At 55.0% G+C, this 115,343-nt stretch carries 94 protein-coding genes and 1 tRNA gene (2 of these 95 cut by a window edge); 31 read left to right on the top strand and 64 right to left on the bottom strand.

Going from position 1 to position 115,343, the window contains the following annotated elements; genetic code table 11:
• From LINBF2_RS02545 to accD, 6 genes are all read left to right on the top strand, one after another.
• On the top strand, positions 1-1,546 hold the 3' portion of the coding sequence (locus LINBF2_RS02545; protein WP_281890169.1) for a FimV/HubP family polar landmark protein. 116 nt of this gene lie to the left of the window's left edge; 1,546 of the gene's 1,662 nt are visible here — the last part of the coding sequence; the start codon falls outside the window, past its left edge; its stop codon occupies positions 1,544-1,546.
• A gap of 5 nt (positions 1,547-1,551) precedes the next feature.
• Complete coding sequence (truA, locus tag LINBF2_RS02540; protein WP_281890168.1) at positions 1,552-2,349, top strand: tRNA pseudouridine(38-40) synthase TruA; 798 nt, start codon at positions 1,552-1,554, stop codon at positions 2,347-2,349.
• Positions 2,346-3,038 (top strand): phosphoribosylanthranilate isomerase, encoded by a 693-nt coding sequence (locus LINBF2_RS02535; protein WP_281890166.1) that lies wholly within the window; start codon positions 2,346-2,348, stop codon positions 3,036-3,038. Before truA ends, LINBF2_RS02535 begins: the two co-directional genes overlap by 4 nt.
• Positions 3,039-3,107: 69 nt before the next feature.
• Complete coding sequence (gene trpB, locus LINBF2_RS02530; protein WP_281890164.1) at positions 3,108-4,397, top strand: tryptophan synthase subunit beta; 1,290 nt, start codon at positions 3,108-3,110, stop codon at positions 4,395-4,397.
• 8 nt (positions 4,398-4,405) lie between these two features.
• The gene (trpA, locus tag LINBF2_RS02525; RefSeq protein WP_281890162.1) at positions 4,406-5,215 is read left to right on the top strand and encodes a tryptophan synthase subunit alpha; all 810 of its coding nucleotides are present in this window, start codon (positions 4,406-4,408) and stop codon (positions 5,213-5,215) included.
• A 73-nt stretch (positions 5,216-5,288) separates the two neighbouring features.
• Positions 5,289-6,161, top strand: a complete 873-nt coding sequence (accD, locus tag LINBF2_RS02520; RefSeq protein ID WP_104796452.1) for an acetyl-CoA carboxylase, carboxyltransferase subunit beta — start codon at positions 5,289-5,291, stop codon at positions 6,159-6,161.
• A gap of 64 nt (positions 6,162-6,225) precedes the next feature.
• Here accD and ychF read toward each other — a convergent pair whose 3' ends face one another.
• Positions 6,226-7,317 (bottom strand): redox-regulated ATPase YchF, encoded by a 1,092-nt coding sequence (gene ychF / locus LINBF2_RS02515; protein ID WP_104796453.1) that lies wholly within the window; start codon positions 7,315-7,317, stop codon positions 6,226-6,228.
• A 62-nt stretch (positions 7,318-7,379) separates the two neighbouring features.
• On the opposite strand from ychF, the gene LINBF2_RS02510 reads away from it, so the two are divergent.
• A complete protein-coding gene (locus LINBF2_RS02510) occupies positions 7,380-7,811 on the top strand; it encodes a hypothetical protein (protein ID WP_281890159.1) in 432 nt (143 codons plus the stop codon).
• A gap of 25 nt (positions 7,812-7,836) precedes the next feature.
• On the opposite strand, the gene LINBF2_RS02505 is transcribed toward LINBF2_RS02510, so the two are convergent.
• Complete coding sequence (locus LINBF2_RS02505; protein WP_281890157.1) at positions 7,837-8,835, bottom strand: MOSC N-terminal beta barrel domain-containing protein; 999 nt, start codon at positions 8,833-8,835, stop codon at positions 7,837-7,839.
• A 32-nt stretch (positions 8,836-8,867) separates the two neighbouring features.
• On the opposite strand from LINBF2_RS02505, the gene LINBF2_RS02500 reads away from it, so the two are divergent.
• The 7 genes from LINBF2_RS02500 to LINBF2_RS02470 all read left to right on the top strand — a co-directional run bounded on the left by LINBF2_RS02500 (position 8,868) and on the right by LINBF2_RS02470 (position 15,338).
• Entirely contained in the window at positions 8,868-9,989 is a 1,122-nt protein-coding gene (locus LINBF2_RS02500; RefSeq protein WP_281890155.1) for an FAD-dependent monooxygenase, read from the top strand.
• Positions 9,990-10,011: 22 nt separating this feature from the next.
• Positions 10,012-10,737, top strand: a complete 726-nt coding sequence (locus LINBF2_RS02495) for a DsbC family protein (RefSeq protein WP_281890153.1) — start codon at positions 10,012-10,014, stop codon at positions 10,735-10,737.
• Positions 10,738-10,770: 33 nt separating this feature from the next.
• Positions 10,771-11,223: a DUF3429 domain-containing protein gene (locus tag LINBF2_RS02490; RefSeq protein WP_281890151.1), complete on the top strand. Its 453-nt coding sequence runs from the start codon at positions 10,771-10,773 to the stop codon at positions 11,221-11,223.
• Between the two features lie 5 nt (positions 11,224-11,228).
• On the top strand, positions 11,229-13,046 hold the full coding sequence (locus tag LINBF2_RS02485) for a peptidase M61 (RefSeq protein ID WP_281891272.1): 1,818 nt from the start codon (positions 11,229-11,231) through the stop codon (positions 13,044-13,046).
• 50 nt (positions 13,047-13,096) lie between these two features.
• Positions 13,097-13,876 (top strand): enoyl-CoA hydratase, encoded by a 780-nt coding sequence (locus LINBF2_RS02480; RefSeq protein WP_281890149.1) that lies wholly within the window; start codon positions 13,097-13,099, stop codon positions 13,874-13,876.
• Between the two features lie 87 nt (positions 13,877-13,963).
• Positions 13,964-14,701 carry a TerC family protein gene (locus LINBF2_RS02475; RefSeq protein WP_104796460.1) on the top strand — a complete coding sequence of 246 codons (738 nt, stop codon included), beginning with the start codon at positions 13,964-13,966 and terminating at the stop codon, positions 14,699-14,701.
• A 64-nt stretch (positions 14,702-14,765) separates the two neighbouring features.
• Positions 14,766-15,338, top strand: coding sequence for a hypothetical protein (locus LINBF2_RS02470; RefSeq protein ID WP_281890146.1), 573 nt, complete (start codon positions 14,766-14,768; stop codon positions 15,336-15,338).
• A 281-nt stretch (positions 15,339-15,619) separates the two neighbouring features.
• Here LINBF2_RS02470 and LINBF2_RS02465 read toward each other — a convergent pair whose 3' ends face one another.
• From LINBF2_RS02465 to pal, 12 genes are all read right to left on the bottom strand, one after another.
• A complete protein-coding gene (locus LINBF2_RS02465; RefSeq protein ID WP_281890144.1) occupies positions 15,620-16,237 on the bottom strand; it encodes a hypothetical protein in 618 nt (205 codons plus the stop codon).
• Positions 16,234-17,607: a PD-(D/E)XK nuclease family protein gene (locus LINBF2_RS02460; RefSeq protein ID WP_281890142.1), complete on the bottom strand. Its 1,374-nt coding sequence runs from the start codon at positions 17,605-17,607 to the stop codon at positions 16,234-16,236. The genes LINBF2_RS02465 and LINBF2_RS02460 overlap by 4 nt, the downstream gene beginning before the upstream one ends.
• Before the next feature lie 36 nt (positions 17,608-17,643).
• Positions 17,644-18,240 (bottom strand): hypothetical protein, encoded by a 597-nt coding sequence (locus tag LINBF2_RS02455; protein ID WP_281890140.1) that lies wholly within the window; start codon positions 18,238-18,240, stop codon positions 17,644-17,646.
• 178 nt (positions 18,241-18,418) lie between these two features.
• Positions 18,419-18,495, bottom strand: a tRNA-Met gene (locus LINBF2_RS02450).
• A 58-nt stretch (positions 18,496-18,553) separates the two neighbouring features.
• Positions 18,554-18,892: a hypothetical protein gene (locus LINBF2_RS02445; RefSeq protein WP_104796462.1), complete on the bottom strand. Its 339-nt coding sequence runs from the start codon at positions 18,890-18,892 to the stop codon at positions 18,554-18,556.
• 53 nt (positions 18,893-18,945) lie between these two features.
• Complete coding sequence (locus LINBF2_RS02440; protein ID WP_281890138.1) at positions 18,946-19,860, bottom strand: hypothetical protein; 915 nt, start codon at positions 19,858-19,860, stop codon at positions 18,946-18,948.
• Positions 19,861-19,866: 6 nt separating this feature from the next.
• Positions 19,867-20,337, bottom strand: coding sequence for a flavin reductase family protein (locus LINBF2_RS02435; RefSeq protein WP_201746935.1), 471 nt, complete (start codon positions 20,335-20,337; stop codon positions 19,867-19,869).
• A gap of 21 nt (positions 20,338-20,358) precedes the next feature.
• On the bottom strand, positions 20,359-21,543 hold the full coding sequence (locus tag LINBF2_RS02430; protein ID WP_281890135.1) for an acetate/propionate family kinase: 1,185 nt from the start codon (positions 21,541-21,543) through the stop codon (positions 20,359-20,361).
• Positions 21,540-22,967, bottom strand: a complete 1,428-nt coding sequence (locus LINBF2_RS02425; RefSeq protein WP_281890133.1) for a bifunctional enoyl-CoA hydratase/phosphate acetyltransferase — start codon at positions 22,965-22,967, stop codon at positions 21,540-21,542. Before LINBF2_RS02425 ends, LINBF2_RS02430 begins: the two co-directional genes overlap by 4 nt.
• Positions 22,968-22,975: 8 nt before the next feature.
• Positions 22,976-23,743 (bottom strand): enoyl-ACP reductase FabI, encoded by a 768-nt coding sequence (gene fabI, locus LINBF2_RS02420; protein ID WP_281891271.1) that lies wholly within the window; start codon positions 23,741-23,743, stop codon positions 22,976-22,978.
• 5 nt (positions 23,744-23,748) lie between these two features.
• The gene (locus tag LINBF2_RS02415; protein WP_281890131.1) at positions 23,749-24,639 is read right to left on the bottom strand and encodes an NUDIX domain-containing protein; all 891 of its coding nucleotides are present in this window, start codon (positions 24,637-24,639) and stop codon (positions 23,749-23,751) included.
• A gap of 24 nt (positions 24,640-24,663) precedes the next feature.
• Positions 24,664-25,152, bottom strand: coding sequence for a peptidoglycan-associated lipoprotein Pal (gene pal, locus LINBF2_RS02410; protein WP_281890129.1), 489 nt, complete (start codon positions 25,150-25,152; stop codon positions 24,664-24,666).
• 314 nt (positions 25,153-25,466) lie between these two features.
• On the opposite strand from pal, the gene LINBF2_RS02405 reads away from it, so the two are divergent.
• The 3 genes from LINBF2_RS02405 to LINBF2_RS02395 are packed head-to-tail and all read left to right on the top strand — an operon-like array spanning position 25,467 to position 28,605.
• The gene (locus tag LINBF2_RS02405; protein ID WP_281890127.1) at positions 25,467-26,426 is read left to right on the top strand and encodes a ParA family protein; all 960 of its coding nucleotides are present in this window, start codon (positions 25,467-25,469) and stop codon (positions 26,424-26,426) included.
• Positions 26,423-26,950 (top strand): hypothetical protein, encoded by a 528-nt coding sequence (locus LINBF2_RS02400; protein ID WP_281890125.1) that lies wholly within the window; start codon positions 26,423-26,425, stop codon positions 26,948-26,950. Before LINBF2_RS02405 ends, LINBF2_RS02400 begins: the two co-directional genes overlap by 4 nt.
• 29 nt (positions 26,951-26,979) lie before the next feature.
• Complete coding sequence (locus tag LINBF2_RS02395) at positions 26,980-28,605, top strand: FMN-binding glutamate synthase family protein (protein WP_281890123.1); 1,626 nt, start codon at positions 26,980-26,982, stop codon at positions 28,603-28,605.
• A 62-nt stretch (positions 28,606-28,667) separates the two neighbouring features.
• Here the strand turns inward: LINBF2_RS02395 and LINBF2_RS02390 are convergent, their stop codons facing one another.
• The 8 genes from LINBF2_RS02390 to LINBF2_RS02355 all read right to left on the bottom strand — a co-directional run bounded on the left by LINBF2_RS02390 (position 28,668) and on the right by LINBF2_RS02355 (position 35,215).
• The gene (locus tag LINBF2_RS02390) at positions 28,668-29,945 is read right to left on the bottom strand and encodes a hypothetical protein (protein ID WP_104796471.1); all 1,278 of its coding nucleotides are present in this window, start codon (positions 29,943-29,945) and stop codon (positions 28,668-28,670) included.
• Positions 29,946-29,947: 2 nt separating this feature from the next.
• Positions 29,948-30,355, bottom strand: coding sequence for a hypothetical protein (locus tag LINBF2_RS02385; RefSeq protein WP_281890121.1), 408 nt, complete (start codon positions 30,353-30,355; stop codon positions 29,948-29,950).
• 22 nt (positions 30,356-30,377) lie between these two features.
• Positions 30,378-31,949, bottom strand: coding sequence for a hypothetical protein (locus LINBF2_RS02380; protein ID WP_281890119.1), 1,572 nt, complete (start codon positions 31,947-31,949; stop codon positions 30,378-30,380).
• A 20-nt stretch (positions 31,950-31,969) separates the two neighbouring features.
• Positions 31,970-33,118 (bottom strand): flagellar biosynthesis protein FlhB, encoded by a 1,149-nt coding sequence (flhB, locus tag LINBF2_RS02375; RefSeq protein ID WP_104796474.1) that lies wholly within the window; start codon positions 33,116-33,118, stop codon positions 31,970-31,972.
• 1 nt (position 33,119) lies between these two features.
• Positions 33,120-33,887: a flagellar biosynthetic protein FliR gene (fliR, locus tag LINBF2_RS02370; RefSeq protein WP_104796475.1), complete on the bottom strand. Its 768-nt coding sequence runs from the start codon at positions 33,885-33,887 to the stop codon at positions 33,120-33,122.
• Between the two features lie 14 nt (positions 33,888-33,901).
• The gene (gene fliQ / locus LINBF2_RS02365; RefSeq protein WP_104796476.1) at positions 33,902-34,171 is read right to left on the bottom strand and encodes a flagellar biosynthesis protein FliQ; all 270 of its coding nucleotides are present in this window, start codon (positions 34,169-34,171) and stop codon (positions 33,902-33,904) included.
• Between the two features lie 11 nt (positions 34,172-34,182).
• Entirely contained in the window at positions 34,183-34,875 is a 693-nt protein-coding gene (gene fliP, locus LINBF2_RS02360) for a flagellar type III secretion system pore protein FliP (RefSeq protein WP_281891270.1), read from the bottom strand.
• Positions 34,876-34,942: 67 nt separating this feature from the next.
• Positions 34,943-35,215, bottom strand: a complete 273-nt coding sequence (locus tag LINBF2_RS02355) for a flagellar biosynthetic protein FliO (RefSeq protein ID WP_281890115.1) — start codon at positions 35,213-35,215, stop codon at positions 34,943-34,945.
• Between the two features lie 104 nt (positions 35,216-35,319).
• Here LINBF2_RS02355 and LINBF2_RS02350 point away from each other — a divergent pair, with 104 nt between their 5' ends.
• Together LINBF2_RS02350 and LINBF2_RS02345 are read left to right on the top strand one after the other, a co-directional pair.
• The gene (locus LINBF2_RS02350; RefSeq protein WP_281890113.1) at positions 35,320-35,712 is read left to right on the top strand and encodes a surface-adhesin E family protein; all 393 of its coding nucleotides are present in this window, start codon (positions 35,320-35,322) and stop codon (positions 35,710-35,712) included.
• 6 nt (positions 35,713-35,718) lie between these two features.
• The gene (locus tag LINBF2_RS02345; RefSeq protein ID WP_281890111.1) at positions 35,719-36,459 is read left to right on the top strand and encodes a hypothetical protein; all 741 of its coding nucleotides are present in this window, start codon (positions 35,719-35,721) and stop codon (positions 36,457-36,459) included.
• Here LINBF2_RS02345 and fliJ read toward each other — a convergent pair whose 3' ends face one another.
• The 9 genes from fliJ to LINBF2_RS02300 all read right to left on the bottom strand — a co-directional run bounded on the left by fliJ (position 36,460) and on the right by LINBF2_RS02300 (position 49,774).
• A complete protein-coding gene (gene fliJ / locus LINBF2_RS02340) occupies positions 36,460-36,900 on the bottom strand; it encodes a flagellar export protein FliJ (protein ID WP_281890109.1) in 441 nt (146 codons plus the stop codon).
• Positions 36,897-38,216, bottom strand: a complete 1,320-nt coding sequence (locus tag LINBF2_RS02335; protein WP_281890108.1) for a FliI/YscN family ATPase — start codon at positions 38,214-38,216, stop codon at positions 36,897-36,899. The genes fliJ and LINBF2_RS02335 overlap by 4 nt, the downstream gene beginning before the upstream one ends.
• A 2-nt stretch (positions 38,217-38,218) precedes the next feature.
• Positions 38,219-38,914, bottom strand: coding sequence for a hypothetical protein (locus LINBF2_RS02330; protein WP_281890106.1), 696 nt, complete (start codon positions 38,912-38,914; stop codon positions 38,219-38,221).
• Positions 38,901-40,316, bottom strand: coding sequence for a FliH/SctL family protein (locus LINBF2_RS02325; RefSeq protein WP_281890104.1), 1,416 nt, complete (start codon positions 40,314-40,316; stop codon positions 38,901-38,903). The genes LINBF2_RS02330 and LINBF2_RS02325 overlap by 14 nt, the downstream gene beginning before the upstream one ends.
• Positions 40,309-41,343 carry a flagellar motor switch protein FliG gene (gene fliG / locus LINBF2_RS02320; RefSeq protein ID WP_281890102.1) on the bottom strand — a complete coding sequence of 345 codons (1,035 nt, stop codon included), beginning with the start codon at positions 41,341-41,343 and terminating at the stop codon, positions 40,309-40,311. The genes LINBF2_RS02325 and fliG overlap by 8 nt, the downstream gene beginning before the upstream one ends.
• A gap of 23 nt (positions 41,344-41,366) precedes the next feature.
• Positions 41,367-43,553 carry a flagellar basal-body MS-ring/collar protein FliF gene (fliF, locus tag LINBF2_RS02315; RefSeq protein ID WP_281890100.1) on the bottom strand — a complete coding sequence of 729 codons (2,187 nt, stop codon included), beginning with the start codon at positions 43,551-43,553 and terminating at the stop codon, positions 41,367-41,369.
• A 20-nt stretch (positions 43,554-43,573) separates the two neighbouring features.
• On the bottom strand, positions 43,574-43,918 hold the full coding sequence (fliE, locus tag LINBF2_RS02310; RefSeq protein WP_104796486.1) for a flagellar hook-basal body complex protein FliE: 345 nt from the start codon (positions 43,916-43,918) through the stop codon (positions 43,574-43,576).
• Complete coding sequence (locus LINBF2_RS02305; protein ID WP_281890097.1) at positions 43,915-45,411, bottom strand: sigma-54 dependent transcriptional regulator; 1,497 nt, start codon at positions 45,409-45,411, stop codon at positions 43,915-43,917. The genes fliE and LINBF2_RS02305 overlap by 4 nt, the downstream gene beginning before the upstream one ends.
• Before the next feature lie 373 nt (positions 45,412-45,784).
• On the bottom strand, positions 45,785-49,774 hold the full coding sequence (locus tag LINBF2_RS02300) for a flagellin (RefSeq protein ID WP_281890095.1): 3,990 nt from the start codon (positions 49,772-49,774) through the stop codon (positions 45,785-45,787).
• Between the two features lie 291 nt (positions 49,775-50,065).
• Between LINBF2_RS02300 and LINBF2_RS02295 the strand changes: the two genes are divergently transcribed.
• Positions 50,066-56,215, top strand: coding sequence for a hypothetical protein (locus LINBF2_RS02295; RefSeq protein WP_281890093.1), 6,150 nt, complete (start codon positions 50,066-50,068; stop codon positions 56,213-56,215).
• Here the strand turns inward: LINBF2_RS02295 and LINBF2_RS02290 are convergent.
• The 3 genes from LINBF2_RS02290 to LINBF2_RS02280 form a co-directional block, all read right to left on the bottom strand.
• Positions 56,204-58,771: a M12 family metallo-peptidase gene (locus LINBF2_RS02290; RefSeq protein WP_281890092.1), complete on the bottom strand. Its 2,568-nt coding sequence runs from the start codon at positions 58,769-58,771 to the stop codon at positions 56,204-56,206. The two genes, LINBF2_RS02295 and LINBF2_RS02290, sit on opposite strands and share 12 nt — an antisense overlap.
• Positions 58,772-58,860: 89 nt before the next feature.
• Entirely contained in the window at positions 58,861-60,636 is a 1,776-nt protein-coding gene (locus tag LINBF2_RS02285) for an acetylglucosamine transferase (protein WP_281890090.1), read from the bottom strand.
• Positions 60,637-60,697: 61 nt separating this feature from the next.
• Complete coding sequence (locus tag LINBF2_RS02280; RefSeq protein WP_281890088.1) at positions 60,698-61,162, bottom strand: hypothetical protein; 465 nt, start codon at positions 61,160-61,162, stop codon at positions 60,698-60,700.
• A gap of 160 nt (positions 61,163-61,322) precedes the next feature.
• On the opposite strand from LINBF2_RS02280, the gene LINBF2_RS02275 reads away from it, so the two are divergent.
• From LINBF2_RS02275 to LINBF2_RS02260, 4 genes are read left to right on the top strand one after another with little or no spacing between them, the layout of a single operon-like run.
• Positions 61,323-62,117, top strand: a complete 795-nt coding sequence (locus tag LINBF2_RS02275; protein ID WP_281890086.1) for a glycosyltransferase family 2 protein — start codon at positions 61,323-61,325, stop codon at positions 62,115-62,117.
• Between the two features lie 17 nt (positions 62,118-62,134).
• Positions 62,135-64,390 carry a tetratricopeptide repeat protein gene (locus LINBF2_RS02270; RefSeq protein ID WP_281890084.1) on the top strand — a complete coding sequence of 752 codons (2,256 nt, stop codon included), beginning with the start codon at positions 62,135-62,137 and terminating at the stop codon, positions 64,388-64,390.
• On the top strand, positions 64,387-65,199 hold the full coding sequence (locus tag LINBF2_RS02265; protein WP_281890082.1) for a glycosyltransferase family 25 protein: 813 nt from the start codon (positions 64,387-64,389) through the stop codon (positions 65,197-65,199). Before LINBF2_RS02270 ends, LINBF2_RS02265 begins: the two co-directional genes overlap by 4 nt.
• Before the next feature lie 4 nt (positions 65,200-65,203).
• The gene (locus LINBF2_RS02260; protein ID WP_281890080.1) at positions 65,204-65,911 is read left to right on the top strand and encodes a hypothetical protein; all 708 of its coding nucleotides are present in this window, start codon (positions 65,204-65,206) and stop codon (positions 65,909-65,911) included.
• A gap of 52 nt (positions 65,912-65,963) precedes the next feature.
• Here the strand turns inward: LINBF2_RS02260 and LINBF2_RS02255 are convergent, their stop codons facing one another.
• From LINBF2_RS02255 to LINBF2_RS02175, 17 genes are all read right to left on the bottom strand, one after another.
• Complete coding sequence (locus LINBF2_RS02255; RefSeq protein ID WP_281890078.1) at positions 65,964-69,779, bottom strand: heme utilization protein; 3,816 nt, start codon at positions 69,777-69,779, stop codon at positions 65,964-65,966.
• A 48-nt stretch (positions 69,780-69,827) separates the two neighbouring features.
• Positions 69,828-77,159 carry a heme utilization protein gene (locus LINBF2_RS02250; RefSeq protein WP_281890076.1) on the bottom strand — a complete coding sequence of 2,444 codons (7,332 nt, stop codon included), beginning with the start codon at positions 77,157-77,159 and terminating at the stop codon, positions 69,828-69,830.
• Between the two features lie 219 nt (positions 77,160-77,378).
• Positions 77,379-79,505, bottom strand: a complete 2,127-nt coding sequence (locus tag LINBF2_RS02245) for a flagellin (protein WP_281890074.1) — start codon at positions 79,503-79,505, stop codon at positions 77,379-77,381.
• A 162-nt stretch (positions 79,506-79,667) separates the two neighbouring features.
• Positions 79,668-80,069 carry a flagellar protein FlaG gene (locus LINBF2_RS02240; protein WP_281890072.1) on the bottom strand — a complete coding sequence of 134 codons (402 nt, stop codon included), beginning with the start codon at positions 80,067-80,069 and terminating at the stop codon, positions 79,668-79,670.
• An 83-nt stretch (positions 80,070-80,152) separates the two neighbouring features.
• Entirely contained in the window at positions 80,153-81,679 is a 1,527-nt protein-coding gene (gene fliD / locus LINBF2_RS02235; RefSeq protein ID WP_281890070.1) for a flagellar filament capping protein FliD, read from the bottom strand.
• A 67-nt stretch (positions 81,680-81,746) separates the two neighbouring features.
• Positions 81,747-82,670 carry a flagellar hook-associated protein FlgL gene (flgL, locus tag LINBF2_RS02230; RefSeq protein ID WP_281890068.1) on the bottom strand — a complete coding sequence of 308 codons (924 nt, stop codon included), beginning with the start codon at positions 82,668-82,670 and terminating at the stop codon, positions 81,747-81,749.
• 15 nt (positions 82,671-82,685) lie between these two features.
• Positions 82,686-86,330 (bottom strand): flagellar hook-associated protein FlgK, encoded by a 3,645-nt coding sequence (gene flgK, locus LINBF2_RS02225; protein WP_281890066.1) that lies wholly within the window; start codon positions 86,328-86,330, stop codon positions 82,686-82,688.
• The gene (locus tag LINBF2_RS02220; protein ID WP_281890064.1) at positions 86,327-86,827 is read right to left on the bottom strand and encodes a rod-binding protein; all 501 of its coding nucleotides are present in this window, start codon (positions 86,825-86,827) and stop codon (positions 86,327-86,329) included. The genes flgK and LINBF2_RS02220 overlap by 4 nt, the downstream gene beginning before the upstream one ends.
• Positions 86,828-86,839: 12 nt before the next feature.
• The gene (locus LINBF2_RS02215; RefSeq protein ID WP_281890062.1) at positions 86,840-87,979 is read right to left on the bottom strand and encodes a flagellar basal body P-ring protein FlgI; all 1,140 of its coding nucleotides are present in this window, start codon (positions 87,977-87,979) and stop codon (positions 86,840-86,842) included.
• A gap of 1 nt (position 87,980) precedes the next feature.
• Complete coding sequence (locus LINBF2_RS02210; protein ID WP_104796500.1) at positions 87,981-88,664, bottom strand: flagellar basal body L-ring protein FlgH; 684 nt, start codon at positions 88,662-88,664, stop codon at positions 87,981-87,983.
• A gap of 12 nt (positions 88,665-88,676) precedes the next feature.
• Positions 88,677-89,462: a flagellar basal-body rod protein FlgG gene (flgG, locus tag LINBF2_RS02205; RefSeq protein ID WP_281890060.1), complete on the bottom strand. Its 786-nt coding sequence runs from the start codon at positions 89,460-89,462 to the stop codon at positions 88,677-88,679.
• A gap of 29 nt (positions 89,463-89,491) precedes the next feature.
• The gene (locus LINBF2_RS02200) at positions 89,492-90,256 is read right to left on the bottom strand and encodes a flagellar basal body rod C-terminal domain-containing protein (protein WP_281890058.1); all 765 of its coding nucleotides are present in this window, start codon (positions 90,254-90,256) and stop codon (positions 89,492-89,494) included.
• 22 nt (positions 90,257-90,278) lie between these two features.
• Positions 90,279-94,121, bottom strand: coding sequence for a flagellar hook-basal body complex protein (locus LINBF2_RS02195; protein WP_281890056.1), 3,843 nt, complete (start codon positions 94,119-94,121; stop codon positions 90,279-90,281).
• A 39-nt stretch (positions 94,122-94,160) separates the two neighbouring features.
• Positions 94,161-94,853 carry a flagellar hook capping FlgD N-terminal domain-containing protein gene (locus tag LINBF2_RS02190; protein WP_104796504.1) on the bottom strand — a complete coding sequence of 231 codons (693 nt, stop codon included), beginning with the start codon at positions 94,851-94,853 and terminating at the stop codon, positions 94,161-94,163.
• 2 nt (positions 94,854-94,855) lie between these two features.
• Positions 94,856-95,281 (bottom strand): flagellar basal body rod protein FlgC, encoded by a 426-nt coding sequence (flgC, locus tag LINBF2_RS02185; protein WP_104796505.1) that lies wholly within the window; start codon positions 95,279-95,281, stop codon positions 94,856-94,858.
• 6 nt (positions 95,282-95,287) lie between these two features.
• Positions 95,288-95,671, bottom strand: a complete 384-nt coding sequence (gene flgB, locus LINBF2_RS02180) for a flagellar basal body rod protein FlgB (RefSeq protein WP_104796506.1) — start codon at positions 95,669-95,671, stop codon at positions 95,288-95,290.
• A 122-nt stretch (positions 95,672-95,793) separates the two neighbouring features.
• Positions 95,794-96,960 (bottom strand): LysM domain-containing protein, encoded by a 1,167-nt coding sequence (locus tag LINBF2_RS02175; protein ID WP_281890053.1) that lies wholly within the window; start codon positions 96,958-96,960, stop codon positions 95,794-95,796.
• 96 nt (positions 96,961-97,056) lie between these two features.
• Between LINBF2_RS02175 and flgA the strand changes: the two genes are divergently transcribed.
• The 3 genes from flgA (at position 97,057) to LINBF2_RS02160 (ending at position 98,736) form a co-directional block, all read left to right on the top strand.
• Positions 97,057-97,833: a flagellar basal body P-ring formation chaperone FlgA gene (gene flgA / locus LINBF2_RS02170; protein WP_281890051.1), complete on the top strand. Its 777-nt coding sequence runs from the start codon at positions 97,057-97,059 to the stop codon at positions 97,831-97,833.
• Between the two features lie 115 nt (positions 97,834-97,948).
• A complete protein-coding gene (flgM, locus tag LINBF2_RS02165; RefSeq protein ID WP_233246927.1) occupies positions 97,949-98,269 on the top strand; it encodes a flagellar biosynthesis anti-sigma factor FlgM in 321 nt (106 codons plus the stop codon).
• Positions 98,270-98,298: 29 nt separating this feature from the next.
• Positions 98,299-98,736, top strand: a complete 438-nt coding sequence (locus LINBF2_RS02160; RefSeq protein WP_146100011.1) for a flagellar protein FlgN — start codon at positions 98,299-98,301, stop codon at positions 98,734-98,736.
• Between the two features lie 17 nt (positions 98,737-98,753).
• Here LINBF2_RS02160 and LINBF2_RS02155 read toward each other — a convergent pair whose 3' ends face one another.
• Genes LINBF2_RS02155 through LINBF2_RS02135 form a run of 5 tightly spaced genes read right to left on the bottom strand, consistent with a single transcriptional unit; the run spans position 98,754 to position 102,133 of the window.
• Positions 98,754-99,041 carry an EscU/YscU/HrcU family type III secretion system export apparatus switch protein gene (locus LINBF2_RS02155; protein WP_281890049.1) on the bottom strand — a complete coding sequence of 96 codons (288 nt, stop codon included), beginning with the start codon at positions 99,039-99,041 and terminating at the stop codon, positions 98,754-98,756.
• Complete coding sequence (locus LINBF2_RS02150; protein WP_281890047.1) at positions 99,038-100,123, bottom strand: hypothetical protein; 1,086 nt, start codon at positions 100,121-100,123, stop codon at positions 99,038-99,040. The genes LINBF2_RS02155 and LINBF2_RS02150 overlap by 4 nt, the downstream gene beginning before the upstream one ends.
• A gap of 9 nt (positions 100,124-100,132) precedes the next feature.
• Positions 100,133-100,534, bottom strand: a complete 402-nt coding sequence (locus LINBF2_RS02145; RefSeq protein WP_146100012.1) for a hypothetical protein — start codon at positions 100,532-100,534, stop codon at positions 100,133-100,135.
• A 22-nt stretch (positions 100,535-100,556) separates the two neighbouring features.
• The gene (locus tag LINBF2_RS02140; RefSeq protein ID WP_146100013.1) at positions 100,557-101,630 is read right to left on the bottom strand and encodes a hypothetical protein; all 1,074 of its coding nucleotides are present in this window, start codon (positions 101,628-101,630) and stop codon (positions 100,557-100,559) included.
• 23 nt (positions 101,631-101,653) lie between these two features.
• Complete coding sequence (locus LINBF2_RS02135) at positions 101,654-102,133, bottom strand: LPP20 family lipoprotein (RefSeq protein WP_281890044.1); 480 nt, start codon at positions 102,131-102,133, stop codon at positions 101,654-101,656.
• A 133-nt stretch (positions 102,134-102,266) separates the two neighbouring features.
• Between LINBF2_RS02135 and LINBF2_RS02130 the strand changes: the two genes are divergently transcribed.
• The gene (locus tag LINBF2_RS02130; RefSeq protein WP_104796516.1) at positions 102,267-103,367 is read left to right on the top strand and encodes a sigma-54 dependent transcriptional regulator; all 1,101 of its coding nucleotides are present in this window, start codon (positions 102,267-102,269) and stop codon (positions 103,365-103,367) included.
• Between the two features lie 89 nt (positions 103,368-103,456).
• On the opposite strand, the gene LINBF2_RS02125 is transcribed toward LINBF2_RS02130, so the two are convergent.
• From LINBF2_RS02125 to flhA, 8 genes are all read right to left on the bottom strand, one after another.
• Positions 103,457-104,500 (bottom strand): flagellar motor protein MotB, encoded by a 1,044-nt coding sequence (locus tag LINBF2_RS02125; protein ID WP_281890042.1) that lies wholly within the window; start codon positions 104,498-104,500, stop codon positions 103,457-103,459.
• Complete coding sequence (gene motA / locus LINBF2_RS02120; protein WP_104796517.1) at positions 104,500-105,360, bottom strand: flagellar motor stator protein MotA; 861 nt, start codon at positions 105,358-105,360, stop codon at positions 104,500-104,502. The genes LINBF2_RS02125 and motA overlap by 1 nt, the downstream gene beginning before the upstream one ends.
• Before the next feature lie 128 nt (positions 105,361-105,488).
• Complete coding sequence (gene fliS / locus LINBF2_RS02115; protein WP_104796518.1) at positions 105,489-105,911, bottom strand: flagellar export chaperone FliS; 423 nt, start codon at positions 105,909-105,911, stop codon at positions 105,489-105,491.
• An 88-nt stretch (positions 105,912-105,999) separates the two neighbouring features.
• On the bottom strand, positions 106,000-106,878 hold the full coding sequence (locus tag LINBF2_RS02110) for a hypothetical protein (protein WP_281890039.1): 879 nt from the start codon (positions 106,876-106,878) through the stop codon (positions 106,000-106,002).
• Positions 106,875-107,633, bottom strand: a complete 759-nt coding sequence (gene fliA / locus LINBF2_RS02105) for an RNA polymerase sigma factor FliA (protein WP_104796520.1) — start codon at positions 107,631-107,633, stop codon at positions 106,875-106,877. Before fliA ends, LINBF2_RS02110 begins: the two co-directional genes overlap by 4 nt.
• On the bottom strand, positions 107,630-108,457 hold the full coding sequence (locus LINBF2_RS02100; protein ID WP_281890036.1) for a MinD/ParA family protein: 828 nt from the start codon (positions 108,455-108,457) through the stop codon (positions 107,630-107,632). Before LINBF2_RS02100 ends, fliA begins: the two co-directional genes overlap by 4 nt.
• Entirely contained in the window at positions 108,450-109,838 is a 1,389-nt protein-coding gene (locus LINBF2_RS02095) for a hypothetical protein (RefSeq protein WP_281890034.1), read from the bottom strand. Before LINBF2_RS02095 ends, LINBF2_RS02100 begins: the two co-directional genes overlap by 8 nt.
• Positions 109,839-109,877: 39 nt before the next feature.
• Positions 109,878-111,974 (bottom strand): flagellar biosynthesis protein FlhA, encoded by a 2,097-nt coding sequence (flhA, locus tag LINBF2_RS02090; protein WP_104797110.1) that lies wholly within the window; start codon positions 111,972-111,974, stop codon positions 109,878-109,880.
• A 231-nt stretch (positions 111,975-112,205) separates the two neighbouring features.
• On the opposite strand from flhA, the gene LINBF2_RS02085 reads away from it, so the two are divergent.
• The 3 genes in view from LINBF2_RS02085 to fliM are tightly spaced (at most 35 nt apart) and all read left to right on the top strand, a layout consistent with a single transcriptional unit that may run on beyond the window.
• Entirely contained in the window at positions 112,206-113,864 is a 1,659-nt protein-coding gene (locus tag LINBF2_RS02085) for a flagellar hook-length control protein FliK (protein ID WP_281890031.1), read from the top strand.
• Positions 113,865-113,899: 35 nt separating this feature from the next.
• On the top strand, positions 113,900-114,493 hold the full coding sequence (locus LINBF2_RS02080; protein WP_281890029.1) for a flagellar basal body-associated FliL family protein: 594 nt from the start codon (positions 113,900-113,902) through the stop codon (positions 114,491-114,493).
• 13 nt (positions 114,494-114,506) lie between these two features.
• Positions 114,507-115,343: the 5' portion of a flagellar motor switch protein FliM gene (fliM, locus tag LINBF2_RS02075; RefSeq protein WP_104796525.1), read on the top strand. It continues 156 nt past the right edge of the window; only the first 837 of its 993 coding nucleotides appear in the window; it begins with the start codon at positions 114,507-114,509; its stop codon lies beyond the right edge, outside the window.

Raw genomic sequence — 115,343 nt, 5'->3', positions numbered from 1 at the left:
ACAAAGCAAGCAGGGCGAGGCTTTGCGCGTAGAGATCGATGTCAGCGAAATCACCATCGCTGAACAAATTGAGCTCGAAGCCAAAATTGCCAGCCCTGAGGTTTACAAAGCAGCCAAGGTAGAAGTACCGATGGTCAATGGCCAACCCATCGATGTTCAGGTGCAACTGTTGCGCCGAGACCACGGTTGGCCCTATTTAAAAATCACCAGCAAACAAGCCATCAACAGCAACTTTTTGGATTTGCTGATTGATTTGCGTTGGGCCACAGGCCGTTTGCTGCGCGATGTAAGTCTGTCCATTGACGATGGCAGTGCCAAAAAGCCTAACGCCCCTTTGATGCCGGGCATTGGCGAACGCAATCTCAAAACAGCTGAGATGCCTTCGGTTTATAGCAAAAATGGACAGTCCAACGGACAAATCACGGTCAAACATGGCGATACCGCCAGCGAACTGAGTGCGGGCAAAACGCCTGAAGGTGTGTCGCTTGAACAAATGCTGGTGGCCTTGTTGCGCAGCAACCCCGATGCGTTTGTTGAATCCAACGTCAACCGCATGAAAGAAGGCGCTTTGCTGACCTTGCCCACCGAGCAAGAAGCCAAAGCCGTGTCGCGCGAAGAAGCGCGCCGTGAAATTCAAATCCAGGCCAAAGACTTTGAGGCCTACCGTGCCGAGCTAGCCGCACGCGCCCCAGGCGGTGTGGTGCCCAAAGTGTCACGCGATGCCGAAGGCAAACTCGACGCCAAAGTACAAAACAAAAATGCCAAGGCCAACCAAGACAAATTGACTTTGGCCAAACCTGGCAGCAAAGACACTGCGGCTGAAGACAAGATTGCACAGCAACGCGAAGCCCAAGACGTGGCAACTCGCGCGGCAGAGCTCAGCCGCAACATCGCTGAACTCGGCAAAATCGCAGCCGCCACAGTAACTGGCTCAGCAGCACCAGCCTCCGAGGCAGCCTCTGGCGTCTTAGCTGTCGATGTACCCGCCAGCGCGGCTGAGGCCAACAGCGAATGGCTCAACGAGCTGCGCGAAAACTCACTTACCCCCGTGGGTGCTGGCAGCCTGATCGCCATCTTGGTGTTGGTGGGCTTATGGCGCCGTCGCGCTTTGAACAAGCGCGAAGACGACATCCATGGCTTGCCGCCCTTGAACGTGAAGTTCAACCTCGACCTGCCTGAGCACGATCATGCGGAGCCCGTCGAACGCGCCTACATCCACGATGTGGCCACGCACATGCACGACACGCATGAACATCCCCACGACCATGAGCACCACGCCCATGACGCGGATGACCTGCAAGAAGAAACGCACGCGCCCCACGACGCACCCCCCATTCGCCCGACCATGGAGATGCCCAACATCTCCTTGGATTTGGACGAACACGATGCACCCGCTGGCCCCTACCAAGTGCGCATCGACTTGGCCGACGAGCTGTGGAACTTAGGCCAACTGCATACCAGCCGTGCGTTGATGGAAGAAGTGGCCAACGAAGCCTCTGGCGCTGACAAAGAAAAAGCCCTCAAGTGGCTGGCTGAGCGAGGCTAAGCCGCATGCGCATTGCGATGGGCTTGAGCTACAACGGCCAAGCCTACGAAGGCTGGCAAAGCCAGTCCTCGGGCAAAACGGTGCAGGACAAGCTTGAAAAAGCGCTGTCTAAGTTCACCCAAACCCCCGTCTCTAGCTTGTGTGCAGGCCGCACCGATGCCGGCGTGCATGGCCTCATGCAAGTGATTCACTTTGACACCGAGCTTGACCGCACGCCCTACTCGTGGGTGCGCGGCACCAACCGCTATTTGCCGCTCGACATTGCCGTGCAATGGGCGCGAGAAATGCCGCGTGAATTCCACTGCCGAGGCAGCGCCATCGCGCGCCGCTATGCCTATGTGGTGCTTGAATCCGCCGTGCGCCCCAGCGTCGAAGCTGGCCGCGTGGGCTGGGTGTACCGCCCGCTCGACCTTGAAGCCATGCAAAAAGCCGCGCAGTACCTGATGGGCGAACACGACTTCACCTCGTTTCGCGCCTCCAGCTGCCAAGCCCTCACACCCGTCAAAACCATGACGCGCATCGACATCACCCGCAAAAGCACACAACCCGGCTCAGCCGTGTGGCGCTTTGAGTTTGAAGCCAGCGCGTTTTTGCACCACATGATTCGCAACCTCATGGGCTGCTTTGTGAAGATTGGCAGTGGCGACAAACCGCCCGAGTGGATGGCCGAAGTGCTGGCTGCCCGCGACCGCGATGCCGCCGCCCCCACCTTCAGCCCCGATGGCTTGTATTTCTTGGGCCCCCGCTACGACGCACAGTGGAATTTGCCTGACCGTACCCCTGCGTATGATGGATTGCCATGAACCGCACCATCAACCGAACACGTATCAAAATTTGTGGACTCACCCGTGAGCAAGATGTCGACGCCGCCGTGGCCGCTGGAGTGGACGCCATTGGCTTTGTGATGTACGCCCCCAGCCCCCGTGCTGTGACGGTGGAGCGCGCTGCCGAGCTAGCCTTGCGCCTGCCCGCCTTCGTGACGCCTGTGCTGCTGTTTGTGAATGAAACCCCTGAAGCCATTGCCCACGCCTGTGTGCAAGTGCCGGGTGCATGGCTGCAGTTCCATGGCGATGAAACACCTGACCACTGCCGCAAGATTGCCCGCACCTTGGGCCGCCGCTGGATGCGCGCTGCCCGCATCCCGCTAGAAACCCCTGCGGGCGAAGAACCTTTCGACCTCTTAAAATACGCGCAAGATTACTCAGACGCCCAAGCGGTGCTGCTCGACGCCCATGTCGACGGTTACGGTGGCGGCGGCAAAACATTCAATTGGTCACAGCTTCCTCCAAACGTCAACGCTCACCTCGTCTTGTCTGGTGGACTCAACGCTGCCAACGTGACCGATGGCATTCGCGCGCTGCGTAACCACGGCCATTCATTGGCAGTGGACGTGAGCTCTGGCGTGGAATCGGCCAAAGGCATCAAAGATGCTGCCAAGATTCACGAGTTCGTCAGAGCCGTACGCGCAGCAGACGCAGAGCACCCGCTCTAAGCCTCCTTCCCTATTTTTTGTTTGAAGCACTTGAGGCAGACGCCCCAAGGCAACTATTGCAGGTAACCTATGTCGAACTACCAACAACCCGACGCCAAAGGCCACTTTGGCATTTACGGCGGCAGCTTCATCAGCGAAACGCTGACCCACGCGATTGAAGAGCTCAAAGACGCGTACGCCAAATACCAACACGACCCCGCGTTCATCGCCGAGTTCAAAAACGAACTTGCTCACTTTGTAGGACGCCCTTCGCCCATTTACCACGCAGCCCGCATGAGCCGCGAAATGGGTGGTGCGCAAATCTTCTTGAAGCGTGAAGACTTGAACCACACCGGCGCACACAAGATCAACAACACCATCGGCCAAGCCATGCTGGCCAAGCGCATGGGCAAGCCCCGCGTGATCGCCGAAACTGGCGCAGGCCAGCACGGCGTGGCCACCGCCACCATTTGTGCACGCTACGGTTTGGAATGCGTGGTCTACATGGGCGCTGAAGACGTCAAGCGTCAAAGCCCTAACGTGTACCGCATGAAGCTCTTGGGCGCGACCGTTGTGCCCGTGGAAAGCGGCAGCCGCACCCTCAAAGACGCGCTGAACGAAGCCATGCGCGACTGGGTGGCCAACGTGGACAACACTTTCTACATCATCGGCACGGTGGCGGGCCCACACCCCTACCCCATGATGGTGCGCGATTTCCAAAGCGTGATTGGCGAAGAATGCCTCACGCAAATGCCTGAGATGTTCAAGAGCCTCAAGATGGCTGAAGAACAACCCGATGCCGTCATCGCCTGCGTGGGCGGCGGCAGCAATGCCATGGGCATCTTTTACCCCTACATCAACCACGCCAACACACGCCTCATTGGCGTGGAAGCCGCTGGCGAAGGCATGGACACCGACCGTCACTCGTGCTCGCTGCAGCTGGGCGCACCCGGCGTGTTGCACGGCAACCGCACCTACATCTTGCAAGACGAGAACGGCCAAATCACCGAAACGCACAGCGTGAGCGCTGGCCTTGACTACCCCGGCGTGGGCCCCGAGCACGCATTCCTCAAGGACATCGGCCGCGCCGAGTACGTGGGCATCACCGACAAAGAAGCGCTGGAAGCCTTCCACTACCTGTGCCGCACCGAGGGCATCATCCCCGCGCTGGAATCAAGCCATGCCGTGGCCTACGCCATGAAACTGGCCAAGACCATGAAGCCCGAGCAGTCCATCTTGGTGAACCTCTCTGGCCGTGGCGACAAAGACATTGGCACGGTGGCAGACCTGAGCAACGCAGACTTCTTCTGCCGCCCCAGCTGCCAAGGCCAAACGGTCAAGGGCGGCCCTGCCGAACAAACCATGAAATTTGTGAAGTGAACCGCACCATGAGCCGTATCGACACCACCCTCGCCGCCCTCAAGGCCCAAGGCCGCAAAGCTCTCATCCCCTATGTGATGGCAGGCTTCCCGCAAGCCAACATCACGCCCGCCCTCATGCACGGCATGGTGGATGCAGGCGCTGACATCATCGAGCTGGGCGTGCCGTTTAGCGACCCCATGGCCGACGGCGCTGTGATTCAAAAAGCGGGCGAAGCCGCGCTGCGTTTTGGCATTGGCACCGCCCAAGTGCTGGACATGGTGCGCGAGTTCCGTAAAACCGACAACACCACCCCCGTGGTGCTGATGGGATACGCCAACCCCGTGGAGTGCTACAACCTCAAGCACGGCGCAGATTCGTTCGTCAAAGACGCTTCTGCCGCAGGCGTGGACGGTGTGCTCATCGTCGACTACCCACCTGAAGAATGCGAAGAGTTCGCCGCGACCCTGCGCGCGCACAGCATGGACTTGATCTTCTTGCTCGCGCCCACCAGCACCGACAAACGCATGGAACAAGTGGCACGCATTGCCAGCGGCTACGTGTATTACGTCTCGCTCAAAGGCGTGACCGGCGCTGGCAACCTCGACACCGACGCTGTGGAAGCCATGCTGCCGCGCATTCGCCAGCATGTGCACATCCCCGTGGGTGTGGGGTTTGGCATTCGCGATGCCGCCACCGCCAAAGCCGTGGGCCGCGTGGCCGATGCTGTGGTGATTGGCAGCCGCATCATCCAGCTGCTCGAAGCCGCGCCAGCAGGCCAAGAAGTGGCTGCTGCGCACGCGTTTTTGACAGGCATTCGCCAGGCTTTGGACGCTTGAACGTCTCTCAAAACGATACCTACCCCGCCCGTTAAAATCAATCAATTCCAAAAGAACTGACGAAAGGCTCACCATGAGTTGGCTCGAAAAACTGCTTCCCCCAAAAATTCAACACACCGAACCGTCTGAGCGCCGTAGCGTGCCCGAAGGTGTTTGGGTCAAGTGCCCCAGCTGCGAAACCGTGCTCTACAAGAGCGACTTGCAAGCCAACCACAACGTCTGCCCTACTTGCAGCCACCACCACCGCATGAGCGCCCGCGACCGTTTGGACATGTTCCTCGACGCCGAAGGCCGCTACGAAATCGGTCAAGAAGTGCTGCCTGTGGACGCCTTGAAGTTCAAAGACAGCCGCAAGTACCCAGAGCGCCTCAAAGAAGCCATGCAAAACACAGGCGAAACAGACGCCTTGGTGGTCATGGGCGGCGCGGTGCACAACATCAACGTGGTTGTGGCCTGTTTTGAATTTGACTTCATGGGCGGCTCAATGGGCTCGGTCGTGGGCGAGCGCTTTGTGCGCGGCGTGCACGCCGCCATTGAGCAAAAAGTGCCGTTCATCTGCTTCACCGCCACCGGCGGCGCACGCATGCAAGAGGGATTGCTCTCGCTCATGCAAATGGCCAAAACCAACGCCTCGCTCACCCGCTTGGCCAAAAAAGGTTTGCCCTACATCGCCGTGTTGACCGACCCCACCATGGGCGGCGTGTCAGCCGGCTTTGCGTTTGTAGGTGACGTGGTTATCGCTGAACCTAACGCGCTGATTGGCTTTGCCGGCCCACGCGTGATTGAAAACACCGTGCGCGTGACATTGCCCGCAGGCTTCCAACGTGCCGAGTTCTTGCAGCAAAAAGGCGCCATCGACATGATTTGCGACCGTCGCGAACTGCGCAAAACCATTGCCAGCACCTTGGCTATGTTGCAACGTCAGCCCGCGGATGCTGTGGTCTGACCAAAGCCACGCCCCATCAAAAAAGCCCGCTCTGTAAGCGGGCTTTTTTGTGGGCAATGCGCAATTAAGAGCTGAATAAGAAGTTCATCACGTCGCCATCTTTGACCACGTATTCCTTGCCTTCAGCGCGCATCTTGCCTGCGTCTTTGGCGCCTTGTTCACCTTTAAAGGTGATGAAGTCGTCAAACGCGATGGTCTGGGCGCGGATGTAGCCCTTTTCGAAGTCGGTGTGAATCACGCCAGCGGCTTGTGGGCCGGTGTCGCCCACATGGATGGTCCATGCGCGCACTTCTTTCACGCCAGCGGTGAAGTAAGTTTGCAAGCCCAGCAAGGTGTAGGCAGAGCGAATGAGGCGGTTCAGGCCTGGCTCGTCTTGGCCGAGTTCTTTGAGGAACTCCAAGCGGTCAGCGTCTTCCATCTCGGACAACTCGGCTTCGATCTTGGCGCAGATGGCCACCACGGGTGCGTTTTGCGCTTTCGCAAACTCTTTGAGGCGGTCCAAGAACGGGTTGTTCTCAAAGCCATCTTCCGACACGTTGGCCACAAACATAGCGGGCTTGGCTGTGATGAAGAAGAACTGCTTGAGTTCGGCGCGCTCTTCTTTGCTGAAGTCGATGGTGCGCACGGGCTTAGTGTCGTTCAACGCGGCTTGGCACTTCTCAAGAATCGCCATTTGCTTGACGGCTTCTTTGTCGCCAGAGCGGGCAATTTTGCTCACGCGGTGAATGGCTTTTTCCACAGCAGCCAAGTCGGCCAAGCACAGCTCGGTCTGAATCACTTCGATGTCGGCAATGGGGTCAACCTTGTTGGCCACGTGAATGACGTTGTCGTCTTCAAAGCAGCGCACCACGTTGACGATGGCGTCGGTTTCGCGGATGTGGGCCAAGAACTTGTTGCCCAAGCCTTCGCCCGTGCTGGCGCCAGCTACGAGGCCAGCGATGTCCACAAATTCCACAATGGCAGGTACCACGCGCTCTGGGATGATGATGTCTGACAGCTGTTGCAAGCGTGGATCAGGCACTTCGACCACGCCGGTGTTTGGCTCAATGGTGCAAAAGGGGTAATTCTCTGCCGCGATGCCCGCTTTGGTCAGGGCGTTGAACAGGGTGGATTTGCCAACGTTGGGCAAACCCACGATGCCGCATTTCAAACTCATAAAAATATCCTTGTAACTGGTGTAGATTGTAATGAGGCGGGTTGCTCGCCTAGGAACCACAGATGAACCGCATAAACAGCACCATTTTTTCAATCGTTTTTCGCCCCGCTTTGCTCGCCGCCCAAGTGCTAATTTGCGCCAGCTTTTGCCTGCACGTACAAGCTCAAACACCTGCACAGCCGCAAGACGAACTCACGGCCCGCTACCAACAAGACTTGACCGAATGCGAAGCCCAGCAAGCAACGCAAGACTTAGCCGCTTGCCGCCTAGAAGCACGCAATGCCTTGGCCGAAGCCAAACGCAACCTGCTGAGCGACACCACAGCCAACTTGTTTGAAAAGAACCAACTCAAGCGCTGCCGCGTGTTCAAGGGCGACGACCGCGAGGCCTGCGAAGCCCGTGTGCGTGGGGATGGCAACAGCACGGGCAGTGTGCAAAGTGGCGGCATCTTGCGCGAGGTGACGCGACCTATTGCGCCCAACCCTGATCGCTGAGCTCTGCGGGCTTCAATGCCCAGACTTAAAACACCCAATCGGCGCTGACGCGTTGGCCCACGCGCAGAACTTGGCCAATGCCCGCCACGGGCAAACAGTTCATGCCGAAGGTCAATGCGCCATTGACGCGCGGGTCTTGTCGATAGGCCTGCAAGGTGTCATTCACCGCAGGGTGGCTTTGGGCTGAATCGGGGTTAATGTTGGGGATAGGGCAACGTGGACAAGGCTTAACGGGCGTGAGCTGCACCGCCTCATGCTCGGTGTGACACGTGAGCGTGCCAATGCGGTCTTCGTCGTGTGCGTTCAACGGATACGACGTCTCCATATCACCCAACACCACATTGGCACGAAAACGCCGCATATCCACCATCGCTTCGTCTTTGGCTTGCAAACGCGCATTGAGTTCATCCAGCGACGCGGTGCTGGCCACCAGCACAGGAAAACCGTCACTGAACTGGTTGAACGAGGAAAAGCCTTGCGTCCACTTGACGTTACTGGGTCGATGGTGGTTGTCGTCAAAGCGCACCAAACGCAAAGGGCCTAGGCTGTTGCCCAAAAAATCAGTCAGCCACTTGCTGGCTTCTGCGCCCATATCGAAAGCGGGTACTTGGTCGTCCCACACACAGACTTTGACGGTGCGAGCCTCGGATAAAACAGACGGATTGGCTGCCCGCACAAAGCACCCGTCAGTCGTCAAAGGCAAGTGCAAAGCGGCCATCCCACTTGCATGCAACACCAGCTCGACCAAGCCCGTCCCTGAATGAACCAACTCCGGTTGAATCAGCGCCATGCGCGGCAGTTCGCGCTGGGTGACCATTTCGCCGTCGGCGTCGACCACCATCCACGCACGGTCATGGGCGAGGCCCGTAGGGGTGAGCACCGCTTGCTGCACCGAGATGCCTGCGCACGACTTGATGGGAAACACCCACAAGGCGGCAATGCAGGCTTCAAACTCGGCGGGCGAATGTATGGGCAAAGCGGCCTCTTGAGCTTGCGAAATGGAGGGCTGAAAGCTTGACGTCATGCGGCATTGTGCCGCCCTCCTACAATCTGCGCATGGCTCAAAAACTGGATGTTTGTATTCGCGGCGATGGCATGGTGGGACGCACCTTGGCCTTGCTGCTCGCACGCCAAAGACTGCGAGTGGGTTTGGTCACCTCAGCCCCTAAAGCCGCTCAGGACGTTAGGGCTTACTCACTCAACAGCGCTTCTCGCAGCTTGCTATCTGAATTGCGCTGCTGGCCAGATGCCCTGCACGCCACCCCCGTGCAACACATGCGTGTGTGGGGCGACGATGGCGGCTTTACCCACTTTGAAAGCCCCACGCCCGAGGGCCTGACTTGGATCGTGGATGTGCCCGTGCTCGAAGCCCAACTGGCTGAAGCCGTGCGTTACCAAGCCGAAATTACCCCCCTTTCCGCCCCCGAACCTGCCGCTTTGACAGTGGTGTGCGAGGGCCGCGCCAGCGCCACCCGCGATGAGCTGGGTGTGAACTTTGACGTGCGGCCGTATCAGCAACATGCCGTGGCGGCACGCGTGCGTTGCAGCACGCCGCACCGCCAGCAAGCCTTGCAGTGGTTTCACCACGGTGCACAGGGCTTAGAAATTTTGGCGCTGCTGCCTTTGGGCGGCGCGCAGGGCGACACGGCCAGCTTGGTGTGGTCGCTGCCGCCTGAGCGGGCCAAAGACATGCTCGCCTTGAGCGCCGACGCATTTGGCATTGCGCTAGAAAACGCCAGCAATGGCGTACTTGGCCAAATCGAACTCACCAGCGAACGCGCCATGTGGCCGCTGCAACTGGCCCACGCCGACCGCTGGACCGGCAACTTTGCCAATGGCAGCGCATGGGCATTGGCGGGCGATGCGGCGCACAACATTCACCCCCTCGCTGGCCTCGGGCTCAACCTCGGCTTGGCCGATGTTGCAGAGTTGGCAAACGTACTGAAAGCCCGTGAAGCCAAAGACTACTGGCGCAGTGTGGGCGACCGCTACTTCATGCGCCGCTACGAACGTGCCCGCAAAGCCGATATGGTGCCTACATGGCTAGCCTGCGATGGCTTGCAACGCCTGTTCGCCCACCCCAACCCTGGCGTGCAAGCGCTGCGCAACTGGGGCATGAATGGGTTCAACAGCCTCGCGCCTGTCAAGGCTTGGGCCATGCAACAGGCCATGGGTTAAACATTTAAAAACAAAGCTACATATGCAACACACCTTCCGCTCACTCGCTATGGCTGCCCTGATGGCACTCAGCCTATCCAGCGCCATGGCCCAAGGCCACGAAGCCACGATTCGCAAAAACCTGAGCGAGCGCATTCCACAAATCCCCAAGATTGAAGAAATCACCGCCACACCCTTGGCCGGTATTTACGAACTGCGCCTGAGCACCAACGAGATTTACTACAGCGACGCAGCCGGCAACTTCCTCATTCAAGGCAACTTGATTGACACCAAAAGCAAGCGTAACCTGACCGAAGAACGCGAAGCCAAACTGAGCGCGATCGACTTCAACGCCTTACCTCTGAAAGACGCCATCACCATCGTGCACGGCAATGGCAAGCGCAAGCTCGCCGTGTTTGAAGACCCCAACTGCGGCTACTGCAAACGCTTTGAGCGCGATTTGGCCAAGGTCGACAACGTGACGGTGTACTTATTCTTGTTGCCCGTCTTGGGCCCTGGCTCGGTGGAGAAATCACGCAATGTGTGGTGCGCCAAAGACCAAGCCGCTACTTGGGTCAACCTGATGCAAAAAGACACGCCAGCGCCCGCAGCACAGTGCAACACCGCTGCGATTGACCGCAACCTCGAATTTGCACGTAAATACAAAATCACCGGCACGCCCACCTTGGTGGCGCAAGACGGCACGCGTGTACCGGGTGCAATTGACAACGCCAAGATTGAGCGCCTGTTGGCCGACGCTAGCAAGTAACGAAGCCCCATAAAAAGTAGAAACGAGTCCAACATGGTTCACTCCCCCATCACCCCCGACAGCGATGCTGGCCAACTGATTGAACGCTTGGGCTACGCGGGCCTGATCCCCTTCGTGGTGCTCGCCTTGTTCATGTGGATCGTCACGCCTGAAGCGCACCCTTTTGTGGCCATTGCGCTGAGCGCTTATGGCGCAACCATCGCTGCGTTTTTGGGCGGCATCCATTGGGGCATTGGCCTGCGCCACAACGCACCGCAACGTAAGCTGCACATGATGTGGGGCGTGGTGCCTTCTTTGGTGGCATGGGTAGCGGTCATCATGCCCGCCTTCGCTGGCTTGCCACTGCTCGCCATGCTCTTGGTGGCTTGCTATTTGGTGGACCGAAAAACTTGGCCCGAAGCAGGCCTGCGCGATTGGATGACCATGCGCTTTCGCTTGACCGTGGTGTCCACCTTGTGCTGCTTGCTAGGCGCAGCTGCGACTTGAGCGCCATGCACTACCGCATCGAAGCAGCCGACCTGCACGCCCATCTGTATGGCGTGACGCTCACCATTGAGCAACCCGCAGAAAATCAACTCGTATCGCTGCCCGTGTGGATTGCAGGCAGCTACATGGTGCGTGAGTTTGCCAAGCAAATCACGGGCATCAGCGCACGCCAGGGCAATCGCCATGTAGCGGTGCAGCAGCTTGACAAAGCCACGTGGGCGATCGACTGCGAAGCGGGTCAATCTCTGACCCTGCACTACCAAGTGCATGCACATGACGATTCGGTTCGTACTGCTTGGTTAACAGGGCAGCGCGGATTTTTCAATGGCACGAGTTTGTGTTTGCAAGTTGAAGGGCAAGCCGATGTGCCGCATCAGCTAGAACTTGTCGCTGAATCATTCAATACGGGTGTCGTGGCTTCGAAGTGGAAAGTGGCCACCGGCCTCACCCCAGTCAAAACCGACCGCCAAGGCTTTGGCACTTATGTGGCCGCCAACTACGGCGAACTGGTGGATTGCCCCGTGGAGATGGGCGCATTCTGGAGCGGTAGCTTCAAAGCCTGCGGCATCGAACACCGCTTTGTGGTGGCCGGTGCGACACCTGCGTTTGACGGCGAACGCCTGCTGCGTGACAGCCAAAAGATTTGCGAAACCGCCATTCGTTTTTGGCACGGCAAAAAGCACTCAGCCACGCCGCACAAAAACTATGTGTTCATGCTCAACGCCGTGGCCGATGGCTATGGCGGCTTGGAGCACAGCAACTCCACCGCACTCATTTGCAACCGCGCTGACTTGCCGCGCCATAACAGCATCGATGGCTCTGCCAAAGACGCCAAGCAAAGCGAGGGCTACACCACGCTGCTGGGCCTCATCAGCCACGAGTATTTCCACACTTGGAACGTCAAGCGCTTGCGCCCTGCCGAGTTTGCGCGCTACGACTACACGCAAGAAAACTACACCGAGCTGCTGTGGTTCTTTGAAGGCTTCACCAGCTACTACGACGATTTGCTGCTGCGCCGCGCAGGGCTGATTGACGATGCGCAGTACCTGAAGTTGCTCAACAAAACCATCAACCAAGTGCTGCAAACGCCGGGACGCGAAGTGCACAGCGTGGCGCAATCGAGCTTTGAGGCGTGGACCAAGTATTACCGCCAAGACGCGAACAGCCCCAACCTGACCGTGAGCTACTACACCAAGGGCGCGCTGGTGGCTTTGTGCCTAGACCTGACGTTGCGCCAGCACGGCGTGAAAAACCACAGCGTGTCACTGGACGATGTGATGCGTGCTTTGTGGGCACGTTGCTGTACCGGCAAACACGATGGCCCCATGACAGAAGCAGATGTGCTGGCCGTGCTCAAAGAACTCACAGGCCGCTCATGGACCGCCGAATTCAAAGCATGGGTGCATGGCACACGCGAACTGCCACTAGAAAAACTCTTGGCAAACCACGGCGTGAATGTGCAACATGACCCTGCACAACTGGCGCAGCGTTTGGGCCTGCGTGTGGCAGAAGATCACAGCGTGCAAATCAAAACCGTGCTCAACGGCAGTGCGGCGCACAAGGCAGGCTTTGCGCCGGGCGATGAGTGGCTGGGTGTGGAGGTGGCAGGCAAAACAGCGGCGCAAACGACCTCAGCTTGGCGACTCAAAAAGCTCGACGACTTGGCGCTCTACGCGGGTACAGCCAAGAAAGTAACCGCCGTCATCAGCCGCGACCGTCAGCTGCTGCGTCTGAACCTTGCATTACCCGATGTCAAAGCCAACAACACTTGGCGTCTCGTGCTGGACAACCCCAAGCTCGTCGCCAAGTGGCTGAGCCTATAGTTGAGAACAACACCCTTTCACCTCTCTGAATCCATTTAGAAAGTTATCCCATGAGCTACGAATTCATCACCGTCCACACCGAAGCCGACAAAGTGGGCGTCATCACACTCAACCGCCCTAAGCAGCTCAATGCGCTCAACGCAGGTTTGATGATTGAGCTGGGCCAAGCCCTCAAAGACTTTGATGCCAACGAAGCCATTGGCTGCATGGTCATCACTGGCAGCGAAAAAGCATTTGCCGCAGGCGCTGACATTGGCGCCATGGCCACCTACAGCTTTGCCGATGTGTACAAGAACGACTACATCACCCGCGATTGGGAAACCATCCGCAGCATCCGTAAGCCCGTGATTGCTGCCGTGAGCGGCTTTGCCTTGGGCGGTGGCTGCGAGCTGGCCATGATGTGCGACTTCATCATCGCCGCTGACAACGCCAAGTTTGGCCAACCCGAAATCAAACTCGGCGTCATTCCAGGCGCAGGCGGCACACAACGCTTGCCTCGCGCCGTGGGCAAATCCAAAGCCATGGACTTGGCTTTGACCGGTCGCATGATGGACGCAGCGGAAGCCGAACGCTCTGGTTTGGTCAGCCGCGTGGTGCCGCTGGACAAGCTGATGGAAGAAACTTTGAGCGCAGCCCTGATGATTTGTGGCTATTCACAAATCGCCGCCATGGCTGCCAAAGAGTCGGTCAACCGCGCATTTGAAGGCACGCTGGCCGATGGTGTGATGTTTGAGCGCCGTTTGTTCCACGCCTTGTTTGCCACCGCAGACCAGAAAGAAGGCATGGACGCGTTTGTCAACAAACGCCCTGCTGCGTTCAAAAACCAATAAGCAATGCCTCAAGCGTCTAAATGCCCACAGTTTGTGGACTTTTAGACCCTCGCTACCATGCGGGTTATCTGAATAAGAAAGCACTGCATGGAACTCCTGACCGACCCACAAGCGTGGATAGCGTTTGCCACCCTCACCGCACTCGAGCTGGTGCTGGGCATTGACAACATCATCTTCATTTCCATCTTGGTAGACAAGCTGCCACCTGAGAAGCGTGAGTTGGCGCGTCGCATCGGCTTGTTCATGGCCATGTTCATGCGCATTGGCTTGCTGCTCTTGCTGTCAGTCATCGTGGGCTTGGTCGAACCCTTGTTCACCGCATTTGGCAAGGACATTTCGGGGCGTGACCTGATTTTGATTTCGGGCGGCTTGTTTCTGATTTGGAAAAGCACCGGTGAAATCCATCAATCGCTGGAAGGCGAAGAAGAGCACGGCAGTAGCGCGGTCAAAGCCACCATGGCGGCCATCATTCTTCAAATCATGGTGATTGACTTGGTGTTCTCACTCGACTCCATCATCACCGCCGTGGGCATGGTGGACGAAGTGGCCATCATGATTGCAGCCGTCATCGCATCTGTCGGCTTGATGATGGCCTTTGCCTCTGCCATTGGTCGCTTTGTGTCGAACCACCCCTCCATCAAGATGTTGGCCCTCACCTTCTTGGTCGTGGTGGGCGTGGTGTTGATGGCAGAAGGATTGGGTCATCACATCCCGAAGGGCTACATCTACTTCGCCATGGCGTTCTCGGTGATTGTGGAAATGCTCAACATTCGCTTTCGCAAGCGCGCCAAACAAGTGGTTCAGCTACACCAGCAAAGACCTTAATTTGGAAACACGCCAGATAGGCAGGTGTATGCAAGGTTCAAACTATTCAAAATAGAATGGTTTGATGCCATCGTCAGCCAAACTCAGCATAGAAACGCAAGCCCTCATCACCTTGATGTGCGGCATTGCTTATTACTATGCATTTCAGCTAAACGTCTTTTTTTTCGAATGGTCTGAATTCGCCCATGGCGTGAATTGGCTTTACATCCCAAGTGGTTTACGCCTGCTGTTTGTGTTGGTGCTGACCCACACAGGGGCTATCGGCATCGTGCTGGGCTCAGTTGCCACCAACTACGCGCTTGGTTCGCCCGATAACAGCCATGCATTCAACCTGCTCACAGGCCTGATCTCTGGCGGATCACCTTATTTGGCCCGTTTTGTGGCCATCCACTTCTTGCAGCTCAACACGCAATTAGAGGGGTTGACCGCTAAGAGTTTTTTCAAAATTTCTGTCTTGTTTGCCTTAACCAGCGCCCTACTCCATCAAGTGTGGTATTTCTGGACGGGCAAGACGGAACACATCATCACCAATACCTTGGTGATGGCCATCGGGGATTGGTTTGGGACGGTGCTTGTGCTGGCGTCGGCAAGCCTAGTTATCCATACCGTTAAATCTTTTGGCCAGATGAAGCAGTGAACGGCGTTTGCGCAGACAACAAAAAACCCACAGTCAAAAGACTGTGGGTTTTTATTTTGGTGGTGGTAGCGGGATTTAAACCTGCATTTCTCCATTTCAGTTTTTGACATCATTGTTTATCTACTGATTTAAGCGAATGCCAGAGCTTGGCGAAATCCCGAGCAAGATACATCGAGACCACTTCGAACGTTCTGTTTCGAGGCGTTTCAGATGTCCTTTTGAAGAAAAATTTAAAGTTAGAGACTTAACGTGAAATTGAGGCGCACCCAAAACTATCTGGATCAGTCGAACATATTCAATGACTGACTGTCACGATCTTCCCCACCTTGCCACAATGCCTCGAAACAATCGAGAACAACCCTTCTGTCAGCATCAGGGAGTCGATTGGCTTGCTCTTCAAGTAACTCTGCAACAGAAGTTGCATGATCGGAGAAACCATCTTCCTCAATGGCTTTAAGTAACTCAGGAGTAACTGACAGCGCCGATGACTCCATCAAATACTGAAACATTAGGCGAAGAGCTTCATTTTCTGCTGCCCACCAAATAGCATCCTCCTCCGAAGAGTGAAAACGATGAATACATTCCTTCAGTGAAGTCACTAATGATTGTCGTTTTTTATCTATTAGCGAAGAGTCCATAAACATCAAGTCATGAATCGTTGTTATCTTCCCTGACTGCGTTAAGACAGGAAAAGCCTCAACAAGATCTAAGCCGAGCGCATAACTGTCACAGGATGGGCAAATTGGATGATATCTATTGCCATGTACTGCCACTGAAGTACCAAGTGTCTTGAAGTTAGGTTGTAGTAACTCTTTAATCCGTATGACGACTTCGGACTCAACCAATACAGAACTTGTACCACAGTGATGACATTTTTCATTGGTTTTTATTGAGATCATTGCTCATTTTCTCTAAAATCATGAAGTGCCAAATTAATTATAGAAATTAATTCAATCATTTCACTATTTTGTAGGCAATCTTTTACAAAGGCAAGGGCTTCATTCACACCTAGACCCTTGCGACTAAAATTCTTTAATTTTTTAGAATTAATCACTCCAGCCCAACGTCCGCCAATATTTGTCTTTTTATTAATTTGCACTGCCTGCAGTGGCATATTGGCTGTCAAAATTTCATCCCCCACATTTGACAGTAATAAATGCAGTTCATTTCGCTTCAAAAATGAATCTTTTGTCGGACCTAAAACAAGTCTTAAACTTATGTCTATCTTTTGACTATCCAGATCGGACAGATCCTGCCGAAATTCAAAAGCCAAGTGCTCATTTGATTCAAGCCACTTATCGTTTTCTCCGTTTGATATTCCCTTTAAAAATATTTGATTGTCTTTATCCCAGCCGCTGAAGCGCAAAAATGTTCTTGATGATGTTTCATGTTTTAGTGCTGTAAAAGAAACAATCTCTTTAAACTTTGACTCAGTTTTGACTCGTGGATCTGAGTCATATTTTTTCAAGAAATCAATTGCTGCAAAATATTTATTTTGCAGCAATCTTTCTCTACTTCTAAAATTAGCATTTGGATTCAGATTTTTAATTTTCTCACGCACTCCTAGCTCGATGCTTTCCACAATATCATCTATTGCATCAATCACTGAGCTCGATTCTTCCATTACCTCTTTATAATCATTAAGAATAGCAAGGATATAATCTGAAATTGTGTCCCCATATGACTTGAGGATTACATTAATTGCGGGCACAACTACATCTGCAAAAGAAACGGGATTCCAATTATCAGCTTCTAGTTCCTCATTATTACTTACAGTTAAGTAATAGTAATGCTTGGTGAAATCTTTAAATACCCCGTTATCTTCTTCAATAAGCTCTCTATATTTATTTAATTGCTCATTCGACCCTTTAGACTCGACCTTTGCCTCAATAGCAATAAGAGTATGACGATCACTTCCAAAAAGATTCGGAATCAACAGCAAAAGATCAATCGTCTTGCCCTTACTTTCTTTAGACTCCAAAGCCTTTTCTGAGTAAACCTCAGCATTTATTAAATCTAGACTCAACAAATCAATAGTTACAGAACCTTCTTCCGACAAGTAAACCAAAAAGTTCTCTAAAAACTTCACCCCCAAGCCATGCGATTCATTCGGATTTAACAAATGCGCCAGAAACTTAGTGTGCTTAACTTCACGCCTTTTCATATCTGTCGCATTAAATATATTAAAACCCTTCAAGAGACGATCAAGCTCCAGAAATTTCGGGCTAAGAATATTTTCAAAATTAATTACATCCTCATGAGCTCTCATATTATTTCCTATCTAATTAAAGTAATTCACTAGAAATCAGCCAAGTAAAGAAATTAAACATTTCTCAAATTCTTCACTTGACTCGGAAAACTCAATAAACTCTTTTTGAACAGTTCCGCTTTCATCAAGAGATATATTTTCGCTATCAAAAGGAACAAAGCAGGCAGCCGGCCCACGAACCTTCCATTTCAAGGTTTCAGCATCTTCTTTTGACTCTAACCATGCAGTCAAAGAAACTATGTCATTTTTTAATCGATATGAGATATATCGATCCATAGCTACCCTACCAGTACGTTGCTCACCGCCCAACTTTGCTTTTCCATCTTTAGCTGTTAGATTATGAGGACGAAATCCTTTAACACCTTCAGATTTTTTTGCGGCAGTCGCAGCACTTAAGTCATATTTACTAGACAAATGTTTAGCTAATTCGCTAAGCTGATGTGAACATTCAGCTTCCAGTGTTTTAGTTGTCGAGGACGTCCGTGCTTTACGTGTTGGCTTTTTAGCACTTAGAACCTCTTCGCACAAATTAACTACTTCTAAATTACCGCGATCCTGTGCGTTATCTTGCAATGCTTTGATTTCTGTAGCTGTTAGACCATCGATCTTTTCTTTTGTCCAGATTACTGCCATAAATTTTCAAAAATAATTAATTGCTTATATTTTAGATGAACAGGTTGCTTATCTTGTCCTTTTAACTGACAACATCGCCTCGAAACTGGACGACCACTGCATGAAACCTGTCAACATCAAGCTAAAAGTGACGGTCCAAAGAAAAAACCCACAGCCAAAAGACTGTGGGTTTTTATTTTGGTGGTGGTAGCGGGATTTGAACCTGCGACATCAGCATTATGAATGCTGCGCTCTAACCAACTGAGCTATACCACCGAATCAGGGCAGAATTGTAAACCATTTTCAGACCTTCTCAGGCGCATCAAGCTCGACATTAAGCCCGTGAAGCAGCCGCACTCATCACGTCGCCAAGTTCAGCAAAGTAGGCATCTGCTGCTGCGGTGGGAACCAAGTATTTGGTACGGCGATTCTGCCCCTCAAACATTTGGGCAATCAGACCTGCTTCACGCAAAGCATCTAATTTGCGATGAATCGTTGCAGGACTAGCCACAGTCGACATGGCCATGGCTTCGGTCACAGTCAGTGCATTGCCCTGTGCGTGCCGGAGGGCAATCAACTGCAATAAATGTCTGGCGGTTTCGTCTACTGTCGACACAGACGCAGCATCAAGCGTTTGTGCCAGCGATAGAAAACGAAGGTATGTTTCTCTCATGGATAGATTCTATGGTCTAGGCTGAAAATTAGCGATGAATAATTTAGCAAACATTACTCAAACACTTTGAACAGCAGCGCTGCAAAGAAACCACTCAAGGTGGCCAAACCCACCCAATTGGGTGGCGCTAAGTGTGTCGCTTCAGGCAGCATGGCTGCGCAAATCATGGTGAGCATGGCACCTGCAGCCAAGCCTTCGATAAACACCATGGCATTGTGTGGCACCCACTCGCCCATCACAGCGCCTAGCGCGGCGACAATGCCGGTCATCAACACCAAAGACAGCCACATGATGAGGATGCGTTGCACGCTCATACCCTGCATGCGCATTTGCGCAGAACTCGACAAAGCCTCGGGCAAGTTGGACAAAAACAAACCAGCCAACAAGGTGTAGGGCAACACATCCCAAAACACGATGGGCGTCCCTGCCTGGACGCTGACCGTGACGGTGGCCATGAGCACCGTGCCCACCACAAAACTCTCAGGCAACCCATCAAGCAAGTTGCCCAACCAAATAGCCACGGCTGCATTGTCATGAGAGGCGTGTTTCTTTTCTAGTGCTTCGCCGGTTGGCAAAGGCTGTGTGTGATGCTGCGGCAAGTGGGCCCGCTCATGCATGATTTTGGAAATGAGGTATGCGGTTTTACGCAAGTAACCCCCATGCTCCACCAACACCCAGTCCAACAGCACAAACACAATGCCCCCCACAAAGGCACCGGCCACCAAATGGAAAAAGTTACGCACCTCCACAGCACGCACCTCGGCTGAGGTGGCACGCATGAAAGCATCAATGGACGGGGCGACCAACTCAATCGCCAAGGCCGACAACAAAGCGCCAGCACCAAAAGCGGCCATCAAGCCCACCACGCGCTGAGGCAACTTGAAATAAATGCCGATCAAAGAGCCGATCAGCAATGAGGCCGAACACATCACCCCAAGGACGAAGGCCCAAGCCACATACATGTCCATGGGGGCTTAGTCTTCCATGGGTGCGAGCACACCAAAGCTGCGCTGCGCATACGCCAAGCCATGGCCGGCTTGCACGCCAAAGTCAAGCACTTCGCCAATCAAGATGTCATGGTCACCCGCTGACACCACTTGCGCGATGCGGCAATCAAACCAAGCGATCACACCTTCTAAGCGTGGGTGCTGGTTCACGCCGCGCACCAAATGCTGGTCTGCAAAGCGTTCGGCTTGCGTACCTTGCGCAAAATTAAGCGCCACGTCTTTTTGCTGAGCGCCCAACACGTTGACCATGTAGCCACCAGCGGTGACAAACGCCTCATGGCTAGCCGATGTTTTACGCACGCTCCAAAGCACCATGGCTGGGTCCAGCGACACGGTGTTGAAGGAGTTGCAAGTCATGCCCCAGTCAAGGCCCTGGGTGTGAGCAGTTACCACGGTCACGCCGGTGGTGAAGCAGCTCATTGCGTCTTTGATGTTCACGCCGTGCTTTCAGAATTATTTTTATAAAAACGCGAGAGCGTCTTGTGCGGCCACACGGCCTTCGTCGGTGGGGATCACCCACACCTCGATGGCGCTATTGTCGGCGTGAATCGAAACCGCATGGTCGCCAGTGGCCTTTGCATTGCGTGCGGCATCCACCTGCACGCCGAGGTAAGCCAAAGCATCGCCCACTTGTTGGCGCAGCACGGCATCGTGCTCGCCAATGCCGCCGGTGAAGGCCAACACATCCAAGCCACCAATGCAGGCACTGAGTGCGCCCACTTCGCGCACCACACGGTGGGCAAACAAATCAGTGGCAAAGCGTGCGGCTTCAGTTTGAGAGGCTCGCAAAGTGCGCATGTCAGCGCTCTCGCCTGATACGCCCAGTAAGCCGCTTTGTTTGTAAAGCAGCTTTTGAATTGCGTCGTGGTCCCAACCCTGCTCCATCAAGTACAGCAGAACACCAGGGTCGAGCGCACCACTGCGCGTGCCCATCATCAAGCCATCTAGGGCCGAGAAGCCCATGGTGGTGGCGCGGCTTTGGTGGTCTGTGGTGGCACACACACTCGCACCATTACCTAAGTGGGCCATGACCACGCGGCCAGCCGAGCGCGGCACCTCGCGCTGCAACACTTGGCTCACGTATTGGTACGACAGTCCATGAAAGCCATAGCGACGCACACCTTGTTCGGTGAGTTTTTTGTCAATCGCAAAAGTGGTTTCAAGAGGTGACAAGGTGCGATGAAACGCGGTGTCAAAACACGCCACTTGCGGCACATCGGGGAACGACTCAGCAAACGCGCTGATGCCCGCCAAATTGTGCGGCTGGTGCAAAGGTGCGAGGGCATTGAGCGTGGCGAGTTGCGCCATCACCTCAGGCGTGACACGCACGCTGCTGCTGTAGAACGCACCGCCATGCACCACACGGTGCGCAATGGCTTGCACGCGCAAATGCGAAAAACGCAACGCCAGCAAACTGTCAAGCGCTTCCAATGCAGCCTCAAAGGGCTCTTGGTCGGACATGACACACACATCCGTGATCTCTTTGCCTTGGCCCTGAATCGCCATGCAGATGCGTGGCTCGCCCGAAGGCTCTAAGCCTTCGATATTGCCCGTGACTTCTGCTTCACCAATGCCTGCCCCTTCAATGGGGTACAGCGCAAACTTGAGGCTAGACGAGCCCGCGTTGACAGACAGGATGCTCATGCGGGATGCGTGCGGTAGTGGTGGGCAATGAGCTTGGCCAACAAGGCCGAAGCGCTGCGTGTGGTGGCGGTGTCAGCACGGCTGGTGAGTGCAATCGGCACGCGTGCCCCGAGCACCACGCCAGAACCCGAAGCGCCAGCCAAATACTCGAGCTGTTTGGCCATCATGTTGCCCGACTCCAAATCAGGCGCCACCAAAATATCGGCTTGGCCTGCCACGGCAGAGGCAATGTGTTTGATCTCAGCGGCGTGGCTAGACACCGCGTTGTCAAACGCGAGAGGGCCATCGAGCAAGCCACCTTTGATTTGCCCACGGTCGGCCATCTTGCACAAGGCAGCGGCGTCGAGGGTGGATGGAATGTTGGGATTGACCGTTTCCACCGCCGAGAGAATGGCCACCTTCGGTACGGCCACGCCCATGATTTGCGCAAACAAAATCGCGTTTTGCACGATGTCGGCTTTCTCGGCCAAGTTGGGCGCGATGTTGAGCGCGGCATCGGTGATGTACAGCGGCTTGGGGTACATGGGCGCTTCAAAGCGAAACACGTGTGACATGCGTCGGCCTGTGCGCAAACCCTTTTGCGACACCACGGCGTGAATCAACTCATCGGTGTGCAAGCTGCCTTTCATCAAGGCTTCTAGTTTTTTGTCAGCAGCCATTTGCGCAGCCACGTCAGCGGCATCGTGGCTGTGTGCCACGTCAATCACTTCGATGCCCGTCAAATCAATGCCAGCTTCTGCGGCCACGGCGCGCAGTTTTTTCTCGGGCGCAATCAGCACCGCTTGGATGAGGCCTGCATGGTGCGCGTCCATCGCGCCTTGCAGAGAATCGGCATCGCACGGGTGCACCACACCGCAACGCACGGGCTCTAGGTGTGCGCCCAGTGCCAGCAAATTGGCATGGCGTTGCTCGGGGTCAAACAGGCTGATATGCGGCGCGTGGATGCGCGGCATGCGCAGCTTCTCGGTGGGCGCCATCACTTTGGCTACGCCGTAGAGCACGCGTTCGCCTTTTTGGTTGACCAACAAGCAGTCCAGTTCAATGGTCTTTTTATCGTCTTGTTTGGCTGTACAAGTGACGGTCACGTTGAGCGTGTCACCAATTCGCACAGGACGGCTGAAGTGCAAGTTTTGCTCTAAGTAAATCGTGCCAGGGCCTGGAAATACTGTACCTAACACGGTGCTGATCAACGAGCCACCCCACATGCCATGACCAATCACGCCATGAAACAACGTGGCGTTGGCATACGTGGGGTCTAAGTGCGCGGGGTTGGTGTCACCGGAGACGGCGGCGAAAGCCTGGATATCTGCCAAGGTCAGCGTACGCACCAAGCGCGCCGCTTGCCCCACCACGATGCTGTCGTAGGGGTAGTTTTCCAGCCACTCGTTCGTGGGGTCGTTGGTGGTGTCAAGGATGTCGTTCATGGGGGTCTTCAATTCACGGCATGGCTGCCGGCATCTACATAAATGGTTTGGCCTGTCATGCCGCTGGCGGCATCGGTGCACAAGAAGGTGCTGAGGTTGGCAATTTCTTCCAGCGTCACCAAGCGACCCAGCGGCGCTTTGGCAATGTTGTTTTGCATGAGCGTGTCAAAGGCTTCAATGCCAGACGCGGCGCGCGTGAGGATGGGCCCAGGCGACACGGCATACACACGCACGCCTTGCAGCCCCAACTCCAACGCCATGTAGCGCACCAACGATTCGAGTGCGGCCTTCACCGGCCCCATCAAACCGTAGTGCGGCACGGCTTCGTCAGCACCCAAATAAGACATGGTGACCATGCTGCCGCCTTGTGTCATGTGCGGCGCGCACAACTTCGCAAGCGTGGCAAACGAGTGGCACGACACCTCCATGGCACGTGCAAAGCCAACGCTGGAGCTGTCAATCACACGGCCATGCAAATCGGCCAACGGCGCCCAAGCGATGGAGTGAATCACAAAGTCCAAACGCCCTAGTTTGGCTGCGGCATAAGCCACCAATTTTTCTAGCTCTTCAGGCGTTTCGATGTTGCAGGTTTGCAAGTCCATACCCAAGGGCTGTGTCAGTGGCTCGACAAACGGACGCGCCTTGTCGTTCAAACACGACACCACCACCTCAGCTCCCATGGCCTGCGCTTGACGCGCGCAACCCCATGCAATGCTGTGCTCGTTGGCCAAGCCCAGCACCAAACCTTTTTTGCCTTTGAGATCAAAGGCAGACATCGTGTTCATAGAAATTCCTCAAAACCACCAGCGGGCTCAAAACGGCCCGCCACAAAACGCAAACGTGTCGGCCCGCGCATGGCACGCTGCGTCACCGAATGACGCACATCACCGGGATAGCACAGGGTACGCACACCCTCGTCATCAAACGGCTCGGGCAAGATCACCGGTGGTGTTTGTTGTTTGGCACAGTTCAACACACTGGCCGTACAGGTGTGTGACAGCAAAGACACCAAGGTCATGATTTGCGGTGGCGCCAGCGGCAAGCCGCCTGCCCAATAGCGGTCCAAAGCCTCGCGCGGGCTGAGCCACACGCTGTCGATGGCTTCGATGTTGTCATGAATCGGATGCTGCCCTGAAGGCAACACCGCCATGAAGAAACGGGTGTCAAAACGTTTGTTGGTCACAGAAGGTTGCACAGGCGTGATCCAGCGTGACCACGGTGCCAAGTGCTGCGTGTCCACACGCAAACCTGCACGTTGCAACACCTCGCCAAAGGATTGGCCACCATGAAGCGCTTGTTGCCATTGCTGGCGTTGCGCAGCATCATGCGCCAAAGAGCCATGCAAGCGGGCGTACAACACGCCGCACTCTTCCAGCACTTCCCTGACCGCCGCCACATACAAACCAGCGGCGGTGTGTTCGGGTAACTCGGGCTCACCCAAGGCACTGTGCAGCGCTTGCGGTGAGACATCGAGATGGGCATGCAAATCAGGCGCGCAATCGGCGTCATCTAATTTGCCACCCGGAAAAACATAAGCGCCACCCAACACAGCCGAGGCCATGTGGCGGCGCAACAAAAAGACTTCAAGGCCTTTTTCGGGGTCATCACGTAACAACACCACCGTGGCCGAAGCCCGCGGTGGTGTTGTGATGACTTCGCTGTTGAGTTGCATGAACCTCAGCGATGAATCAACGAATTACTTGCTTGGGTAAGCCAAGTCAACGCGGCGGTTTTGTGCCCAAGCGGCTTCGTCATGGCCTGCGGCCAAAGGCTTTTCGCTACCGAAGCTGACGGGTTCAACTTGACCGTCTTTCACGCCGTAAGCTTTCAAGCCACGCACCACAGCTTCAGCACGCTTTTGGCCCAAAGCCAAGTTGTACTCGCGGCCACCGCGCTCGTCGGCATTGCCTTCGGCACGAATTTTCAACGCTGGATTAGCAGCCAAGTATTTACCCTGACGCTCAACCACTGCAGCTTGGTTGGCTTTGATGTCGAACTTGTCGAAGTCAAAGTACACGCTGCGCTCTTTAGAAATCAGGCTGTTGGGGTTCAAGTGATCAGCAGCCACAGAAGCGACAGCGGAAGATGCTTTGGCATCTGACACGTTGTCCAACTTGGTAGAGCTGCAAGCCGACAACAAGGCGACTGACACGATAGAAAGAAGGGCAAAAAGGCGTTTGGACATGAGAGCTTTCATTTTTAAATTAACCCCACAATTTTAACGGATGACTTTTTTGGATCGAAGTGTTGTTTTTTTTGACACTTCTTAAAATTCTTTTAAAAATCAACAACATAGGAAATATTGTTAATATTGATTCTTTTAAATATATCTATGTATCTAAAAGTATTCAATTAGGCAGGCAAAAGCCGTTTCAGCCTCTATTTGCGGGTAAAACGGCACATTGACTGGCTGAGCGAGGCCCATGTAAATTCCATTCCCCGCTAGAAATTTCGGGCGCTTCTCAAATGCAGCATGGCCTCCATGCGAAGGATAAAAAGATGTCAACATTCAAAATTTTGGTCACCAGTCAAAAAGGTGGCGTCGGAAAAAGCACCGTTTCAGCCAACTTAGCCGCTTACTTGCGTCGCCAAGGCCAAACGGTCACCTTGATTGACTTTGACACCCACGGTTCCTCCAGCACTTGGTTAACACGCGCACCCAATATTGGTGTGGTGGTACAACACCATGTCTTGCCTTTGGACCAAGGCGGCAACCGTCCGATCTTGGATGCGCGTCTGCACTTGCGCCGCGCCGCCAGCAGCTCTGAAGTGGTCATTTGTGACCTGACGTGGACCGACTCCATCGCAGGCGAGCTGATGTTTGAATACGACTTGGTCATCGTGCCCACGTCCGTGTCTGAAATTGAAATGGCCGCCACCGCTGGCTTCCTGAGTCGCCACCGCTGGGTGTTTGACTCTGCCATTCACACGCCCCCCACACTGTTGGTGTGCCCCACACGTGTGCAACCCGAACAACTGCAAAGTGATGTGTTCTCTAAGCAACGCTTCCCTGTCAGCTTCATGCTTGCACCGCCTGTGCTGGAAGCCCAATCGGCCCGCGAAATGTTTGAACGCGGCTATTTGATGGACTTGCAAGATGCTTGTGGCGCCTCCTTCAATGAATTTGGTAAGTCTGTGTGTGCAGCTCGCGAAATGCGCGAATCTGCCCAAGGCATGCGTCAAACCAACAACTCACGCATCACCACCCCCACACCTCGCACGGCAGGTATGCCAAACGCAGCCGCTGCGGGAGTGAGACGCAACAACGCGTTGGCGAACTCGGCTACGCTGTCAAGTCAATATTCCATCTTGGGGCGCCACCGCATGCAAAAAGTTCGACCAGAAGACATGGCCAACAAATCCGCACCACATGCGGGGACACCGCCGTCCACACAAATTGCGTCCATGGGCATTCCCCAGTTCCTCAAACGCATGTCTATGGGCGTGATGAGTAAATGAGCACCGAACCGCAATTCTTGTCCTTCAAAGGACTCAAGCAATACACGCCTGAAGACGGGTGGGGGCAAGTCAATTCAATCTTGCAATCCCACACGCAGCAAGCATCGGCACCTGCACAGCCTTCGTACAAGCCTCAGTCACAACACGCTGCAGCACCAGAAAACGTGCCCACGTTGACGGAAACCCCTGAGGCCAGCGACAACGCATCACCCATGTTCGACCCACTCATCCATGAGTTGTTTGAGCAATTGCGTGTGCCTCCTAGCGACGAACTGACACAAACATGGCGCACCATCGCGGCTGAAGTGAATTTGCTCACCCAGCGCATGGCTTTGCAACGCGAGTTGCAAGAGCGCTTACAAAAGCTGGATCAAGATTTGCTCGATTTGCGCGGCACGATCTTGTCGCACCTCGCAGATGTGCAGCATGCGGCAGACCAACAACTGTCCTCCGCGCGCTTACGCGCCGAAGTCTCGGCTTTAGCGCAATCCAAACTCGCAGCCAAGCTGACCCACAAACGATAAACACCATCCAAGCCAAAGGAGCGCCTCGCATGCTGGACAAACTCAATCAGATTTATCCAGTGCGCTACACAGCGTTCATGGCCTCGGTGGTTTTACTGATCTTCACACTGCTTGGTGCAGCTGTGATGGGGCTGAGTGGTTGGTGGCCCGCGCTGTTTTTATGTCTCAGCGTCATCGGCCTGTACGACTTGCAGCAATCGCACCATGCGATCTTGCGCAACTACCCCATCCTTGGGCATTTGCGCTTCATGCTCGAAACCATCCGACCTGAAATTCGCCAATACTTTTTAGAGTCAGAAACCGAGGCTTCGCCTTTCTCACGAGCTCAACGCACCTTGGTCTACTCACGGGCCAAGGGCGCTTCTGACAAACGACCTTTCGGCACACAACTGGACGTGCGTGCCATCGGCTATGAATGGATCAACCACTCCATCGCCCCCACCAAGCTATCCGGTCACGACTTCCGCGTGAAAATCGGTGGCAAAGATTGCACACAGCCCTACGACATCAGCCTGTTCAACGTCTCGGCCATGAGCTTTGGCGCTCTGAGCGCCAATGCCATCCAAGCCTTGAACTTAGGCGCCAAACTGGGCGGTTTTGCACACGACACGGGTGAAGGCTCGATCTCGCGTCACCACCGCGTCAATGGCGGCGATTTGATTTGGGAAATCGGCTCTGGCTATTTTGGCTGCCGCGATGAGCAAGGGCATTTCAGCCCCGAGAACTTCACCGAGAACGTGCGCTCACCGCAAGTGAAGATGGTGGAGATCAAACTCAGCCAAGGCGCTAAACCTGGGCATGGCGGCGTTTTACCCGGCCCCAAGGTCACAGAAGAAATCGCAGAAGCACGCGGCGTGATGGTGGGCCAAGACTGCGTGTCTCCCGCCACCCACAGCAGTTTCACCACCCCCTTGGAATTGATGGCCTTCATCCAACAGCTGCGTACCTTGAGCGAAGGCAAGCCCGTGGGCTTCAAGCTCTGTATCGGTCACCCCTGGGAATGGTTTGCGATTGTCAAAGCCATGCTAGAAACCGGCATCCAGCCCGACTTCATCGTGGTCGATGGCGCCGAAGGTGGCACAGGCGCCGCGCCGCTTGAGTTCTCAGACCACATGGGCATGCCCTTGCAAGAAGCGCTGCGTTTGGTGCACAACACCTTGGTCGGCGCAGGTTTGCGTGATGCCATTCGCGTCGGTGCCAGCGGAAAAATCGTGAGCGCCTTTGACATGGCACGCACTTTGGCACTGGGTGCTGATTGGTGCAACAGCGCACGCGGTTTTATGTTTGCCCTAGGTTGCATCCAGGCACAAACCTGTCACAGCGGCAACTGCCCCACGGGCGTCACCACGCAAGACCCCACACGTCAAATGGCGTTGGTCGTGCCCAGCAAAGCAGAACGCGTGCACAACTTCCATGCACACACACTGGAAGCCCTGCAAGAGCTGATGGAAGCCTCCGGCTTGCAAACGCCGCATGACTTCACACCGCGCCACATCATGCGCCGGGTGAGCGAAACGCAAACACTGCATTTGTCTGACCTGGTAGACACCATCGCACCCGACGCCTTGCTGAAAAATGATGTGAGCGCATTGCCTGCGGTGTTCAGCGATTGGCCGCTGAGCAGCGCACGGAGCTTTGCAGTCCAAGCGGCATAACCCAAACTCCCATGAAAAAAGGCGGCCTAAAGGCCGCCTTTTTTCGTTCATCCACCAAAAGATCAGTCAGGAACGCGAGGGTACTGAATGGGTTTTTCCCGCACGATGACTGGCTGAGGCGCTGCGGCTGCGGCAGCAGCTGCGCGGGCTTTCTCTGCCGCGCGCTCAGCGGCAGCGGCCTTTTCTGCGGCAGCTTTGTCAGCCGCCGCTTTGGCTGCACGAGCTGCTGCCGCACGTTCGGCAGCGGCACGTTCAGCGGCAATTTGCTCAGCTGATTTCTCTTGTTTCTCAGGCTGCATGCGCATAGCCACTGCACGCTCGGCAGCCGCTCTTTGCTGCGCCAAACGCTCAGCAGCAGAGGCTTTTTCAGAGGCAGCGGCAGCTTTTTGTGCATCAAAAGCCGCCTTCTGTGCATCGCCCGCAGCTTTGGCCGATTGCGCAGCTTTGTCTGCAGCTTTTTGAGCCTCCCCTGCTGCGGCAGCAGCCTTCTCCACCGTTTTCTCAACGTTCTTGATGGCCGCTACTTCTGCGGCCGTCTGTGCGCGTTCACGCACTTGCACAGCCGCATTCAAATCAGATTTGATTTTCTGAATTTCAGTCAACAACACTTGCGTGCTCGGTCCTTGCGGCGCGGCAGGTGCGGGTGGTTGGACACGCGCAGATGCTTTTTCGGCCACAGACTGCAACTTCGAGTCAAACGACTGGAGCTTGCTTTCCAAACCCGTCAACTGCTTTTGCATGTCCTTGAATTTGAGGTCGCTGGACTTGTTGGCTTCCACCGCCACCACCGCAGGCATAGCGGCCATGCTCTTGCCGATTTCTTCCAAGCGTTTCGCCACTTGGGTTTGGGTGGTGATGACTTCGTCTTGCTTTTCGGTAATTTCAGAAAAGTCAGAATTGGTTTTACCGATGGCCGTCAGGCTGGCATCGACCTCGATCACACGCTTGGCCATGGCATAGACCATGGTGTCGAGCTCTTTGATGGACTTGCTCATCTTCAAGGTGATGGCAAAGAAAATACCCATCGCAATCAACAAACATGCGCAAAACGCCCCCAACATGATGCGTGAATGCATCACATTGCGGCGGTTGTTTTCTTGAATCTTGGACACCACAGCGCGCATGGTGGCACTGACGTCAGCCGCAATAGAAGCCGAACGTGTGGAGACCTCAGCAGAGTCAAGCACCACCGATGTCAGTTCTTCAATTTGACGTGCCACCTCGTTGGTGTCTAGCGATTGAGACGCGATTTCGTTCAAGCGGTCCGCAGTTGCCCCAACATCAACGATGGCTTCTTCAGGCGTGACCACCTCTTCTGCAGTTTTCTGTTCTTCAGCCATGTTCAAGCCTTTGTTGTCTTGTTTCGTTCATCAAGCCGGTCTAGGCGGGCGTTGAGTGTGTGTATGTCGTCCGTGAGCTTGCCCATGCGGACATGTAGCTCTTCAACCCATAGATCGGCTTGAACTGGCGCGTCTTGAGTGGCCTCTATGGGCGCGGGGTGCGCAGACACCTCAAACACCGGTGCAATTGGCAGCGCTTCGGCTGGCGCCTCATCGACCAGCTCGGTGAGCGTGGGCACCTGAGACAGCGCTTCGGCTGTTAAGCCCTCAGCGTCTGGGGATAAATCAGGCACCGAAATATGGGGCAATGACTCAGGTTGATAACCCGGCTCAAACGGCGGAGGCTCGACATGAATACCTTCATGCACAGGCGCATCAGTGAGGCTGGGTTGGTCGTGTTCTTGGCTCATAAGGCGCGTTCCTAGCTAGGCGTCAGGACTTCGTAAATTGGGTTTTCATCGACTTGGTGCTACGCAACCAGCCTTTGGCCAGCAATGGGCTGGACTGCATGAACGTATCGGCTTGAGTCTTGGTTTCAAAAGGCCCAGCCACCAAAATGAAATAGCGCTTGCCCGAGTCTTTGTGGCGCGCACGCATGATGCGGGCCTTGGCATAAACCGCATTGCTGCGCTGAAAACTGCGCATCTCATCTTGCGTGTCCATGGCGGCCAGTTGGACCACATAACCATTGGTGGGCAATTGGTTGACCCATGCCTCATCTGAATTGGCCTCTGGTTTGGCTTCCGCCTTTGCCTCAACCTTGTCAGCGGGCTTCTTTGCCTTCGGCTCGGCCGATGCGACAGCGACGGGTTCAGAAGCCACCACCGCAGCGGGCACGGCCGACACAGCCATGGCACTGGCCGCAGAGGCCACTTGGTCGGCTTGGCTCGCCACGCGCGCAGCATCGCTGGCCACGGATGCGGCCAGCTCTGCAGCAGCCAAGGCCTCGGCACTTGCGGCTGCGGCAGCGGCAGCAGCACTGGCCGCTTCATCAGGGGCAGCCACGGCGGGTGTGCCGCGCAGCAGATATTTCTTCAACAACTCAGCTTCTTCCAGCACCAAATCTTTGTACATGAAGCCAAACGTAGCCATCGACAAAAGCAAGACCAACAGCACCCAACCTGCGTACGATTTGCGCGCAGGACGTTTGAACAGGTCCACATCGGCAGATGCCGCTGTTGCGCCAGCCAAAGGCGTTGGCGAACTCAAGGTAGGTTCACGTGAGGCATCGGGAGCAAGCGCAGCAGCAGATGCCGTCACAGGCGGCACAGATGGCGCAAGGGCGGGCGCAACCGATGACAAGGGAGGCGGCACAAACGCGGGCAAAGGCTCGACGTCCAACTGGGGCTCTTGCTTTTTACCAAAGCCTGGCACGCGCCAAGCCGTTTTGGTGGGGAGGTTGAGCAGCTTAGACACAGGCGTCACTTCATCGCTGAGCGTGGGTGGCTCTGGCAAGAAAGAAGGCTCAATCAAGGTGGGTTCAGGATCGGGTGTGGTGGCGACCCAATCGGTTAATTTTTGCTTGGCCTCACCGGCTTCGGTTTCAACTTCCCACTTGAGCAAGTTTTTGCCAAACGCTTCCAGCTTGCCGTGGTAATTGCCCGCGCTGTTGATGAGCAAAATCACGCTGATGTTGCCAGCCGGAAAACCATTGACCAAACGGGCCAACAACTGCAACTCAAAGTCTTGCATCAAGATCGAGTCACGGAATAGCAAGAAGCGACGTGGCGCGTGTTTTTTGTCTTTCTCCAGCGCTTGGTCGAGCGTGATTTCAGACAGAATTTCGTTGAACTTTTGAACCAGCTTTTCTGAGTTGGTCGAGCTGCACCACTCGATGTGGCTTTCACCCTTGGCGCGCAGACGCTCTTCAAACAAGCTGCCGTAGTCATCGAGCACCCTGTCGTGGTCGCTCAACACGGCAAGATTGATACTGCCTTCGGTCAAAGACTTCAGGAGGATTTCAAATCGCAACCGGTCACCGGGGCTTTGGTAGATGTCAGTCATGCAGGCTCAAACTTCGGGTCTTAAGAGTTCATCAAAGCGCCGTTCGAATCGAACTTCATGTCGTTCGGAACGGAGGGCGATGGTTTGACCACTTCCTGGCCACGACCATAAGACTGGTTCAGGCTGAACACATAGGCAATGACCTGCGCAACAGCGTGGTACAGCGCCTCTGGAATCGGATGATCCAGCTTGGTCGTGAAGTATAAGGCGCGAGCCAACAAAGGCGCCTCAAAAATATAAACGTTGTGCTCTTTGGCTTCCTCACGGATACGGGCTGCCAAGCCGTCTTCGCCCTTGGCAATCAAGAGCGGCGCACCGTCGCCCATGGGGTCATACGACAGGGCCACCGCAAAGTGTGTGGGGTTGGTGATGACCACGTCAGCATCTTTGACTTTGCTCATCATCTTGTTGTTCAAGATTTCATGTTGGCGACGGCGGATTTGGCCCTTGACCTCGGGGTTACCTTCCGAGTTCTTCATCTCGTCGCGCACCTCTTGCTTGGTCATTTTCAGTTTTTCGTTCAACTGATGGCGTTGCAGTGGCACATCGACCAAGGCCACCAACACCAGACCGAGGCTGAGCCAAACACATGAATCCACAATGATGGTGCCAGCCACTTTGATCGCGGCATTCAAATCCATCTGCGAGATATGCGTGAGGTCTTCCAAGTTGTTCATGACCGAGACCAACAAAATGGCACCGACCAGCAAGAACTTGATCAAGGCTTTGCCCAAATTGATCAAGGCATCTTTGCCAAACATGCGCGCCAAACCCGTCATCGGGTTGAGCTTGCTGAACTTGGGCATGACCATTTGGGGCGAGAAGATCAATCCCCCCGCCAACGTGGTCGACAAAATAGCGATCACATACAGAATGGCCATCAACGGCAACACAATCAAGAAACCATCCACCATCGAGTTACCAAAAATTGCGGGCAGCAATTCGGCCTTGTCGGTGATGCGGCGATCAAACTGCAACTGGCTTTTGAACAAGCTACTCATGCCGTTGAAAATTTGGTGCCCCATCATGCTGAAAAACATGGTGGCGATCACCATCATGGCTGCAGGCGCCAATTCTTGCGAACGCGCGATTTGCCCGTCTTCACGGGCTTTCTTCAACCGCTGCGCCGTGGGTTCTTCGGTTTTGTCTTGGCCGCTTTCTTCCGACATGTCAGCCTCCCAAATACGAACGCAGCATCATGAATGCCTGCGTCCATACCCAATCAATGCGAGCCACGTTGTTGCCCATTGAAAAAATCATGACGATGAAACCCGTCAAGATCAGCGCGGGAAAGCCCACGGTAAAAATATTCAAGCTGGGTGCCGCACGGGCCACAAAACCCAAACCCACGTTGATGAACAGCAACGTCATCATCACAGGCAAAGCAATCAACAAAGCACCCAAAAACATCATGGAGCTCCAGTTGATCATCTTGCCCAACATGTCTTGGCTGAAAAAAGGCTGGCCAATGGGGATGAGTTTGAACGACTCCATCACCAAGCCAAACACAATCAAATGGCCACCCATGCCCAAGAAGACCAGCGTGCCCATGATGTTGAACAACTGCGATAACACCGGCACGCTGCCCATGTTGGGGTCAACCATGTTGGCCATGGACAAGCCCATCGAGCCCGACATGGCTTGGCCAGCTACCACCAAGGCGGCCGAGGCCACTTGGAACACCAAGCCCATGGTTAAGCCAATCAAAATTTGACGCGAAATTTCCATCAAGCCGTCGGCAGTGACAGGATCAATCTTGGGAATCTCAATTTGCTGCGATACAAAAAATGCCATCGCAAACGCCAGTGACATGCGAATGCGCATATTCACCGCACGGGCTGAAAAAATAGACGTGAACGCCAAAAACGCAGACAAGCGAAGCAATGGCCAAATGACGACCAAAAACTTGTCTAGGATTTCAATGAGCGAGGCGTTCATGGCGTCAAGGTGCGTTACATGAACAAGCTAGGGATGCGGGTGAAGATACTCTTGGTGTAGTCCACCATCGTATTGATCATCCAGCCACCGGCCAGTGACATGGTCAAACCAATCGCCAAAATCTTAGGAATAAAACTCAAGGTTTGCTCGTTGATCGAGGTGGCGGCTTGAAAAATACCCACCACCAAACCCACGATCAAACCCACCGCCAGCAAAGGGCCTGAGATGATCATCGTCATCCACAGGGCCTGGCGGGCCAAATCAACAACTGCTGCGCTATCCATGATGCGGCTCCTTAAAACACAAAGCTGTTGGCCAGCGAAGCCATCAACAGCGTCCAACCGTCAATCAACACGAACAGCATGAGCTTGATCGGCATCGAAATGATCATGGGCGACAACATCATCATGCCCATGGACATCAACACGCTGGCGACGATCAAATCAATCACCACAAACGGGATGTAAATCAAGAAACCAATCGTGAACGCGCTCTTGATTTCAGACGTGATGAACGCTGGCATCAAGGTGGTGAATGGCACTTGCGTGGCATCTGTCAATTCACGACGGTTAGAAATTTGCATGAACATGGCAATGTCGTCTTCACGGGTTTGCTTGGTCATGAAATCGCGCACAGGCACTTCGGCTTTGATCAAGGCTTTGTCAAAGTCGAGGTTGCCGTTCATGTAGGGGCCAATCGCTTCTTTGTAAACCGTCTCGAACACGGGCGACATGATGAAGAAGGTCAAGAACAAGGCCAAACCGACCAACACGGTGTTGGGCGGCGTTTGCGCGGTGCCAATGGCTTGGCGCAAGATCGAGAGCACGATGATGATGCGCACAAAAGACGTCATCATCAACAGCATGGATGGCAACAGCGTGAGCGTGGTCATCAAGCCCAGCAATTGCAGGCTCATGCTGTACTGCTGACCACCTTTGCCAGCGCCCGAAACGTTGACCAAGGGAATGCCTTGGGCGTGGGCCATCATGGGCAACGAAGCCAACGCCACCAAGAGCAAGCCCAAGATGACGTAGAGAATTTTTTTGGTGATGGGCTTACGCAGCATGGCTGGCCTCCTGCGTCCAAGCGTGCAGTGTTTTCACTTCTGCGGGACTGACACTGGCCAGCACCATTTGGTTGTCAACTTGGATCAACACCATCTTGTGCTTCAAGCTCAACGGCAAGGCCTCCAGCACTTGAATGCGTTTTTCTTCGGCACCGTTCGCTGCAAAACCGCGGTTGCGTTTGACCCACCACAGGGCGCCGCATAGCAGCAGCAACACGCTGAGCGTGCTGGCGATGAATTGACCCCAATCGAAACTTTGCATGATGTTTTTCCTGTGCGCGATGACGGTTTTTTGACACTGGACGTGCCTATCTCTAGGGGTATTGCAAGGCACGTGCCAGCTTCTCGGCACGGTATAGTTATTTCATGCATCACCTCAAAGCCCTCCTCCTTGCCAGCCTCGTGCTCACCAGCAACTTCACGCTTGCCGCTCAGTGGATGGCGGTGGGTTTGTTTGACATTGGTACTTTTTATGTGGACCTCGACAACATCACCCACGCGGGCGAGAACCACAAAGCGTGGACCATGCTGGACTACCGTGATCCCAAAGTACACACACCCACGGGCAAGAACTTCAAATCCACCCGCATGCAAATGGAGTTCAACTGCAAAGAACAAACCGTGCGCACCTTGTCGCTGTCGTATCACACGGGCGTGCGTTTGAGTGGCGACACCTTATCGACCGAAGGTGTGATTGGCCCGTTTGAGCCTGTGCCACCTGAGACCCCCATTTTCAAAATCATGCGTTTGGTCTGCTGAGCACGCATGGGCTTGCTTCGCGATCTGATCCATGCAGGCGGCACGGGTGGTCTGAACTGGCACGTGCATGCGCATTACTCACGCAAGCGCTGGCAACCCACGGTGCAGTTGGTCGATCAGTTCTTGGCGCAAGTCGCACCGAAGTCTGACCACTTGTTGCTCATTGGCGGCAGCGCGGGCTGGATGATGCCGCCGAGCTGGTTGGCGCGTTTCAAGCGCATCAATGCTTACGACATTGACCCCTTGGCACCTTGGCTGTTTGACTGGCGCCATGGCCGCCGCCTCAGGGCGATGGGCATTGAGGTGCATCACCATCGCTTAGATGCGCTGGTGGCTTTGCCAGAAATCTTGAACGAACACCCACAAGCTTGCGTTTGGTTTGACAACGTGCTGGGCCAACACCGCTACCGCGTACGTGATGAAGCGCGTGTGGAGCGCGAACTGGGACAACTCAAAACCACACTCCAAGGCCGCAACTGGGGCAGCTTGCATGATGTGTTGTCGGGCCCCACCGATGGACGCTTGCTGCCTGCAGGTTTGAATGTGTGGAGCCACCACGTCACCGCCAAGCAAGGCATGGTGCCTGCGTTTTCACAAAAGCTGTTGGCCAGTGTGGGCGCCAAAGAGGTGTGGCAAGACCACCTCACCGGCCATGTGTTTGCACCAGACACGCACAGCACATGGATGCCTTGGGCGTTCAAACCCAACTATTGGCATTGGCTGCAAGCAGGTTGGGTCAGCGCTTGATCAGTGCTTGAGGTTGTAGAGGGTGACGCCTGCGGCGTCCATTTCTTTTTGCTCGCGCTTGCGATGGAAATCACGCACTGCCTTGAGGTCTTGTTCGACCAAGGTTTCCATTTGGATGCGTTTTTGCTCAGCCGCTTTGAGGGCTAAACGTTTGACCTCTGTCGCGTGTTGGGCTTCATTCAAATCGATGTTCACGCGCGCAATCAGCGCTTGCAGCTGCTGCATGAAACCCCGAAAGTTCAAGGTCTCGGCCATGCTGTGTGGGCGACTTTCGGCTTCCTTGCTTCGGGTCACGTAGTCGGCATACAGCAAGTTCATGCGTTCGCAGCTTTGTTCCAAATGCGTCACACGGTCGCGTGCTTTTTTCAGATCAGCAAATGCTTCATCGCATTTTTCTTTGGCTTTCTTGGCCAACACAGGCCATGCGGCGCGTGGCTTCATGACAGCATGTGGCTCAGTTGGTTACGCGTCATCGCGTAGTCCTGGCCCTTGTCCATGTCTTGGCGCAAAAAGTCCACCATTTGCTCGCGCAGGCGAATGGCTTCGTCCAACTCGGGGTTGCTGCCCGCTTCGTACGCACCCACTTGCACCAAATCGGCGTTTTGTTGGTAGACCGACCACAAGCGGCGCAGCTTGTTGGACTGCTTCAATTCTTCGGGGCTCACCAAGGTTTGCATCACACGCGAAATCGAACCGTTCAAGTCAATTGCGGGGTAATGCGCTTGGTCCGCCAAGCGACGTGACAACATGACTTGACCGTCGAGCGACGCACGCGCGATGTCCACAATCGGGTCGTTGCCGTCATCGCCTTCAGCGAGCACGGTGTAAATCGAGGTGATCGAGCCATGGCCATGGCGGCCTACACCACCACGCTCAATCAAGTTGGGTAACAAAGCAAACACGGAAGGTGGATAGCCTTTGGCAGTCGGTGGCTCGCCAATGGCCAAGCCAATTTCGCGTTGGGCATGGGCCACACGGGTCAAGCTGTCGCACAGCATCAACACGTTTTTGCCTTGGTCGCGGAAATATTCAGCCACCACGTGTGTCATGTGCGTGGCTTTGAGGCGCAGCACGGGCGACACGTTGGCGGGTGCCGCAATCACCACCGACTTGGCCAAGCCCTCTTCACCCAACGATTCATGAATGAACGCCTGCACTTCGCGGCCACGTTCACCAATCAAACCAATCACCACGATGTCGGCTTTGGTGAAGCGCGTCAGCATGCCCAAGAGCACGCTCTTACCCACACCGGAGCCCGCGACCAAACCAATGCGTTGGCCACGGCCAATCGTCAATGCGCCATTGATGGCCTTGACACCCACATCCAAAATTTGGTCAATCGGGCCGCGCTCCATGGGGTTGAGCGGGCGGCCCAACAGGCTGAGCTGATCGGGCAAATGCGGCATGGGCTTGCCATCAATCGGCATGCCTCGACCATCAATCACACGGCCTAAAAGTTCGTTACCCAAATTCACCATGCCGGAGTTAGACATCACGCGCACCGTGTCGCCAGGGCCCACACCGACGGGGTCGGTGAAGGGCATCAGATACAAAGTTTTGTCGTTGAAACCCACCACCTCGGCTTCCACGCGGTGGCCGCCTTGGCCGATCACTTCGCAGCAGGCGCCCAAGGGAGCCATGATGCCGCGCGTCTCCAAAGTCAGTCCCACCAAGCGCACCAAGGTGCCGCTGCGTTGCGGCTCAGGCGTGCGCAGCTTGGGCAAGCTGGTCTGAACTTCTTTGGCAAAGTCGAGCATGTTTATTTACCGACCTGAATCATGCCGCGAATGACATTGGCCACGCGACTCTGGTCGGCTTGCACCACCATGCGCACCACGCCCACTTTGTCTTCGTAACTGTTGGCGCTGTTGAGCAACTCTGGCGGAATGGTTGGCTTCTTGGCTTTTTGTTGTTCTTTGCGGATGCGCTCTTTGATTTCGGCCAAGGTCTCGCCTTCGCGAATTTCAATTTCACCTTCGCCCAAAGCTTCTTCTTCGTCAGCCGCTTCTGCGGTCTCGGCTGTGACGGCCTCCCCTTCTGTGGGTGAGGCATCGGCGGCCACTTCTTCTGGCGTTTCAACCACATCAGGCATTGCGGGCTGCTCAGCCAAGACCTCAGGGGATTCTTCCACCACAGGTTCTGGCACCACTTCAGCCACAGGCACGGGCACCACTTCGGGTGCTGGCTCGGGTTCGAACACAGGCTTTGGTTTTGGCTTTTCGGGTTTTTCCAAAAGCAACATTTGGTATTTGATTTTGTCGGCGCGTTGGGCCTCAAACAATTCGGCTTTGCGAATCATCTCGCGCTCCACCGCTGCAACCGCTGCTTTTTGCATGTCGCTGTTCGATGCTGCATGGCCCACCATATTGAGCACAAAGGGGCGCACGATGGTCACGATCACGACCATGAAAATCAAACCCATCAACAAAGTATTGATGACATCAGGAATGAACATCGCCGTCCTCCGCTTCTTCTTGAACTTCTAAAATTCGTTGTGCCAAAGGCGATTTGGCACGCCACTCGTCCACATCGACCAGCAGGGCACGTGCCAAGCCTTCGAGTCGATGTGCGACCAAATCTTCCACCACCGTGTCATTGGCAAACACGCGCACACTGCCCATTTGCATGTCATGCACGGCTTCGAGGCGCATGCCTTGGATGAACTCAGAGGCATGTGTTTGCAAGCGCTCTTTGTCTTGTGGGTTGAGTTCCAACACCACGGCACCATGCACAGGGTGGTCTAACTCATCCAAGCAGCGTTGCACCAAGCGCTCAATGGCTTTGCTGGATGTTTGCAACTCACCCACCACCACTTGCTCTGCAATGTGCAGGGCGAGGCGTTTGAGTGGCTCGAAAAATTTCTTCGGGTCTTCAATCAAAGCACCCAGTTCGGTCGAGACGTTTTCAAACAGCACACGTTGCGCGGCCATTTCTTCGGCCACCGCTTCACGCGCTGCTGTGTCACCTTCGGCCAAACCTTGTGCTTTGCCCTGCTCTAAACCTTGCTGCAAGCCCTCGGCCAAACCTTCAGCTTTACCTTGCTCTAGTCCTTTGGCAAGGCCCTCAGCCATGGCTTTTTCAACCGCTTCGGCCAACTGCACCGCAGCTTCTTCTTGGGCTTGGGCCAGGCCCTTGGCAAATTGTTCGGCTTCGCGTTGTTCCACCTCTTCAGGGGGAATGCCACCGACAACCGCAGGCAACTCAGGCTCTTGCGGCTCGGTGATCACAGGGGCTTCTTCAGCCACCACTTCTGCCACGGCATCTTCGCTCGCAGCCAGTGTTTCAGGTGATGTTTCTGAATGAACCACCACAGGCTCAAGCGCATCCACAGGTGCGGCCTCCAACACCTCGGCTTCAACGATCACCTCGTCCGGCACATCGGGATGAATCACGATGGGGTCGGCCACTTTGTCGTCTGACGTGATGGGGCTGACCACCAAAGTTTCAGCCAATTCGGCTTGCGCCATGGCACGTTTCAACACCTCGGCATCCACGTTGGCACGCAGCTTCGAGACGCGCGTGGCCCCGAAGTGGTCCATCACAAACGGCAAATGCTCATTGGTTTCTGTGCCTTCTTGGGGCGCAGGTTTTTCTTCACCAAACGATTCGTTGCGGTACTCCCCCTCTAGCAGCGCCAGCGAGGCTTGTGCCTGTTTGCTCAGCGGCTGCTTGGTGGGCTGGTAATGCGCGGCCGAGAACCCGCTGGACTTGGCGGGAAAGCCAAGCTCAGCAAACGCCTGCGGCTCATCGCTGGTCCAGCTGGTCGTGGCATAGCCACGGCTGCTCAACTTTTTAGCGATGCCGGCATTGGGCTGCCAAGGAACGTCAGCCCGAGCGGGATGAGGTTGATTAAACAAAGTCTGCGCCGCCCAAGATCAATTCGCCCGAATCGGACAACTTACGCGCCTTGCGCATGATTTGCTTTTGCGCGTCTTCCACGTCGGCCATGCGTTGTGGGCCTTTGGCCTCCATGTCGTCGCGGAACATACCGCGCGCACGTTCGGACATGTTGTCGAAGAAGCGCGCTTGGCAATCGTCGCTGGCGTTTTTCAAAGCCATCATCAACAAGTCTGGCTCCACCGCACGCATGAGCACCTGAATGCCTTTGTTGTCCACGCTGACCAAGTTCTCGAAGGTGAACATGTTGTCTTGAATCTTGAGCATCAAGTCGGGGTCGATTTCATTCAGGCCACTCATGATGCTGTTTTCCAGCGCAGTCTTCGTCAAGTTCATGATCTTGGCTGCGGCTTGCACGCCACCAAAACTGGATGACTGTGCCGATGCGTTCTTAGAGAACTGTTGCTTCATGATGGCTTCGAGCTCGGCCATGGCAGACGGCTGCACGGTGTCCAAACTGGCCACGCGTTGAATCACTTCAGGGCGCACATCGGGTGGCAAATAGTTGAGCACGTCAGCGGCCACTTCGCTCTCCAAGAGCGACAAGATGATGGCCACCACCTGAGGGTGTTCGCCGCGAATCATGTCGGCAATGCCACGGGCATCCATCCACGTGAGGATGTCCAAACCTTTGGTGCCCTGGCCCGGCATGATGCGGCCCAACACCGAAGCGGCTTTGTCGTCACCCAAAGCCAAGCGCATGACTTTTTCAACATAGTCCGCACCACCGATGCTGACGTTGTTTTGGTTTTTCAAATGGTCGACAAACTCGTCGAGCACATAGTTGACTGCTTCTTGTGAGAAGTTAGCCACCTGCACCATCGCGGCGCCCAGGGCTTGGACTTCTTTGGGGCTCAAAAATTTGATGATTTCCGCTGCTTGCTCTTCGCCCAGCAACAGCATCAACACGGCAGCACGTTGGGTGCTGGTAATGCCTGCAAGCTCGGCTCGCAGTTTGTCGGTCATCACAATGGTGTCGTCAGCCATGATTCAAATCCTCGGAAAATTTATTACTTCTCGATCAAGCTCTTGAGCACACCTGCCACGCGGGTGGAGTCTTCAGCCATGATCATGCGAATCAACGCCACTTTATCGTCATACGAATTCGCTGTGTTGAGCAAGTCGGCAGAAATCGACTGCTTCTTAGGCTTCATGCTCGCCATGCGGGCCTTGACCTCTTCCAGCGTTTCGCCTTCTTCAATTTCAATGTCGGCGCCTTCGGCCTCTGCGGCTTCTGCGGCAGCGGCATGTGCAACAGCGGCGGCTTCGGCTTCAACCGCTGCTTTGGCAGCCATCTCATCAGCCAAGGCTTCGCGTTCAGCAGCCAAGGCTTCTTCACGCAGTCGTGCTTCTTCACGCAAACGGGCTTCTTCGGCGGCCTTGGCTTCAGCAGCCAGTCGGGCTTGCTCAGCTGCATACGTGGCTTCTTGAGACAAGCGGGCTGATTCTTCGGCGGCACGCATGGCCTCTTCAGAAATACGCAGCATCTCGCCGTCGTGTGATTTCTTGGCAAAGGCGGCAGCGGCTTGGGCTGCTGCATTCTCAGCGGTCGCCACATCAATCGCCATCTGGGCTTGATTGGTGGCTGCATCAGCAGCGGCCGCAGCCAAGGCTTTGGGATCGATCTCGGGGGCCAACAAGCGGCGCACCATCGGGCGGACCACCGTCAAGAGGATGAGCAAGAAGATGCCACCCACCACACCGGCGTTCACCATGACTTGGTAGTTTTCATCACGCCACCATGGAATCACGGTTGGGTCGTATTGAGGCTCAAACTTGGTGCCCACCACAGTGACCACATCACCACGGTCGTTGTTGAAGCCCACGGCGCCTTTGACCAATTGGTTCAAGCGTTCGATTTCTTCTGGGGTGTAAGGCACTGAGGTTGGGGTTGAACCGTCGGCGTTCTTTTCGACCTTGGCACCCGGGGCCACAGGACGTTCGTTGATCAACACACCCACACCAATTTTGGTGATCGTGCCCATGGCACCTTTGGTGTGACGCACGGCGCGATCGAGTTCGTAGTTTTTGGTGCTACGGGCTGTCACTTGCACGCCTTTTTCGCTCACGCCCTTCAAGGGGTCGGCGTTGGTTTGCGTGGTGGCTTGTGGGTTGGTCGGCGCTGGCGGTGTGTTGGACAACGAGCCAGGAATACCAATCGCATCACGGAAGGTGTTGCGGTCTTCCACAAACAATTCAGAACGGGTCTTAGGACCTTTGTCTTGTCCGTCAAATTCTTCGTTGGTCACTTCGGTTTGTGTGAAGTCCAAGCTCATGCTCACCTGTGCGGTCACGTTGGTCTCGCCCACGATGGGCGCCAACAACTGGATCAAGCGGGTGCGATAGAGGTCTTCCATCTGTTGCTTGTGTGTCAACTGTTGTGCGGTCAAGCCCAAAGGCGCTTCCGTCAACATGTCGTTCATCAAGCTGCCAAAGTTGTCCACCACCGACACGTTTTCTGGTGCCAAGTAAGGCACGCTGGAAGCCACCAACTGGATGATGGCTTGCACGTTGGCCGATGAAATGGTGCGGCCAGGCAAACGCGTGATGATCACAGAAGCCTTGGTGGGTGCGCGGTCACGCACAAACACGCTTTGCTTGGGCGCGGCCAAATGCACACGGGCTGTTTTAATGCCACCGATTTGCACAATGCTGCGCGCCAGCTCTTGCTCCATCGCGTTGTTGTAGCGCACCTGCTCCATGAACTGGCTGGTGGTCATGGCGGGCATGTCTTTGAGGTTGTCCATGCCAGAGGCTTCTGTGCGAGGCAAACCTTTAGAAGCCAGCAACATGCGGGCTTCTTGGTAACGGGTGGTGGGCACAGAGATTTGGCCAGTGTTGGCATCAACCTCGGGCTTGTACTCACCCGTCTTCAAGGCTTCGATGGCCAACTGCTTGTCTGCATCGTTGAGCATCAACACCAATGGACGGTAAGGCGTGGGCTTCATCGAGGTGAAGAACACAGCCACTGACATCAGCAGCATGAAGATCACCACGAAAGGCAAAGCCTTGCGCACGCTGGGTTGGCGCAACACGTCCATCACCACCGCGCCTGGGCCTTCTTTGGCGTTGAGCCATGCGGGCATGTTGTTCGCATTGCCTGCGGCTGAACCGTTGGCGCTGTTCGCGCCAGTGGTTTCAATGCCGGTGGCCACGGGCATGCCCACAGCGTTCATGTTTAAGGTATCAGTTGCCATATCAGTCTCTCAATCCTGTATCAAACAGGCATGTTCATGATTTCTTCGTACGCTTTCATCACTTTGTTGCGTACTTGCAAGGTGGCTTCAAAAGCCAGTGACGATTTCTGCATGCTCAACACCACTTCGGTGAGGGGCACTTCTTCGCCACGGTCGTAGGCGTCTTGCATAGAGGATGACTTCAGTTGCGTCTCGTTGACGCTGTCGAGTGCGTTTTGCACTGACTTGAAAAAGTCAGGTTGGCCTTGAATCTTGGCGGGTGATGTTTCACCAGCAGGTGAATTCACACCGGTGGCCTGCGTCTGGTGCGAACGCAGGGTTTCAATCATGGATTGAATATTGGCGTTGGAGATGCGATCAATCATGCGGAGGCTCCTTCATGCATGCCACGGGTGCGCATTTGCGCCAGCTTGTAGCGCAAGGTGCGTGGGCTGATGCCCAACTTGGCAGCCGCTTCCATGCGGCTGTCGGTGCTTTGGATGGCGGCCATGATCACTTGCAGCTCGCTGGCTTTGACCGCGCTGTCCAAGTTGATGGGCGCTGCTGGCTCTTCACGCATCTCGATCGGCGCCATGGGCGCAGGGTTGTATGCAGAGACAGGGGCGTAATACGTTGGCGTTGCAGCAGCTGGCATCAAAGGGGCAGCCGGTGCGACAGCCACAGGCATGTCCACTACTGGGGCTTGTGGCAAAGCAGCCGTCATCGCTGGCATGGCTTGCTCGTCCATCTGCGCATCATCAAACATCAAATGTGCGGGGCTGATGGTGCGGCCACCGCTCAACACCACGGCGCGTTGCACCACGTTTTCGAGTTCGCGCACATTGCCAGGCCAGGGGTAGCTTTGCAACTGCACCTGCGCTTCAGGCGTGACCGTGAAAGGCAAACCACCTTTGACATGACGGGCCAAGGACTGCGCCACCAAAGGCACGATGTCGCCTGGACGGTCTTTCAGCGGCTGAATGCGCAAGCGGAAGGTGCTGATACGGAAATACAAGTCTTCGCGGAATTCGCGTTGCTCGATGGCGAGCTTCAAATCTTTGTTGGTCGCCGCGATCACGCGGATGTCGAGATCGATGGTGGCTTCGCCGCCCAAGCGGTTGAGTTTTTTCTCTTGCAAGACGCGCAGCAACTTGGCTTGCAAGTTCATGGGCATCTCGCCAATTTCGTCCAAAAAGATGGTGCCGCCGTGGGCTTGTTCAAACAAACCTTTGTGCTCTTTCAAAGCGCCTGTGAAAGCGCCCTTCTCGTGACCGAACAACATGTCTTCTATCAAGTGCTCAGGCATGGCCGCGCAGTTGAGGGCTACAAACGGGGCCTTGGCGCGAGGTGACGATTCGTGCAACACACGGGCCAACACTTCTTTACCAGCGCCTGTGGGGCCGACCAACAAAGCGGTCACATCAGTTTGCGCCACGCGTTGGGCCAAGGCCAACAAATGCTGACTGATGGGGTCCACAAACACGTAGCTCTTAGTTTTGAGTTCGGGGGCGTTCAAGCCTTTCACAGCGCCTTGCCAAGCTGGGGCAGACCATTCGTCTGACGACAACACATGCAAAGCACCCAAGCGCATCGCGTCCACAGCCACTTCCATGCGGCGACGGTCCACGCGGCACAGCACGGGCACGGTGTGGCCGAGTTGGGCAATGAGGGTTTGAACTTCTTGGAGCAGCTCGGCGCTATCGCCCAAGCGAATGACCAACACATGTGCGCGGCGCAAAGCCAGCGTGAGGTCGCCCAAGGTAGACACAGTTTCCAGACTGATACCTGCGGCATCCAGCTGGGCGCGATCTGCGGCGTCGATTGGACTGAAAGGGTCCAACCACACGGCATGAATTACGTTGACAGAAGAAGCATTCACTTTGAGTACAGTCCGAAATAAAGGTAAGACTGTTATGCAAAGGCCGTGCCAGGTCGTTTTGTAACCTATGTAATTAAATTAATGTGGTAAACAGGCCTGCGAGGGTCAGTTTCTCGACGTTGCGACGAGTTACCGACAGGCTTATTAGAGGCTTTTTGGGCCTTATTCGCTGATTCTTGCTTGGCTGGTTTAGGCGAGAAACCGCCACAAAACCGCCCGTCCGTGCGCAGCACCTCCAACGAGGGAACCACTTTCGAACGAAAGCCCATGAGCTTGCAGCCGTAAGGCATGCGCACATCCCACGTGATCGCCATGTAGCGACACTCCCAGCAATTGGGGCCCTTGGGTAAGGGTGTGGGGCTAGTGGCTGCCATTAACCACCCAAGAGTTTCATCACCGACTGTTGGCTGGTGTTGGCTTGCGCCAGCACCGCTGTAGCGGCTTGCTGCATGATTTGCGTCTTGGCCAAGTTGGTCGAAGCCTGCGCGTAGTCCGCGTCTTCGATCTGGCTGCGCGAAGCAGACAAGTTCATCGACACATTGGTCAAGTTGCTGATCACGTGGTCCAAACGGTTCATCACCGCACCCATGGTGGCGCGTGTGGCGTTGATCTTGTCCATCGACTCATCCAGCATGGTCAACACAGCGGTGGCACCTTCACGTGAATTGATGCGTGCGGAGCGCTGCTCCACATTCAAGTCCACGTCGCCGGTGATTTGGCTGGTGATCGAGCCGTTCTTGCCAAAGTCAGCCAAATCGATGGTGATCATTTGGTTGGCACTGGCGCCCACTTGGAAAGCCAAGCGGCCCACCTTAGGAGGATCCATCGCGGCACTGGATTGGCCACCAAACTGCCCCACCTCAAAGCCCATGGCTGCGAAGTTGCTGTTTTTGCCGAAACCGTCATCACCAACCGACACCGTGAATGGTTTGCCTGTAGCCTTGAGCAAGGCCATGCGATCCGAGGGTGGCGCACCTTCGGGTGCCACCAAGTTAGGCAATAAGGCTGGGTCAGAAATCATGCGCACGGTGCCATACAAGGTTTTGGCTGTGCTGGACTTGTTGGTCGCGTTCAAGATGCCTGTGACATCGTTGTTACCCACGCTGTTTGGCGTGATGGTTTCGAGCTTCATGGTCAGATCAGACGTGAGCGGGCTCACCGAAGCACCTGTCAAATCAAACGACGTACCTGGAACTTTGGAGGTGAGCTGCAAAGCGTCACCCACGATTGCGACACCGATGTTCTTGAGGCCTGAAGCTTCAATTGCCGTCTTCAGCTCCACTGCCATGTCGGCAGCGGTTGCTGCGACGCCCGCAGTGGTGATGCTCTTACCGTTGAGCTTGATGGTGACTTTGTCACCCGCCGTGATGCTGCCGCCCAAAGCCACTTGCGAGACCTGGGCCACCGAGCCACCTTTGTCCAAACCGAAGCTGGCGGCAGACAAATCTTCCACGCTGCTGTCAAACCACACCGACAAGTTGCGGCCGTCACCCGACAGGGACACACCATAGCCGTTGTCACTGGCTGTGACGCCATGTTGGCCCAGACGTTGGTTGATGGCGTCCACCACTTTGTTGCGACGATCCAACGGGCTGTCCATGGGGTCGAGCTCGACGGTCACTTCAGTGCCGTTCACAAACAAGGACTGTGGGCCCTTGTCTGGCTTTGGCAAGACCGTGGTCACAGCACCTTGTGTGATCACAGGGTTGGCAAATGCACGCACCCCTGTTTCAGGCGAATGCGAGTTAATGGCCGCAGCAATCGCAATCGCACTGGCAGTTTTATCGCTGCTGGTGGACACGGTGCTCGACAGTTTGTCGTCCGCCGTGGTTGTGGCGCGAATCTTCACACCATTGATCACCAAGTCATTGGCGCTCAAAGGCTTCACGTCCGCAGGAATATTGGGCTTGGTCACGCCATAGACCTTGTCGTTAGTCACTGCACCATCTACGCTGGTGTCAGCCACTTTCAAGGAATAGGCAATGCCAGGGAAGTCTGCGGTCAACAGCAACTCATCCGGCGAATTGCCCGCAGTGGCGGTCACACCCACGTCTTTGACTTTAGAAATCAAAGCTTGGCGAATTTCAGCGGCAGTTTCGCCGGCTGCGGCTTTGTGCGTGAATTCCACACCATTGATGGTGAGCGAGAAGGTTTCATCTGCCGCCGCACCAGAAGCACCTGTAGAGAATTTGACACTCTCCACTTGCGCTTGCGTGGCCACCACAGGCGAACGCTCGCTCGTGTTGAACACCGATTGGTTTTTGGTGAAGTTACCGGCAATCAAACCTGAGCGGCCAATGTCACCAATGGCAGACGAGGTCAAGATCACAGGCGCTTGAATTTTGGATTCGAGCGAGAACGTACCCGCTTGCACACCTTCGCGCAGACCAATGCTTTGGCCAAACACGTTGGCGTTGAAGTCGGTTTCGAAGCGCACTTCGATGTTCCGACCATCAGCGGCCACCAAGGTCACGCCTTGGTTGTCAAAGCCCGTATCAATCGCCCTGACACCTGTTTTGTCGGCAATCATGTTGATGGCACGAACTGTATTGGCGCGCGTTTCGCGAGGGTTGTTGAGCACCGTGGTGATGTCAGCGCTGGCAAAGCCGTTGATGAACACAGCACCTTTGACCACGTTGGTCGAGCTCATGGCGCGGCCTGTGACGATGTTTTCGTTCACTTTGGCAAACACACCCGTGCCTTCCACCGTGCGTTGGTGCTGAACGGTGGTGTCCACCGTGCCGACCAAGCCTGTGGTGCCTGCGGCAACCACCACGTCAGCCACATCACCCTCGTTCACCGAGTAATTGAAGCCAATCGTGCTGCTACCCGCAGAGTAAGAAATGGTGCGACCTGTGCCTGCGTCATACAAAGGGCTGGCCTTCAAAGCTGCTGCAATCGCAGCGGCAGCTTGCACCGGTGTTTGGTGGATGGTTTCATTGAGCTGAATCGATACACCACCCACTTTGATGGTGCCCGACTTAGGCGTGCCCATCAATGTCAGGGTTTGTGACTCGCCCATCGAGATGGTCGAGCTCACTGCTTTGCGGTTGATCGCGGCAGCCTTGGCAATCGCGCTGCCTGCGGCGTTGTTGGCGGGAGACAAGGTGTCGTCTTCGGCAAATGTGGGGCCCACATCAATGCCGTTGATCAACAAGTCGCCAGCTTTGAGGGCCGGAATACCGCCAGCCACATTGACTTCCATCGCCACAGCGCGGCGAGACACGTCCATCGCGTTGCCTGCGCTGTCGCGGAAGGTGTAAGTCATGTCGTTAGAAATCACTTGGCCGTTCAAACCTTGGTCACGTGCAAACGTGACGGTGGTGCCATCGGGGTCGCTCAACACACCTGTCAGCTCAATGGTCTTGCCGTCGCTGGTCAAGAAACTGGCTGTCAATTTGCTTTGCGTGGAATCTTCTAAATTGGGCGTCCAATCAATGGTGAGTGCGCCACTCTTCAAAAATTCGCCTTGGCCGTTCACAAACGTTTCGCTGGCAGCCACCACGGCATAGTCAGACTCAGTTTGTGACGCAATCGAATAGTTCAAAGAACTATCCAAGGCCGCAGACACAGTCACGTCAACTTTGGACACATCTTTGTCTGAGCTGGCGTACTTGATGACCAAGCTGTCGCCGTCAATCGTCACTGTGCGACCTGACGAGGCTGAGAATTGTGGGTCTTGCTTCAGTGCATCGCGCACTTCAAGCAACATATCGGCCAAATCAGTTTTGGTCACCGACACATTCACACCGTCAATGGTGATCGAGCGGTCTTCGTTCGCGCCACCCATACCCGCGCCAGTGCCTGTGAAGTCAATGCGCTGGGTCTCGCCCACATCTGCGCCTGAAATCTTGCGCTCTGTGGTTGGGTTGACATAGGCCGTTGAAAACTCGCTGGTCGCTGTTGTCTTATAGACAGGCATCTCGCCCACACGCTCACCTGCCGTACCGTTCAAAACGGGGAAGCCGTTCCATTCGGTGCTTTCAGCGATGTGCACGATCTCTTGCTTGAGCTGTTGGAACTCCAAGTCAAGGTAAGAACGTTGTGCGTTGTCGTTGGTGTCGTTGACTGCTTGAATCGCCAACTCACGCATGCGTTGCATCATGTCAGTGATTTCGTTGGTCGCGCCTTCAGCCGTCTGAATGAGGGTGATCGCGTCGCCTGCATTACGCACCGCTTGGTTCAAGCTGCGAATCTGATGCGTCATGCGTGTGGCGATGGCCATACCTGCTGCGTCATCGCGCGCCGAGTTGATGCGTTTGCCTGTAGACAACTGTTGCATAGCCACGGACTGGCTTCTCTCAGTAGAGCGCAAGGCTGCCTGAGAGAACAATGCTTTGACGTTGGTATTGATAACTGCCATTTTTTTCTCCTGCCCGATACGGGTCAATCAAATTTCCAAGCTATCAAGCAGTAACCGTGCCAACTTGTTTTCCGACAACTTGAGGGGTTCTGAAAGAAATATTTACCCTAAATGGCAAGGTGGCAAGCGGCAAAGCGGCAAGGAAATGGCGGCAAAACGGCAACAGATTGCCGTTTTTTAAGTGCAAATGCCGTTTTTTCAAATAATTACCGTTTAGTCATAAAGTCGGCTCGAATTTTGCATGGATGGTGTCGAGTACTCAACACAACACTTTTTAAAAGTTCGTTCCCTATGTCAAACGGTATCAATTCATCACTCAACAACACGCTTGGTAGCTATGCCTACGCCAGCGTGCAAATGAGTTCGCCTACACCGGCATTCGGAACGACCACCGACATCTCTGGGTACAGCGCCACACAAATAGCCGCCCTCACCGCCTCGCAAGTCGGCGCCTTGACCACCGCACAAACGGCTTCTATTAGTACAGGTGCACTGGCTGGCTTCAGCGCCCGTCAAATGCAGGCCCTGCAAACGGCCAACATTGCCACCTTGAGCGCTGGACAAGTTGCCGCCTTGAGCACCGATCAGCTCAACGCCATGCGGGCCACGCAAATTGGCGTGATGACCGTCTCTCAAATCAATGCACTCACCAGCTCACAGCTGGCGGGCATGCGAGACAGCCAAGTGGCGGCCATGAACAGCCAGCGCATGGGTGCCATTGACACCAGCGTGCTGCAAAACATGACGGCTGGACAGATCCAGTCGATGACCACCTCACAAATCATCAGCTTGATTGACACCCAGCTGGCCGCCTTGGGCACCGCCCAAATCGCCAGCATGAAGGCCACGCAAATCAAAGCGATTGAAACGCGTGATTTGGCAGGTCTGACCGCCGGCCAAATGACGGCACTGACGTCTACACAAGTGGGCGCCTTCTCGACCAACCAATTGGCAGCCCTCAGCTCAGACCAAATGGCTGCCATCGAGACACAAGACATGTTGGCCCTCTCGGCCAAACAAATGTCCACGCTGAGCGCCACACAAGTGGCTGGCTTATCGACCACACAAGTCAACAACTTGCGTCCGCATCAAATTGCTGCCTTGAGCACCGATGCCTTGGCGGCCATGACCGATGCACAGCTACAGGCCATGACCAGTCAGCAAATGGGCGCACTCAAGACAGCGCAAATTCAAGCCATGACCAGCGGGCAAATTGCCGCCTTAGGTACCGATCAATTGGCAGGCCTCAGCAGCCAACAAATTGGCGCCATCGAAACCCGCGACCTGCAAGGACTGAGCACCTCACAAGTGGCAGCTTTGGGCGTGCGTCAAGTGTCAGGCTTCAATTCAGCACAAATTTCTAACCTCTCGACGGCACAAGTTGCCGCGCTGGAAACACAAGACTTGGCCGCACTCAGCGCCGCACAGTTCAGCGCCTTGCGCAGTGGGCAAATTCAGGCCCTCAGCACCGAGCAAATCGGCAGTTTGAAAAACGCACAAATTCAAAACTTGGCCGAAGCCAACGTGCGTGCCATGAGCACCAGCCAAGTCGCGGCATTGACCACCTCTCAGCTGCAAGTGTTCAACACGGCACAAATGGCTGCTTTATCAAGTGACCAGCTGGGCGGCATCGGGACCGACCAACTGCGCAGCCTCAAACCCAGCCTGATTAGCGCCTTGCGCAGCGAAGCCATTGCGGGTCTGAGCACCGCGCAAATAGGTGCTTTGAGCGTGAGCCAAATTGTGCAAATGAGCTCGCAGCAAATTGGTGCCTTGTCGGACACCCAAATTGCCGCGATCGGTACGGACGATATGGCAGCCCTCACCGGCCGCCAACTGTCGGCCATGAGCACCTCACAAATGCAGGCGCTCACCACCGATCAAATCACGGCACTCAAGCCCTCGCAGGTGGTCTCTGTCCCGACCCAAAGCATCGCGGCCTTGACCGAAAACCAAGTCAGCGCATTCACCGCACAACAAGTGGCGTACTTGACCAACAGCCAAATGGGCGCGCTCACCAGCGACCAAGTAGGCGCCCTCACCACCGACCAAATTCCACACCTCAAGGCCGCCCAATTGGCCGCTGTCAGCACCGCCGGTTTGGCGGGTTTGGACAGCACGCAAATTGAAGCCTTCAGCGCCGTTCAAATTGGCGGTCTGCGCACCGACCAAATTGCCGCCTTGGCCACCGACCAAATAGCAGCCATTGCTTCGGAAGACATCCGTGGCCTCACGCGCCAACAAATGGCAGCACTGCAATCGGACCAAGTGGGCAGCCTCACCAGCGACCAAGTGGTGGCATTCAACGCCACCCAACTCGCAGCCATCGAAACGCAAGACTTGGTGGCCTTGTCCACCGACAACGTGGTGGCTTTGACGACCGAACAGATGGGCGCGTTCACCACGGCGCAAATCAACAACCTCAGCACCGATCAAATCGTGGCGCTGGAAACCGAAGACTTGAACGCGCTCAAAGGCACGCAAATCGTGGCTCTAGAGACGGGCCAGTTTGCGGCCATGACCACCGACCAAATTCAAAGCTTCAAGCCCAGCCAAATCGCGTCTATCGAGACACGCGACTTGGCCGCCTTGAACTCGGACCAAATTCAAGCCCTCACCAGCGATCAGTTGCCCGCGCTGACCACGTATCAGTTCAAAAACCTGACCACCGATGCGATGGTGGCCTTGACCACCGACCAAATTACGGCGCTGAGCACCAAAGAAATCAGCGTCATGACCGATGCTCAGCTGAGCAAACTCACCACCGACCAAGTGGCGGCGCTCACCACCGCACAAGTGCAGACCATCCCCACCACTGGGTTGGCTGCGATGGGCACCGATCAAGTCGTGGCCTTCACCAGCGAACAGTTGGCCGCCTTCACGGGCAACCACATGCGTGTGCTGACCACCGATCAGATGCAGGCCTTCACGACAGACCAAATGCCGGGCTTTGAAACCCGCGATTTGGTGGTCCTGACCGCCACACAGCTCAACGCCACCACCACCGACCAAATTGATGCGCTGACCACCGGCCAAGTGGCCTCGTTGACCAACGCACAAATTGCCTCGTTGGGACAAGACCAAGTGGGTGCCCTCAACACCAACCAAATCGTGGCTTTGGGACAGCGCCAAGTGCAAAGCCTGACGGCCTTGCAAATCAGCGCCATGTCCACCGACCAAGTGGCCGCTTTAGAAACGGGCGACTTGGCGGCCATGGCCACCAGCCAAATCGTGGCCTTTGGCCCCGAGCAAATCTCGGCCATGACCACCGACCAAATTGCGGGCATGCGCCGTGCGCAAATCAGCAGCTTGACCAACGAACAACTGGGCGCTTTGGACACCACGCAAATTGTGGCCATCGAAGCCTTTGACGTGGTGGGCTTGACCTCACGCCAGATCAATGCCCTGAATTCAGACCAAGTACAAGCGTTGACCAGCAACCAAATTGCAGCCATCACGCCCAACCAAATGGCCACCATGAGTGTGGAAAACGTGGCCGTCTTGACCACCGAACAAATTGGCGCATTACCCACCCAAGACGTGGGGGCCATGACCAGCGCCCAAATGCAGGCCTTGACCACCGATCAACTGGGCGCCTTCAGCAGCGCTCAAATGCAAGCCATGCGTGCCGAGATGCTGACCGCCATGAGCTTGGAGCAACTGACCAGTTTGTCGACAGACCAAATCGTGTCGCTGACGCAATCACAGTTTGAGAGCTTCACCCCCGCGCAAGTGGCTCAGTTAACCACCGAACAGTTTGCCGCCATCGAAACCCGCGACATCGCTGCATTCACAGCACAGCAAATGGCCGCCATCACCACCGACGAAATTGCTGTCATGACCAGTGCGCAAGTGCAAGCCATTGAAACGCGTGATTTGGTGTCGATGACCACCGAGCAAATTGCCACATTTGACACCGATCAAATCGCCAGCCTCACGGGCACACAAGTGAGCGCCCTGTTCACCAACCAAGTGGCCGCCATGACCACCGACCAAATTGGTGCGATTGAAACCGCCGACTTGGCCGGCATGAGCAGCACACAGTTACAGGCACTGACCACAGACCAAATTGAAGTTTTGGTGACAGACCAGTTACGCGCCATGACCAACGCACAAGTGGGCAGCTTGCTATCTACCCAGCTGCGCACGTTGTCGACCGACCAGATCGATGCTCTGACATCCACACAGTTCAACTCTCTCACTGGCGCACAAGTGGCCAGCTTGACCACCACGCAAATCGAAGGTTTGTCCACCGCGCTGGTGGGCAACCTGAGCAATGCCGTGATCTCGGCATTCACCAACGAACAAGTGCTGGCCATCACCACCGACCAAATTGGCAAGCTCAGCAGCGCACACATCAGCGCCATGAGCAGCAGCCAATTGGCCGCACTCGACACCTCGCAGTTGGAAGCCTTCTCGACAGCACAAATTGTGGCCATCGACACCCAAGACATGGCGGCCATTCGCGAAGAACAGTTGGCTAACCTGAGCAGCACGCAAACAGCAGCGTTGACCACGGCTCAACTGAATGCTTTGACCCATGCGCAAATCTTGACCTTGCCCACCGACCAAGTGCAGGCCTTGACCGCAGGTCAACTCGCCAGCTTGGCCGTGGACAAAGTTCAGTTGCTCAACGAGTCACAACTGACCACCTTGACCAGCACCCAGATCAACAGCTTCACCACCTCGCAAGTGTCGGCGCTGGTGAGCGACCAAATTCAAAATCTGACCACCGAACAAGTGAGCACCTTGGACACCACCAAGGTAGCGGCCCTGACTGGCACCCAACTCGATGCCATGACCGCCGCGCAACTCGAGGCATTGACCACCGCACAAATCGGCGCACTCAGCACCAACGCGTTGGTCACCTTGAATGCCAGCGATCTGAGCGTGTTCACCACGGCGCAAGTCAAGGCCTTGACCAGCACCCAGTTGCCCAACTTGACCACAGCACAACTGACCAATTTCAGCACCGCGCAAGTGGCAGCCTTGGGCACCGACCAACTGGCATCGCTGACCACCACGCAAATGAATGCGTTCACCGGCGATCAACTCAAAGCCTTGACCGACACCCAAGTGGCCAACTTGACCACCACCGCGCTCTCCAGCTTGAGCAACACCAAGCTGACCGCCTTGACCTCCACACAAGTGGCGGCGTTGACCACAGCACAAATTCCAAGCATGTTGAACACGCAAGTGGCCGCCTTGACCACCGAGCAAATCGATGGGCTGGACAGTGCACAAATTCGTGCCTTGACCACGGCACAGCTCGCGGCATTGACCACCGAACAGCTGCCAAGCATGAGTGCCACGCAGGTGCAATCGTTGACCGTGACCCAAGTGGGCTTGCTGTCTACCGAGCAGCTCACCAGCTTGACCGCCGAAGAAATCACGGCCATGAGCAGCACGCAAATTGTGAGCTTGAGCACCGCTCAGCTCTCTGCACTGGAAAGTCAGCAAATTCAAGCCTTGGAAACTGCCGACATTTGGGGCATGAATCCCACGCAAATTGGCGCGCTCAGCACCGATCAGTTGAGCGTCATGCCCAACAACTTGGTGCCAGCCATCCGACCTGCATCCATCTCGGTTTTGACATCGGCGCAACTCAACAACTTGACCACAGGTCAAATCGAGAGTTTGGTCTCCGACCAAGTCGCGGCCTTGTCGACCACACAACTCAGCAACATCACGGGCAGCTTGCTGTCGGCTTTGACCACAGACAACATCGTGGCCTTGTCGAGTACGCAAATTGGCGCGATCACGGCTGCACAGTTCCCTGCTTTGGGCACGCTGCAAATCACCGCCATCGAACACACCGACATACCGGCAGTGAGCACAAGCGCTTTGGCCGCCTTCACATCCGACCAGATCGTGGCCTTGCGTCCAACGCAAGTCAGCAATTTGACGACCGATCAGATCAAGGCCATCACGATCACGCAAATTCCTGCCTTGGGCACCGACGACATCAACGTCTTGACCAGCCGCCAAGTGGGGGTGTTGACAGCAGATCAATTGCAAACCATGTCCGTGGCGCAGGTTCAGGCCATCGCCAGCGGTTCACTCAAAACCTTGTCGTCAGACCAGATTCAAACGCTGTCCACCGAACAATTGGCGGGCATGTCGACCTCACAGATCCGTGGTTTCGAATACACACAGATTCCGGCTTTCTCGTCGGATCAAATCTCCAATTTGACGACCACCGAAATTGGCGCCTTCAGCACGCGCCAGATGCAAGCGTTCACCACTGCTCAGGTGGCGGCATTTACATCATGGCAAGTGCCTGCCATTCCGGTGGAAAACATCGCCAACATGGGGACCACGCAAACGGTGGCTTTCAGCACCGCACAACTGTCAGCGTTCACATCGCAACAAGTTGCCGCATTGACTGCCGATCAAATCAACGCGTTCACCAACGCGCAGCGCGCCGCTCTAGGCTTGTAAATCTAGGCGTGAGTGTGTGATGGCATAAGCATCAGCGTTGTAGTACTTGATGACTTCCACGCTGCTCAGGCTCACGCTGCGTGCCAGCTTGGCGTTGGTGTAGGTGCCTTGGCTTTCAATCCAGTCAGCCGCTGTGCCCGCCAAATAAACCGTGTCGTTGCCGTCACCGCCTTCAATGCTCACATCTGCAGCGGTGCTGGTGTAAAACACATCGCTGGCAGAGCCACCTTTGGCTGTGCTGATGTGGCTGCCATAGGCCAAGCCCACATTGTTCAAACCCATGTAAGTGGCGGCGGTTTTCAAAGACGCGGGGAAGCTGTCTGTGATGCTTTTGGGAATCACGTTGATTGAGCTGAACGCGCCTGCACGCAAATCCATGATGTTGGCATTGCTCACCGCCGAGGCATCCATCACACCACCCGCAGGCGTCCACAAGGTTTGCATGCCCGACCAGTCAGCGGTGAAGGATGTGACTTGGTAATCACTCACGCCCTGCCCACTGCCTACGCCATACATGAACTGCAACGCCGCCATGTCAAACATCATGTAGGTGCTTGGGTTCAGCGTGCTGCCGCTGTAACGCGTCCCTGATGGCAAGGGGGTCGATGTCACCTCCAAGCTGCCTGCGGGGTTGTTGTACGACATCAAGGTGTACAGACGCGAATCCAGTGCTTTGGGTAAATACGGACCGGGCATGGTGCCGCCGCTGGCGTTGTAGTTGCCGGGATGCTTGAGGCCCAAGGTGTGTCCAATTTCATGGATCAAGGTTTGCCAGCCGTAGCTGCCTTGCGCCATGTTGGTGTTGGTGTTGCCGGGGCTGTTGTCCAAGAACAAATACACGGGGTGGTCGCCGCTGCCATTGGGCACGTTGGCATAGCCCGAACTGCCTTTGGTCGATTGGTTATTCGTCCCGAAGTTGATGTCTGCTTGCCCCGCTGAATTGGACTCGGTGAACGTGACGTTGATGATGGATGACAGATAGTCAAACGCACGACGCACAGCAGCTTTTTGTGCAGTGCTCATGGCCCGAAAACCCGTGCTGTCAGACGTGTTGCCATCGGGCAGATCGGTCATGAAACTATAAGAAAAAGCTTGTCGGCTACTGCCTTCGCCCATGGCATACACACCAGTTTTGATTTGGGTGTCAGACGTTGTCACAGCGCCTGCCGTATCGCGCCACCAGAAGTTGGTACCGCCCAGCACCATGGCGTTCACATTCGCATCGCCAGTGTCTGCAAAAGCAGTGGTGTCCTGAAAAGTAAAAAAATTCACTTTTTTATAAATGGCACTGCCCACTGCAAAACTGCCATCGGTGTTGGCCTTGATTTTGTAATTGGCCATATTGCCGCTGAACGCCACCGAGACGGCAGCACCGGACACTTTGGCCAACAAAGCCGCGCCTTTTTTGTACTGAGCTTCTGTGACCTGCAACACAGGACGCGCCGTGTCGGTGAGCTGAATGGCATTGATTTTTTTGACCGCCAACAAAGCATCAAAGTTGGCTTGGATGTTGGCCGCCGTGTCGGTCAATGTGATGGCACTGCCTGACAAGGCGCCCAGCTTGAGGGCTTGCGCCGCTGTCATGCTGAGCTTGGCCTTGCTGGCATCGGTGACCTTGAGCAAACTCAGGTTGCCTGCCTCGGCCAATGTTTGAAGTGCCCCTAAGTTGCTTTGCACGTTGGCAGCGGTATCGGTCACCGCCACTTTCAGACCACGCAAGGCACTGGCGTTGTCCGCGATGGCTTGTGCGTTGTCTTTGATGGTGTAGCTCACACCTTGCAACTTGGCCCGTAAATCTGCACTGCCCACGTATTGCGCAGCACTCAAGGTCATGACAGGCGCACGGTCAATGAGCGTGACCGTCATGCTGGGCCCTGTAGCCGCCAAGGTGCGCATGGCTTCAAAGTTGCGCAGCACATTGGCAGCTGAATCTTTGACGGCAATTGCGCTGGCACCTGTCACAGCAATCTTCGCCACATTCGCAGCACTGTCACTGATGGTGATGGCGGCATCTGGCATCTTGGCGCGCAAGGCTGCCGTTGCGCCAAACTGGCTGGCCTTTAAGGTCAGCGCAGGCGAGGCATCGGTGAATGTGAGGGTGTCGAGCTTGCCCGTCACCGCCAACGTTTGTAATCCGGTGAGGCTTTTCTGAATGTTTTCAGCGCTGTCAGTGACCGTGACCTCAAAAGCCGTGCTGATGCGCGAGGCCATGCGTGCGGTGTTGATGGCCGTGTCAGCGACTTTGACCGTCACACCCGAGGACATGACTTTCGTCAACAAGGCGCTGCTTGTGTTGATTTGTGCCGCAGTGAACTGCAAGCTGGCATCGCCATCGGTCAAGCTCAACGCGCTGAGTTTTCCGGCGGCGGTGAGTTTTTGAAGGTTCGCCAGATTGGTTTGTAAATTGGCTTGGCTGTCTTCCACCACCACGGGCTGCGTGAGGCGCTTGGCCGCGAGATCAGCCATGGCTTGTGCGACCGTCAGTGCCCCCGCAGTCGGCGACGCCATGCCGCCCAAGGCGGACAAGCTAGAAACAGAGGAAACCAAGAGTGACACGTGCGCTGCGATCTAGAAGAACAATGATCTTCTTAAATCGGTCGCAAACGCCAATACTTAAGCCCCCAAAGGGCTGGAACGCCTTATTTTTAAAGGGCTTGCACCATTTGTTTCAACTGGGTTTCTAGGCTGCGCACCAGCTTAGCGGGTGCGGCTTCTCGGAGTTTGTGGCCTTGGATAAGGTGATGGCGATATGACGCCAAACGGGCTCGGTCGGCAGCCAAATCCACCACCAAGTTTTCGTAGTCGGCGTGGTTGTCAGTGATGAGTTCATCCAAGCCAATGGAATGCAACAAACTACCCGCCATGCGCGAAACAAAGGTGCGGCCACTGAGCGTGACCATGGGCAAGCCGCAGTCCAGCACATCACGGGCTGTTGAGCCCGAGTTGTAGGGCGTGGTGTCCAAGAACACATCGGCCAATTGCATGCGTGCGCGGTACTCGGGGTGAGACGTGCGCTTGGCAAACACCACGCGGTCCAGCGGCACACCGTGATACGCGATTTGTTTTTTCAATTCACGGGTGGCGCTGGCGTTGTCGTCCAGCAGACACAGCACGGCGTCATCCACGCGTTTCAAGATGTTCATCCAGGTGGCAAACATCTCGGTGTTGAATTTGTACACGTTGTTGAAACACGCCATCACAAAGGCGTCTTCGGGCAAGCCCAGATCGGTGCGGCTTTGGCTGCACGGTGGTGTGGGCGTGTGGTTGAGCGGCAAAAAGCTTCCGTCCACGTACAACGGTTTTTCAGAAAAATAAGGGGTCAAGGCCTCGGGCAAAGCAAAGCGGTCAGTCACCACAAACTGCACCCATGGCAAAGCGGTGGTGCCAATGAAGCCGAGGTAGGTGCCCTGCAAAGGCGCAGGCTGCATAGACAAAATGCCAGGACGAGCGCCAGAGCTGAGGCCGTGCAAGTCGAGCAACACATCAATTTCGGCATGGGCAATTTCTGCCGCGGCTTGAGCGTCGTCCAAGGCACGGATATCGACCACATGGTCAAACGCATTTTTCAAGCGTTGGCGGTATTCGCTGCCGTCTTCGATGCTGTAGTCGAAGGCATAAATTTCAAATTGGCTGCGGTCATGTGCTTCTAGCAAATCGGCCATCAACAGGCCCACCGCATGCGTGCACAAGTCGCCAGACAAATAGCCAATGCGAATGCGCTCGTGTTGATACGGTGCATTCACACACAGGCGTTGCGTGGGCAAGTTGAACTTGCGTTGCACAAACGACTGCGCGGCCATGAGCTGCAAAGCGGGGTCATCGTGCAAAGCCAACATGGCCAAAGGCGAGGTGCCTGTGAGCATGGCATTCACCGACACGCCGGGCATGGCTTGCATCGCAGGCCATTTGCATTGTTTGCTGCGCAAGTGCACCCAATGCTGCAAAGCATCGGACTGCCGCGGGTTGAGCTGCAAGCTTTGCGTGAGCGCGTGCTCGGCCAAGTCGTAGTGTTTGAGCTGCTCTTGCAAGCGGCCAATGTGGTTGAGTGCCAAGGTTTGCAGCTCAACATTCGCGGCCACTTGCAAATAGCCAGACGCGGCCACTTGGCTCCACTGGAGCATGGCCTCGTCAAACAAGCCCTTGCGTTCTAGCAACAGGCCGAGGTTGATGCGTGCTTGGGCAAAGCCCGGATACAAATCCAAACTCAAGCGGTAGGCGTGTTCAGCCCCGTCGATGTCGCCCATGTTGAGCTGCATGACGCCTTGGTTGAACAAACCAATGTGACGGTCGGTCGACGGGCTGTTTTGTGTCCAAAGGGTGTAGAGCGCAATCGCGTCAGCGGTGCGCCCAGCCTTTTGAATTTGTTCAGCCAGTTGAATGACTTGGTCAAGCCTGAGTTGGCTTATGTCTTCCACTTGCATGGCAAGGTATTTTGCACATCAGTGGCAAAGCATTGCCGCCCGAGAGCGGCAAACTTGCCGCTTAGTGTGTGTGTGCTGAGCTAGAAACAGCGTCTGAGTAGATGTCGAGTGCCAAGCGCTCGGCTTCGAGTTCCAGCTGACCTGGGTAGTAGTGCAGGCCTTGGTTCGCCATTTTCAAAGCACCCGCTGGGTCAAGGTTGCAACGCAGGGCGCGCACCAACATGACATAGGTGAAGGGTTGAATGTTTTGGCCTTGTGCCTCGACCAGTTCTTGCAGCAGCTCGACCGCTGCTGGCCAGTCTTGGCGCATCACAGCCAACAGGCCGCAGATGGCCAACATGTCTTCGCTGGCGGGGTAAATGGCCAAACCAGCTTCGCCCAAGGCGTAAGCGGTGTCAATTTGTTCGGTCGCCACCAATGTTTGGATGGTTTCGCGGATTTCCAAAGGGCTGAAACGCTTGATAGAGCCGCCTTGCAGCATGCTGCCGGTGGCGCTTTGGTTCATCAATTCTTGAATGAGGGTCATTTGAAAACTCCTGGTTGTGCATAAAGGTTGCCAACACTCAAGCGATTTTTGTGCCAACTTAAATTGCCGCTTTGCTTGACACCTGCACCTCGTTTATCAAGTTGGCTTGGGATTTGCTTATTGACCCCACCAAAGTTACAACTTGTCAAAAATTCGCCACATGGCTACGCCTTACTTCAGCATCATCCTCACCACGCACCAGCGCCCCACCTTGCTGGCCCGTGCGCTGGCGTCTGTGCGTGCCAACAGTTTTACCGACCACGAAATGATCGTGGTAGCAGATGTGCTGGATGCCGACACGTTGCAAGTCGTCGCCGAAGGCTTGCAAGAACAAGACACCTTTATCAAACGCACCGGCAAAGCTGGCCCAGCCCTCAGCCGAAACCAAGGTTTGGCTCATGCACGTGGCCGTTATGTCATTTTTCTAGACGACGACGATGCCTTTTTGCCTGACTACTTAGACAAAGCACACCTAGCCACCCTCGCCCACCCGGGCCGCGTGATTTACACCAACTACCGCGTGGTGCAAGAAAACCGCCAAGCACCGGAAATCAAGCCACTGCAAACCAACGAATACAGCGTGGCCGAGATGGATGTGGAGGCGTTGTATGTCAAAAATTTCATTCAAAACCACAGCGCCATCTTCCCGCGCGAAGCTGTGCATGGCCGCCAACAAGACCCGCACTTGAGCAGCTTGGACGATTGGGACTTCTTGCTCAACGTCGCCAGCGACACCCCCTTTACCCACGCCAACATCGTGGGCGCCGTGGTCTACAAAGACTACGTCAACCCGCATCAGCGACGCGGCTCATCCAGCACAGCCAATGGCTTGCACACCGTGTCGGACTATTTATCCATCTACAAAAAGTGGCCCGCCCCCAGCCAAAGCGTGCGCTTGCGCCGTCAACAACTGCTGGCCTTTGCCGGACAAAACGTGCCGCTTGAGTGGCTGTGAACAAGGACATCTGAGACATGAACGCTCGCACGAACCGCAACAACCTGCAAGCCCTGCTGGACAAAGCCATTGCGCATCAACACGCAGGCGAGAACGACGAAGCCAAAGCTTTGTTTGCACAGGCACTGAAGCTAGACGCCAACAACGCCGTGGCGCTGTATTCGCTCAGCGCGATTGCATCGACTCAAGGTAACTTTGCCGAAGCATTGGCCCACATCGAAAAAGTGGTGGCTAGCTCACCCAAATTTGCACAAGCACATTTGGCCTATTCGGTCATCTTGTTTAACTTGGGACGCATGGACGAATCACTCAAAGCAGTGCAAAAAGCTTTGAAGGTCGAGCCCACACTGCCCGGCGCACAAGCCCACCTGGACACCGTGCGCTTGGCCCACGCCAGCAACGGCGGTGGCGGCACCAAGCCTAGCCACCCAAACGTAGTGGCATTCAATACTCAAGCCATTGCCCTGCAAGGTGCTGGCCAGCACGCCGAAGCTGAAGCACTGTTGCGCCAAGCCTTAGCGCTGGATGACAAAAACTTTTTAACGCTTTACTCGCTGGGTGTTGCACGCTCTGCGCAAATGGACTCACCCAGTGCGTTGGCGTTTTTTAGCCAAGCCTGTGAGGCATCGCCTCATTTGCCACTGGGCCATTTCGCCAAAGCGAAAACCTTGCACGACCTCGGGCTGGCCGAAGACGCACTGGCTGTGTACGACCAAGCCATTGCTGCTGACCCGCACTACATGGAGGCCTACACCAACAAGGCCGCCCTGTTGCAAGCGATGAACCGCCACCACGACGCGTTGCTGTGCCTGACCGCCGCCACCGACATCAACCCAGACCATGTGCGCGCCTTAGAAGGCCAAGGCCAACTGCTGGGCCAGTACAAACAATACACACTGGCAACACGCGCTTTTGCGCATGCATTGCAAGTGGCACCCGACTATGCGTATGGCGAAGGCCACCTCATGGGCGCGCGCCTGAGCAACTGCGACTGGACCGACTTTGAAGCATCGAAGGCACGCATCATTGCGGGCATTGAAGCAGGCAAGCTGACCTGCGGCCCCTTGACCATCATGGCCATCACCGACGATGCAGCCATCATCCGCAAATGCGCCGAGCTGTATGCCGCCGACAAATACCAAGCTTCGCCCAACCCGCTGTGGAAGGGTGAGACCTACCAGCACCGCAAAAAACGCGTGGGCTTTATGTCTGCCGACTTTCGCGTGCACCCTGTGGGCTACTTGCTCATTGGTTTGATTGAACAATTCGACAAATCACAGTTTGAGCTGACCGGCTTCTTCACGGGCGTGAGTGACAACAGCGACTTGTGGAAACGCTACCGCTGCGCCTTTGACCACTACATCGACTGCCACGGCATGACCAGCCTCGATGTGGCCAAGCTCATGCGCGCGATGGAAATCGATGTGCTCATCGATTTGTCTGGCCACACCGAAGGCACACGCCTAGACATCTTGGCCCACCGCCCTGCCCCTGCACAGGTGACCTACTTAGGATTCCCCGGCACGCTGGGCTTGCCCTACATCGACTATTTGATTTCTGACCCGCGCATCATTCCCGATGAGCTAGAGCAGCACTACGGCGAAAAGATTTTGAAGTTGCCACACTGCTACCTGCCACGTGATGACTCGGTCGTGCCGTCGCCCGAAACACCCAAACGATCAGACTTTGGCTTGCCCGAAGAAGGCGTGGTGTTTTGCAGCTTTAACCACGATTACAAAATCAACCCGCCACTCTTCAAAGTGTGGATGGACTTGCTCAAAGAAGTGCCGGGCAGCGTGCTGTGGCTGATGAAGCTCAACGAAGGCGCCCACACCAACCTGACCCAAAGCGCCCGTGAACAAGGCGTGGACCCCGAGCGCATCATCTTTGCCTCGCGCCTGCCGCGCGTGGAAGACCACTTGGCCCGCTACCGCTTGGCCGATGTGTTCATTGACACCTTCCCCTACAACGGCCACACCACCGCAGGCGATGCGCTGCGCTCTGGATTGCCCGTGGTTAGCCTGTGCGGCGGCAGCTTTGCCTCACGCGTGGCTGCTAGTTTGTTGCATGACGTGGGCATGCCTGAGTTGGCTTGCTATAGCTTTCAGGAGTATCACGAAAAAATCGCAGAAATCGCACATGATTCAAATCTACGTTCGAACCTTAAAAAACAATTACAAGAACGGCTTGACTCAAGCGAATGGCCAATAAGTGCAGCTCAGCAAGCGCTTGAGCTAAAAAAAGTTATTTCTTTAATAAGGGAAAAAATATGATTGGATACTATATTAACTTAGATCGCTCAGTAGAAAGGCGCTTGCAATTTGAAGGCGCATTGCAACGATCTGAGCTGGAATTTCATATACAGAGATTTCCGGCAATTAATGGGCAGGAATACCCAGTTCAAAATAAAAATTTATCATTTGGACAATGGGGATGCTGGCTGAGTCACCTTAGCATTATCGAACATCATGTCAATAACGTAACAAACGATCTAGTCTTGATACTCGAAGATGACAGCTGCTTCGACAAAAATCTAAATTTAGCCCACGACCTGATTAAAAACTACCAAGAGGATTGGGATATTATATACTTAGATGGCACGTTCGTCGAAGTAGGCGATATGATTTCAATTAATAACATATTGCATAACTCTGCCGTAAATATACCAAAAATACATGACATTCATCATGAAACAACTATATACGGGACTCACGGATACATTCTGAACTATAAAAACATAAAAAAAGTGCATGAATTATTAAAAAATAATATTTTTTTAGGTTTACCTATAGATAATATTTTATGCGCTTTAGTAAATGAGAAGAAAATAAATGCGAAGATTATTCTACCTTTAATTATCTATCCATCAGATGAAAACAATAAAAGCAACATCTGCAATGATCAACACCCGCTCATTAACGATTGGATTACATACAGGCACCTTATCTCTTTAAAAAATATCAAAGAAAATGGACCGATAGACGCCATCGAAAAATCAAAAGAAATTGGCCAACGTCGAATATCTTTTGACTTCTCTAAAAAGTTTTTACCTTTGAGAAATTTGCAACTCGCGCCAGAATAATCCTATGAATACAATTTTTAAATCATGCATAACCCATAAAAAAAAATGGCGAAGAAACAGATTGTTAGTTATTCCTCTAGAAAAGTGGGATTGCTTGATCAGCGAATCCAGCAATATGGAATTTGACTTAGCAACATATTCATATTCAGATTCACTGAGCAACATAGCAAGAACTGGGTTGCAAAAGAATGCAAAATTTCACATCAATATAAACACAGAATTTTGGGGCGAGTCACTATATAAGCTTACAGAAAGCATTCGCGATAAATATGAAGTTTATGGATTTTTAAATGGAGATATTTGGACGACCGTAGATGATATTAATAAATGCTTTGAAATAGGTGACTTGTACGAATTAGACTTATTTCAACCATCTCTATCCCATTCAAGTTTCTTTTCACACCCTCATACACTAAACGATCCTAAGTACACATTAAAAAAAGCTCCATGGATTGAAGTCATGATGCCATTCTTTTCTAACCGGATGCTTAAATTGTATTCGGAGTTTGGTTATTGGAATTACAGTGGATGGGGAATTGATTGTTACATATGGCCTTACCTAATTAAAAAAAATTCACTCAATGAGCCAGCTATTATTCATTGCAGCACAGCTCTTCACTGCAAGCCCATCGAATCAAACCAAATCGTATTTAAAAACGGCCTAACTGCGAATCAAGAACTTGCTGAGGTAAGTAATCTCAATTTGAATTGAAGTTTGCAATAACTCCTTGCGAGGACCTGTTATCAGGCCCTCGCATGAGATTTTACTTACCCATTAACCCAATCAACTGAGCCCCAGTCAACGCTCCAATCTGCGTAGCAGACAAAGCATTGACCTGATCAGCACTCAAAGCCTTCAAGTCGGCCACTTCCATCGCCGCCACTTGTGAGGTAGTCAAAGCTTTCACCTGACCTGTGCTCAAGGCTGCAATATCAGCCGTCTCCAGCGCCTTGACTTGCGATGTAGTCAAAGCCGCCACTTGTGAGGTACCCATAGCGCCCACTTGCGTTGCAGTCAATGCCACCACAGAAGCGGTGGTCAAGGCTGCCACTTGAGAAGTGGTCATGCCACCCACTTGGCTCGTCGTCAGCGCGGACACCAAAGCAGCCGTCAAGTCAGCCACTTGCGAAGTGGTCAATGCAGCCACTTGCGCTGTAGACAAGGCCGACACGCTAGCTGCTGGCAAAGCACCCAGCTGAGTGCTGGTCAATGTTTGCACAGTACCTGTCGTCAATCCTGCCAAGGCACCACTGCTGAGTGACTTCACTTGCGTGGACGTCAACACAGCTACTTGCGTGGTGGTCAGCGCGCCCACTTGCGAAGAGCTCAACACCGCAATGTCAGCAGACTCCAAAGCTTTCACCTGGTCTGTGGTCATCGCTGCCACGCTGGCTGTGGTCAAGGCTTTCACTTGGTCATTGGTCAAGGCTGCCACACTGGCTGTGGTCAAGGCTTTCAACACCGTAGTGTTCATGCCAGCCACTTGGCCTGTGGTCAATGCGGCCACGGCCACTTTGGTCAAGGCGACCACTTGGGCTGAGCCCAAAGCATTCACTTGGGTCGAGCTGAGCGCGGCCACTGTGGTGCTAGCCAAGTCTTTCACTTGTCCAGTTGTCAATGCAGCCACTTGAGCGGTGCTGAGCGCAGCCACTTGACCGGTTGTCAGCGCCTTGATGGTGCTGGCCGACAAGCTTTGTACTTGGTCAGTGCCCAAGGCGCTCACCTGTGCAGTGGTCAAAGCTTTGGCTTGTGTGTCACTCAGGCCCGAGAGCTGCGTGGTGGTCAACGCCGCCACTTGTGCAGTACCAAAAGCTTTGAGGTTGGTCACGCTCAAACCTGTGATTTGCGTCTTGCTCAAACCCTTCACTTGGTCGGTGCCTAAGGCTGCCACTTCGGTGGTGGTCAAGGCATTGAGCTGCGTCACGGTCATGGCACCAATTTGCGTGGTGCTCAAACCCTTGAGTTGTGTAGTGCCCATGCTGGCCACGTCATCCAAAGCCAGTGCTTTGACTTGGCTGGTGGTCAGTGCGCCCACTTGCGTGCTGGTCAGCGCGTTGATTTGTGCGGTGGTCAGTGCAATCACATCGGCACTTTCCAGCGCTTGGATGGTGGTGGTGGTCATGGCGGCCACTTGCGCGGTGCTCAGGGCGCCCACTTGTGCGCCTGTCAAGGCTTGCACGCCTGTAGAAGACAAGGCATTCACTTGGTCAGTGCCCAAGGCGGCCACTTGTGTGGTGGTCAAGGCAGCCACTTGCTTGGCGTCCAAGGCGTTGACGGCGGCGGTGCCCAAGGCTTTGACTTGTCCCGTGGTCAACGATGCCAAGCTCAATGCCGACAATGCCTTTGCTTGGGCGGTGGTCAAGGCGCCCACTTGCGCGGTGGTCAAGGCGCCGACTTGCGCTTTGCTCAATGCTGCCAATTGGGCGGTGGTGATCACGGCTGATTGCGCCGTGGTCAAAGCAGCCACAGCAGCTGTGGTCAAGGCTTTGAACTGATCCACAGACAAAGCTTTCACTTGGTCAGTCCCCAAAGCGGCCACCACGGTGGTGCTGAGTGCGCCGATTTGACCGACGTTCAAGGCTTTGAGTTGTGTGGTGCTCAGGCTGGTGGCCTCAGCGGTGGTCAATGCACCGAGCTGCGTGTTGCTCAAGGCGGCCACTTGTGTGGTGGTCAACGCTTTCACATTGTCCGTGCCCAAGGCTGCCACTTGTGCGGTGGTCAACACCTTCACTTGGGCTGCAGTCAATGCAGCCACTTGGCCTGTGGTCAAGGCTGCCATTTGTGCAGTGTTGAAACTGCTCAAACCTCCTGCCGCCAAAGCCTTCACCTGCGCGGTGTCCAAAGCTTTGATTTGTGCGGTGCTGAGCAAAGCCACTTCAGCCGAGCTGAGGGTGGCCACTTGCGTGCTGCTCAATGCCGCCACTGCGGTGGTGGACAAGGCTTGCACTTGGGCGGTGGTCAATGCTGTGACTGCTTCTTTGGTCATGGCCTTGACTTGGCTGGAAGTCAAAGCAGCGACTGATGCTGTGCTCAGGGCTCCAACGGCTTTGGCTGACAACACCGCCGCTTGCGCGGTGGTCAACGCCCCCACTTGAGACGTCGTCAAGGCAGCCACTGCGCCCGTGCTCAAAGCCTTCACTTGGTTGGCCGTCAAGGCTTGTACTTGTGAGGTGCTCATGGCGTTCACAGCACCGGTGCTCAGAGCTGCCACTTGCAGCACGTTCATCGCGGCCACTTGCGCTGTGCTGAGTTTGGACACCGCAGTGCTGGACAGGCTGTTGATTTGACCTGTGCTGAGTGCAGCCACTTGCGTGCTGGTCAGTGCTGTAGCTTGAGTGGTGTTTAGACCAGCCACCGTAGCTGTGGACAGCAGCTTGACTTGTGAAGCCGTCAGAGCTTGTACTTGGCTGGTCGTCATGGCGTTGGCTTGAGTGGAAGTCAAGGCGGCGACATCGGCCACGTCCATACCTGCCACTTGTGTAGTGGTCAAAGCGGCTAACTGGGTAGTACCCATGGCGCTGACTTGGCTGGTGGTCAGGGCTTTGACTTGTGTCGCTGTCAAGGCGCCGACTTGCGAGGTGGTCAAGGCATTGACTTGCGAAGAGGTCAAAGATGCCACTTGCGTACCACTTAGTGCGCTGGCTTGCGATGTGGTGAGCTTGCTCACTTGCGTGGTGTCTAAGGCGCCAATTTGGGCTGTTGTGAATGACACCAAGGCAGCGGTTGTCAGTGCCTGAACTTGTGAACTGGTCAAAGCTCGGACTTGTGAGGTGGTAAAGCCAGCCACTTCATCCTTGGTCAATGCAGCAACTTGCGCTGTGGTCATACCAGCCACTTGCGCTGTGGTGAGTGACTTCATTTGCGTGGCGTTGAGTGACACCAAATCAGACGCTGTGATCGCCGAGAACTGGGCTGTCGACAACTTTTCTAATTGCGCGGTGGTCAGTGCTTTGACTTGTGTGGCGCTCAGAGATTCAACCTGTGTCGTTGTGAGTCCTGTCAAGTCGCCCGTCTCAATAGCCGCCACTTGGTTGGCCGTCAGGCCAGAAACCTTGTCGGCCATCGCACCCAACTGGGCTGCCACCAAGCCCACAATTTGGTCTGTGGTCATGGACGCAATTTGCGCAGTCGTCAAACTTGCCACGCGGTCGGTGGTGATGGCACCCACTTGCGTGCTGCTGAGCAACGCCACTTGCGAACCTTTGATGGCCGACAAGGTGCCGGTCGAAATCGAGTTCACTTGCGTGGACGACAACGAGGTAATTTGCGTCGCCTTGAGTGCGTTCAACTGACTAGAGCCCAAAGCTGCCACATTGGAGGTGCTCAAGCTGCCCACTTGCGTGTTGCTTAGCGCTTGCACTTGCGTAGCAGTCAACGCTGCAAACACCGTTGTCGACAAAGCATTTACTTGATCCGTTGACATGGCTGTGATGCTGGCAGGCTTCAACGATGACAAATCTGAAGGCGTAATCGCTGCGATTTGAGTAGTCGTCCATGACGACACCGCGGTCGTCGGTGCCACTGCTGCATAGGTTTGAGCCGAGTAACTGCTGGTGACGCTGTTAATAGAGTTGGTCATGATGGTCTCTTTTCAAAAATTTGTTTTACGAAGTCAGACAGTTACTGATTAATTGTTGGCCGCAGTCACCAAGCCAAACAGCTGGGTGGATGTCAATGCACCCACCTGCGTGGTCGTCAAGGCACTCACTTGCGTGTTGCTGAGCGAAGTGAGTTGAGACACCGTCAAGGCCTGAACCTGACCAGTGGTCAACGCAGCCACTTGTGAGGTGTTCAAGGCAGCCACTTCACCCGTGGTCAGCGAGGCCACCTGCGAGGTGGTCAACGATGTCACTTGGCTTGTGGTCAAGGCATTGACAGCACCTGTGCTCAAGGCTTGGATTTGTGTGGTGCTCAAGGCAGCCACCGCACTGGTCGTCAAGGCTTGCACATCATCGGTGGCAATCGATTGGATTTGACCCGTGGTCAATGCCACAACTTGTGCCGTGCTCAAGGCAGCCACTTGCGCCGTACTGAGAGCAACGATATTGGCGTTACTCAACGCAGTCACTTGAGATGTTGTCAACGCACCCACCTGAGCGGTGGTCAAGGCGCCGATGCTGCCAGCCGTCAAGGCAGACACCTGACCGGTGGTCAACACAGCCACTTGCGCCGTGCTCAAGGCGGCCACACTGGCTGTGGTCAACGCACGCACTTGGGTATCAGTCAAGGCAGACACGTTGCCAGTGCCCAAGGCAGCCACTTGCGCAGTGCTCAAGGCCGTCACCATGCCAGCGGTCAACGCGGACACCTGTGTGGTGTTCAGCGCTGTCACTTGCGCGGTACTCATAGCCACCATGTCAGCCGTTTCCATCGCGCCCACTTGTGTGGCAGTAAGAGCCGTCACTTGGCTGGTGGTCAAGGCAGCCACTTCAGTGGTGCTCAGGGCACGCACTTGCGACGCGGTCAACGCACCTACTTGCGCAGTGGTCAAGGCGGTCAGTTGTGCCGTGCTCAAACCTGTGACCACCGAGTCAGCCAACACCTGCACTTGGCCGGTGCTCAAGGCAGCCACTTGTGATGTCGTCAACGACGCCACGGTGGTGTTGGTCAACTCAGCCACTTGACCCGTGGTCAAGGCTTGTACTTGACCGGTGGTCAAGGCAGCCACAGACGCGGTGCTCAAGGCACGAATCTGGTCAGCACCCAAGACCTTCACTTGTGAGGTGGTCAGCGCTGCAGCGCCGCTGGTGGACAAGGCACCCATTTGGTCAGCGCTCAACGCGGTCACTTGGGTGGTGGTCAAGGCCGCCACTTTGGCAGTGGCCAAGCTGGTCACCACAGCTGCGGTGAGCGAGTCAATTTGACCTGTGCTCAACGAGGTCAGCTGCGTGGTGCTGAGCGCATCCACTTGTGCTGTGCTCAAGTTGGCCACGTTGGCTTCTGTCAGCGCACCCAACTGGGTGGTGCTGAGTTTGGCCACTTGGGTCGTGGTCAAGGCGACCACTTGGTCAGCCTTCACGGCTGCCACTTGCGTGGTGGTCAAGGCGCCCACTTGGGTGGTCGTCAACGAAGCAATTTGGTCAGACGACAAAGCAGTCACTGTGCCGGTGGTCAAGGATGCCACTTGTGTCGCACCCAATGCCGTCACTTGCGTGGTGGTCAGTGCATTCACACTGCTATTTGTCAAAGCTTGCAACTGGGTGGTGGTGATGGCAGCCACTTGACCCGTGGTCAACGAGACCACTTGGTCAGACGTCAAGGCAGCGATGCCCGCCGTGCTCACAGCTTGCAACTTGGCATCAGCCAAGCTAGACACTTGCGTGGTGGTCAAGCCTGCGACTTGGCCAGTGGTCAACGCAGCCACTTGTGTGGTGCTCAAGGCGTTCACTTGGGCGGTGCTCATGGCGGCCACATCGGTCACGTCCATTGCTTGCACTTGGGTGGTCGACAACGCGCCCAACTGACCGTTGGTCAGGGCAGCCACTTGGCCTGAGCTCAGTGCTTTCACAGCACCTGCTGTCAGAGCGCCCACTTGGGTGGTGGTCAACGCCACCACTTGCGCGGTGCTCAGTGCATCGACTTGGGTGTTCGTCAAACCAGCAATCACGCCGGTGCTGAGCTTCTCCACTTGTGCCGTGGTGAAGGCTTGCACTTGTGTGGCGCTGAGTGAAGACACTTGGTCAGAATTCAACACCGCAATGTCTGCTGTTTCAACCGCAGCCAACTGCGTGGTGGTGAACGCTTTGACTTGGTCGTAGCTCAGGTTGCTCACTTCGCTGGTCGTCAACGACACGACTTGCGCGGTGGTCAACGCACTCACTTGGTCAGCGGTCAAGGCTGCCAACTGGGTGGTGTTGAGGCCAGCCACATCGGTGGTTTCCAAGGCCTGCACTTGCGCTGTGGTCAGGGCTTTAATTTGCGTGGCGTTCAACACTTGAACGTCTGTATTTTCCAAAGCCTTCACTTGGTCAGTGCTCATGCCTTTGACTTGGGCGGCCGTCAGGCTAGCCACTTGGCTGGTCGTCATGGCCACCACTTGGGCAGTGCTCAGTGCATTCACTTGGGCCGTGCTCATGGCTTGCACTTGCGACGTGCTCAACGCGGTCACGTTGCCATCGGTCAAGGCTTGTACTTGCGCGGTGCTCAAAGCGGCCACTTGGCCGGTGCTCATCGCCACGACATCAGCAGATTCCAACACCTTGACTTGATCTGTGGTCAAGGCTGCCACTTGCGCCGTGCTCAAAGCAGCGACATCAGCGGTTTCCAAGGCCACCACTTGCGCTGTGGTCAAGGCGCTGACTTGGCCGGTCGTCAAGGCAGACAACTGTGTGCTGCTCATGGCCGCCACGTTGGCGGTGCTGATGGCTTGCACTTGGGTGCTGCTCAGGGCTTGCACTTGGGCGGTGACCAACGAGGCCGCTGCTGCAGTGCTCAAACCTGTCACTTGGCCTGCGGTGAGCGAGGCCACTTGTGTGGTGGTGAGCGCGGCCACATTGGCGTTGCTCAACGCATTGATTTGTGCCGTGCCCAAAGCTTGCACTTGAGAAGTGCTCAAGGCTTTCACCTCAGCCGCTGTCAAAGCAGCCATTTGACCGGTGGTCAAAGCAGCCACTTGGGTGGTGCTCATCGCACCCACTTGCGCGTTGGTCATCGCGGCCACAGCAGCGGTGGTGATGGCTTTGACTTGGGCGGTATCTAGCGTGCCCACTTGTGCGGTGGTCAAAGCAGCCACTTGGTCCGAGTTCAAAGCGCCCACATTGGCTGCAGTCACAGCAGCCACTTGCACCGTGGTGAATTTGGACACTTGGTCAGCCGTCAACGATGTCACCGCAGAGGTGGTCAACGCTTGGACTTGGTCCGTGGTGAGGCCTGTGATTTGCGCTTCATTCAGATTCGCAAAATCTTCGGTTTGCAAAGCATTCAGCTGCGTGGTGCTCAAGGCTTGCAGCTGCGTGCTGGTCATCGCTTTGACGCTGTTGAGGTTCAAAGCTTCGATGTTGCTGGTGCTGAGTTGTTGCACTTGCGCGGTGGTCAAAGCCTTGGCTTGCGCAGCGCTCAAAGTCGCGGCTTCAGAGGTGGTCAATGCAGCCACTTGGCTTGTGCTGAATGCAGCCACTTGGTCGGTGCTCAACGCAGCCACTTGGGCCGTGCTCATCACTGCCACACCTGCGGTGGAAATGGCGTTGACTTGACCGGTACTCAAGGCGCGTACATCGTCCACGCTCAGGGCTTTGACGCTTCCTGTGCTGAGGGCGGCGACTTGTGTGTTGGTCAGCGCAGCCACTTGGCCTGTGCTGAGGGCTTGCACTTGGGTGCTGCTCAACACGCTCACTTGAGACGTGGTGAGTGCGGCCACTTGACCTGTGGTCAAGCTGGTCACTTGGGCTGCGGTCAACGCGCCCACTTGGGCGGTGCTGAGCGCGGCTACTTGGGCAGTGCTCATGGCAGCCAAATCACCCACTTCCAAAGCTTTCACTTGGGCGGTGCTCAAGGCTTGTACTTGGGTGGTCGTCAGGGCGGCAGCTTCTGAACTGGTGAGCGCAGCCACTTGGGCTGTACCCAGTGCGCCGACTTGGGTGGTGGTCAACGCGGCGACACCATCGGTGGTGAGGGCTTGCAACTGGTTGTTGCTCAAACCTTTGATGGCATCGGTGGTCAAACCACTCACGCCAGCCGTCGACATGGCTTGTACTTGAGAGGTGCTGAGTGCGGCGACCTGGGCAGTAGACAAGGCTTGGGCCTGAGTGGCACTCAACGCAGCCACATCCGCTGTTTCCATGGCTTGCACTTGCGTGGCGCTGAGAGCGGCCACTTGACCTGTGGTCAAACCAGCCACTTGGGCTGTGCTCAAACCAGCCAATGCGGCAGTGGTGACTGACTTGATTTGGTCAGACGTCAACGCAGCCACTTGTGCCGTGGTCATGCCCGACAACTCGGTGTTGCTGAGCGCTTTGATTTGCGTGCTGCTCATCGCTGCCACGTCGGCAGTGTCGATGGCTTGCACTTGGGTGGTACTGAGCGATTGCAACTGGGCTGTGGTCAACACGGCAATCTGGTCAGACGTCATGGCCTTGACTTGGGCCGTGCCCAAGGCAGACACATTGCCCGTGGTCAAGGCTTTGACTTGGTCAGCGGTCAACGCGGCTACGCGGTCTGTGCTGAGTGTGGAGGCTTGCGTGCTGGTCAATGCCGCCACGCCAGCGGCGCTGATGCCACGCACTTGCGAGGTGGACAAAGCGCCGAGCTGAGCCGTGCTCAAGGCAGCCACGCTGCCGGTGCTCAAGGATTGAATTTGGCCTGTGGTCAGCGCACCCATTTGCGTGGTGCTCAGGCCTGACACGCCAGTGGTGCTGAGCGCACCCACTTGTGTTTCGGTCAAGGCTTTGACTTGGGTGGTGGTCAGGGCATCGACCTGCGCCGTGCTCAAAGCGCCAATAGCTGCATTGGTCAGCGCTTTGACTTGACCTTCAGACAAAGCTTTGACTTGGGCTGTGCTCAAGGCTTGCACTTGGGTGCTGCTCAAACCTGCCACCGTGGCGTTGGTGAGCGAACCCAGTTGTGTTGTGGTGATGGCGGCCACTTGGCCAGTGCTCAAGGCCGCGATGTTGGCGGGCGACATGGCCTTGACTTGGTCTGTCGTCAACGCGGCCACTTGGGCCGTGGTCAAGGCAGCCACGTCTTCTGTCGCAAAGGCTTTGAATTGGTTGGCTGACAAGGCTTGCAACTGCGTGGTGCTCAGGGCTGCCACTTCAGCAGACTCCAAAGTACGCACTTGTGATTGGCTGAGTGCTTGCAGTTGTGTGGTGGTCAAGGCGCTGACTTGGGCTGTGCCCAACGCCAAGATGTCGTCGGTCGACATGACGCCCAACTGCGTAGTGGTCAGGGCACCCACTTGCGTGGTGGTCATGGCGGCCACTTCGGTGGTAGTCAGCGCTTTGATTTGCGTGTCGGTGAGGGACGCCACTTGGCTTGTGCTCAACGACTGCAAGGTGCCCGTGGACAAACCGGCCACTTGCGCGCCAGTCAACGAAGACACTTGGCTGGTCGTCAAAGCGGCCACTTGCGTGGTCGTCATGGCGTTCAAGCCCGCATTGGTCAGGCCTTGCACTTGTGTAGACGTCAAAGCTTTGACTTGGTCTGTGCTCAACGCGGCCACAGCGCCCGTGGTGAGTGCGGCCACTTGTTTGGTGGTCAGTGCAGCCACTTGGCCCGTGCTGAGCTGAGCCACCGCAGCGGTGGTGAGTGCGCCCACTTGGGCTGCGCCCAAGGCTTTGACGTTGGTGGTGGAGATGCCACTCACGGTCGAGGTTGACAGCGATTGCACTTGGCCTGTGGTCAAAGCAGCCACTTGCGCAGTCGTCATCGCATTGACCAAGCTGGTGGTCAAGGCGTTTACGGCTGACGTGGTCAAGGCTTGCACTTGGCTAGATGTCAATGCGCTGATTTGCGACGTCGCCAAAGCAGCCACGTTGGTCGATGTGAGTGCTGTGACTTGGCTGGCAGACAAGGCCTTGAGTTGCGCCGTGCTGAGGGCATTGACTTGAGCGGTGGTCAGCGCTGCCACGGCATCGCTGGTCAACGATTTGATTTGTGTGTCTGTCAGTGCTTTCACTTGGGCTGTGCCCATCGCAGCCACTTCAGATGTCGTGAGCGCCTGCAATTGCGTGGCACTGAGTGACTTGATCTGGTCAGACGTGAAGGCTGCCACTTGCGTGGTGGTCATGGCCGCGATTTTGTTGGCGGCCAAGGCTTTGACTTGGTTGGCTGTGAGCGACTGAACTTGCGAGGTGGTCAAAGACGACACCTGAGCCGAGCTCATGGCACCCACCACAGCCACAGACAAGCCCGCCACTTGGGCGGTTGTCAAAGCGGCCACTTGGGTGGTACCCATAGAAGCGAAGGTGCTGCTGCTCAAGGCTTTCACTTGTGCGGCGGTCAAGGCACCCACTTGCGAGGTGGTCATGGCATTGAGCTGGTTAGAACCCAAAGCGGCCACCGACGTGGCAGCCAAAGCTTTGACTTGCGAGGTGGTCATTGCAGCCACTTGCGCAGTGGTGAAAGAAGCCACTTGGGTGGATTTGAGCTTGGCAGTGCTGGTGGTACTGAGCGCGCTGACCTGAGAGGTGGTCAACGATTGCAACTGAGCACTGCTCAGAGCGCCGAGTTCAGCCACCGTCAGCGCGTTGAGTTGTGCGGTACCCAAAGCGCTCACCTGAGAGGTGGACAAGGCTGTAATTTGGGTGGCCGTCATGCTGGCCAAATCGGCCGTCTCGATGGCTTTGATTTGGTCGGTCGTTAAGGCTTGCAGCTGGTTGGCTTTGAGCGCCTTCACTTGGGTGGCCGTGAGCGCGGCCACCTGCGAGGTAGACATACCCACCAAATCGCGCGTTTCAATCGCAGCGACTTGTGACACTTTCAAACTTGCCACTTGTGATGTGCTCATGCCGCCCAACTGATCGGCAATGAGGTTGACGATTTGGTCGGTGGTCAGCGCTTGAATTTGCTTGGAGCTCAAAGCGCCCAAACGGGTGCTGTCAATGTCTTTGATGCGCGACACATTGAGCGACGCCACTTGGGTCACGCTCAGCGCCCCCATTTGCGCGGTGCTGAGTGAATTGATTTGCGACGAGGTCATGGCCCCGATTTGCGTGGGCTTGAAGGCGGCAATTTGCGTGTTGCTGAACGCGCCCATTTGCTGATCGGTGAAAGCGGCCACATTAGCTGCCGTCAACACACCCAACTGGCCTGCTGTCAAACCTGCCATCGCTGTGGTGCTGATGGAGGACACCTGCTCGGTGGTGAGTGCCGCAGCTTCTGCCACCGTGAGGGCTTTGATCTTGGTGGCATCAAAGCCAGAAATATCGGTCGTGGCCGTGACCTTGGTGGTGGGCGTGACAGCGCTGAAGGTCATCAATGTGTTGGATTGAAAACCAGTACTTAAGTTGTTGATCGTGGCCATGATTCGCTCTTTTCACTCATTCATTGAGGGTTGCAACGGCAGTGACTGCACAGCAATGCACTGCCCTTACAGGGATTCGTCTCCTTAAGATCGGCTCAAGTTTTGATAACTTGAATGAAAATCTTAAAAATCTTTTAACCACGACTAAACGCAAAAAGCGAGCCATGGCTCGCTTTTTGACACCCCAAGTTTGAAACCTGAGGTTTGAGTCGTTTTGAATTACTTCAAGAGCGACAACACAGACTGTGAAGACTGGTTTGCTTGCGCCAACATTGCTGTCGCGGCTTGCGCAATGATCTGGTTACGGGCCATGTTGGTGGTTTCTGTCGCGTAGTCAGTGTCCAAGATACGGCTGCGTGAAGCAGACATGTTTTGGTTGGACTCGGTCAGGTTAGACACCACGGCATCCAAACGGTTTTGGAAGGCACCGGCTTTGGCTTGGTCAGCAGCCACTGAAGTCAATGCAGCATCGATGGCCTTGAGGGCTTCGGTTGCACCGGCTTGTGTGGTCACGTCCACGTCTTTGATCTTCAAGGCGTTGTCCGAGCCACCAAAGTTGCCGCGGCGGAAGCCCAGAGCTGCAAAGTTGTCGTTGCCTTCAGAACCGCTTTCAACGGTGAACGCTTTGTCAGAGCTCAACTTGACAGTTGAGTAATGGGTCACAGCGTCAGTGGCATCACCTGCTGTACCGATGGTCACACCTGTCAAACCGAGTGCTGCTGCATCCGTCGCGTCAGAGCTGATCGAGATGTTGCGGCCGTCAGCAGCTGTCAAGGTGATGCCTTCGCCCCAAGCGGTGGCAGTCACGCCTGTTTTGCCTTGTGCAGCGTTGATGGCTGTCAACACGTCGTCACGATTGGAGTTGGCATCCAAGCTGATGGCCACGTCCACACCGTTCAAGTTCAAAGCACCCACTAAGCCAGCTGTGAAGCCAGAACCTTTGAGCATGTTTGGCTCAGCAGTGGCTGTCACGCCAGTCATGCCTGTCTTCTTGTTGATGGCAGCTGCAATCGCAATAGCGCTGGCAGATTTGCTAGAAGAGTCAGCCACTGTGTTGGAGGCTTGGTCGTCGTTGGCGTTGGCAGCGTCGATACCGACACCGTTCAAGACCAAGGTATTGCCATTGAACACGCCAGTTTCTGTACCGGCCACTGTGCCAGCGGCAGGCGCTGCTGCAGTGGCTTGAGGCAAGCGAGTCAATGAAACAGCTTGTGCTGTGTCAGCAGAGAAAGAACCAAAGTTCAAACCAGAGTTAGACAACTTGCCAGACACATTGCTAGACACGTTGATGGCACGGCCGTCCAAGGTGTTCAGTTCGTATGTACCTTCGTACACCTTGGTGGCACCCAAACCTGTAGCAGCGGTGGTCAAAGAACCCAAATCCAGCTCAATGTTGCGGCCATCATCTGCAACCAAAACGATACCTTGGTTGTCATCGTGTGTGTTGACAGCCTTGACACCTGTTTGACCAGAGATGTTGTTGATGGCAGTCATCACTGCAGCGCGAGAGAGTTCTGCGTCGTCTGTGGTGTACACAGTGGCTGTGTCCACGCCGTTGATTTTGATGGTGCCGCTAGAAGCAGCAGCTGTCATCACAGAACCGAAGGCAACTGTATCGCCCACAGTGGCACGCACGCCGCTTTGAGCAGACACGCGGTTGATGGCGGCAGCTTTAGAGATAGCGCTAGAAGCGTTGGCAGCAGAAGACTTGGTGTCGTCAGTTGCCAAAGAAGCACCGACCACCACACCGTTCAAGATCAAGTCGCCGTCAGCCAAAGCTGGGGCAGCGTTGGCTGCAAAGCTAGTAGCCACAGAAGACAAAGAAGCGCGTGAGCCCATGCCGATGTCTTTGGTCTTCACAGAGCCGAAAGAGATGTCCATGGTGTCGTTGGCATTGGTGCCAGTTTGCAAGACGATCTTGCCGGCGCTGCCGTCCAACAACTTGATGTTGTTATGGTTTGTTTTGTTGGCGACGTTGTCGATTTCGGCCTTGAGTTGATCCACTTCTTGTTGGATAGAACCGCGGTCTTGGTCGTTGACAGAACCAGTTGCTGCTTGCACAGACAGTTCACGCATGCGTTGCAGCATGTTGGTGACTTGACCCATCGCGCCTTCAGCAGTTTGAGCCATCGAGATGCCGTCGTTGGAGTTGCGGATGGCAACTGCATAACCACGAATTTGTGAAGTCATGCGGTTGGTGATCGCAAGGCCAGCAGCGTCGTCTTTGGCGCTGTTGATACGCAGACCTGTGGAGAGACGCTCCATGGTCGTTGCAGTCAATTTCTCGACATTGCTCATAGATGCTTGCGCTGTCAATGCTTTGACGTTGGTGTTGATAACGGACATGGTGTTTCTCCTAAAAGTCCAGAGAGGGGGTTGAAGAGTTCAAGAATTTCATTTCCTGATACCCAGTGATTCGGAAGAGCTGGGTTTTACTTGAGCGATTTTTTGAAATATTTCGAGATATTCGCCTGTATCAGCCACATAGCGTATATCTAAGTTGTGGGGTCACACGGCTTCGTTGTGCAACAAGCCTTTGAAGTCTTCTATGCCATGCGCCACACGCACCACCACTTCACTGGGGATTTGACGCACCACATCACCATTGGCCATGTTCTTGACAAACACAATAGGACGACCCAGCTTGACGTCCATGCTGAAGCTCAGGGTGCGACCGCTGTCTTTGAGCATGTCGTTGAGTTTTTGAATGGCCTCTTCTAGGTTCTTACGTGCATGATCTGCATCGAACTTGATTTCGGGCTTAGGCAGTGGCGTCAAGGCTTGTGCCTTGGCATCCACAGGCGCTTGAGAAGCACCCGACAGATGCGCGCCAGCCGATTTAGCAACGACCACAGCCTCAGGCCGAGCGAGTGCTGGCTGAGGCACTTTGGGTTGAATGTCATTTCCCATAAGAACCGCCTTTAACCCCGACAGATTGGGGGTTTCGCTTTGAATCGGCGCGAGGAAACTTAACTTTAGGGAAAACTTAAAAATTATTTGTTCGTGTAGACAGCCATCATGCCGTCAAAGCTAGATTTGAGGCTGGTCTTCTGGCTGTTCACGCCGCCCACGATGCTTTCCATGCTGGAGAACTGCTTGTTGTAGCGAGCCAGCAAGGTGGTCATGCGGGTTTCTAACTTACCCAAATCAGCTTGGTATTTGCTGTTTTGGGTTTCTGCGTTTTGGCTGTTGGTCAGCAGCACGCCGCTGGGGCCAATCAGCTTAGACAGCTTGCGCATCGCCTCACCTGCAAAACCTGCGGGCTTGGTGCTGTACGCACTGAGGCCATTGGTGTTGCCGGTCATGGTTTGCACCACATCGTCAAAGTTGTCGGCCAAGGCAGCGTCAAGCTTGGCTTCATCCAAGCTCATCACGCCCGAGCGGTCAATGCTGATACCCATTTGCCACATGGTGCTGATTTTGCTGCCAGGCGTGTTGGATTCGCCTTGCACCAAGGTGCGCATCAGTGCTTTCACACTACGCGCCGTGGAGTCGCCCACCAACGTCGCGCCATAGGTTTCCATGGTGGATTTTGGGTCAGAGACCACATTCAACATGGAGGTCGCGTCGTTGTAGCTGGTCACCAAGGCTTTGAACTTGTCTTTCAAAGCGGAGGTGTCGCGCACCAAGCTCAAGTCAGCGGCGCCTGTGGTGACTGTTTTCAAATCCAAAGTTGCGCCAGGCAACACATCGGTCAAGGTGTTGGTGTTGCGCGTGAAGGTGATGCCATCGACCTTGACCTTGGCATCACTGGCCACTTGGTTGGCTGAGTTAGCACCAAAGGTCAGACCCAGAGAGCCCGTATTGGGGTTGGCACTGCTGGTGCCATCAATCTGTGTGTAAGACGTGGACAGCGAGAACGCACCCGCAGCGCCCTTGGGGCCGCTGAGCACAATTTGAAATGGGGAAGCAGAGCCATCACCCGTGTTGACCAAACTGGCAGTCACGCCCGTCTTTGCAGCGTTGATGGCGTCGACAATGTTTTGTGGGGTATCGGTGCCGGGTGCCAAGCTGATCGCTGGTTTGGCAATGCCGCCCACCGTCAAGGTCAGCGCCATGGCGTTGCTGCCATTGACAGGCACAGTCGCTGAGGCGAAGCCCGTGCTGATGGTGCGTTGCGATTTGGCCAGTTGCAACACCTCAATCTCGTGGCTGCCACTGGTGGCGGTGGCACTGGTAGTCACTGCAAATGCGCTGGGCTGGCTGTTGGTAGCGGCCAGTGAGCTGAAATTGTTTTGGTCTTTGAGTGCCGTGAACGCGTTGTTCAACTCTGAAGCAACGAACGAAATGGCAGCGTAGCCAGACACGCGCGCTTCGTTTTTGCTGATCTTGGCGTTGATGGCGTTTTGCTGAGGTGTCTTTTCTGCATCCACCAAGTTTTGCGCCAACGACGCAACGTCAACCCCTGAACCTGCATTCAACGAAGTCAGCAGTTTTTGAGCCGCTGCACGGTTGGCCGCAGCAATATCCTTGGCCGTGCTAGCGGCTGTACTGGAGGAAGAAACTGCGGTGGTGGCCATGGTGGAGACGTTCTTAAAAGGCTAATCGTTAAGGTGATCGGCTGATGTTTTGAAAACTTGAGGCCAATTACTTGATGTAGTTGAACAAACTCAATTGAGAAATTTTGGCGAAACCACTTTGTGCTGCTTGCAAGGCCAACTGGTCCTTGTTCATGCGTGTGATGGCTTCGGTGTAATCCAAATCTTCCACATCGGAACGGGTGGCCTTGAGGCGCAACACCACCTCATCGAGGACGCTGTTTTGCATGTCGACCACGGTGAGGTCGGTACCAATTTGAGCCAAGCCCTCGCTCACGCCTTGTTGCAAACCGTCAACCTCTGAAATGCCGCGCTGGATGTTGCTGTAGTCGCTGTTTTTGACAGCAGTAACCAAATCATCCAATGCTTGGAAAAAATCCACACCAGTTTGGCTACCTTTGCCGTCATCGCGAATGACGCGCACAAAAGCATCAGAGCCAGGCATGTTGAGGTTCATGCGGCGGCTGTCGCCCACGTTGACTTTCATGCGAGCCTGGTCGCCTTGGTAATACACCACACCCGCCGCATCTTTGGCGTAAGGAGGTGTGCTGGCCTTGCTGCCCGAGAACAAATAATTGCCGTTGCTGTCTTGGCTGTTGCCCAAGCTCATGATTTGCTCACGCAAAGCACCTAGCTCCACCGCCACGCTTTGGCGATCAGCTTTGCTCAGGGTGTCGTTGGCCGCTTGTGTGGACAGCTCTTTGATGCGGTACAGCACATCGCTGGTGTTGGTCAGCGCGGTTTCTTGCGCAGTCAAGCGCACGTTCACTGCTTTCAAAGTGTCTTGATAGCTGGTTTGGCGTGACAGCTCTGACTCAATGCGGGTCACCAGTGCAGCCTTGTCGGGCGCATCGCTGGGCTTGACGATTTGCAGACCCGTCGACATTTGCTCTTGCACTTTGGACAAATTGGCTTGCACGTTGCCCATTTGTTGGGTGGCACGGTCAAAGTAAAGCGTGGTGGAAATTTTCATAAGAGCTCGCCTTTATCAGCGGATGTTTGCAATCGTGTCGAACAAATCGCCCGACACTTGCAATGCTTTGGCACAGGCTTGGTAAGCCTGTTGGTAACGAATCAAGGCAGCAGCTTCGTCGTCTAGGTTAACGCCCGACACTTTGTCGCGTGCGGCAATGGCTTGGTCGTTCACCACCGTCAGCGCTTCTTGCGTGATGATGGCTTGCTGAGCCAAGTTGCCCACGTTGTTGATTTGGTCGATGTAGGTGTTGGCAATGGTTTTGCCATTGGCGGTGGGCTTTTTGTTCAAGTCGACCATGTCGAGCATGTTGACGTTGTTGGCCAAGCCATCAAAGTTGCCATCAATCAAAAAGCTATCGCCCACCGATGCACCATGCGTGAGTTTGATGTTCAAACCTTGAAACTCAAGCATGGGCTCTAAGGCGGTGGCGTCGTATTGGCGGTTGGCCAACTCAGTGCCTGTTTTGGCATCGATGATGCTGTAGCGGTCAGCTGCCGTGAACTTGACCTGCAAGGTTTGGCTGCGCAAGTTGTCACGGGCGTTGGCAGGTTCACCGCTGAAAGTTGTCGCTACCTTGGCGACACCTTTACCTGTGACAAACAGCAACAAATCATCCGGGCAACCGTCTTCAATGTAGGCGCCTGTGCGCAAACCCAACTTGGCCAAATCGGCAGGGTTGCCAAACTTCTCCACCTTGGGGTCACCGTAGGTGTAGGCGCTGAACGAAAAGCGAATGTCTGTCTTGGTGGGATCCTCAGCCAACATGCGTTTCAAACGCTCAGTGTCGGTGTAGTCCATGGGCTCAAGGCCCAAAGCATTGGTGGTGTAGGTGCCGTCGCTGTTTTTGCCAGGGCCAATGGAGATGCTGCGCACGCCCTTTTCATCGGTCACGGTCAACTGCAAATCGAGGTTGTTGTCCAAAGATGCAACCACACCGGTTTCAGCTTGCTTGCTGTTGATGCGCTCAATCAGGTCATTCATGGATGACATGCCAGGCTTGGCATCCACCGTGATGTTGCCAAGCTTGATGTTGAATTTGGTCGCTATGTCGGCATCGGCCATCTTGGCGTCAAAAGCGCGGATGACCAACTCCCCGTTCACATAGCTGACTTGGTATTCGTCACCAAAGCGTTGGTCGACATTGCCAGCGCGTGCGCCTACTTTGTAGGCTTCATCACTGGCTGCCAAGTTGAGGTTGGTCAGATTTCGGTTCAAGTCATCGCTGAACACCAACTTGTCGCCTGAGACCGTCACGTGCAAGGCATTGCGGCCTGCATCTGCCTCGTTCAAATGGGTTTCCAACTCGGCGGCTAAACCGGCCAGGTCTGCGCTAGCAGGGTTCAAAGGACTCAAGGTCACTTGCGCGCCATCAATGTCCATGCTGAATGAGGTGAAGGCTTCGGCCGCAGAGGCGGTGCCAAAGCTCACACTCGAGATGGACGCTTCGGTGCGATCGCTCATGGCGACCATCAGTTCGCTGGGTGTGCCCACAAAGGTTTGTTGTGGGTAACCAAAATTCACGGTGTACGACACATCTGCGCCCAAGCCATAGGCGGCTTGGTTCAAGTTGATGTCGTTGATTTGCAGTGGCTTGCCAAACTGCAAATCACCACTTGACACATGCATGTCACGCACGATTTGTGTCATGCGGACCTGGCCGTTGTAGGTGCCCAAAGCCAAGTTCAAAGCATTGCTGCCTGGCTCTAAGGTGCCCACGTTGGCATTGATCTGAATAGGTTCGCCATTGGCATTTTTCAAAATCAACTCACCCGATGAGGTGAGCGATGCTTCGACGCGCTTGTTCATCTCCAAGGTAGATGTGCCATCGGGGTTGAGCGTGTGATTGATGGCATCCACCAGACCTTTGAGGTCTTGGTAGCCCTGAATCACTTCGCCGTTGATGGTGAGGCTTTTCTTGAGATCAATCTGACCTGTTGGCACACGAATTTCGCTGAAGACTTCAGCGCGAATGTCGGTGTCTGCTGTTTTTTCGTTCACCCACAAAGCCACATCGGCCGGAGTGGCCAAGGCTTTGAGTTCACCCAGCTTCACACCATTGAGCGACAAAGCGCCTTCAGGGATGTAGTCGCCCGTGCCGGGAATGCGCGATGTTTCCATCACCGCTGGCAAAGGAATGGCTTCGCCCGCTGCGCCGTATTGGTCAAAGTTCTGGCCATACAACACGGTGGCTTTGGCACCGTAAAACAAATCCAAATCGCGGTAAGCGCTGGGGCCTGTTTTATTCAAATAGGCATCGCTGTAAGTAGCGTTGGCGGCAAAGCCGTTGTCGGGGGTGAAGAGCTGGTACTTGGCAGTTTCGTCCAGCGCCTCGCCCATCAGCAAGCGACCGTCACGGGTCATGACTTGCAGCTGTTGGCCTGGGCCTGCTTCATCCAAATAAAAGGTAGCGCCCACGCCGCCCGACAAGGCGGTGACGGGTGCGTACACGCGTGCACCGTCAACCTTGAAGCTCACACCGGCTGTGGCGTTGGGGTTGTTCACCAACTCAGGGTTGCTCAGGGCGGTAGCCGGTGTAGTGCCTGTGAACTTCACAGTGGCACGGGTAGTCGTGATGTTGCTATTGCCTTCACTCACACGGAACTGTGCTGCGGTGGCGATGCGCATGCCGTCGTTCATGGCCATGCGAATGCCAGAGGCAGGGCTGCTGGCTTTGGGATCAAAGGCAAACAGATCAGCGCCCATTTGGCCGTAGCCATCGATGCCGTTTTTCTGAATCGTGTTAGTTTCAGCCGCAAAGGTTTGAGCCAATGCACTGAGGTTTTTTTGTGCAGGCTCCAACACTTGGCTGATGAAACTTTGATAACCGCCCAATTGGCCACCGCTGGCACTGGCCAGTGATTCGGTTTTGCCGTAAGGGTCGAGCACCAATTCAATCTTGCCCGCCACGCTGGTGTCCACACCAATGGGGCGTGCTTTGTTGCCGTTGACCACCAAACCTTGGGTCATGGTGGTGCCCAAGCTCACATTGACTGTTCCGTTGGTGGTGAAGCTGGTCTTGATACGAACGAGGTCAGACAACTGACGCAAGGTCAAATCGCGACGGTCCAGCAACTCGGGGGCTTGTGTTTCAAGCGTGGGCGACTTGGCCAAGCTTTGGTTGATCAAGGCCAATTGGCCCGTGAGTGTGTTGACCTGTGCAGCCACGCTGCCAATGCCATCACGGGTTTCTGTGGCAATCAAGTCAAGCTGTGTGTCGAGTTCGCCAAAACGAGAAGCCACACCATCGGCGGTGCGCATGAAGCTGGTGCGTTGCACCGAAGAAGCTGGGTCAGCCGACAGCGCACTAGCGGCAGCAAAAAAGTTATCGAACGCGGAACTCAAACCAATGCTCTTGTCACCCATGATGTCCATCACGCGCTTGGCGTAATCGACCATGGGTTTTTGACTAGACAAATCACTGGTGCTGTTGCGCAAATTGGATTCAGCGAACGCATCAAATTGACGCTTGATGTTTTGCAACAAAACACCGGTACCCACGTACATGCTGGCCATTTTCTTTGGCGCAGAGTCTTTGAGCACCACGTCTTGACGTGAATACCCCTCCGTGTTGACGTTGGCAATGTTGTTACTGACCGTGGTCAGTGCGCGTTGGTAGGCATTGATACCGTTACTGGCAATGCCGAGCATGTCACTCATTTACGGCCTCCAGAAAAAGGAGCCTTGAACTCTTGCAAGCTCTTGAGTGGCAGGTTTTTTTCCAAAGCAAAGCCTTTGCTCAACTCTGCCGCTGTGGGCAAAGGAATAGCTTGTTGCCTGGGATTCAATGGGATACCTTTGCCGCGCGCTTTCAACAAAGCATCTGTGCTGGGTGCGGGCATTTGTTGTTGCTTGACGGCACGTTCCATGAAGTCGGCCACGCCCAAGGCGCCGCGTTTGGACATTTGCAAAGACACTTCTTTGTCAAACATGCCTTCAAAGGTTTCCAGGGCGTGCGATTTGTTTTCTTCGTCCTTCATGGGCTCATTGGCCTCACGCATGGACTTCAACATCATCTGAATGAAGAGGCCTTCAAACTGCTGCGCTGATTCTTTCAACGCGCTGTTTTGGTCTTTCTGCGCTTTACCGCGCAACTCACCCAGACCTGTGAAGTCCGTGTAGGACCTAGGTGTTGAGGTGTCGACGGAGCTGCTCATAGTCGTTCTCGCTTAGATGATGACCAACTCGGCGCGCAGGCTGCCGGAGCTTTTCAAGGCTTCAAGAATGGCAATCAACGCAGAAGGCGTGGCGCCCACTTGGTTGACCGCATCCACAATTTGACGCAGCTCAACACCGGGCTGGAACAAGAACATAGGCTTGTTAGGCTCAGCCACTTTGATGTCAGCGTTTTGTACTTCGGTGGTTTGGCCACCGGCGAGCATGTTGGGTTGTGACACCTCGTTGGTCGCCGTGATCGCCACAGAAATCGTGCCATGCGACACGGCCGCGGCTGTGACGCGCACCGAGCGGTTGATCACCACCGTGCCTGTGCGTGAGTTGATCACCACGCGCGCGGGTGGCTCGCCTGGCGTGACCTCTAAGGCCTCGATCATGCTCATGAATGCGACGCGCTGATTCAAGTTTTGTGGGGCTCGTACCGATACCGATACACCATCAATGGCTTGTGCCACGTCGCCGCCAAATTTTTTATTGATCGCGTTGACGATGGCGGTCGTGGTGGAGAAATCGTTTTCACGGATGTTAAAAATCACGTTTTCGGCAGACTCAAAAGGCGTGTCAACAATGCGCTCCACAATCGCGCCGCCAGGAATGCGAGCCGAGGTGGGCACACCAATTTGCACTTTAGAACCTGCGGCGCTGGCATCAATGCCAGTCGCTGTGAGTGCACCTTGGGCCAAAGCGTAAATCTCGCCATCCACACCGCGCATGGCGGTCATGATCAAGCTGCCACCGCGCAAGTTAGAGGCTTTACCAATGGCAGACACGTTGATGTCGATGCGTTGACCGGGCTTGGCAAAGCCAGGCAAGTCAGCCGTCACCAACACGGCAGCGGTGTTTTTGATGTCGACACGCGCTGCAGTGGCTGCGGTTTCAAAGTCGGTCAAAGGACCGTCAATGCGCACGCCCATTTGCGAGAGCATGGCTTTCATGCTTTGCGTGGTGAAGGGCACCGAGGCGTCATCGCCCGTGCCTTGCAAACCGACCACCAAACCGTAACCAATCAATTGGTTAGGACGTTGGGCGGCGAGCGTGGCCAAGTCTTTGACGCGGTCGGCTTGTGCAGCACTTGCGGCTAAAACGCACAGGCTGGTCAAGCAGACGCGAACAAACAGGGAGAGATTTTTCATATTAGAAAGGCCAGAACTTGTGCATCAAGCTGGTACCCCAGCCTGCTTTGGTGGCATTTGCCAAATCACCCGAACCGCGATACGCGATTTGTGCATTGGCCAAACGGCGTGATTGCACAGTGCTGTTGGGGCCTACGTCTTCAGGACGAATCACGCCTGAAACTTGAATGACTTCGGTGCCTTCTGACAAGCCGAGCTTTTTCTCGCCACGGACCATCAAGTTGCCGTTGGCCAAAATTTCAACCACCGTCACAGCCACAGAGCCAGACAAAGAGGCTTGTTGGTCTGCCTTGCCTGCGCCTTTGCTGCTGTTGTTGTTGGAGTTGACATCAATGCCGTTCAAGAAAGGCGACATGCTGCCAATCTTGGTGTTGAAGCCCGAGGGCAATGAGTTTTTAGATTCACGGCTCACATCGGTGTTTTGTGTGCGCGCCGCTTGCGTCGATTCATTGAGCAACACCGTGATGATGTCGCCCACTTGGTAATTGCGGCCACGGCCGAACCAGGCATCACTTTGTCGGTTGCTGTAAATGCCGCCGGTGGCAACTTTTTGCCGGTCAGCGGCAAGTGGATACACCGGTTGGAACTCTGGCGATGGACGAAGCACCATGTCGACAGGTTCGGTGGCGCAGCCTTGCAACAAATAAACAATGCCAGCAAGAGCGAGTAAGCGAAGGACGATCATGATCCGGCTCCTTCAGATGTTTTGGTTCAAGAACTTGAGCATGCCGTCCACCGCAGAGATGGACTTGGAGTTCATCTCGTAAGCGCGCTGGGTTTCGATCATGTTGACCATCTCCTCCACCACGTTCACGTTGGAGGCTTCGAGTGAGCCCTGCTTCAAAGCACCTGCGCCGTTGAGGCCAGGTGTGAGCACCTGTGCCACGCCGCTGGCTTGCGAAGCTTCAAACAAGTTGTTGCCGATGGGCTTCAAACCGCTTGGGTTCACAAAACGTGCGATTTGAATTTGGCCAATGTTTTGTGAACCGCCACCGGCCACGATCTCGGCAGACACGGTGCCGTCTTGACCAAAGGTCACGCTGGCTGTGTTTTCAGGGATGGTGATGGCGGGAATCAGCGGAAAGCCAGACGCCGTCACAACTTGGCCGGTGTTGCTGATCTTGAAGTTGCCATCGCGGCTGTACGACGTGGTGCCGTCTGGCATTTGAATCTGGAACATGCCGCCACCCATGATCGCCAAGTCGAGGGGCGATTGGGTGTTGATCAAGTTGCCCTGCAAGTGCAGCTTTTCAGTGGCATTGATCTTCACACCGGTACCGAGCATCAAGCCCGTGGGTGAGAGGGTGTTGTTGGTGGTTTGACCACCGGGTTGTTTGACGTTTTGATAGAGCAAGTCTTCAAAAACGGCTCGGTCGCGTTTGAAGCCGGTCGTGCTCACGTTGGCCAAGTTGTTCGAAATGACGTTCATGCGCGTCTGCTGCGCGTCAAGACCGGTTTTCGCTACCCACAATGATGCATCCATGGCTTCTAGCCCCTTTTAATCTGTCAAATTCAAGACGCCTTCATCATGGAAGCGCCCGACTCATCGTTGGATTTGCTTTCTTTGATCAAACGCACCTGATGCTCAAACGAGCGGCTCTGTTCAATCAGCTTCACCATCGATGCCATTGGATTGACACTGCTGCCTTCTAAAGCTTGCGGTGTCAAAGAAACTGGCTCTGGACCAGTTGCAAAGTCCGTGCCAAGTGGTTTTTCGTCAACTCGGAACAAACCGTCTTCGCGTTTGATGAGGTTCGTGGTGCTGGCATCGCGCAACATCAAGGTGCCAACCACCTGCTCCTGCGGAATGCCTTGCTGGGTGGGGTCTGCGGCGAAGATTTCGCCTGTTTTGGTGATGTTGATGCGTGAGCCCACGGGAATCGTGATGGGGCCGCCATCTTGGCCTTGCACCATGTGGCCAGAACCGGTTTCAAGCACACCGTTGGGGTTGACGCGCAGGTCACCCCGGCGGGTAAATGCCAGTTTTCCGTCATTGCCCATCACGCCCATGACGGTTTTGTGGTTCATGGACACGTCCAAATCACGGCCTGTGACCATCAAAGGTCCTGCATCCAAGCGCACACGGTCTGTGGTGTACAGACGGGGTTGCAAGCGTGAATCAAAGCCCTCACCCACCGCTTGGTGCGGTTGGATGGTGGCTTCGAAGGTTTGCTTGAAACCGACGGTGGTGACGTTGGCGATGTCGTTGGACAACTGTTGCCGGATCAAACGGTCTTCGTTGATCGCGGCCATCGCGTTGAAAGATAAGCGGTCCATGTCAGTCTCTTAATCAGGCCGATTAGTTACGGATTTGAATGATGGTTTGCGTCATCGAGGTGCTGGTTTCCATGGCCTTGGCGTTGGCTTGGAAGTTACGCTGCTCGGTGATCAAGTCCACCAATTCTTGGGTCAAGTCCACGTTGGCACGCTCGGTGGCGCCGGAGCGCACAGTACCGAAGCCAGCTGAACCGGCTTCGCCGTACTTAGGCGTGCCTGAGTCAGACGTCTTGTAGTAGTTGGTGTCACCAATCTGGCGCAAACCAGAGGGGTTGGAGAAGTTGACCAACACCACTTTGCCCAAGGACTTTTGTGAGCCGTTGGAGAAACTGGCAGACACCAAGCCGTCGTCGGCAATGGCCAAGCCCACCAAGTCACCTTCGGGGGCGCCGTCTTGCGACTGCGACAACACCGAGAACGGTGACGCAAACTGCGTGGACTTGGAGTAGTCGATGTTCATGGTCAAAGCGCCCTTACCGTTTGGCAAGTACACGGTGTCCAACTGAGCACCTTGTTTGGGGGAAATCAAATTACCCGCGGTGTCGAATGTCAGCTCACCCTTGTCGAAATAAACAGGTGACCATGCTGGCAAGGTCTCAAAGCCTGTGGCTGTGGAAGACTCTTCACCGAAACCGTCGATGTAGACCGTGGCGCCCTTTTCGTCTTTGAAGGCGGTAGGTTTGATCCATGTGGTGGTGGCACCGAACGAAGCGTCCAAGCCGTCCAAGCCCCAGCGTGCATCGCCCGTGATCTTGACGTATGAGCTGGTCGAAGCCGTGCCTGTGGTGAACTGCAAAGCATTGCTCTTGGTGTCATAGCTCACCTTGACGCCGTTGATAGAGTCAGGTGTCAAACCGTTCTTGGATGGGCCTTGCAAGTTGTTGATGCCGTTTTGCAAAGCTTCCATGAAAGTACCTAAGGTGTAGGTGTCTTTTGGTGGAATGATGACCGTGCCTGTGATGCCGTTGACCGACACCACGAATTGGTTGTTGGTCTCGTCCACCGAGAAGTTGTTGTCCACGTTCACAGCCAAAGCATTGCCGGTCAACACCGCTGGGGTAGACGTGATGCCACGCAAGGCGTCAACTGTAGATGGCGTCACCACGTAGTTGGCGGGGTCACCCGTCATGCCCAAGCCTTTGGACATTTGTGTGGCCAAGCTGCCGGGGCGAATGCCGGTGATGGACAAGCCCGAGTTGTCACCTGTGGTGCCCGACTGGAACACAAAGGTTTGCTTGACCGAGTCGTACTCGACCTTCATGCCGTAACGCTGGTCGTTGAGCGTGCGGTAAGGCGATGTGGAGACTGAGGGTGACAGTGTCAAACCCACCGATGAATCATTGACGCCCTGTACCAAGGGGTCAGCCAAGTCCATGGCGGTTTGCTCGCTGGAAACAGTGACTTTCGCATTGTCTGTGGGTGTGAACACCAATTGCTGCTTGGCCGTGTCATAGCTCACTGTGACATTGCCGCTGTACTGAGGGTCATCGTCGATTTGTTTTTGAACTTCACGCACCATGTCTTCGCTGCGCATGTCTTTCGATGTCGACAAATCAATGGCCAACTTTGGCAAAGTTGACTTATCAGCACGCGTCAAATCGAGTGAAAACGTGGGTGAACCCACTGTCGAGAAATTGAATGGTTTCTCGTCGCCATAAGCGCGAGCCATCACGTTGGTCAATTCAGCAGCGATTTGTGTACCCGATAGCTTTTTGCTGGCCGAGGCTGGCAATTTGCTCATGGTCTCCACCAAATGATCCAAACCGATGACCACTGGGTCAATCGAGTTGTCGACGTTGGCAGTGAATAGGTTACGCAAATCGTCAATGCTGCGTTTGCTGCCATCCAACGCAGAGGCAACACCTGTGGTCAGGACTGGGTTATTTGACACACCCGTCGTGGCGTCCACATCTTCAATTTGTGCGAAGGGACCTGTCACCTCGGTCACGCTTTCGTAAATCTTGACTGAGTTCGCAATTGCTTGAGCGCTTGCGCTCGAGGGGTCTTTGGCTGTGATAGTCAGCGCCTTGTCTGTTGCTGAGTAAGTGGCAATGTAGTCAGCCACAAAAGTTGCATTTTTGTTGAGCTTGTCGGCCAAATCCGTGCCGGATGCAGCTTCTTCAAACAAAGGGGGAGTCGCTGTGCCAAACGTGGCTTTGAAACCAACGGCCGCGCTGGCAAACGTGAAAGCGGCTGTGGCTCGTGTGTAAGGGGTTTCTTGCAAGGCAATGTCTGTTGCTGCAACAACCGTCGTGCCTTGTGTCACCACGACACCTTTGGCGGATGTGGTGCCTTTGATGTCAGAGGCCGACACGTTGGGGTCAATGGCTGTGATCTTCAAGATCGAATCAGCATATTTGATCGCACTGCCCGTCGACACATCAGATGCAGCACCCGTGACTTTGGTCAGAGTTGCATCGCTGATGTTGCGTTGTGCAGAGTCGGTAATCATCAACGACTTAGCCGCATCGTCCCAAGTCACTGTGATGTTGGTGCGGCTTTCATCCATCGCACGCAATTTGATTTGCACCTCAGTGGCCATGTCAGCGCCAGCGACACTGTCCACTGCGAGCGATGACAAATCCATTTGTTTGCCACCAATGTTGACGCTGAAGCTGGCAAATGGATTGCTGGTTGGTGCTGTGGCTCCGAAGTTGATGCCTTCCAAAGTCACGCCTGGCTTAGAGGCCTGCGCCACATAGGTGGAAGCAAAGCTGGCGTTGAGGTTCAACGCAGAAGCGACTTCTTCTGGTGTGGGAGGGGTCGAGCCTGTGGCAGGAACATCAACTGTCACACGTGCGGCATCAGGACCGAACTCCACGGAGCGAGCACCTGTCACTTGTGGATCCAGGGTGTACGTCACGGCACTGCTGCCTTGTTGGCGCAGCAAGTCAGACTTGCTGATGTCCAAATAATTGCCAAAGTCGATGCCGTCGTTGGAACCTGTGCCCAAATCTGTCGCCATGCCACCGTTCACAGTCGCGGGTTTGGAGACGCGAATATCGGTCAGTTCGTCCAACGAAAACTTGATGGTTTTCTTCGCAAAGCTGCTGTTCAATTCAGCAATTTCTTCGGGTGTCTTGAAATCGCTCTTGGCTTTGAGCTCACCGTACTTGTTGACATACATCTCTTCGCCTTGAGTATTCGTCGCTTGTTGCAACGAGGCGCTGACCAATTTATCGCCGACATACACATAGGTTTGCCATTTGTTATTGGGGGTTTCTTGGCTCGCGTTTTGAGTCTTCACGTAATAAACGGATGCCAAATAAGAGTTGCCACCGGCGTCATACACCGTGAGCGCGGTGCTCTTGTTGTAAGTGTCGGGATCGTTGCGGTTGAAATCTTTGGTGATGACTTCTGCATCTGCTGGGAAGTTCAATCCCAAAGACACCTTACTGGTTTGCTTGGCCATGCCAGTGGTTTTTTGCGGAATGGTCAACACGTTCATGTCATCCAAGTTCGCTTTGCCGGACGAGTCAACGGACGCTGCCATCAATTTCTGTCCTGCCGAGTTCACCACGTTGTATTGGTCGTTCATCATGAACACACCGTTGCGCGTGAAGATGTCTTGGAAACCGTCTTGCGATTTGAGCGGGAAGAAACCGTCACCGCTGATGGCCAAGTCCAAGGTGTTGGACGAGAACATCATGTTGCCTTGACCGAACTCTTGCACCACGCGCTTCAAGGACACACCTTGACCGATGGTGGCTGAGGCTTTTTGCAGCGGTGACGTCGCAAAAATGTCGCCAAAGTCGGTACGGCTGCGCTTAAAGCCTGTCGTACTCACGTTGGCGATGTTGTTAGACGTGACGCCCAGCTGCGCGGTGGCGGCATTCAAACCGGTGAGAGAGGTATAAAAAGACATGGTGCTTTAGCTCCTGAGAGAAATTCTTGAATCTTGAAATTAGTAGCTGATGCGTTTCACATCAGTCAAATTGACCGTCTTGCCACCGGCCACTTCGAGCAACATCGTGCCGTCGGCTGTGCCTGCACTGGTCACGCCCGTCACTTGGGCGTAGGTGTTGACCGTGGGTTTGGTGACCGTGCCATTGCTGTTGACCGAGGCCACATAGCGGTAGGTGCCGTTAGGCACTGCAGTGCCACCGTCATTCATACCGTCCCAAGCCAAGGTGACATCACCTGCAGGCTGTGGGCCCATGATTTGGGTGCGCACCAAAATGCCTTTGTCGTTGAAGATTTCAAGCTTGATGCCGTCTGCACCCGTGGGGGCATTCAGCACGCCTTGTGACACCGTGGTGTCGGTGACAGCCACAGGGCCATCGGGCACGCCAACGGTTTTACCAATCAACGATGTGGCACCGAGCAAGCGGTCGTTCGCCAAGCTAGAGACCAAGTTCTGCATGCTGGTCTTCATCGCCGTGGTGGCTTCGAGTTGTGAGAACTGCGCGAGCTGGGCCACGAAGGCTTCGTTCTTGACAGGGTCCAACGGGTTTTGGTTCTTCAACTGTGTGGTGAAGAGTGTCAAAAATTCCGTCTGGCCCATGTTGGTGTTCGTGGGCGTGGCTTTTTGTTGCGCTTGGTAGTCTTCGTACTTGACGATGCCACTAGGCAGAGAGGATGTTGCGGTCGTAGCCATGATTAAGTCTTGGTAATTTCAAGGGTGCGCATCATCAATTGACGTGCGGTGTTGACGACTTCAACGTTGTTTTGATACGAACGAGAGGCGGCCATCATGTCGACCATCTCGGACATTTCATTCACGTTGGAATGGAACACGTAGCCTTCTTTGTCGGCGAGTGGGTTGCCTGGCTCCCAGGTTTTGCGAATGGGCGCTGGGTCATTGACGATGCGGTCGACCTTGACACCACCAACGAACTGAGCGCCAGCGTGTGTCATTTGTTCATCCATCAAGGCTTTGAACAAAGGGCGACGGCCACGGTAGGCTTCTTCTTCAGAGCCCGCCACCGAGTTGGCGTTGGCCAAGTTAGAAGCCGTGGTGTTCATGCGAATGGCTTGCGCGTTCAGCGCCGTGCCTGCAATACCAAAGACGTTGTCAAGTTGCATGGTCTATTACTCCCCGCGCATGGCTTTACGAAGACCGCCAATGCGGTTTTCTAGAAATTGCAAAGTCGCTTGGTATTCACCAGCGGCTTTACCGTATTGGGCTTGTTCCACGTTCATCTCAACGGTGTTGCCGTCAAATGAACTGTTAAACGGTGTGCGAAAACGCATGCCGTTGTCTGGCGCTTCGGTCAGACCGGCATAGTGTTTTTCATTGGTGGCGGTCAAATACTCAGTCTTGGCTTCTTTGAGCATGGCCTTGAAATCAACGTCTTGTGCTTTGTAGTTAGGCGTGTCGGCGTTGGCGATGTTGCGCGCCAGCACTTCCATGCGCTGGCTTCTCACGCCGAGTGCACGCTCGTGGATTCCAAAGGCTGATTTAAAAACGTCCATCACAAGACTCCTGTTAATTGACACATGGCCTCAAGTTGTGAGACCTCGTGTCGATTAATGCAAGAGCCGTGCCACGGTGGTTTTGACGCTAGAAGCGGCAATTGTTTGCCGCTGTCATGAAGTTAGCGAACTTCCGACACCGCAGCCTGCGCTGCGTAGGCGCTCAAGCGAGCCGCCTGCATGGAGGGGCGTTGCGCCACTTCCGTACCCAAACGTTCATTGGCGTTTTGATGCAAACCCGCCAAGATGGAGTTACGCGTGATGGGTGCACGCATGTCGCGGTTCACATGCAAGTAAGCCGCTTGCTGACCGGGAATGTTCAAAGCAGCATTGGGGCGCGTTTCATTGCGCGCAGCTGGGGTGAGCACTGTTAAATACAGATCATCCAAACCCACAGGGCCAAAGTTCTTCAGGCCTGTGTCTTCAAAATACTTGTCCACCATGTCGAGTTGCTTCAACACGCTGTGACCCAGAATGGCTTTGGGGTTGGCACCAAAGCCTGCGCTAGCGGCACCACGGTCAGGGCCATCACAAAACTGGATGATGCCGTGACAACGGCTGTTTGACGCTTTGGGGTTCATGCCATCGCTCTCCATCAAGGTGAGGCGCGCAAAGTCATCGGGTGCAAAGCGGTGATCTTGCGAGAGCTGAACAATCTTGTTCATCACGGCTTGTTTGTCTTGCGCGGGGATGAAGCCTTTTTCAATCGCGCGGTCGATGGTTTTTTCCAGTACCACATTGCCACTGCGGTCTGAGCGCGTGAGCAACTGCACTTGGGCCGTACCCGCCAAGGCGGTCGCACCCATGGGTGTGTTGGTATTGAGTGTGTTGACGTTGGCAGCCGGCGTCACCGCAGGCGCTGTCGCCGAAGCCACTGCGGCTTTGTTGGCCGCGATGGCTTGGTTCACCGCCTGCGCTTGTTGCAAAGAAAAATTCAAGCTATCCAGGTTCAGCTTCTGACCTGGATGAATCATGTTGGGGTTGGCAATGTTGTTCGAACGCGCCACGGTTTGCGCCAAGCGCATGGCTTCGTTGTTTGAAATGTTCACGCCACGCTGGGCCATCTGCTCGCGCACGATGCCGGTCAAGGTTTGACCTGAACGAACCGAAGTGCCCCACGCTGCCGTGCCACCCTCGGGGGCCAAAGCACCTGATTGGTTGGCACTGGCCATCGCGCGCGAAAAGGCGGGCGCGGTGCGGGCGTACGCCAACTGGCTCCGTGGCAGCTTGAGGCTGCCGGAGGCGTCGGTGGTGTTCACCTGAGGGTTGTAGGACGGGTCGAGTCGCATGGAGGGCTCCGTTTAATCGGTCCGTAAAAAAGTTGGCTTCGTTCTTGCATAAAGGGTTGGGTCTGAACTCATGTCAAAACATCAACACCTGCCCGTATGACTATGCAAATGCCGTGCCTAAAAAATGCCGACACCTCGCGCCTCAAGCGCTGGAGCGTGTGGCTGGCTGCATGCGTGCTAAGCCAAGCCCAGCTTGGGTTTGCGGCAGATTCGACGTTGCCAGACAGCGCCTTTGAGGCCTTGCAAAAGCAAGCCCACCAATGGGCTGCGACACACCCTTCTTTTCAAGGTAAACAGGTGCAAGTCGTGCCTGTGGACCCACGCATCACGGTGCAAACCTGTCAACAAAACCTGCAGTTTGAGCAACCGTTTCCCAATCAACCCGCCATACGTGTGCGTTGCGCACAGCCTGCTTGGCAACTTTTCGTCAATCTGAACACCGGCCAAGCCAACACCCCTGTGAACCGCGCCAGCCCATCGGCACCTGCGCTGTACAAAGTGTTGGTGTCCAAAGAGTTGCTCAAGCGCGGCACGGTGATCAAACCAGAGATGTTCAGCTATGCCGAGATGCCTGCGGCGGGCATGGAAAACCAAATCATTTCCGATACGAAATTATTAAAAAATATGGAGTTGGTGCGCGACCTCACGCCCAACACCCCTCTGCGTTCATACGACGTGAAGACCGCTGTGTTGGTCAAGCGCGGACAAGAGGTACAGGTCACAGCAGGCGAAGGACAAGGCTTTTCCATCACAATGCGCGCGGAAGCGTTGCAAGATGGTGGTCTAGGTGAACAAATTCGCTTAAAAAATGTCGAGTCGGGTCGATTACTACATGGCGTGATTACCGGACCGAATGCCGCGAAACTGAGGTGAAAAGTGGTATTTAAAAAATATTTCAAAAAAATGCTCAAGTTCTAGAATTTGAGGTCGATTGAAGTGTTGTGAAAAAGTTTTGACCTGATAACAGGTTGGAGAAAGTGAAAACATCATGAATGACGCAATTTCAAACTACGGTCGGATGACGCAATCGAACGCTGCGATTCGCAGCGCCATCGACAAAGTCGAAAAACGAAGCCCTTCTGCCGCGCAAGCCAAGGAAGACTTGGCTCCGTCCATGGAGAAAGCATCTTCCGCAGGAGCAGATAAAGTGAGCTTGAGCAACGTCGCCCAAAAAGTCATGGCGCAACCAGACTTTGACCGCTCCAAAGTTGAGGCCATCAAGCAGGCGATCAAGGAAGGCAACTACCCTGTGAACCCACGCCGCATTGCTGAAAACTTTGTGGCCCTCGAAAAAATGATCGGTAACTGATCGTTCATTCATCTCTGATTGATCGTCTTTTGTCCGATATGACAACACCCGCCACTGACGTGCAAGCCTCCTCACTCGAGCAGGCTTTGGCCTTGGCGAAAACACTGGAAGACATGCTGGAGCGCGAGTTCGAGCAGTTGAAGGTGCAAGATTTAGACGCCTTCGAAGCGTCGCAAAACACAAAGAACGAGCTGCTTCAGCAGCTCGCGCAGCTGGCTGGCATTCAAGGTCCAGACTCAGCAGATGCGCTCGGACCCGAATGGGACGGGTTCAAAGAGCACATGGCCCACTGCCGCGACATGCATCGCCGCAATGAGGTGCTGATTGTTCGAAAGATTGACGCCATCCGTGGCGCGCTGCAAAGCATGCAAGTGCAAGACCCCACCAGCTCGCTCGAGATTTATGACCGTTTGGGCAAGGTGTCTCGCGGTGGTCGACGCGGTGGTCGTGGCTACGCTGAAGCGTAACTTTTCACACGCGCTGTTCAAGCCTGCTTAGGCTTTTCATCCCCGGGCTGCATGCCCTTGAGCCAATACACCCACGCCAAAATCACGGCAACAGCGGTGAACATATCTTCCGGAATTTCTTGACCTACATCGAGCCGGCTGAGCATGGCCAGCAAGCGTGGGTCTTCGGCCACATACACACCCTGCTTTTTCGCTTCAGCCACGATGCGGCGGGCTAATTCATCATCGCCCTTGACCGTGAGGAGGGGCGCTTTGTTGCGGCCGTATTCCAAAGCCACAGCTTGCATGTAATGTTTATCCGTCATGCGCGGGTGTCAATCAAACTGCCATGCTCTGGCGGTGGATGGTCTTCCACAGCGTCTGGCCGTGGCGCGTTGTACACCTGAAAACTCCCCATGCGCAAACCTGCGCCTTCCAACTCATCCGTCAGTTCCGTGGCATTGAACTTCGCCAAATCGGCCACGTCTTTGCGCAATGCCCACATGGTCAAGTCAACTTGCGCGTTGTTGCTGATGGTGGTTTTGAGCCACACCTCCCCCAGCACCCGGCTTTGGGTATGCATGTTGACCACCAGCGGTTTTTTGGGTTGACCCGGTTTGTTGCCCTTTTGCTCGAAATGCAGCTCGACAGGATCAGCGTCGCGAAAGGGAATCACAAAAGCCAAATTCAACTCGCCTTTGTGCAAGTTTTGGGCAGACTGCACTTGTGCCGCCTCGATTTCATCGAGGGCGTGATGCAGGTTTTCTTGGACTTCGCCACTGTCCTCGTCCACTCTTGCACGCTCGGCCATGAGCAAGCGCAGCAGCACTTTGGTGTTGTCCGCCACGGGCTCACCTTCGGCCAAACTGGCTTCAGCAGCTTTGCTGTGGCCCAGGATAAAACGCTTCAAGGTTTGCGCCTGTAACGTGCCCATGCTGAGGCGTTGTGCGCTGATGCGTTTTTTCAAATCACCCGCATCTTGCACAGGTGGCACCAAGCTCTCCAGCACACCGGGGCGCAACAGGGTGAGCAAACTGGCAAAGCCACCAGGCTGAAACAGCAAGGTGTTCAAACGTGTGGGCATGGCCGCTGATGGCGCATCGGGTCCAGCAAAGTTCCCCGTGTGCAGCAACTGCAAAGCCCATTTACCCGCAGGTAACAGCTGTGCGCGTAGTTGCACCATGTCGCCCTCTTTGATGTAGGGCTGTAGGGGTAAATTGAAGATGTGTTCGTTGAGCACCAGCTTGAGCTGCTGGTTCACCACAGAGGCGGTGGCTTGCACCACCTGACCGTCGTGCAAACCGAGCTGTCGTGCGACAGGGGCTTCCACGTACGCCGTGCGCATTTCCAAATGAACAGGCGCCACACGCGCAATCGCGTGGACGCCTTCAGGACCCAAGATGGCCATGACGGCCCTTTAAGGGAAACGCACCCAGTTTTTGCGCTCGCTCATGTTCATGTCGGCGGTCGAGTAACCAGCGCCGCGGCCCATGCCACTGTTGCCTGCCGACTGACCAGGCACCATGTAACTGCGCAGCAAATCGTCGTGATTCGGCACATTCAACACCGCACCCGCCATCAAAGACCGAGGGGGCGATTTGGTGAAGGCTTGTGGGTTTTGTTGCACAAACGCATTGCGCAAAATGTCAACGCGTAAGGGGCTGTCGGGCATGGTTTTGCGGATGACTTTGTCCAGCGTGTCGCCCGACACCACTTGGTATGTGCTGCGTGGTGCAGGGCTGGCAGCCAGTGCCATGGCAGGGGCAGCCAAAACAACGCAGCACAACCAGGCGCGAAGAGAAGTGATAGGCGTGTTCATGGTCGGTTCTCCCGTCAATCTTTTAGTACGTGTAAGGCCAAGCAACCCAGGCCCCGTTAAATTTTTGTTTGCGTCCAGCCACTTGCTTGATTTCCGCTTGATAAGGCGTGACCGATTTGACTTCGGCCAGCACGGCGGCGTCAAGCGCACCAGGCTCTAGGGTGTGACGTGGCAACACGGAAGGATCTGCAACCATGAGCTTGTCGCCCACGCGCAAGCCCGCGTTGCTGCCCGCGTTGAGCGACAAACGTCCGTTGGACTGTTCCACCGCGAAGGTCTGTGGTTCACACGCCAATTGTTTTTCAAGCTGTTGCACCATGGCTGTCACTGCGCGCGCAATGGCCGCATTCGTTTCGGTGTCCATCTTGGGTGTGCCGTAGGCCTGTGTGGGCAAACTTGGCACCACCACCTCTTCTGCCGTGAACCAACCTTGGCGTTGGTTGGGGCCGCTCACCTGCAAGCTCAAACCAAAAGCCGAATAGTCGTCAGACACGCCGCCCAAGGGCACAGGGGTCACGGTCAATTGGGCATGCCATTTCACATGCTCTTCACCGCGGCCGTGAATCAATCGGTCATAAGTGCGCGGCTGCGCTTGCGTGCTGATGAGGCGCCAGCGCTCCGAACGCGCAGCGGCTTGCATCAAACGTGTGCGCGCGGCAAACCCAAGCTGTTGCGCAGGATAGCGTTGTGCGGGAGCCAAGCCTGGGGACAAATCCAAACCCACCGTCATCACTTGACGCAAAGGTGCTTTGGCTTGCGGCGCTTCACAGCGACCAGGCTGCACGGCCTCGACATGAGTAACTGCCAACTCAGCTTGAGGTTGTTGCCCTGCATCACGCGAATACTGAGCCACCTGCAAATCGCGCAGCTTGATTTCAGATGAAAAGCGGTTGAGCTCGCGCAGTTTGCCGTCGCTTTCCATCCAACTGGTGGCGCTGACGCGGGTGTTGGATTTCATGGCGGCTTCCACCATGGCGCTGCGAATGGCGTTGAGGCGCTCTTGCGCACTCAAGTCTGCCGCAGCCACTGAAAAGTTGACACCCACCATCCCCAACACAGTGGCGATGCACAGGTACCGACGCGACGAAGTCCACATAGCTATCTTTTCGAGGTCTGTTTTTAGCGCTTGTTGCTCAAGCTGGCGATGTACAGCGCGCGCAAGTCGCTCACCACGTGGCGGTCCAGCGACATGGTGGTTTCATAGGTGTCGTCGCCCACAGGGGTGATGCTGACCAACACGGCGCCGTAAATGACACCTTCCACACGGGCGCGGAAGGTATCGCTCATCACGGTCATGTCAGCCACGGTGGTGCTGGCATCGAGCTGCTGGCCATAGACCTGTTCGGTCAAAGCGCGGTAAGCGTCAAGTTTGGAGGCACGAATGGCCAACAAACGCTGCTGCGCAGGGTTGCGGTGATTTTGAATACTAATGACCGCGTAGCCTGTGGCCACCAAGGTCTCACGCTTTTGGGTCATGGGCGTGATCATGTTGGCGCCCTCGTCCAGGCGCGATTGCGCAGGCATGGGCGGAGGCGTGTTGGCGCAAGCGGTCAACAGGATGGCGGCGGCTGTCACAGCCCAAATGGTGGTGCGGTTCATGTCTATGTCCTTGAGAGGTCTCACCCTTGATTCGGCACCGACGCGGGCATCTTTAACAAATCTCAAGACGAATACTTTTTCTGTCTTGTGAAATATTGGTTGTCACCGACAATCATGTGTAGGAATTTTTGACATGAAGCCCACCACACACTTTATTGGCTCCAGCGAGTCAGCCGCCACTTTGCGCCAATTGGTCGCCACGATGGCCAACTCAAACGCCACCGTGATGATCACCGGCGAAAGCGGGACAGGCAAAGAGCTATTGGCTCGGCTGCTGCATGAGCAATCGGACCGATGCGGCGCCAACTTTGTGCCGATCAACTGCGCAGCCATCCCAAAAGACTTGCTAGAGAGTGAGCTGTTTGGTCACCGCAAGGGCGCATTCACGGGCGCTGTGGCCGACCGCATTGGCCGCTTCGAGCTGGCCCATGGTGGCACCATCTTCTTGGATGAAATTGGCGACATGTCGCTGGACATGCAGGTCAAGCTGCTGCGCGTGTTGCAAGAACGCACCGTCGACCCAATTGGCGGCACCCGCCAAGTGCAGGTGGATGTACGCGTGGTGGCCGCGACCCACCGCGATTTGGAAACCGAAATTGCAGCAGGTCGGTTCCGTGAAGACTTGTATTACCGCCTCAACGTACTGCCTATGGTCACGCCTCCCCTGCGTGAGCGCAATGCCGACGTGGTGGAGCTGCTGACTTTCTTTGCCAAAAAATGCGCCAGCTTTGGCAAACAACCGATTCGCTTCAAACCCGACTTCATGGCGGCTTTGCAAAAGTACCCATGGCCGGGCAACGTGCGTGAGCTGTCCAACGTGGTCGATCGTTTCAGCACGCTGTATGCGGGCCAAGAACTGGACTTGCGCGCCATTCCCCCTACCCTGCTGCCCAAAGGTTTGGTGTCGGCGCAGGCCGAATTGCAAGCGCAAGCGCCCTTGTTGGCTAAGTTAGAAATGACGCCACCACCCGAGGTGTTGGCCGAAATGAACGGTGAGCCCGAGGAAGAGGACAACGACATCGAGGGCCTCATCATGCTGGCCCAAGGCATGCCGCAGCTGCCACCCGAGGGCCTGTCGCTCAAGGAGCGCATGGCGCAAATTGAGCGCAGCATCATTGAGCAAGCCCTCACCCGCAACTCTGGCAATGTGTCACGGACGGCCAAACTACTCAATTTGCAGCGCACCACCTTGATTGAGAAGATCAACAAATACGAGCTGCGTCCTGCGGCTTAGGCAAGTCGTCCTTGGCTTACCTTGCGCGCCTTGCGCCAAAAGAAAAGGCAGCTCTATGAGCTGCCTTTTTTACGCCTAAACACCAGGGCTTAGTCTTGTTCGTTGTAGAGCACCGTGATGCTCATACGCCGGTTGCGCGGGTCACGCGGGTCTTTGGGATTGAACGGATCGGTGTCGGCCACGCCCTCAATGCGAGCGAAACGGCTTTCTTTGATACCGCTTCTTTCCAGCAAAGCACGGGTGACTTCGGCACGCTCAGCAGAGAGCGACCAGTTGTTGCGGCCTTCTTTGTTGTTGAAGGGCACGCTGTCCGTGTGGCCGCGAATGGCAATCTTGTTGGGCATTTCTGCCAATGAGGCTGCGATTTCGCTGATCAGATTTGAGGCTTTGCCCTGCATGCTCATGCCGCCGCTGGGGAACATCGCAAAGTCGGCTTTGTCGATGATCTCAATGCGCAGACCTTGTTTGTCACGCGTGACAGACACTTGGTCTTTCAGGCCGCCGAGCTTTTTGTTTTCCGACAGCTTTTGCTCAATCTCTTTTTCGAGTTTGTCAAAGTCAGCCTTCTCCTGGGCTTGGGCAATTTCTTTCTTCTGCTCAGGCGTCAGTTTGTCTGGGTCTGAGTAGGGGTTGTTGTTTTCTTGACCGGGGTCGGTACTGGGGTTGGGGCCACCTTCTGAGCGAGGGGTCAAACGTTCCAGCAACGCCGTTTGCTTGGCGGCAAACGGGAAACCATCGGGATCAATGATGGAGCGGCCACCCAACACACCGTTGGAGCCAGCCAATTGACCAATGGCTACCAAGCTTTGTGAAGTGGGTTTGAAGTAGTCGGCAATGCTTTTGCGCTGGTCTTCGTTAGACGCGCCCAACAGCCACATCAACAAGAAGAACGCCATCATCGCCGTCATCATGTCGGCCAACGCGATCTTCCAAGCACCACCGTGAGCGCCACCATGGCCCTCGTCGATGATTTTCTTGATGATGATGACGGGCGCGGGGGCGGCTTCTTTTTCTTCTTCCGCTTTAGCGGCCTCGGCGGCTGCGACAGCAGCAGCTGCCGCAGCGGCTGCGGCGTCTACTGCTGCTTTGTCTGCGTCTTCGGGTGCGGCGGCCGCGTCTTTTTCGTCAGCCATTATTTCCTCAACGCATCAAAGAGTTCGCCAAAGGTGGGCTGTGCATGGTGGTTGATACACACGCGCGCAGCTTCAATGATCAAGGGAACGGGGTAGCCATGCATGTTGCCAATGATGACTTGCTGCGCCACTTTCATGGCTTCGCCGTCTTCGTCAATGATTTGCTTCAAGCGGCTACCAAAGGGTTCAAAAATACCGTAAGCCAAGAACACGCCCAAGAACGTACCCACCAACGCGCCACCAATCAAGGCGCCCAACACGGGAGGGGGTTGGTCAATCGCGCCCATGGTCTTCACCACACCCAACACGCAAGCCACAATACCCAGCGCAGGCAAGGCGCCAGCGAGAGTGGCAATGGCGTCGGCGTTTTGCATTTCGCTGTGGTGGTGGTGTTTGATGGATGTGGTCATCACATCTTCCACGGCGTAAGGGCTCAAGGTGCCGGAGGACACCACCATCAAACGGATGGTGTCGCAAATCAGACCTACCAAACCATGGTCGTGCAACATCTTGGGACATTCGCCAAAAATGGCACTGGCCTCGGGGTTCTCCACGTGCGATTCCATCGCCACGGCACCCTCGGCCTTGAGTGTTTTCATCAGCTTGGAGATCACGGCGATGATGCCGATGTAGTCTTCCTTGTGGTACTTGGGGCCTTTGATCACGCGACCCATACCGCCCCATGCGCCTTTAAAAATAGCGCCAGAGTTACCGGTGATCATGCCGCCAACGCCAGCACCACCAATAATGAACATCTCGAATGGGGTGGCTTTGATAATGGGCGCCAAGCTACCGCCGGCGATCACGAAACCGCCGAACACGCAAATGAACAGAACGACCAAACCAATAATTGCTGACATCTAACACTCTCCCCAAGCAGGTTGGCGCACCCAAGTCAAAAACTTGGATGCGCCTAAAAATTGTCCCGAACAACCTGCAAGATTAACTGATAAATCACAAAATTCTTCTAAAAAGAAGAAAACCGCGATCAGTTCATCATGCTGGTAGGTCGGTTGCTCGCTGGCACCAAGGAAGGCACGCCTTCCCAAGCGTCGCGAATTTCGCGCATCAAACCGTGAATCTCGTCCAACACCGCCACATCGTTGTGGGCGTTGGCATGGAACAAACGACGTGTCACATAGCTGTACAACTCATTGAGGTTGTTGGCCAGATCGCCGCCTTTTTCAAAATCCAAGGCACCTTGCAGACCAATCACGATGCGGCTGGCACGTGCAATAGCTTTGGATTTTTCAGTGATATTTTTGTGTTGGATGTGACCACGCGCGGTGGACAAACTTTCCAACAAGCCATCAAACAACATTTGAATCAATTGCACATTGTTGGCCGTGGCAACGCCGCTGCTGACTTTGACATCGCCGTAACTTTGAATGGCTCGTGAATTGGCTCGCATTTGATTAACTCCTGTGTATTTCTTCGCTTACACAGGCAGTATCGGAAGGGGCTTCGCAAACTTGAGTGACATCTGTACAAACAGCCGATCAAACAGGCTTAGCTTCCAGAGTCTCTACATTCGCATGCACCAAGGCTTCGTCGTGCGCTTCCATCACTTCTTCAGGCTGCATCACCGCTTCGACCGTTTCAGCGGCAACTTCTTGCCGCTGCTGGTCTTCATAGGCTTGCACATGCTCTAAACCTTGTGCCAATTCTTCTGGCGTCAGTTCACGTTCATCGCTGTTTTCGAGCAAACCGTTGCCCAACACCTCCGAGGTGCCTGAGGCATCGGTGAGTGCGAGCATGGTGTCTTCGCCAGAGTCATCGGCCAGCGGCACTTCTTCAAATAAGAAGTCAGAGAATGGCACTTCGTTGGTGATGCCCACGCGCTGGTAAAGCATGTCGACCACGCTGTCCACGGTTTGTTTCAAACGCAACAAAACTTCGGAGTCTGGGCTTTGGCAATAACTACCCGCAAACTCCAAGGCAGAGCGGTACACGCTGCCCAAATGCTGCGGTGGCAACCACGATTGGATGTGGCCGCGCGCCGTTGAAATTTTGCGCGTCGAGCTTGGCATGTGGTTTTCAGTGCCACCCAATGCATCTTCAATGCCGTCTTTGAAACTGGCCGTGATGTGCTCACGCAGGATGGGTTCGTAATGCGGACGCAAGGCATCAATTAAGGTGGCATCAAAGCCCTCGACTTGTTTGCCGTTCATGGCATCCCACAGCTTTTTGCCTTCCAATCCTGAGAACAACAAATCCCCAGGAATTTCAGATCCGAAATCGGGCACAACAGGTGTGGTGTCGGGCTTAGGCGCCTCGTACATCTTGGCCAAATGGTTGATCTTGTCGATGAGGTACAGCGTCAAGATGACCAAGAGCAACAAGATCCACGAGATCATGTTCATCATGAAATTACTCATGCGCGTCTCCTGGTTTCAACCTTCTCGGTTTCGGCCGCGTTGTCCACCTTCAAGGTGCCGCGCAGCTTTTTGACCACTGAAGACAAAATTTGGCTCACGCGTGATTCGCTCACACCCAAGGTTTCGCCAATCTCTTTGAGGTTGAACTCTTCCACGTAGTAAAGCTGCATGACCAACTGCTCGCGCTCGGGCAACTGTGCAATGGCGTCGGTCACGGCATCCATGAACTGCGCTTCTTCCACGATCACTTCAGGTTGTTGCGAGCTGTCGTCAGCGATGGTCATCACCTCTTCGGTGACCACTTCCATGGAATAGGTCTCGAAGCGTTTGGCTTTGCCGCGCTCTTTGTGGAACTCTTCTAGGTCTTTGCCCATGTACTCGGCAATTTCAGCTTGCGTAGGCGTACGGCCCAACTCAGCCGCCAAAGCGTGCACCGTGGTGTTGTGTTCTTTGTTGAAAGCCACAGCTGAGCGGGGCAAGAACGACAAGCGTCGCACTTCATCCAACATGGCGCCGCGCACACGGCTGTGGGCGAAGTTTTCAAACTCAATGCCTTTGACAGGATCAAACGCACGCGAAGCTTCGAGCAGGCCAATCATGCCCACTTGAATCAGCTCATCGAGCTCCATGAAGGCAGGGATACGGGCTTTCAAGTGCAAGGCCACGCGTTTGACCAGGCCCAAATGGGCCATGACCAAATCTTCGCCCTTGGGCTTGCAAGAGCCATACATTTCGGCGGGGGTGAGGGCTCTCATGTATCAGACGAACTGTTTTTCATCAGTCGCTCCATGAAGAATTGCAGACCGCCCGAAGGGTGGTCGATCGGACGCAAGTGCGTGCATGCCTCGGCTAAGCGCATGTAGTCACGAGCGGCGGCTGTGCCAGGGGCGAGTTCCATCACCGACTGGTATTTTTTGAGGGCGCGCAACACCATCTCGTCTTCTTCGATGGAGGTGAGGTAGTGCACCGACTCGCCCAAGAAACGCACACACACGTCGTTGAGCTTTTTGTAAAGTTTCCAGCCTTCGGATTGGCTGCGCACCATGTTGGGCAACAAGTAGATTTCGTCCAAACCCATCTCTTTGCTCAAGATTTTGATGGTGCCGTAGGCATCGGCAATCGACGATGGGTCGTCTTTGACCACGATGAAGCGGCGTTGGCACGCGGCCAAGAACGACAACACCGAGGGCGAAATGCCGGCTGCCACGTCGACGATTAAATAGTCGACATCGTCAGCCAACACGCCAAACGACTGCACGATGCTGGCCGCTTGGATGTCGCTCAGACCCGCCAACTCTTGCATGCCCGAGGCACCAGGAATCAGCTTCACGCCTTGACGGGTGGTGATGAGAATTTCTTGCAGTGTTTTTTGACCGGCCAAGAAGTGACCTAAGTTGTACTCAGCGCGCGCGCCCAGTGCAATTTGTGCGTTGGCCAAACCCAGATCGGCATCAAACAGCATGACGCTGTGACCCAACTGCGTGAGCGCCACCGCCAAGTTGATGGAGGTGGTGGTTTTACCGACGCCACCCTTGCCGCTGGCAATGCCGATGACTTCTGTTCTGCGTGGATTACTCATGGGTCAAGCCTGTGGTTTCGGTTTTAAATTTGGAAGCGATTTGCGCCAATTTGGAAGCAGCCAAATCATTGACGGCTGCATCGCGTGCGTTTTGTTGAGCTTGCTCTTCGGTTTCTGGCAGTGGCAAGTTGTCGAGGGCGCATTGCACCAGACCGGCCAAGGACACGTCTTGCACCAAATCGATCGTGCGGTCGCCGTGGCTGGCCACGGACACGCTCAAAGATTTGTCGGTCAAGAACTGCAACAAAGCCCAAGGTTGGTTGGATTCGTCGAGCTTGCTCAGCATCAAGGATGCCCAAATGTTGTCGGTGTTGTCAAACACGCGGCGGATGTTGGCGGCGGATGCGTCAGCGGGAATCACCGCGTGGCACTGCACATTCAGGTTCATGGCGCGAATCTCTGCCAAGCGTTCGTTCATTTGCACACCGGCGGTGTCAATCAAGATGAATTGGCGGTCGGTGTGCTCGTCAAGCAACAACTTCAAAGTTGAGGCGTTGGTGGCGCGGAACGAGTCCACACCCGACTGGGCACACAGCAATTGGGTTTGGTTCCAAGCGCCAGCGCGCTGGTCTTGGAAGCTAATAACCATGACTTTTTCGCTGCCATGCAATTGGGCAGCATGTTGCGCCAAGCGGGCCACCATCATCGACTTGCCAGCACCTGATGGGCCAGCCAATGCATGAATACCTGACACTGGGGTTTGAGCTTGCTCTTGCTCCACCGAGTGGGCCAGTTGACGGCTCAACGCGCCCATGGCATCGGCCATGTTGTCGTGGTCTTTGATGTTGTCGATCAACAAGGCGCGCAAGGCGACAGGAATGGGTGCATCGTTCAGGGCGTCGCGTAAAGGCGCCACGGCTGCGGGCAACACCATGCCGCCTTGTTGCCAAGCCGCCATTTGTTGGCCCAGTTTGAATTCACGGCGCAACGAGTTGAGCTCTTCACGCACCAGCGCCACGATTTCACGACCACGCAAGGTGTCGTGTTCTTCAGCCGCACGTTTGGCAGATTCGTCCACAGGTTGAGCCGCCACTTTGACCGCAGGCTTGGCTTTCGATGCGGCAGGCTTGGCCGCCACTTCGACAATCGGCTTGGCCACTTTGGTGGCTTGGCGCTCGCGGGCATCGCGTTTGTTTTGGTCGATGGTCTGGCCCAACAACACATCAAACTTGCCAGATGGCTTGCCGGTTGCAGCGTATTGGGTTTTCACAAACGGATCAGCTTCCTCTGGTGTCAGAGGTGCCAGATCTACCGCCACGATCAGCTCGGTCAAGCCATTGACTTGGCCGCTCGAGATGACGAGCACGTCGGGGCCATATTGGGCCACGGCCTTTTCGTTGGCAGCGCGGATGTCGCGGGCAAGGATGCGTTTGAGTTCCATAGGGTCAGCTCACTCTGTCTTTTGTTATAGGTTTACGGTTTATCGGGCTTTGGCGTCCACGGTGTGGATCACTTTGACGGCCTGATCGTCCGGAATTTCGCTGTAAGACAGCACAGTCAAATCGTTCACGCGGAATCGTGCGGCTTTAGAGAGCCAACCACGAATCACGGGGGACACCACCAACACAGCGGGGTGGCCCATTTCTTCTACGGTGCGCGCGCCTTCGCGCAAACCGGCAAATAAGTTTTCAGACAAGCCCGGCTCCATCACCACGGCTTGGCCTGGCTGGCTTTGTTGCAACACGTTGTGCAGCAGTTGCTCGAGTGAAGGCTCAAGCGTCATGACTTGCAAACCGTTGTCGCCATCGATCAGGCTTTGCATGATCATGCGACCGAGCTTGGGGCGAACCATGGCGGTGAGTTGTTCGGGGTCTTGCGTGCGAGTGCTGGCCTCAGTCAACGCTTCAGCAATCGTGCGCATGTCGCGAATGGACACAGATTCGGCCAACAAGTTTTGCAAGGTGCGGGTCAAGATGCCGAGTGACAACTTGCCGGGCACCAAGTCTTCGACGATCTTGGGTGACTTGGCAGCCAATTTGTCGAGCAACTGTTGGGTTTCGTCATGACTCAACATGTCAGAAGCGTTTTCGCGCAAGACTTTGTTGAGGTGGGTAGAAATAGCAGTGGCAGCGTCGACCACGGTGTAACCGAGGGTACGGGCTTGGTCGCGTTGTGAAGGTTCGATCCACACGGCTTCCAAACCAAATGCAGGTTCGCGGGTGGCAATGCCTTCCAACTGGCCATACACATGACCTGGGTTGATGGCCAATTCGCGACCGACTTTGACTTCGCCTTTGCCACGCACCACGCCTTTGAGCACGATGTTGTAAGCGTCTGGGTCGATGTTCAAGTCGTCACGGATACGCACGGGCTGGACCAAGAAGCCCAACTCGGCAGACAATTTTTTGCGCACGCCTTTGACGCGGGTCATCAGCTCGCCGCCGGTTTCAGCGTTGACCAACGGAATCAAACCGTAACCAATTTCCAAACCAATGAGGTCGACTTGGTCCACATCATCCCAGTCGAGTTCTTTCGGTGCGTCCGAAGGTGTGGCGTCTTTGACGGCTTGTTCGGCTTGTTCGTCTTGCACTTCGCGGGTGACGATCATCAAGCCCAGACCAGCAGATGCCAAAGCCAAGGTAATGAACATCAAGTGCGGCATACCGGGCACCATGCCCAAGATGATCAAAATCACAGCCGAGATGAACAAGGCGGTGGGGTTAGCCAACTGAACAGAAGCCTGCTCAGAAATAGATTCAGCGGTCGTCACGCGCGTCACGATGATGGCGGTGGCCAGTGACAACAACAACGATGGGATTTGAGCGACCAAGCCGTCACCAATAGTGAGCAAGGTGTAGATCTTGCCGGCTTCAGCCACAGGCAAATCATGCTGCGCCACACCGATGATCAAGCCACCGAACAAGTTGATCAACAGAATCAACAAGCCGGCCATGGCGTCACCGCTCACGAATTTAGAGGCACCGTCCATGGAGCCGAAGAAGTCAGATTCCTGGGCCAATTCGGCACGGCGTGTTTTGGCTGTTTCTTGGTCGATCACGCCAGCGTTCAAGTCAGCGTCAATCGACATTTGTTTACCGGGCATGGCGTCCAAGGTGAAACGGGCGTTCACTTCTGAAACGCGACCCGCACCTTTGGTCACCACCACGAAGTTGATGATCATCAAAATCGCGAAGATGATGAAACCCACCACGTAGTTACCAGCAATCACGAACTCACCGAAAGCCTGCACCACCTTACCGGCGGCGTGCGCACCTTCATGGCCGCTGACCAACACCACACGGGTAGATGCCACGTTCAGCGCCAAGCGCAACATGGTTGCAAACAACAAGACGGTGGGGAAGGATGAAAACTCAAGGGGCTTACGGGTGCCGATGGCGATCATGATCACCACCAAGCTCACAAGAATGTTGAAAGTAAACAAAAAGTCCAACAACAACGGAGGCAATGGCAACACGAGCATCGCCATGATGACGAGCACCACCACCGGAATACTGAGTCCGGAGAGGTCAAATTTCGACAAGTTGTGTCGAATCGTTGACAGAGTGAGAGTGCTCATTGAGGGAATCCAGTTGAAAGTGGAACGTTTAGGTTTCTTTTTGCCTTGAAAAAATTGTCGAGGCATGTTCATTAAGCAATCGATGTGCCAAGTCAAACTGACACTGATGCGCCTCTCCGCCGAAAGCGGCAAGAACTGACCTGTCACGGTTCTTGCTTAACTCCTTGGCAAACTCGTTTTAAGAACACCATGAACCTGTCCAGCTATCTCCAAATGCCACCAGCCCCGCTGATGCCAACCAACACCAACAACGCGGTGCCACAAGGCGCGCGCACTGGTGTGGGCCCGGCTGCGGGCGGTGGCTTGGGGTTTGATTTCGCGCAAGTCATGGCGCGTCAAATGGAGCGCCTGGTACCGCAAGAGCGGCAAACTTTTGCCGCTGATGTGCCAGAGCAGCCACAACCACAAGCACGTACACAAGATTCACGCCCAGTAGAAGACCGGCACGACGCAGAGCGCCCCGCGCAAGAGAAACGCACGAACAACGAGGCATCTCCAGACGATGCCGATGACACCTCTGCAGCTCAAGCACGCCCACGCAACAAAGGCGCGTCGAATAAGAACAAGCCCACAGACACAGACGCTCTGTTAGAGAGTTTGATGCAGGGTGCCCCCGTCACACCAAACGCCACAACCTCAGTGGTTGCCACACCTGCAATCAGCCAGGTCACCACGACCACTGAAGACGTTGCAGCATCTGAATTGACGAGCTCGGCCACCTTGCAAACCATCGAGCTGAGCCCGCAGATGCGCATCATCACAGACCCCAAAGCGGCACCAAGCCCTGAAAGTTTGGCGGCTTTTGCCAAGGCCATGGGTTTGGATGAGTCAGAGATTCAAAACTTATTGAACCAACCGCCGGCGACCACGGCACCCACAGGTGTGCAGACCTCAAATGCCCAAAGCCTTGCCAGTGGTTTAGCCACGCCCACCGCCTTGCAAGCAGCCATGAGCACCGTGCTGGGTGGCGTATCGCAAGGCATGGCTCCGACAGCAGACAGCACCGTCGCCACACAACTGGCAGCCATGACCTCCGTTGACGCACAGCCTATGGCTGCCGCATCTGGCGCAGGTTTGGCAGCAGCGGCCACCACATTGGCTGCACCCGCGTTGCCAGGCCTAACGCCGACCGACATGGCTGCGATCCAACAATTACAAATCACCGTTTTGCCTGTTGCCGTGTTGCCCGTCAACACCAACGCAAGCAACGCCCCCATCCCTAGCACCCTCGACATGTTGTCGCTCTTGGGAACCGGCGTCGATGAACAAGACGTGAGCGCCCTCTTGTCTCGCTTCTCCGAAGAAGCGGGCAGCGAGAGCCATGCAGATCAGCAATCGTCATCAGGCGAAGGCCAGCAAAATTTCAGCAGCTTTTCACAAGCGTTGAGCAACACCAAAAACGCCACCGGCGCAGCACCTGCCAATGCCGCACAAGCCACAAGCGCCAACATGAGCGAGGTCTACGACCAGCTCAGCGACAAGATGGCCACCGAAATGGCCGCACGCATGCACAAGCAGCTCAGCGATGGTGAGTGGAAGATGAAATTTGGTCTTCGCCCCTCGAACTTAGGTGGCGTTGAAATTCAACTCGAAATGAAAGACGGCAAACTCGATGCCGTCTTCCGTGCCGACAACCCGCTCACACGCGACTTGCTGCAAAACAGCAGCCAGCGCTTGCGCGAAGCACTTGGTAACTTTGGCATTAATGCCGGTCAAGTGCAGGTCGGCCAAGGCGGTGGCAACACCCCACAAAACAACTCTGGAAATTCAGGAAAGAATTCCCAAGTTAGAGACAATTCATCTTTGCAAGTCAAAGGTACAGGCGACGCTTCTGGCGTGACCTCTACCCATAACAAGGCCAATGCGTCCTTGCTTGACCTCTATGCATAAATTACGCATGACAATCTGAACATTAGGAGAACGATATGGCAGAAGCAGAAGCAGCACCGGCAGAAGAAGTTGTCGAAGGCGAACCGAAGAAAAAGAAACCAATTCTTTTGATTTTGGTGATCGTGTTGTCCGTGGTCATCCTGATCATGTCGGTGATGTTCGGCACCTTGTATTTCTCAGGCTTCTTCGAGCACAAGAGCGAAGCAGCCGCCCACGAGAAAGTGGACGAACTGGAAAAAGAAGCCGCGAACGCACATGGCGCGACACCAGAAGGCCCATCGAAAGTCAAGAAGGAAGCCGAAGCCACACGCTTTGAGAACACCTACTTGGAAATCGACAAAGAGTTCATGACCAACATCACGAACTCCAAAAAAATCATGGTCGTGAAAGTGGCCGTGATGACCCATTACGACTCACGCGTGTTCGACAACGTGAAGAAGCATGAATTTGCCATTCGCTCCGCCGTGCTCGATGTGATGCGTCAAAGCACCGAAGCCGATGTGGCCAAGCAAGACTTCCGCGTTGACTTAGCCGCAAAGATCAAGGTCGTGATGAACGAAATGCTCATGAAGTACGAAGACTTCGGCGGTATTGAAGACGTGTTCTTCACCTCTTTCGTGATGCAGTAACCCTTAATTCAACATGAAATCTAACCTGCTCTCGGACGAAGAACTGGCCGCGCTGTCGGAAGGCGTGCGCGACGGTTCGATCGAGACCGACACTGGCTTCAACGAAAGCGTGCGGGTGCGCAAGCACGACCTCGCCAGCGAAGACAGCAGCTTGGGCGTGAACGTCTCGTCGATCGACATGATCAACGAACGCTTCATCCGACTGTTCCGTCTTGGCTTGCTCGAAGTACTGCGTACCAGCCCACGTGTGAACCCCACACGCGTGCAAATTTTGAAGTTTGGTGATTACCTCAAAGGCCTGCGCGCCCCCTTGTCGGTGAACATGATTCGCATGAACCCGCTACGCGGCAATTCGGTGATCATCATCGACCCCAATGTGGTGTTCAGCTCGCTCGACAGCTTCTTTGGTGGTTTTGGCAAAGGCGTGGGCGAACTCCCTCCCAGCCGTTTGTTCACCCCCACTGAAACACGCATCATCAAGATCATTCTTGAAGTGTTCTTCCGCTCGTTGACCGAAGCGTGGGGCCCACTGATGCCCATCGAATGCGAACACGTGAGTTCTGAGATCAACCCTCAGTTCGCACAAATCGCCGATGAAAACGATTTGGTGGTCTTGAGCCGCTTTGAAGCTGACGCGACCGCGAGCGGTGGCAAAGGCTTCATCGACTTGGTCTACCCCTACGCGACCTTGAAGCCTGTGCGTGAACTGCTCAGCAGCCGCGTGCAAAGTGGCGAAGGCAACGAAGAGTCAGACAAGAAATGGCGTCAAGCGCTCGCGGCCGCGGTGGGTGATGCCAAACTGGAATTGCAAGTCACCATGGGTGACATCAAAACCACGCTGCACCACTTG

Source organism: Limnohabitans sp. TEGF004 (assembly GCF_027924965.1).
GTDB lineage: Bacteria > Pseudomonadota > Gammaproteobacteria > Burkholderiales > Burkholderiaceae_C > Limnohabitans.
This window is presented reverse-complemented; position numbering and strand designations above follow the sequence as displayed.

What these genes read in the sequence shown, in the direction of transcription:
- LINBF2_RS02195 (WP_281890056.1), bottom strand. Translation starts at nt 94,121, where the DNA reads ATGTCTTTTTATACCTCTCTCACCGGTTTGAATGCCGCCACCGCGCAG.
- LINBF2_RS02430 (WP_281890135.1), bottom strand. Translation starts at nt 21,543, where the DNA reads ATGAGCATCCTGTCTGTCAACGCGGGCTCGTCTAGCCTCAAGTTTGCG.
- flgL (WP_281890068.1), bottom strand. Translation starts at nt 82,670, where the DNA reads ATGAAAATTTCCACCACGCTTTACTTTGACCGTGCCACCCAACAAATG.
- LINBF2_RS02405 (WP_281890127.1), top strand. Translation starts at nt 25,467, where the DNA reads ATGTCAACATTCAAAATTTTGGTCACCAGTCAAAAAGGTGGCGTCGGA.
- LINBF2_RS02465 (WP_281890144.1), bottom strand. Translation starts at nt 16,237, where the DNA reads ATGATCTCAATAAAAACCAATGAAAAATGTCATCACTGTGGTACAAGT.
- flhA (WP_104797110.1), bottom strand. Translation starts at nt 111,974, where the DNA reads ATGAGCACTCTCACTCTGTCAACGATTCGACACAACTTGTCGAAATTT.
- LINBF2_RS02390 (WP_104796471.1), bottom strand. Translation starts at nt 29,945, where the DNA reads ATGGCTGAAGAACAGAAAACTGCAGAAGAGGTGGTCACGCCTGAAGAA.
- LINBF2_RS02355 (WP_281890115.1), bottom strand. Translation starts at nt 35,215, where the DNA reads ATGCAAAGTTTCGATTGGGGTCAATTCATCGCCAGCACGCTCAGCGTG.
- fliS (WP_104796518.1), bottom strand. Translation starts at nt 105,911, where the DNA reads ATGCGAGCCAATTCACGAGCCATTCAAAGTTACGGCGATGTCAAAGTC.
- pal (WP_281890129.1), bottom strand. Translation starts at nt 25,152, where the DNA reads ATGTCCAAACGCCTTTTTGCCCTTCTTTCTATCGTGTCAGTCGCCTTG.
- LINBF2_RS02200 (WP_281890058.1), bottom strand. Translation starts at nt 90,256, where the DNA reads ATGGACCGCTTATCTTTCAACGCGATGGCCGCGATCAACGAAGACCGT.
- LINBF2_RS02130 (WP_104796516.1), top strand. Translation starts at nt 102,267, where the DNA reads ATGAAGCCCACCACACACTTTATTGGCTCCAGCGAGTCAGCCGCCACT.
- flgM (WP_233246927.1), top strand. Translation starts at nt 97,949, where the DNA reads ATGAATGACGCAATTTCAAACTACGGTCGGATGACGCAATCGAACGCT.
- LINBF2_RS02140 (WP_146100013.1), bottom strand. Translation starts at nt 101,630, where the DNA reads ATGTGGACTTCGTCGCGTCGGTACCTGTGCATCGCCACTGTGTTGGGG.
- truA (WP_281890168.1), top strand. Translation starts at nt 1,552, where the DNA reads ATGCGCATTGCGATGGGCTTGAGCTACAACGGCCAAGCCTACGAAGGC.
- LINBF2_RS02220 (WP_281890064.1), bottom strand. Translation starts at nt 86,827, where the DNA reads ATGAGCAGCTCCGTCGACACCTCAACACCTAGGTCCTACACGGACTTC.
- flhB (WP_104796474.1), bottom strand. Translation starts at nt 33,118, where the DNA reads ATGTCGGAAGAAAGCGGCCAAGACAAAACCGAAGAACCCACGGCGCAG.
- LINBF2_RS02415 (WP_281890131.1), bottom strand. Translation starts at nt 24,639, where the DNA reads ATGCAACTCAACAGCGAAGTCATCACAACACCACCGCGGGCTTCGGCC.
- LINBF2_RS02330 (WP_281890106.1), bottom strand. Translation starts at nt 38,914, where the DNA reads ATGTTCATTCCTGATGTCATCAATACTTTGTTGATGGGTTTGATTTTC.
- LINBF2_RS02505 (WP_281890157.1), bottom strand. Translation starts at nt 8,835, where the DNA reads ATGACGTCAAGCTTTCAGCCCTCCATTTCGCAAGCTCAAGAGGCCGCT.
- flgC (WP_104796505.1), bottom strand. Translation starts at nt 95,281, where the DNA reads ATGCAACTTGACAACGTCTTTGGTATTGCAGGCACGGCGCTGAACGCG.
- fliF (WP_281890100.1), bottom strand. Translation starts at nt 43,553, where the DNA reads ATGGCAACTGATACCTTAAACATGAACGCTGTGGGCATGCCCGTGGCC.
- LINBF2_RS02265 (WP_281890082.1), top strand. Translation starts at nt 64,387, where the DNA reads ATGATTGGATACTATATTAACTTAGATCGCTCAGTAGAAAGGCGCTTG.
- LINBF2_RS02425 (WP_281890133.1), bottom strand. Translation starts at nt 22,967, where the DNA reads ATGAACGACATCCTTGACACCACCAACGACCCCACGAACGAGTGGCTG.
- flgK (WP_281890066.1), bottom strand. Translation starts at nt 86,330, where the DNA reads ATGAGTGACATGCTCGGCATTGCCAGTAACGGTATCAATGCCTACCAA.
- LINBF2_RS02145 (WP_146100012.1), bottom strand. Translation starts at nt 100,534, where the DNA reads ATGAACACGCCTATCACTTCTCTTCGCGCCTGGTTGTGCTGCGTTGTT.
- fliP (WP_281891270.1), bottom strand. Translation starts at nt 34,875, where the DNA reads ATGATGGCCCACGCCCAAGGCATTCCCTTGGTCAACGTTTCGGGCGCT.
- fliR (WP_104796475.1), bottom strand. Translation starts at nt 33,887, where the DNA reads ATGAACGCCTCGCTCATTGAAATCCTAGACAAGTTTTTGGTCGTCATT.
- fliA (WP_104796520.1), bottom strand. Translation starts at nt 107,633, where the DNA reads ATGAGAGCCCTCACCCCCGCCGAAATGTATGGCTCTTGCAAGCCCAAG.
- LINBF2_RS02260 (WP_281890080.1), top strand. Translation starts at nt 65,204, where the DNA reads ATGAATACAATTTTTAAATCATGCATAACCCATAAAAAAAAATGGCGA.
- trpA (WP_281890162.1), top strand. Translation starts at nt 4,406, where the DNA reads ATGAGCCGTATCGACACCACCCTCGCCGCCCTCAAGGCCCAAGGCCGC.
- LINBF2_RS02490 (WP_281890151.1), top strand. Translation starts at nt 10,771, where the DNA reads ATGGTTCACTCCCCCATCACCCCCGACAGCGATGCTGGCCAACTGATT.
- LINBF2_RS02335 (WP_281890108.1), bottom strand. Translation starts at nt 38,216, where the DNA reads ATGCTCGACTTTGCCAAAGAAGTTCAGACCAGCTTGCCCAAGCTGCGC.
- fliD (WP_281890070.1), bottom strand. Translation starts at nt 81,679, where the DNA reads ATGGCCACCACCGCAGTTTCTTCCTCCAGTACAGCCGCTAGCACGGCC.
- LINBF2_RS02095 (WP_281890034.1), bottom strand. Translation starts at nt 109,838, where the DNA reads ATGGAACTCAAACGCATCCTTGCCCGCGACATCCGCGCTGCCAACGAA.
- LINBF2_RS02470 (WP_281890146.1), top strand. Translation starts at nt 14,766, where the DNA reads ATGCCATCGTCAGCCAAACTCAGCATAGAAACGCAAGCCCTCATCACC.
- LINBF2_RS02300 (WP_281890095.1), bottom strand. Translation starts at nt 49,774, where the DNA reads ATGGCAGTTATCAATACCAACGTCAAAGCATTGTTCTCTCAGGCAGCC.
- LINBF2_RS02100 (WP_281890036.1), bottom strand. Translation starts at nt 108,457, where the DNA reads ATGAGTAATCCACGCAGAACAGAAGTCATCGGCATTGCCAGCGGCAAG.
- fliG (WP_281890102.1), bottom strand. Translation starts at nt 41,343, where the DNA reads ATGGCTGACGACACCATTGTGATGACCGACAAACTGCGAGCCGAGCTT.
- LINBF2_RS02110 (WP_281890039.1), bottom strand. Translation starts at nt 106,878, where the DNA reads ATGAGTAATTTCATGATGAACATGATCTCGTGGATCTTGTTGCTCTTG.
- LINBF2_RS02460 (WP_281890142.1), bottom strand. Translation starts at nt 17,607, where the DNA reads ATGAGAGCTCATGAGGATGTAATTAATTTTGAAAATATTCTTAGCCCG.
- LINBF2_RS02080 (WP_281890029.1), top strand. Translation starts at nt 113,900, where the DNA reads ATGGCAGAAGCAGAAGCAGCACCGGCAGAAGAAGTTGTCGAAGGCGAA.
- LINBF2_RS02245 (WP_281890074.1), bottom strand. Translation starts at nt 79,505, where the DNA reads ATGTCCGTTATCAACACCAACGTCAAAGCATTGACAGCGCAAGCATCT.
- LINBF2_RS02475 (WP_104796460.1), top strand. Translation starts at nt 13,964, where the DNA reads ATGGAACTCCTGACCGACCCACAAGCGTGGATAGCGTTTGCCACCCTC.
- LINBF2_RS02500 (WP_281890155.1), top strand. Translation starts at nt 8,868, where the DNA reads ATGGCTCAAAAACTGGATGTTTGTATTCGCGGCGATGGCATGGTGGGA.
- LINBF2_RS02270 (WP_281890084.1), top strand. Translation starts at nt 62,135, where the DNA reads ATGAACGCTCGCACGAACCGCAACAACCTGCAAGCCCTGCTGGACAAA.
- LINBF2_RS02085 (WP_281890031.1), top strand. Translation starts at nt 112,206, where the DNA reads ATGCCAACCAACACCAACAACGCGGTGCCACAAGGCGCGCGCACTGGT.
- accD (WP_104796452.1), top strand. Translation starts at nt 5,289, where the DNA reads ATGAGTTGGCTCGAAAAACTGCTTCCCCCAAAAATTCAACACACCGAA.
- flgA (WP_281890051.1), top strand. Translation starts at nt 97,057, where the DNA reads ATGACTATGCAAATGCCGTGCCTAAAAAATGCCGACACCTCGCGCCTC.
- LINBF2_RS02275 (WP_281890086.1), top strand. Translation starts at nt 61,323, where the DNA reads ATGGCTACGCCTTACTTCAGCATCATCCTCACCACGCACCAGCGCCCC.
- LINBF2_RS02445 (WP_104796462.1), bottom strand. Translation starts at nt 18,892, where the DNA reads ATGAGAGAAACATACCTTCGTTTTCTATCGCTGGCACAAACGCTTGAT.
- LINBF2_RS02495 (WP_281890153.1), top strand. Translation starts at nt 10,012, where the DNA reads ATGCAACACACCTTCCGCTCACTCGCTATGGCTGCCCTGATGGCACTC.
- LINBF2_RS02215 (WP_281890062.1), bottom strand. Translation starts at nt 87,979, where the DNA reads ATGAAAAATCTCTCCCTGTTTGTTCGCGTCTGCTTGACCAGCCTGTGC.
- LINBF2_RS02455 (WP_281890140.1), bottom strand. Translation starts at nt 18,240, where the DNA reads ATGGCAGTAATCTGGACAAAAGAAAAGATCGATGGTCTAACAGCTACA.
- LINBF2_RS02190 (WP_104796504.1), bottom strand. Translation starts at nt 94,853, where the DNA reads ATGGCTACGACCGCAACATCCTCTCTGCCTAGTGGCATCGTCAAGTAC.
- trpB (WP_281890164.1), top strand. Translation starts at nt 3,108, where the DNA reads ATGTCGAACTACCAACAACCCGACGCCAAAGGCCACTTTGGCATTTAC.
- LINBF2_RS02240 (WP_281890072.1), bottom strand. Translation starts at nt 80,069, where the DNA reads ATGGGAAATGACATTCAACCCAAAGTGCCTCAGCCAGCACTCGCTCGG.
- LINBF2_RS02385 (WP_281890121.1), bottom strand. Translation starts at nt 30,355, where the DNA reads ATGAGCCAAGAACACGACCAACCCAGCCTCACTGATGCGCCTGTGCAT.
- ychF (WP_104796453.1), bottom strand. Translation starts at nt 7,317, where the DNA reads ATGAGTTTGAAATGCGGCATCGTGGGTTTGCCCAACGTTGGCAAATCC.
- LINBF2_RS02395 (WP_281890123.1), top strand. Translation starts at nt 26,980, where the DNA reads ATGCTGGACAAACTCAATCAGATTTATCCAGTGCGCTACACAGCGTTC.
- LINBF2_RS02285 (WP_281890090.1), bottom strand. Translation starts at nt 60,636, where the DNA reads ATGCAAGTGGAAGACATAAGCCAACTCAGGCTTGACCAAGTCATTCAA.
- LINBF2_RS02155 (WP_281890049.1), bottom strand. Translation starts at nt 99,041, where the DNA reads ATGACGGATAAACATTACATGCAAGCTGTGGCTTTGGAATACGGCCGC.
- LINBF2_RS02345 (WP_281890111.1), top strand. Translation starts at nt 35,719, where the DNA reads ATGGGCTTGCTTCGCGATCTGATCCATGCAGGCGGCACGGGTGGTCTG.
- LINBF2_RS02295 (WP_281890093.1), top strand. Translation starts at nt 50,066, where the DNA reads ATGTCAAACGGTATCAATTCATCACTCAACAACACGCTTGGTAGCTAT.
- LINBF2_RS02400 (WP_281890125.1), top strand. Translation starts at nt 26,423, where the DNA reads ATGAGCACCGAACCGCAATTCTTGTCCTTCAAAGGACTCAAGCAATAC.
- LINBF2_RS02485 (WP_281891272.1), top strand. Translation starts at nt 11,229, where the DNA reads ATGCACTACCGCATCGAAGCAGCCGACCTGCACGCCCATCTGTATGGC.
- LINBF2_RS02440 (WP_281890138.1), bottom strand. Translation starts at nt 19,860, where the DNA reads ATGGACATGTATGTGGCTTGGGCCTTCGTCCTTGGGGTGATGTGTTCG.
- LINBF2_RS02210 (WP_104796500.1), bottom strand. Translation starts at nt 88,664, where the DNA reads ATGATCGTCCTTCGCTTACTCGCTCTTGCTGGCATTGTTTATTTGTTG.
- LINBF2_RS02280 (WP_281890088.1), bottom strand. Translation starts at nt 61,162, where the DNA reads ATGACCCTCATTCAAGAATTGATGAACCAAAGCGCCACCGGCAGCATG.
- LINBF2_RS02380 (WP_281890119.1), bottom strand. Translation starts at nt 31,949, where the DNA reads ATGACTGACATCTACCAAAGCCCCGGTGACCGGTTGCGATTTGAAATC.
- LINBF2_RS02255 (WP_281890078.1), bottom strand. Translation starts at nt 69,779, where the DNA reads ATGACCAACTCTATTAACAGCGTCACCAGCAGTTACTCGGCTCAAACC.
- fliE (WP_104796486.1), bottom strand. Translation starts at nt 43,918, where the DNA reads ATGATTGATCGCATCTCCAACGCCAATATTCAATCCATGATTGAAACC.
- motA (WP_104796517.1), bottom strand. Translation starts at nt 105,360, where the DNA reads ATGTCAGCAATTATTGGTTTGGTCGTTCTGTTCATTTGCGTGTTCGGC.
- LINBF2_RS02175 (WP_281890053.1), bottom strand. Translation starts at nt 96,960, where the DNA reads ATGCGACTCGACCCGTCCTACAACCCTCAGGTGAACACCACCGACGCC.
- LINBF2_RS02510 (WP_281890159.1), top strand. Translation starts at nt 7,380, where the DNA reads ATGAACCGCATAAACAGCACCATTTTTTCAATCGTTTTTCGCCCCGCT.
- fliQ (WP_104796476.1), bottom strand. Translation starts at nt 34,171, where the DNA reads ATGGATAGCGCAGCAGTTGTTGATTTGGCCCGCCAGGCCCTGTGGATG.
- flgB (WP_104796506.1), bottom strand. Translation starts at nt 95,671, where the DNA reads ATGGACGTTTTTAAATCAGCCTTTGGAATCCACGAGCGTGCACTCGGC.
- LINBF2_RS02150 (WP_281890047.1), bottom strand. Translation starts at nt 100,123, where the DNA reads ATGGCCATCTTGGGTCCTGAAGGCGTCCACGCGATTGCGCGTGTGGCG.
- flgG (WP_281890060.1), bottom strand. Translation starts at nt 89,462, where the DNA reads ATGGATGCATCATTGTGGGTAGCGAAAACCGGTCTTGACGCGCAGCAG.
- LINBF2_RS02350 (WP_281890113.1), top strand. Translation starts at nt 35,320, where the DNA reads ATGCATCACCTCAAAGCCCTCCTCCTTGCCAGCCTCGTGCTCACCAGC.
- LINBF2_RS02135 (WP_281890044.1), bottom strand. Translation starts at nt 102,133, where the DNA reads ATGAACCGCACCACCATTTGGGCTGTGACAGCCGCCGCCATCCTGTTG.
- LINBF2_RS02125 (WP_281890042.1), bottom strand. Translation starts at nt 104,500, where the DNA reads ATGGCTGACGAAAAAGACGCGGCCGCCGCACCCGAAGACGCAGACAAA.
- fliJ (WP_281890109.1), bottom strand. Translation starts at nt 36,900, where the DNA reads ATGAAGCCACGCGCCGCATGGCCTGTGTTGGCCAAGAAAGCCAAAGAA.
- LINBF2_RS02535 (WP_281890166.1), top strand. Translation starts at nt 2,346, where the DNA reads ATGAACCGCACCATCAACCGAACACGTATCAAAATTTGTGGACTCACC.
- LINBF2_RS02250 (WP_281890076.1), bottom strand. Translation starts at nt 77,159, where the DNA reads ATGGCCACGATCAACAACTTAAGTACTGGTTTTCAATCCAACACATTG.
- LINBF2_RS02480 (WP_281890149.1), top strand. Translation starts at nt 13,097, where the DNA reads ATGAGCTACGAATTCATCACCGTCCACACCGAAGCCGACAAAGTGGGC.
- fabI (WP_281891271.1), bottom strand. Translation starts at nt 23,743, where the DNA reads ATGTCTGCCTTTGATCTCAAAGGCAAAAAAGGTTTGGTGCTGGGCTTG.